Origin of the sequence: Nonomuraea sp. NPDC047897 (genome assembly GCF_043204415.1) — a bacterium.
GTDB lineage: Bacteria > Actinomycetota > Actinomycetes > Streptosporangiales > Streptosporangiaceae > Nonomuraea.
In genome coordinates this window covers 1-83,030 of record NZ_JBIDCC010000012.1, presented here as the reverse complement: position 1 = coordinate 83,030, position 83,030 = coordinate 1, and the positions used below count along the sequence as shown (strand labels likewise).

Genomic DNA, 83,030 nt, shown 5'->3' with positions numbered 1-83,030 from the left:
CAACTGATTATTACTTTCTTTGTCTTTGTCTGCATCCTGGTCTCTATTAGAATTGTTAGAGTGGTACTTCTTCCGGGGGGGGGGGGCGGCCCGCCCGGGGGGGGGGGGGGCCCCCCCCCCACGTCCGTCCTCAGCGGGCGGCCTGCGCCAGCAGGTCCACCGCCTTGCTCAGGTGACCGGCCGCCACCTCGTGGTCGGCGCGGGCCTGCAGGTCGGGGCGGTTCCCGGCGGCCTGCGCCACGTCCCTGGCGACCGACACGAGGACGTCGCCCTGGGCGAACGTGTCCGTCCGCGACCTGTCCAGCAGCGTCGCCGCGGCCGCCACCGCGCCGAGCACGGCCCGCGGCTCGCGCACCGCTCCGGCGGCGGTCCAGTGGCGCTCCGGCAGCGCGGCCGTCAGCGCCACCGCCGCCGCCTTCGACGCGGCGTCGCCGCGCGCCAACCGGTCCCTGAGCGCCTTGAGGCGGTCACGGCCCGGATCGGTCCGCAGCCCCCAGCCGTACGGGAACAGCGGATCGTACGCCGCGTCGCCCACGTTGATCGGCACCTGCGCGGGCGTGCGGAACCAGGTGAACGGCAACCGCCCCGTGTACGGCACGGCCCCGAACAGCGGGTCGGCCACGCCCGCGCCCTCGGTGCCCGGCAGCCACGACGCCACCACGGCCGGCACCCGCGACAGGTCGCCCAGATGCAGAGGCCGTCCCGACACCACGAGCACGACGCACTCCATCGCGCCGCACACGCGGTCGATCGCGGTCCGGTCGGCGGCCGTCAGGTCGAGGGTGCGCCCGGCCCGGCCCACGTCGCCGAAGCCCTCCGCGTACGGCGTCTCCCCGACGACCACCACGCCGACGTCGTGTCCGGGCAGCGGCGCGGAGGCGTCGCGCGAATGGGTGACGGCGGCGGCGCGCTCGCGGATCGCCGACAGGATCGTGGTGCCGGGCGTGATCGGCCCGGACGAGCCCTGCCAGGTGATCGTCCAGCCGCCCGACTGGTTGCCGATGTCGTCCGCGTTCGACCCGGCCACGTACACCTTCGCGTCGCGGCGCAGCGGCAGCAGGCCGCCCTCGTTCTTCAGCAGCACCTGCGACCTGGCCGCCGCCGTGCGGGCCACCTCGCGGTGGGCGGGCGAGCCGACGTCGGCGAGTCGCGACCGGTCGGCGTACGGCCGCTCGAACAGTCCCAGCCGGAACTTCTGCGTGAGGATGCGCGACACCGCGTCGTCCACCCGCGCCGTCGGCACCCGCCCGGCCTCCACCTCGGCCCTGAGCGTCCGGACGAACTCCGGGTAGGCGTACGGGACCATGATCATGTCGAGTCCGGCGTTGACCGAGGTGCGCACGTCGCTCGGGTAGTCGCCGGGGATCTGGTCGATGGCCTGCCAGTCGCTGATCACGAAGCCCTTGAAGTGGAGCCGGCCCTTGAGCACGTCGGTGATCAGCTCGCGGTGCGCGTGCATTTTGATCGGCCCCCGGCCGAAGTCGACGCTGGAGAACGACGGCATGACCGTGCCCACGTCGCGCCTGACCGCCTCGGCGAACGGCGCCAGGTGGATCGCCTCCAGCTCCTGCCGGCTGACCTCGGTGACGCCCTGGTCGATGGTGTAGTCGGCGGTCGTGGACGAGCCGTACGTCGTGCCGCCGTCGCCGACGTAGTGCTTGGCCGTGGCGAGCACCCCGTGCTTCTGCAGCCCGTCGACGATCGCGGCCATCCGGGTGACGAGCGCCGGATCCTCGCTGAACGACTCGTAGACGCGGCCCCAGCGGTCGTCGCGCGACACGCACAGACACGGCGAGAAGTTCCACGGGACGCCGGTGGCCTTGACCTCGCGGGCGGTCACCTCGCCGACCCGCTCCACCAGCCCTGGATCGCGGGTGGCGCCGAGACCGATGTTGTGCGGGAAGATCGTGGCGCCGACCACGTTGTTGTGGCCGTGCACCGCGTCCACGCCGTAGATGAGCGGGATCTGCAGCCGGGTCTGCCGGGCGCGCAACTGGTAGCCGTCCACCATGTCGGCCCAGGCGGCAGGAGTGTTCGGCGTCGGAGTGGAGCCGCCGCCCGACAGCAGCGAGCCGAGCAGGTGGGTGGCGATGTCGTTCGGCGCGGCGAGGGCCCCGCGCTCGGCCTGCGTCATCTGGCCGACCTTCTCGTCGAGGGTCATCCGGCCGAGCAGGTCAGCGACGCGCTGCCGGACCGGCTTGCGCGCGTCGAGGTACGGCAGGCCGTGCGCGTCGATCACGATGGCCGGGGGCTCCGCCGGCGGACGCGCGCCCGCTCCGGACAGCTCGATCGGGATCGTCTCGGCCGTCTCCGCCCGGCGGTCGCCCAGCGTCCTGACCGTGAACGCCCTCGCCGAGCCCGACGCGGTGCCCGCCGGGAACGTCAACGTGCCCTCGACCGGCGTGTAGTCCTCGCCGGGGGTGGCGGTGCCGGTGCCGGTCCGGTAGCCGACGGTGAGGGCGGCGGGCAGCGGGGCGCCGGTGGCCGTGGTGACCGACACGCTGACCCGGACCTCCGCCTTCTCACCGGCGGTGTAGACGGGGCGGTCCGTGGCCAGCCGTACGGGGCGTGGGGGAGCGGTGCCGTACACCTGCACCTCGTCCCAGACGAGCGTGCCGGAGGCGACCGGCAGCCTCATCGAGTAGCCCCACATCGCGGTCAGGTCCAGCTCGCCGTCCGCCGGGGCGCCGCCGGGCTGGTAGTCGGCGCGGCGTACGAGGTCGGCGAACGGCACCTTCACCTGCCGCCAGCCCGCGGTGTCGTCGGTGAACGACGACTCGAACAGCTCCGCGGCGCCCGGCCCGGTGCCACCGTCCTTCACCTCGAAGAAGATCTTCTGGCCCGAGCCGGTGCCCTTGACCCAGAACGCGAACCCCTCGTACGGGGACCAGTCCTGGGGCGTGGACAGGTCATGCGACCAGCCACCCCACTGGGCCACGGCGTAGACGGATCTGAGCACGCGGTTGCCGGTGGGGGCGCCGGGCCGGTCGGGGCCCGGTTCCAGCGTCAGCGTCGGGGTCGAGGGGGCGTCGTTGCCCCATGCCGTCACGCCGGGGGGCAGGGTGTCGGCCTCGAAGTCGGTGACGGTGAGGTCGGCCTGGAGCGTGGCGTGGACAGGGGGTGCGACGAGGAGCGAGGCCAGCAGGGCTGCGGCCGCGCCCAGGGATGCTGTTAATCGGAACACAGGACCTCCCGGGTCGGAGAGAGCGCTCTCCCCGGTGAGATCGGGAGTGGGGGCCATTTCATAACATCCCGCGCTACGTCAGGCGGTCATGACCCGGCCGGACGGCCACCTCGTCATGAAACTTTCAGCGACATGGCCGTCGACATGGCCCGACATGGCCCGACATGGCCATCGACATGGCGACGGCCATGTCGACGCCAACGGCGCCGGTGCCGGCTGTCGGGCCCGCAACCCGCACCGGGCCCGCAACCCGCACCGGGCCCGCGACCGGCACCGAGCCGGTGACCGGCACCGAGCCGGTGACCGACGCCGGGCCGGTGACCGACGCCGGGCCCGGTGACGGTCCGGGCTCGCTTGCGGTGGCGGGTCCGGTGCCGGCGGCGGTCAGAACAGCGGTGGTTCCTCCGCCGCAGCCGTGGTCGTGGCGCCGTCCTCCTCGCTCCCGTCGTTCTGGACGCCCGTGTCCGCCCCGCCGAGGTCCGGGCCGTCCTGGGCGGGGGCGGCGGCCAGGGAGCCGCCGACGGCGCCGATGGTGTGGGTGAGGCGGACTCCCGAGCCGTCACGGCGGCCGATCTCGTCGGGCAGTGGCACGGGCTTGCCCACCGTCGAGACCGCCTTGGCCGGGGCCGGGCCTGCCCACGCCAGCAGCAGCACGTCCTCGCCCTTGAGGAACCGCTGGGCGCGGACCCCGCCCGTGGCCCGCCCCTTGGCCGGGAACTCCGCGTAGTCGGACACCTTGCCCCCGCCCACCTGGGCGCCGGCCAGCGCCGTTGAGGACCCTGCGACCGTCACCACCTGGGCGGGCCGCGACGGGTCGACCACGCCGAACCAGATCACCCGTGCGGCGCCGTCGAGCCGGATGCCCGCCATGCCGCCCGCCGGCCGCCCCTGCGGGCGCACCAGCGCGGCCTGGTAACGCAGCAACTGCGCGTCTGAGGTGATGAACACGAGGTCGTGCGCCTCGGACTCCAGCTCCACCGCGCCCACCACCGTGTCGCCGTCCTTGAGGGTGATCACCTCGAAGTCGTCGCGGTTGGCCGGATAGTCGGGGACCACTCGTTTGATCACGCCCTGCGCGGTGCCGAGGGCGAGGCCGGGGCCGTCGGGGTCGAGACCGCCGAGCCCGACCACGGTCTCGTCGGGCCCGAGCGCGACGAACTCCGACACCGGGTGGCCTCCCGACAGCGACGGCGGGTTGGCCGACGGCGGCAGGATCGGCAGGTCGACCACCTGGACGCGGATCAGGCGGCCCAGCGACGTCACCACGCCGACCTCGCCCCGGGCGCTGGTGCGGACGGCGGCGACGAGCACGTCGTGGGCTGTGCGGTCGCCGTCACCCGCCAGCGGGGAGGCGTCCGTGGTGCGGGCCAGCAGGCCGGTGGACGACAGCAGGGCGAGGCACGGCTCGTCGGCGACCTGGAGCTCCACCGTGGCGGTGCGGGTGACGCCGGACGACTCCAGCAGCACCGTGCGGCGGGGCGTGCCGTACTTCTTGGCCACGTCGGCCAGCTCGCCCGAGACCACCTGGCGCAGCCGCGTCTCCGACGACAGGATGCCGGTCAGGTCGGCGATCTCGTCGGTGAGCTGCTGCTTCTCCCGGTCGAGCTCCAGCTTGTCGTAGCGGGTGAGCCGGCGCAGCGGCGTGTCGAGGATGTAGGCGGCCTGGATGTCGGTCAGGTCGAACACGTCCATGAGCCGGGTCCGCGCCTCGGCGGAGTCGTCGGAGGAACGGATGACCTGGATGACCTCGTCGATGTTGAGCAGCGCCACGATGAGGCCGTCGACGAGGTGCAGGCGCTCCTCCCGCTTGCGGCGGCGGAACTCCGACCGGCGGCGCACCACCTCGAGGCGGTGGTCGACGTAGACGCGCAGCAGCTCGCGCAGCCCGAGCGTGCGCGGCTCGCCGTCGACGAGCGCCACGTTGTTGATGCCGAACGTCTCCTCCATCGGCGTCAGCCGGTAGAGCTCCGCCAGCACCGCCTCGGGGATGAAGCCGTTCTTGATCTCGATGACCAGGCGCAGGCCCTTGTGCCGGTCGGTGAGGTCCTTGAGGTCGGCGATGCCCTGCAGCTTCTTGGAGTTGACCAGCTCCTTGATCTTGGCGACCACCCGCTCGGGGCCGACGTTGTAGGGCAGTTCGGTGACGACGATGCCCTTGCGGCGCGGCGTGATCTGCTCGACCACGCACTTGGCGCGCATCCGGAACGTGCCGCGCCCGGACTCGTAGGCGTCGCGGATGCCCTGCAGCCCGATGATCGTGCCGCCGGTCGGCAGGTCGGGGCCCGGCACGAACCGCATGAGCTCGTCGAGCGTGGCGTCGGGCTTCTTGATCAGGTGGCGGGCCGCGGCGACGACCTCGGTGAGGTTGTGCGGCGCCATATTGGTGGCCATGCCGACGGCGATGCCGGTGGTGCCGTTGACCAGGAGGTTGGGGAACGCCGACGGCATGACCGTGGGCTCGGTCTCCTGGCCGTCGTAGTTGGGCTTGAAGTCGACGGTGTCCTCGTCGAGCGACTCGACCATGAGCATCGCGGCAGGCGCCAGCCTGGCCTCGGTGTATCGCATGGCGGCCGGCAGGTCGTCGGGGGAGCCGAAGTTGCCGTGGCCGTCGACGAGGGGCAGCCGCATGGAGAACGGCTGCGCCAGCCGGACGAGGGCGTCGTAGATGGCGCTGTCACCGTGCGGGTGCAGCTTGCCCATGACGTCGCCGACGACGCGGGAGGACTTGACGTGACCCCGGTCGGGTCGCAGGCCCATCTCGCTCATCGAGTAGAGGATGCGCCGCTGCACGGGCTTGAGGCCGTCGCGCGCGTCGGGCAGGGCGCGCTGGTAGATCACCGAGTAGGCGTACTCGAGGAAGCTCGTGCGCATCTCGGAGGAGACGTCGATGTCGACGATCCGCTCCTCGAAGTCCTCGGGCGGGGGTGCAGTCGTGCGTCGGGCCATCTTGTGCTGCGCGGCTGCCTCGGCCGTCGGGTGGCGCCGAGGGGGAGCGCATCCTCCTTTGCTCTGTGCGGGTAACCGTAGCCGTCGGCTCGCTGGAGAAGCGTCAGATCGGCGTGTGCGAGGTCAACGTAACCTACCTGTGGCATGACCATGATGCCCCTCGGCCCTGGCGGAGGCCCCGGCGAGGAGCGCATGACGACGTCGCGCACGGCGCCGATGCCTCGCATGGTACTCGATGCCACCCCCTTATGGCACACGTGTTCGACTCTCGGCCAACTCTTGACCAAGCAATTGCTTGGGCGTTACGTTCCGGGGAAGAGAGGACTCCCGGCCCCGGAGGCATCATGATCGAGTTCCATCCTGTGACCAGGCACATCGGCGCCGAGGTGACCGGCGTCGACCTGCGCAAGCCGCTGTCCCAGGAAGAGGTCGCGACCCTGCGGGCCGGCTGGCTGGAACACCTGGTGCTGTTCTTCCGCGACCAGCCGATCGACGACGAGCAGCACCTGCAGTTCGCCCTGAACTTCGGCACGCTCAACCACCCGGCCTTCAAGAAGGACGCCACCAGCCCCGTCCACGTCCTCGACCAGACCGACCCCAAGGGCGAGGGCGGCGACGAGTGGCACAGCGACAACACCTTCGAGCCGGTGCCTCCCATGGGTTCGCTGCTGCGGTGCGTGCAACTGCCCAGCGTCGGCGGCGACACCCTGTGGGCCAACACCTACCTGGCGTACGAGACGCTCTCCCCGTCGCTCCAGCGGCTCTGCGACGAGCTGACCGCCGTGCACGACATCACGAACTCGATGAAGAAGGCCATCTCCAAGGGACACCCGTTCGACCTGGCGGAGATCCAGGCCAGGTGGCCGCCCATCGAACGGCCGGTCGTCCGGGTGCACCCCGAGACGGGACGCAAGGCGCTGTTCGTCAACCGCTCCTCGACCACGCGGCTCGTCGGGCTCACCGACCGCGAGAACGAGGCGCTGCTGCCGCTGCTGATCGACCACATCCGCTCGCCCGAGTACCAGGTGCGGCTGCGCTGGCGTCCCGGAACGCTCGCGTTCTGGGACAACCGGCCCACCCAGCACTACGCGGTCGCCGACTACACCGAACGGCGGCGGATGCACCGCGTCACGATCAACGCGTTCCCCGAGCACGCCGACCGGTAGCCCACGGACGGGGACCGGCCCGCGCCGGTGCCTTGCCGGTGCCGCGCCGGTGCCAAAGTGTCAGGGAAACCTGGTAACAAGGAGGGCATGACTGAAGCCCCCGACGTGGCGATGCTCCGCGAAGAGGCCGAGCAGCGGCTGCGGGCGCTCGCCGGCGACCACGCCAGGCTGCGCGACGACCAGTGGGCCGCCATCGAGGCGCTCGTGGTCGACCGCCGCCGGGTGCTCGTGGTGCAGCGCACCGGATGGGGCAAGTCAGCCGTCTACTTCGTGGCGACGGCGCTGCTGCGCGAGCTGGGCGAGGGCCCCACCGTCATCGTCTCGCCGCTGCTGGCGCTCATGCGCAACCAGATCTCGGCGGCCGAGCGGGCCGGCATCCGCGCCGTCACCATCAACTCCGCCAACCCCGAGGCGTGGGAGGAGATCTACGGCCAGGTCGCCGACGGCATGGTCGATGTGCTGCTGGTCAGCCCCGAGCGGCTCAACAACCCCGACTTCCGCGACAACGTACTGCCCGAGCTGGCCGAGAGCGCCGGCCTGGTCGTGGTCGACGAGGCCCACTGCATCTCCGACTGGGGCCACGACTTCCGCCCCGACTACCGCCGGCTGGCCACGCTGTTCGAGGAGCTGCCACCCGGCATCCCCGTCCTGGCCACCACCGCCACGGCCAACGCCCGCGTCACCCGCGACGTGGCCGAGCAGCTCCGCCCGCCCGCCGACCAGCGGCCCGACGCCGCCGACACGCTCGTGCTGCGCGGCCCGCTGGAGCGCGACAGCCTGCATCTGAGCGTCGTCCGCCTGCCGACGGCCGAGCAGCGGCTGGCCTGGCTGTCGCAGACGCTGCACGACCTGCCGGGCTCCGGCATCGTCTACACCCTCACCGTGGCGGCGGCTCACGAGATCGCCGCCCACCTGCGCGAGCAGGGCCACGAGGTGGCCGCCTACTCCGGGCAGAGCGACCCGGCCGAGCGCCTGGCGGCCGAGGAGGCGCTGCTCGGCAACAAGATCAAGGCGCTGGTGGCGACGAGCGCGCTCGGCATGGGGTTCGACAAGCCCGATCTCGGGTTCGTGGTGCACGTGGGCGCCCCGCAGTCGCCCGTCGCCTACTACCAGCAGGTGGGCCGGGCCGGGCGCGGGGTCGAGCGGGCGGAGGTCATCCTGCTGCCGGGCGCCGAGGACCGCGACATCTGGGCCTACTTCACCTCCCTGGCCTTCCCGCCGGAGCCGGTGGTCCGCGCCACGCTCCAGGCCCTGGAGGAGCACGGCACCCTGTCCACGCAGGCGCTGGAGACGCGGGTCGACCTGAGCCGCAGCCGGCTGGAGATGATGCTCAAGGTCCTCGACGTCGAGGGCGCGGTGCGTCGCGTCAAGGGCGGCTGGCAGGCCACCGGCGAGCCGTGGGCCTACGACTCCGAGCGCTACTCCCGCATCGCCGCCGAGCGGCGCGCCGAGCAGGAGGCCATGCTCGGCTACCTGACCACCACGGAGTGCCGGGAGCAGTATCTCCGCGCCCGCCTCGACGACGACACGGCCCGGCCGTGCGGCCGCTGCGACAACTGCACCGGCCGGCACCGCTCGCCCGACATCGCCGCACCCGCCGTCGAGAGCGCCCGCCGCAGCCTGACCAGGCCGGGCGTCACGGTAGAGGCGCGCCGCCAGTGGCCCACCGGGCTGACCGACCTGTCCGGCCGGATCAAGCCGGAGCTCGGCGCCGAGCCGGGCCGGGCGCTCGGCCGGCTGACCGACATCGGCTGGGGCAACCGGCTGCGCGAGCTGTTCGCCGCCCCTGACGGGCCGATCGCCGACGACATGTTCGCGGCGGTGATCCAGGTGCTGTCGGCGTGGGAGTGGGACGAGCGGCCCGTCGCCGTGGTCAACGTTCCGTCCGCGACCCGGCCGCTGCTGGTGCGCAGCTTCGCCGAACGGCTCGCCCAGGTGGGGCGGCTGACCCACCTCGGCGAGCTGGGTTACCGGGCCGGGCCGCCCGGGCAGCAGTTCAACAGCGCCAAGCGGGTGCAGGCGGTCCGTGCGACGCTGGCCATGCCCAAGGAGGTCGGCGCGGCCGTGGCACAGTGCGGCGGCCCGGTGCTGCTGGTGGACGACCGGATCGACACCGGCTGGACGATGACCCTCGGCGCGGCGCTGATCCGCCACGCGGGCGCCCCCGCCGTCCTGCCCCTGGCCCTGGCCACGGCCTCCTGACGTGTGGCACCGGCCACGGCCTCTGACGTCTGGCCCTGGCCACGGCCTCCTGACGTGTAGCGCCGACCACGACCTTCTGACGTCTGGCGCCGGCCACGACCTCTGACACGTCCAGGCCCCCGCGCACGCCGGAGCCTGCGGGCCTGTCAGGGCCGGCCTCGCACCGGAACGCGGGCGGAAGATTCGTGTCAGAGCCGCGGGCGGGCGCCCAGGTGCACGATCGCCTTGGCGGCCAGGTGGCAACCGGCGGTCAGCGACTCGGCCGGAGGCTTGCCCTCCAGCCACGGCGGGAGGAACCCGGCGCAGAACGCGTCACCCGCGCCCGTGCCGTCGACGATCCGATCGACCGGCTCGGCCGGCGCCCGCGTCGGCTCGCCGCGGCCGTTGCCGTACCACAGCGCGCCGTCGGCGTTCATCTTGATGACGACCTGCGGGAACCACGCGGTCAGCACCTTGGCCGCGGCCTCGGGGTCGTCACGGCCGGTCAGCACCTTGGCCTGGTCGGCGTTGGCGAACAGCAGCTTGGCGCCGCTCGTCCACTCCAGGAACGGCTCGGCCCCGGTGCGGTCGAGCGGGGCCGACGAGGCGCAGTCGACCGAGATCGACATGCCGGAGCGGTGGGCCATGTCGAGCGCGGCCAGCCCGGCGTCGCGCGAGCCCTCGTTGATCAGCGTGTAGCCCGACAGGTGCAGGTGGCCGCCGCCGTTGAACAGGTCGCGCGGCAGGTCCTCGGGGGACAGCGCGGCGTTGGCGCCCGGGTCGGACAGCATGGTGCGCTCGCCCTTGTGCGTGACGAGCACGACGCACGTGCCGGTGGGGCGCTCGGGGTCCATGACGAGCCGCGCGTCGACGCCGTAGCCCATCAGCTCCATGTCGCGGTTGCGCCCGGTGATGTCGGCGCCCCGGCGCCCGATGAAGGCCACCTCGGCCCCTTCGACGGCGAGCCAGGAGGCGATGTTGGCCCCCGAACCACCCCCGTGCATGGTCACGATCGCCGGGGTGTCGCTCGCCCTGGCGAGCGCATAACGGGCGCGCGCGACCGCGTCGGTCATGAGATCGCCCACCACGACGACCCGCGTCATGATGTCACCACCTTGCTGCCTCTTCAGAACGAGCCTGGCCACGGCTGAACGCCACCGCAAAACTAACAGCTTCCGGAGCGCTCGTGGGGCGGACCGCGGACACCGGTCGGCAGTCGATGCACAAGCGTTGCCCAACAGGCCCTGCGGTCCTGCGGAACGGGACGCGAGGCTACTCTCGGGTCTGTGGACGCCCAGTCTGTGGAGGACCGGAACGTGGATGCCCCGAAGACGGATGCCCCGAAGACGGATGCCCCGAAGACGGATGCCCCGAAGACGGATGCCCCGAAGACGGATGCGCCTGACACGGATACGCCTGACACGGATGCCCGGTATCCGGCCCATTGGGAAGCCGACGTCGTCCTGGCCGACGGCGGCACCGCGCACGTGCGGCCGATCAGGCCCGCCGACGCCGACCGGCTGCGCTCCTTCTACTCCCGCCTGTCCGCCGAGTCGATCTACTTCCGCTTCTTCGGGCCCCGGCCGCGGCTGTCGGACAAGGAGGTGGCCTGGTTCACCACCGTCGACTACGTCGACAGGGTGGCGTTGATCGCCACGATCGGCGCCGAGATGGTCGCCGTGATCCGCTACGACAAGGTGGAGCCGGGCGAGGCCGAGGTGGCGTTCCTGGTGGAGGACGCCCACCAGGGCAGGGGAGTGGCGTCCGTGCTGCTGGAGCACCTGGCCGCCACGGCCCGCGAGCGCGGCATCGAGAGGTTCGCCGCCGACGTGCTGCCGGCCAACATGAAGATGATGGGGGTGCTGCGCCAGGCGGGCTACACCGCGCAGAGCAGCTTCGCCGACGGTGTGGTCCGCATGACGCTGGACCTCACGCCGACCGAGACCTCCACCGAGGTCACCATCGCCCGCGAGCACCGCGCCGAGGCCAGGTCCATCGCCCGGCTGCTGACGCCGGGCTCGGTGGCTGTCATCGGCGCCTCGCGCGAGCCGGGCGGCGTCGGCCAGACCGTGCTGCGCAACCTGCTGGCCGCCGACTTCACCGGCCCCGTCTATCCGGTGCACCGCGAGGTGCGCGCCGTCGCCGGGGTGCGCGCCCATCCGAGCGTGTCGGCCATCGACGACGACGTGGACCTCGCCGTGGTGGCCGTGCCCGCCGAGGGTGTCGCCGACGTGGTCAAGGAGTGCGCCGAGAAGGGCGTGCACGGACTGGTCGTGGTGTCGTCCGGGTTCGGCGAGACGGGCGACGAGGGGCGGGAACGGCAGGACGAGCTGGCCCGCATCGCCCGCGCCTACGGGCTGCGCGTGGTGGGCCCCAACTGCCTGGGCATCGCCAACACCGATCCCGCCGTCCGGCTCAACGCCACCCTGGCCGCCACCGTGCCGCACCGGGGCCGGGTGGGCTTCTTCAGCCAGTCGGGCGCGCTCGGCACGGCGCTGCTGCAACGGGTGGCGCAGCGCGGCATGGGCATCTCGTCGTTCGTCTCCGCCGGCAACCGGGCCGACGTGTCGGGCAACGACCTGCTCCAGTACTGGGAGGAGGACGCCGCCACCGAGGTGATCCTGCTCTACCTGGAGTCCCTGGGCAACCCGCGCAAGTTCGCCCGCCTGGCCAGGCGGATCGCCCGGAGCAAGCCGATCGTGGTGGTCAAGAGCGGCGGCACCCCCACCGGCCACTCGGCGCGGGAGCTCGGTCTGCCCGACTCGGCGATCAGCTCCCTGTTCGCGCAGGCGGGCCTCATCCGGGTGGACGACCTCATCCAGCTCTTCGACGTGGGCCAGCTTCTGGCCTACCAGCCGCTGCCCGCCGGGCCCCGCGTCGGCCTGGTGACCAACTCCGACGCCCTCGGGCTGCTCGCCGCCGGGTTCTGCGTCTCGGCCGGCCTGTCGCCGCGCCCGCCCGCCAACCTCGGCGCCTCCGCCGGGGCCGCCGAGTTCGGCGCCGCGCTGGCCGGGCAGCTCGCCTCCGACGAGGTCGACTCCGTGGTCGTGATCTACATGCCGCCCATCCCGGGCGCCTCGGAGGAGGTGGCCGCCGAGCTGCTCCGGGTGTCGCAGGGCTCGGCCAAGCCCGTGCTGGCCACGTACGAGGGGCATCTCGGCATGCATCCGGCGCTGCGGACGGGCTCGACGCCCGAACGGGGCTCCATCCCGTCGTACGCCGCGCCGGAGGAAGCCGTCAGGGCGCTGGCGCACGTGGTGCGCTACGCCACCTGGCGGGCCCACCCCGCGCCGCCGCCGCCCGTGCTCGACGACATCGACACCGTCCGGGCCCGCGAACTGGTGGCGCTGGCGCTCCGCGACGCCGGGCCGGCCCCCGTGCCCGGTGCGTTCGCCGAGCCGGGCCCGCCGGTCGAGGTGGACGCCGCCGACCTGCTGTCCTGCTACGGGCTGAGCGTGTGGCCCGCCGAGGTGGTGCGTTCGCCGGAGGAGGCGGTCGACGCGGCCGAACGGCTGGGCTGGCCTGTGGTGCTGAAGGTGGCCGACCCCGAGGCATCCCGCCGCGCCGGCACCGTACGGCTGGGACTGGCCGGGCCCGACAGCGTCCGGCACGCCTACGCCGAGTTCGCGGCCCAGCTCGGCGCGGACACCGAGCTGGCCGTGCAGCGGATGGCGCCGCAGCCGGCCGTGCCGACCGTGGTGGGCGTGGCCGACGACCCCGGGTTCGGGCCCGTCGTGTCGTTCGGGCTGGGCGAGGTGACGGCGCGCCTGCTGCTGGACCAGGGCTACCGGCTGGCGCCGCTCACCCATGAGGACGCCGCCGAGCTGGTGCGCTCGGTGCGGGCGGCGCCGCTGCTGTTCGGCGAGTACGGCTACCCGCCCGTCGCCGTCGAGGCCCTGGAGGACCTCCTGGTCCGGGTGGGCCGCCTGGCAGGCGACCTGCCGGAGCTGGCGCGGCTCGACCTCGACCAGGTCCTGGTGGGGGAGTCCGGCGTCATCGTGCTCGGCGCCAGGGCGCGCCTGCGCACGCCCGCCGGGCCGCGCCTGGACGCGGGCCCGCGCCGGCTCGCGTGACCCCGTACGTACAGGATCAGACCGTTATAGAGCGTTATGTACAGCGGGTGAGGGCGCAGCGCGCTCCTGGCAGGATGGACCCATGAGGGAAACCCGAGTCTCAGCCGCGGGACTGCGCGAAGCGATCGAGCGCAGCGGCTACTACCCCGACCTCGTCACCGATGCGGTCGAATCCGCGCTGGGCAAGGAGGCCGTGGCCGCGTTCGTGGTGCACCACGAGGCCACCTTCGATCCCGCCATGGAGGTGCGCCGGCACGTCACCGTGCTGGTGCTGACGACGTCGAGGCTGCTGGTGTGCCACACCGACGAGCACCCGGCCGTCGAGGGCGTCTCCGCCTCCCACGCCTCGACCACCACCGAGGCGGTCCGCCTGAGCCGGGTCCAGTCGGTCGCCGTCACCCGCGTCGTCCCCGATCCCGCCTCCTACGCGCCCGGCTCGCCGCCCACCGAGGTCACGCTGACGATCGGCTGGGGCGCCATCTCCCACATCGACCTGGAGCCCGCCACCTGCGGCGACGACAACTGCGAGGCCGACCACGGCTACACCGGGGCGATCACGGCCGACGACCTGTCGCTGCGCGTCAGCGAGGCGGCCGACGGCCCCGAGGCGGTCGGCCACGTCCTCGCCTTCGCCAAGGCCCTGTCGGAGGCCACCGCCCACGTCACCGGTTAGCCAGGCCGGGCCCGTCACGGCCCTCGCCACCCCGTGGCGGCCACGCGGACACCCTCGCCGAGACCGACGCGTCCACACCCCGGCCGGAATGCTGGGGACGCCGCGTCCGCGCCGATAAGCTCGGGGAATGGTGGACATCGCGCCCCTGATCCCGGCCTACGGCACGACGTCGCTGGCCGACCTTCCCCGCTCGCTGCTGGCCGCCCTCGGCCTCGACGGGCCCGGCCCGCTCGGCGTGCGGCCCGCCGAGAGCGTCTGCGTGTTCCTGGTGGACGGGCTCGGCGCCGAGCTCCTCCGCGCCCACCCCGCCGCAGCCCCCTTCCTGACGGCCATGACCGGCCGGACCCTCACCGCGGGATTCCCCGCGACCACGGCCACCAGCCTGTGCTCGCTCGGCACGGGAGTCCCGCCGGGCGAGCACGGCATGCTCGGGATGATGCTGGCCGTCCCCGGCACCGGCCGGCTGCTCAACTGCCTCAGGTGGACGATGCCCGACGGGTTCGCCGTGACCCCCGAGGAGTGGCAGCCCGCCTCCACCGTCTTCCAGCGGGCCGGCCGGGCCGGCATCGCCGCCAGCTACGTCGGCCCCGCCGAGTTCAAGGGCACCGGGCTGACCGAGGCCGTCTACCGGGGCGTGCGCTACCTCGCCGCCGACACCGTCGACGAGCGCGTCGAGGCCGTACGCCGGGCGCTGCTGGAGCCTCCCGCGTACGTGACCGTCTACTACGGCGACCTCGACTCGGCCGGCCACAGGTTCGGGTGGGGCGGCGCGGAGTGGCTGCGGCAGCTCGCGATCGTCGACCGGATGGCCGAACGGCTGGCCGAGGCGCTGCCCGGCGGCAGCGCCCTCTACGTCACGGCCGACCACGGCATGGTCAACGTCACCCACAAGCTCGACGCCGAGAGCGACCCCGCCCTCGCCGCCGGTGTGGCCCTGCTGGGCGGCGAGGCGCGGGCCCGGCACGTCTACACCGAGGAGGGCGCCGCCGGCGACGTGCTCGCCGCCTGGCGCGAGACCCTCGCCGGCCGGGCCTGGGTGGTGTCCCGGCAGGAGGCCGTCGAGTCCGGCTGGTTCGGCCCCGGCGTCCGCGCCGGATGGTTGCCGCGCATCGGCGACGTGCTGGCCGTGCCGTACACCGACCTCGCCATCACCGCCCCCAGCACGCACCGCGTCGAAGCGGCGTTCGTCGGCTACCACGGCTCGATGACCGCGGCCGAGCAGCACGTGCCCCTGCTGGAGGCGAGCACCCGTTGACGTTCCGACTGGAGGAACCTGCCATGAGCCCGCTCATCACCCCCGCCGGCCTCGCCGCGCTCGACGGCGCGAGCGTCCTCGACGTCCGCTGGCGGCTCGGCGGACCGGCCGGCGCCGACCTCTACCGCGAGGGGCACCTGCCGGGCGCCGTCTTCTGCGACGTCGACGCCGACCTCGCCGCCACACCCGGCCGCGCCGGCCGGCACCCGCTGCCGTCCGCCGAGCACTTCCAGCGCGCCATGCGGCGGCTCGGCGTGCACGACGGCAGGCCCGTCGTGGTGTACGACGACGCCGGCTCCACCACCGCTGCCCGCGCCTGGTGGACGCTGCGCTACTTCGGCCACCCGGACGTACGGGTCCTCGACGGCGGGCTGCCCGCCTGGACCGAGGCGGGCCTGCCCACCGACAAGGAGCCGGTGGAGGTCGCTCCCGGCGACTTCACCGCCAGGCCGGGCGGGATGCCGATGCTCACCGCCGAGCAGGCGGCGGCGCTGGCCGGCGACGGGGTGCTGCTGGACGCCCGCGCCGCGGAGCGCTATCGGGGCGAGGTGGAGCCGGTCGACCCGGTGGCCGGGCACATCCCGGGCGCCGTCAGCGCGCCCACCACCGGCAACGTCGGGCCCGACGGCCGGTTCCTGCCGCCCGACGCGCTGCGGGCCCGCTTCGCGGAGCTCGGGGTGCGCGACGGCGTGGCGGCCGGGGCCTACTGCGGCTCCGGCGTGACCGCCGCCCACCAGGTGCTCGCCCTGGAGCTGGCCGGGCTGCCCGCCGCCCTCTACGTCGGGTCGTGGTCACACTGGGTGGCCGACCCGTCCAGGCCCGTCGCCACCGGCTGATCCCCGGCGCCGAAACACGCGAACCCCACCACCCCCGTCTCGGCGGCGGCCGCCGCCAGCGCCGAGGCGGGAGACCTGCCGGCGGCCAGCAGCCCGTGGAACGCCGTCATCACGGCGAGCGCGTCGGCGTCGCGCACCGGCACCAGCCCGGCGACCACGCACCTGGCGCCCCGGGACAGGAACGTGCCCGCCAGCCCGAGCGGCGCCCCCTCGGCCGGCGTGCGCGCCATGCCCGAGTCGCACGCCGACAGCACCACCAGCCGCGCCGCCGTATCCACCTCCAGCAGGTCGTACGCCATGAGCGGGCCGTCGTCCAGCGTGATGGCCGACAGCAGCGGGCTGCGCGCGTGGAACACCCCGTGCGCCGCCAGGTGCAGCACGTCGGCCCGGGCCAGCGCCGCCAGCACCGCGCCGGCCCGGGCCGGCACCTCGCGCCCGCCGGGGTGCAGGCGCAGCACCCGGCGGATCTCCTCCGTCGCGTGCGCCAGTCCCGGTCCGGCGGCGGCGGCCACCTCGACCCGCCCCGTCCTGACCGCGGGCGGGCCTGCGGACGGCTCTGAGGACGGCTCTGCGGACGGCTCTGATGGCGGGTCTGGGGGCGGGCCTGCCGGAGGGGCGGGCCGCGTGGGCGTTCGCCGGGTGGCCGCGAGCCAGGCCGCCGCGCTCGCGGCCACGCTCACCGGCCGCCCCGCGAGGCGGGGCAGCGCCGCCCAGGGCAGCGTGTACAGCGCCCCGGCGGGGACGACGACCACCGGCCGCCCGTCCAGGGCCCGCTCCAGCGGCCGCAGCAGCATGCGTTGCACCTCCTCGGCCGCGGCACGCACCAGCCCCGCACCCGAGCCTGCACCCGGCGCCGTACCCGAGCCTGCACCCGGCCCTGCACCCGGCCCTGCACCCGGCCCGGCACCCGGCCCGGCACCCGGGATGGGAGCCGTGCCGTCCGGGAGGGCGCCGCCGTGCAGGTTGTGCCTGCGCAGGGCGTGCCGCAGCCGGAGGACCGCCTCGGTGATCGCCTCGACCGGGCCCAGCGGCCGCAGCGTGACCCCGTCAGCGGTGACGACCAGAGCCAGCAGCGACGACTCCTGCGTCACGAACTCCACCAGCACCGAGTCGCCGAGCGCGCCCCGCACCTGACCGGCCTCGACCGGCCCGCGCCCGCCGACGGGACCCGCCAGCGCCCGCCAGCGTTCCGCCCACCCGAACACGTCCTCGGCGCCCCCCTCCCGCACCGCCAGCCGCAGCCCGAGCCCCGCCAGCCGCGCCCCGGCCCGCGCCGCGTGCGCCCGCAGGGCAGGGTCGTCGAACATCCCCACCGCGCCGCTCACCTCGGCGAGCCCGCGCCGCACCGCGCGCAGCGCCCCGTCGTGGTCGCCGCGCGACGCCGCCTCCAGCGCGAGCGCGTGCTGCCGTACCGGCTCCGGTGTCCGGGCTCGCCTCGCGCCCGCGGGCTGCCGGTCGCCGTCCGGCCGGGTGAGCCGCGCCAACTGGCCGGCCGCCGTCCCCTCGTCGCCGAGGGTCAGCGCCAGCTCGGCCGCCTCCAGGCGCAGCGCCGCGGCCGCGGGCCGGTGGACGGCGTGACCGTCCAGCTCATCGGCGCAGCACACGACCTCGGCCAGCAGCGGGAGGGTGGGGCCGTCGAGGACCAGGCGCGCCCGCAGCGCCACCTCGCGGGCCGGCGGCAGCCAGGATCTCCTGCCCTGGCGCGCCAGCTCCCGCTCCGCGCGTTCGGCCACGGCCAGCGCCCGGCGGGCGTCGCCGGTGAGCAGCTCCGCCTGGGCCAGCTTCAGCCGCGCGTCGGCCAGCGCCGCCTGGGCGCCGGACGCCTCCAGCTCGGGCACGGCGCGGCCGAGCAGTTCCCTGGCCTCGCCCGCCAGGTGGGCGGCCAGCAGGGCGGTGGCGAAGTCGGCCCGCATCGTGGCCAGCCGCTCGGGGTAGCCGAACAGCGTGTCCTCGGCCGCCCGGTAGTGCCCGAACGCGCCCGCGACGTCGCCCCGCCGTACGGCGAGGAACGGCAGGTTGGCGGCGGCCAGCCGGGACAGGTGGTCGAGCCGGGCGGCGCGGGCGATCCGCAGGCATGCGGCCACGTCACGGGTGGCGGCGTCCCACTCGCCCCGGTAGGCCTGCACCAGCCCCCGGTTGAGCAGCCCGCCGGCCAGGAACCTGCGGTCGTCGATCGTGCCGGGCGCGCCGGCCAGCGTGGCCACCGCCCGGTCGCAGGCGGCGACCGCCTCCACGTAGCGGCCCAGGTGAGCGAGCGCGACGGCCCGCTGGGTGTCGAGCTTGGCCCGGTCCAGCGGCGACAGGTGCGGCCGGGCCAGGGCGGCGATGCTGAGCGCCTGCATCGGGTGGCCGCGTTCGGTCCGTACGGTCACCAGGGAGAGCCGGGCCTGGGCGAGCCGGGCCCGCGGGGCGCCACGGGAGGCGATGGCGCGGCGCAGATGTTCCTCGGCCGCCTGCAGGTCGCCCAGTTCGCGGGCGGCCAGCGCCATCGCCCGCAGCGCCACGACGACGGCCTCGACGGCCCCGGCGGCCTCGGCCGCTGCGAGCACGCCCCGGCCCGCGTCGAGCGCTCGCCGGGGGTCCACGACGGCCTGCGACACCGCGGCCTCGGCCGCGGCCACCAGCGACTCCCTGGGCGGCGGCCCGCCTCCCCGCGGCTCGTTCGGCCGCGGGTCGTCTCGTCGCGAGCCCTCTCGTAGTGCGTCGTCGGCTCGTAGTCGCTCGGCTCGCTGTCGGTCGTCGCGCCGTGGGTCGTCCTGGTGGTTCGGCGGGTGACCGGCGGACGCGGGGGGTTCGTGGAGTGCGGTCAAGGGTGGGGGCGCGGACCTCTCGCACGGGCCGCCAGGCGCAGGACGGCGGGGATGACGGGGGACGGGCGGGGACGGGCGGGACCGGGAGCCGGTGCGGCGCCGCGCGCAGGCGGCACCGCACCGGCCTCACGTCCGGTCAGGGACGGATACGCACCCACCTGGTCTGGACGGGCGCGTGACCCGGCCGGTGGCAGACCACGCTGAGCCAGCCCGGAGGCAGGCCGGTGGCCGCGAACTGGCCGGTGGCGGGCAGACGCCTGGTGAGCGTCAGGTGGGGGGTCCGGACATCGACATGGCTGCCCTCACCCGGGGGCGGGATCACCTGCCCCGCGACGTCGATGAGCCCGTCGCCCACCGTCACCTCCAGGTCGAAGGTGAGGCCGGAGGCGACGAACCGGACCATGTGGCAGCCGTCCGAGCCCCGCACCTCAGCGGAGGCGGGAAGCTCGGCGGGCGCGGCGGTGACCGCTTGGGGGACCCTCAGCCCGTAGGCGTCGCGTGCGGCGGCGGACACGTGCCCGGGGATCGGGTCGTTCCCGGCGGCCAACCGAAGGGCCGCCAGGAAATAGTCTTCGTTGATCATTGCACCGTCTCCTGTAGTGAGATCAGGGTGCGCAGTTTTTCCAGGCACCGCGTCCGGGTGGGGCCCACGCTGCCAATGGGCACTCCCAGACGCAGTGCGACTTGCTGGTATCCAACATCTGCCGCGACCAGCTGGAGCAGTGTGCGACAAGGTTCTTCCAGGGAGGAGACCGTCTTCCAGAGCAGGCGGCTGCTGTCGGCCTCCAGGACGGCCGCCGCCGGGTCGGGCTCACGCACCGGGTCGAGGCGCGGGGCGAAGGTGAGGTCCTTTCTGGAGATGAGCATGGCTTCGCGGCGCGTGGTCGTGGCGAGCCACGCGCCTATCCCTGCCGGGTCCCGGATGGTGTGGAGATGCTCAAGCAGACGCAGCCACGCTCCTTGGACAGCGTCCGCGGCATCGGTCTCGGTCAGCCCGCAGGCCCGCGCGACGGCCCACATGCGGGGTCCGAAGCGGGACTCGAGCTCGTCCCAGGCCGTCTGGTCGTCGTCGGCCGCGGCTTCGAGCAACTCCTTGGGATCGCGTGGCTCCCGCATGCGGCCTCCTTCGCCCAGTGCCCCACGATGTTGTCTCACCGTGATGGACCGAGAACTGAGCGTAAACTCTACAGACTCGCCGGGACGAGAACTCCGAGATCGCGAATTTGCCGCGACTCCTCCGGGTCCAGCAGGCGCCGGGCCGCGTCCTGCGGCGGCCGGTCCCGGGCGGCGTCGGCGACGGCCCCGGCCACCAGCGCCGCCGCGAACGACGTGCCGCTCCACGCCGCGTAGCCGGCGAACTCCCCGCCCTCCAGATAGGTGCTGGTCAGCCACTCGCCACGGGCGCAGGCGTCGACCCAGGAACCGTAGGAGGAGAACGGCGCCCGGCGCTCCTGCGCGGCGTCGACCGCGCCCACGCCGACCACGCCCGGCAGCGCCGCCGGCCAGAACGGCCGGTCGCCGGCTGTGTTGCCCGCGCAGGCGACCGTCACCGTGTCGGGGAACGCGCTGAGCGCGTCGGCCAGCAGGGTCGGCGGCCGGTCGTCGAACGTGCGGCAGCCGAACGACAGGTTGAGCACGTGCGGCGGCCGTTCGCGCAGCCGGTTGAGCGCCCGGATCACGTGCGCCTCGTCGCCGACGCCGTCACCGTTCAGCACCCGGCACGACCTCAGGGTGACGCCGGGCGCCTGCCGCAGGATCAGCCCGGCGATGAACGTGCCGTGCCCCGCCTGGGTGCCCTCGGTGGAGTCGGCGTCGTCGCGGCCCAGCTCGCCGTACCACTCGCTGCCCGTCCACCAGGGGTGCTTGGCGACGCCGGTGTCGAGCAGGCCCACGACCACCGGCGACCGGGCCCGGCTCGGCCGGTAGGGCAGGGGGCGGACGGGGAACGGCCGGGACGCCGGCCCGCCGAAGAACAGCGGCTGCCCGACCACGACGTGGTTGGGCGAGGCCCGGAACCCGCGTTCGCGCAGCTCCCTCGTGATCTCGCACGGATCGGCGTCGGGGGCGAGATGGATCACACAGACGCCGTCGCTCTCGGACACCGCCCGGGTCCAGCGCGCCACGACCGGCAGCGCGCTCCGGTCGGCCAGCACCTGACCTGGCCGGATGAGCGACTCGCCGGCGGATTGGATGTCCATGCGCCGTTATCTATCCGCGCGGGGCCGCTGTCACCCGCCCACGCCGCAACAACTTGATATGGGCTCCCTCTGGTGCCGGATCGCGACCGACGGTAGTCTCTCCCTAGTCACTTGTGATCATCCCAGGACGAGGCCGTTGGGGAAGGCGCACCTCGTACCGAAACGGGAGGTCCGGTGTCTGCTCGTGGCGTGCTGTACGTCCACTCGGCTCAGCCCGCGCTGTGCCCTCATATCGAATGGGCGGTCGCGGGCGTCCTTGGCGTGCCCGTGGACCTGACGTGGACGCCGCAACCCGCCGCGCCCAACGTCGTACGGGCGCAGGCGGAGTGGGAAGGCCGCCCGGGCATCGCGGCGGCCATCGCGTCCTCCCTCATGGGCTGGCAGCGCATCAGGTTCGAGATCACCGAGGACGCCTCCCCGGGTGTCGACGGGTCCCGCCACGCCTACACACCGACACTCGGCGCGTTCAGCGCGGTCATCGGCGCCGCCGGCGACATCATGATCCCCGAGGATCGGCTCCGGTCCGCGATGCTGATGGCCGCCCAGGGCCGCTGCGCGCTGGAGGAGGAGCTCGACAAGATGCTGGGCAAGCCGTGGGACGAGGAACTGGAGCCGTTCCGCTACGCGGGAGACGGCGCCCCGGTCCGCTGGCTGCACGCCGCCGTGTGACCCGACCGCGCCTGCCGTCCGAGCCCCTGCGAGGCCCCTGCGAGCGGCCCGGACACGCGAGCGGCCCCGCACCGGTCATCGGTGCGGGGCCGCTCGCGTGTCAGCGGGTCCTACAGAGCGGGTCCTACAGGGGGATGTTGCCGTGCGCGCCCCTGGCCGGGGTCGCCTGGGCGAGCACCTTGGCGATCGCGCCGCGTGTCTCCTCGGGCTTGATGACCTCGTCGATCACGCCGATCTCCCGCGCCCGGGCCAGGCCGCCGGCGAGCTTCTCGTGCTCCCGCGCCAGACGCTGCTCCAGCTCGGCCCGCTCCTCCTCGGAGGCCGCAGCCAGTTCGCGCCGCTTGAGGATGCGTACCGCGGCCACCGAGCCCATGACCGCGACCTCCGTCGTCGGCCAGGCGAACACCTTGGTCGCGCCGAGCGCGCGGGAGTTCATCGCGACGTACGCCCCGCCGTACGCCTTGCGGGTGACCAGCGTGACTCGCGGGACCGACGCCTCGGCGAACGCGTGCAGCAGCTTGGCTCCGCGCCGGACCACGCCGTCGTGCTCCTGGCCGACGCCCGGCAGGTAGCCCGGCACGTCCACGAGGACCACCAGCGGCACTCCGAACGCGTCGCACATGCGCACGAACCGGGCGGCCTTCTCGGCGGACGTGGCGTCGAGGCAGCCGCCGAGCCGCAGCGGGTTGTTGGCGACCACGCCGACGGTCCGGCCGCCGAGACGGCCGAGGGTGGTGACGACGTTGCGCGCCCACTGGGGGTGCAGTTCGACGCCGGGCTCGTCGAGCAGGCCGTTGACCAGCGGCTTGACGTCGTAGGCGCGGCGTGCCGACTCGGGCAGCAGGCTGGAGAAGTCGACCTCCGCCACGTCGGAGACGCGCACCCGGCCCTGGTGGCCGAGGAGCACGGCGAGCTGCCGCGCCTTGACCAGCGCGTCGGCCTCGGTCGCGGTGACGACGTGCACGACGCCGCTGCGCTTGCTGTGCGGCTCGGGGCCGCCCAGGGCGGCGCTGTCGACGTCCTCGCCGGTGACGCTGCGCACCACGTCGGGCCCGGTGACGAAGATCCGGCCGGCGTCGGCCAGGATCACCAGGTCGGTGAGCGCCGGGCCGTAGGCGGCGCCGCCGGCGGCGGCGCCGACGACCACGGAGATCTGCGGGACGACGCCGGACGCCTTGGTCATGGCGGCGAAGACCCGGCCGACGGCGTGCAGCGACTCGACGCCTTCGGCGAGTCGCGCACCGCCGGAGTGCCAGATCCCGATGACCGGCACCCGTTCGCGGACGGCCACGTCGTAGGCGTGCACGATGTGCTCGCAGCCCTCGCTGCCCATCGCGCCGCCCTGGAAGCGGGCGTCACTGCAGAACGCGACGACAGGGACACCCTCGACGCGGCCCGTGGCGGCGAGCACGCCGCTCTTGTCCTGAGGAGTGATCAGCCGCAGCGAGCCCTCGTCGAGCAGCGCGGTCAGCCGGACGACCGGATCGCGGGGATCGGCGGGCTCCGCGACGGAGCCCCGCGTCACGCCCCTGTTGTCGAGCACGGTCATGAAGCTCCAGTGAAGACGACGGCCACGTTGTGCCCGCCGAATCCGAAGGAGTTGTTGACCGCGGCGATGTCGCCGGCGGGCAGCGGGCGGTTGGCGCCGTGGACCAGGTCCACCTCGATGCCGTCGTCGGGGCTGTCGAGGTTGATGGTGGCCGGCACGATCCGGTCGTGCAGCGCCTTGACCGTGAAGACGGACTCGATGCCGCCCGCGCCGCCCAGCAGGTGGCCGGTCATCGACTTGGTCGAGGTGACGAGCGGGTGGGTGCCGATGGCCTTGGCGACCGCCTGCGCCTCGATGACGTCGCCGGCGGGCGTCGAGGTGGCGTGCGCGTTGACGTGCTTGACGTCGAGGCCGGTGACGCCGGCGTCGGTGAGCGCCTGCGTCATCGCCATGATGACGCCGCGGCCCTCCGGCTCCGGCTGGGTGATGTGGTGGGAGTCGGCGGAGTAGCCGACCCCGGCTGCGTAGGCGTAGACGCGGGCGCCCCGCGCCCTGGCGTGCTCCTCGGACTCCAGCACGACGATGCCGGCGCCCTCGCCGAGCACGAACCCGTCGCGGTCGCGGTCCCACGGCCTCGACGCCCCGGCCGGGTCGTCGTTGCGGGTGGACATGGCGCGGGCGGCGGCGAAGGCCGCCACGTTGAGCCCGTGGATAGCGGCCTCGGTGCCGCCCGCCACGACCACGTCGGCGCGGCCCGCCCTGATCATGTCCATCGCGTAGCCGATGGCCTCCGCGCCGGAGGCGCAGGCGGACACCGTCGCGTGCACGCCGGCCTGGGCGCCGCGGTCGAGGCCGATCCAGGCCGCGGGGCCGTTGGGCATGAGCATCGGCACGGTGAACGGCGACAGGCGGTTCCAGCCGCGTTCCTTGTAGATGTCGTAGGCCGACAGCGTGGTGTTGATGCCGCCGATGCCGCTGGACACCACGACGCCGAGCCGTTCGGGCGCCACCTCGGGGGCGCCCGCGTCCTGCCAGGCCTCGCGGGCCGCGACCATCGCGAGCTGCTCACTGCGGTCGAGGCGGCGCGCCTCCGGCCGGGGGAGCACCTCGGCCGGGTCGACCGCGGCCGTCCCCGCGAACTTCACGGGGACGGTGTCGACCCAGTCCTCGGTGATCGTCTTGATGCCCGACTGACCGGCGAGGAGCGCCGACCAGGTCGAGGTGACGTCTCCACCGACGGGCGTCGTCGCGCCGAGCCCGGTGACGACGACACGTACCCGGTTCGCACTCACGTTTTCGCGCTCCTTGTCGATCTGAGGGTCGTTGGGCGGGCCGGCCCGTTGAGGGCCGGGCCGCTAGTTCTTGATGAAGTTGAGGACGTCCTGGACCGTCTTCAGGTTCTTCAGCTGGTCGTCGGGAATCTCGACGCCGAACTCGTCCTGGGCGGCCACGGCGATCTCGACCATGGACAGCGAGTCGATGTCGAGGTCGTCCACGAAGCTCTTGTCCGGGGTCACCTCGCCGGCCGGGATGCCGGTGATCTCGTTGATGATCTTGCCGAGGCCCGCGAGGATCTCCTGCTCGGTGGCAGCCATGTCGTTGGTTCTCCTTTGTTTTCCTGGTTCGGTACGGCTCACGCCGTACGAGCTGACGGGTGCGGCGTGAGCCGTACCGGATCCTACGGAATCTCGATCACTTGGCCCGCGTAGGTCAGGCCGGCGCCGAAGCCCAGGGCGAGCACGAGGTCGCCCGAGCGGACCTCGCCGCGCTCCAGCATGCGCGACAGCGCGAGCGGGATGGACGCGGCGGAGGTGTTGCCGGCGGTGACGATGTCACGCGCGATCACGGCGTTGTCGGCGCCGAGCTTGCGCGCGATGGCTTCGATGATGCGCAGGTTGGCCTGGTGGGGCACGAACGCGGCGAGCTGCGAGGGGTCTACCCCGGCACGCTCACAGGCCTCCCTGGCCACCGGGTGCAGCGCGGTGGTGGCCCAGCGGAAGACGGTCTGGCCCTCCTGGTGCAGGAAGCTGTCGCGGTCGTTGATGATGATCGCGTCGGACCTGTCGCCGGCGCTGCCCCATACGACCGGGCCGATCCCGGGCGTGTCGGACGCGGTGACCACGGCGGCGCCCGCGCCGTCGGCGAAGATCACGGCGGTCGCGCGGTCGGTCCAGTCGATCCACTGCGAGAGCTTCTCGGACCCGATGACGAGCACGTTGCGCGCGGCGCCGCCGCGGACGGCGGCGCTGGCGGTGGCGAGCGCGTAGCAGAACCCGGCGCAGGCGGCGTTCACGTCGAACGCGCCGGGGGACTGGATGCCGAGGCGGTGCGCGACGACGGCGGCGGCGTTGGGGATCTGGCTCTCCAGCGTGCAGGTGGCCACGATCACCAGGTCGATGTCGGCGGACGACAGCCCGCTCGCGGCCAGCGCCTTGCCGCCGGCCTGCACGGCCATGTCCTCGACCGACTCGCCCTCCGGGGCGATGCGGCGCTCCTTGATGCCGACCCGGGACTGGATCCACTCGTCGTTGGTGTCCATGGTCCGGGCCAGGTCGTCGTTGGTGACGATGGTGGCCGGCTGGTAGTGGCCGAAGGCCAGCACCTTCGCGCCGGAAGCGACGTCGGGAATCCTCACTTGGTCAGCTCCCTGGCAGCGTCGAGGTCGTCGGGGGTCTTCAGCGCGACGGTGGCCACGCCCCGCAGCCCGCGCTTGGCCAGGCCGGTGAGGGTGCCGCCGGGCAGCAGCTCGATGATCGCGGTCACGCCCAGCTCGGCCATGGCGGTCATGCACAGATCCCATCGGACGGGGCTGCTGACCTGCCCGACCAGCCGCTCGACGAGGTCGGCGCCGCCCGTCACGGCCCGGCCGTCGGCGTTGGACAGCAGCGTGACCGAGGGGTCGGCGGGTGCGACGGCGGCGGCCGCCTCGCGCAGGTGGGCGACGGCCGGCGCCATGTGGGCGGTGTGGAAGGCGCCGGCGACGGACAGCGGGATGAGCCGGGCGCGCGCCGGGGCGTCGTCCTTGAACGCGGCGAGCTGTTCGAGAGTGCCGCCGGCGACGATCTGGCCGGCGCCGTTGATGTTGGCGGGGGTCAGGCCGTGCCGCTCGACGGCGGCCAGCACGTCGGCCTCGACGCCGCCCAGCACCGCGGTCATGCCGGTCTCGGTGACGGCGGCGGCCTTGGCCATGGCCTGGGCGCGCTCGCGCACCAGGGCCAGCGCCTGCTCGGCGGTCAGCGCCCCGGACAGCGCGGCGGCGGCGAACTCGCCCACGCTGTGCCCGGCAAGCACGCCGGGCGTGACGCCGAGTGCCTCGGCCGAGGCGAGCGCGGCGGCCACCAGCAACGGCTGGGCCACGGCGGTGTCGCGGATCTCGTCGGCGCCCGCGGTGGTGCCGTAGGCGATCAGGTCGAGGCCGGTGACCTCGGACCAACCGGCGAGCCGGTCGGCGAAACCGGGCACCTCAAGCCAGGGCGTCAGGAAACCTGGGGTCTGAGCGCCTTGGCCCGGCGCGACGATTGCAAGCACGAAATCAACCCTGCCCTGTAGAACCCCGACACGCGGCTAAGGAAGCGTACGAACTTTGTCCAAGGTCTTTTGTAGGTTCTCCACAGTGAGCGTTTCGGGCGGATTACGTTAGGGCCCGCCACGTCGCCGCGGACTCGGCGAGCCGGCCCAGAATGAGCCCCACCTGCAGGGTGAACGCGGAGCGGCCCTCGGTCGGCTGGTAGCCGGTCAGCTCGGTGATCTTCTTCAGACGGTAGCGGACCGTGTTCGGATGGACGAACAGCAGCCGCGCCGTGGCCTCCAGCGAGGTGCCCTGCTCCAGGTAGGTCGCCAGCGTGTCGAGCAGCGGCGTGCCGGCCAGCGGCAGGTAGACGTTCTCGACGAGCTGCTCCCTGGCGTCCTCGTCGCCGTCCAGCGCCCGCTCGGCCAGCAGGTCGTCGGCGTGCACCGGGCGCGGCGCGTCCGGCCAGCCCGCCGACGCCTTCAGCCCGGCCAGGGCGGCCCTGGCGGAGCGGGCGGCGGCGTGCAGGTCGGGCACCTCGGGGCCGATGACGATCGGGCCGGCCCCGAAGCGGGCCACGACCTGCCTGGCGGCGTGCTGGACGCTGTCGGCGCCGCCCACGATCACGATGAGCCGGTCGGCCTGCACCCCGGCGAGCAGGTCCATGCCGATGCGGCGGCCCTTCTCGCGCAGCCCGTCGATCACCGCGCGCGGGTCGTCGTCGGGGGCGTGGCCGGCGATCACGACCACGGGGGCGGAGGTCCAGCCGAGCGCCGCGGCCCACGAGTGGAGGCCGTCGTCCACCTCGCCCCGCACCAGCGCGTCCACGATGAGGGCCTCCAGCCGGGAGTCCCAGGAACCGCGCGCCTCGGCCTCGCGCGCGTAGACCTGCGCGGCGGCGAAGGCCACGTCGCGGGTGTAGCGCAGCATGGCCTGCTGGAGCTGGTCCTCGCCGCCCGGCGCGGCCAGTTCGTCGGTCTGCGCCTCGACCACCTCGACCACGATCCGGACGATGTCCACGGTCTGCTGGAGCGAGATGGAACGCTTGAGCTCGCGCGGCGCCGTGCCGAAGAACTCGATGCTGGGCGTCGGCCGATCCTCGCCCGCGTGCTGGAACCACTCGACGAACGCCGCGATGCCCGCCTGGGCCACCAGGCCCACCCACGAGCGGTCCTCGGCGCTGAGCGCGCGGAACCACGGAAGCTGCTCGTCCATGCGGGCCATCGCCGCCGTGCCGAGCGAGCCCATGGCCCGCTCCAGCCTGCGTGTGGTGTCCTCCCGGGTCCGGTCTGTCACGCCTCTAGCCTGCCAGGTCCCGCCGGTGACTCGGCCCGCAGGGCGCGGTGAGGCCGCGCCGTGTCCCCGAGCCGTGTCCCCGAGCCGTGTCCCCGAGCCGTGTCCCCGAGCCGTGTCCCCGAGCCGTGTCCCCGAGCCGTGTCCCCGAGCCGTGTCCCCGTGTCCCGAGCCGCCGCGGAGACGGGAAGGGCACGGGGCGCGGGACACGGGGGCGTGGTCGGGCGGCGGTCGGACGAGGGCGGTCGGACGAGGGCGGCCGGATGAGGGCGGCCGGATGAGGGTCGACGGGGGTCAGATGACGGCGACGGCGGTGATCAGGCCGATCGCCAGGTGGGTGACGCCGAGCAGCCGCGCGCCCGGCTGCAGCTCCGGCTCCTTGACCAGCTCGCGCACCGAGATGCCGACCACCTTGTCGAAGGCGAGCATGGCCACCGTCTGCACGACGATGCCGACCAGGCCGAACACCGCGGTGCCCGCCAGGCCCTCGGCGAGCCGGCCGCCCGACGACCAGATGGACGCCGCCACGATGAGCCCCACGGCGGCCAGCGCCGAGGTGGCCAGCAGCGTCGCGTTGGGGTTGCGCTCGGTGCGGATGATCGCGCTGAGCTTGCCCGGCGTGGCCAGGTCGATCACGTAGAAGCCGACGATCATCAAGATCACGCCGACGGCGGCGTACGCGGCGATGGCACCCGAGCCGCGCAGAAGGGTTTCCAGCAGGGTCATGGTCGCTCGATTCGGTGAGGTACGAAGGAGGAGGTGTCGTCGGTGATGAGTCCGGAGGTCTCTCTGATGCCCAGCCCGGCCGGCTCGTCGGCGACCACCCAGGCGCCGAGCACGGGACGCTGGCCGTCGAAGTCGGGCAGCGCGTCGAAGGCCTGGTGGACGTACCCCTCCTCGCCGTAGCCGCCGGGCGTCTCCTGGCCGCCGTCCGGGGTGACGATCCGCATCGAGGCGCCCTCCCGGCCGAGCAGTGGCTTGGAGATGTACGAGGTCAGCTCGCGGGGCCCGTCGAGGTAGGCGGGCAGCAGGCTCGGATGCCCCGGATGCAGCTCCCACAGGACCGCCAGCAGCGCCTTGTTGGACAGCAGCGCCTTCCACAGCGGCTCGATCCAGGTCGCGTGCCGCACGGCGTGCCGCCCGAACTGGTCGGCCAGCATCCACTCCCACGGGTAGAGCTTGAACACCGAGCGGATCATCCGCTCCTCCACGTCGACGAAGCGACGGTTGAGCGAGTCCCAGCCGATGTCCTCCATGGCGAGGGCGACCGTGTGCAGGCCCGCCTGGTCGGCGGTCTCCTGCAGGTAGGCCAGGGTCATCGCCTCCTCGCCCGTCTCGTCCATGTTGGTCCAGGCGAAGTGGGTGGGGCCGGGCGGCAGCGTCATCGCCGACCAGCGGTCGATGAGCCGTTCGTGGACGGAGTTCCACTGGTCGTCGTCGGGGTGGGTGTCCTTCAGCCAGAACCACTGGATCACCGACGACTCCAGCAGCGAGGTCGGCGTGTCGGCGTTGTACTCCAGCAGCTTGGCCGGGCCCGTGCCGTCGTAGCGCAGGTCGAAGCGCCCGTACAGATGGGGGTCGCGGCGCTCCCACGACCGCGCGACGTCGTCGGCCGCCCACTCCGGGATGGCGAACTCGGCGAAGCGGCCGGTCTCGACGACGTGGTCGGCGGCGCGCAGGCACATCTCGTGCAGCTCCTCGACCTGCGCCTCCAGCGCCTCCACCTCGTCCATGGAGAACACGTAATGGACGGACTCGTCCCAGTAGGGGCGGCTCAGCCCCTCGGGGTGGGCGGCCCGATGGTAGGCCAGCCCCTGACTCTCGATGATCTTGTCCCAGCCGGGCCGGGGCGTCCCGCGCTCGCGTCGCACGCGTCAGCTCCCGCTGCTCGACTTGCTGCCGAAGCCGCCGCGCTGGATGGACTTGCCGCTGCGGGAGTTGATCTCCACGTCGGAGGGGCGGAGGGTGGTGCCCCTGCTCACCCGGTTGCCGACCCGGTTGCCGCCGTAGTACCAGCGGTAGGCGCCGTGCGAGCCGCGGTAGTAGGTGGCGTGGCCCCGGTCGTCGTCGCAGTAGTCGTCGTCCACGACCTCGTAGCTGCCGTCGGGCAGCCGCATCTCCATGTTGACGCAGTCGGCCTCGACCTCGTCATCCTGCACGGCCGAGCAGAACCCGACCACCATGAGGGACACCACGCCGATGACCGACAGCGTGATGACCTTGGACGACTTGCCCGGCGGCTTCTGCTGCCGGCCGGAGGGTTTGGGGTGCGCCATCAAGCTCCTGCTCTCATTGGCCGAACAGCATATCGGCGACGTTCGTGTCGCATCAATCTGCAAAAGGGACGAACGTCCAGGGGGTAGGAGTTCCCCATGACACCGGTCGAGGCGCTGCGTGAGATCGCCTTCCTGCTGGAGCGCGCGGGAGAGCCGACGTACCGGGTGCGCGCCTTCCGCCGCGCCTCCGCCGTGGCCGCCGGTCTGCCGCCCGGCGAGCTCGAACGGCTGGCCGGATCCGGCGCGCTGCCCGGGCTGCCGGGCATCGGCAAGGTCACCGCCCTGGTGATCACCGAGGCGCTCGCCGGGCAGGTGCCCACCTATCTGCGGCGGCTGCGCGACACCGCGGGCGCCGACCTGGACGAGGAGGCGGCCGCGCTGCGCACGGCGCTGCGCGGCGACCTGCACAGCCACTCCGACTGGTCCGACGGCGGCTCGCCGATCGACGAGATGGCCGAGACCGCGCGGGCGCTCGGCCACGAGTACTGGGCGCTGACCGACCACTCGCCGCGCCTGACCGTCGCCCGTGGACTTCCGCCCGACCGGCTGCGCCGCCAGCTCGACGAGGTGGCGCGGCTCAACGAGCGGTTCGCGCCGTTCCGGATCCTGACCGGCATCGAGGTCGACATCCACCCCGACGGCACGCTCGACCAGGAACCGGCGTTGCTGCGGCGGCTCGACGTCGTCGTGGCGAGCGTCCACTCCAAGCTGCGCATGGAGCGCGAGGAGATGACCCGCCGCATGGTGACGGCGGTCGCCGACCCCGCCGTGGACGTGCTCGGCCACTGCACCGGGCGCGTCGTACGCGGCGACGGCAGGCGGGGCGGGCGGCGGCCCGAGTCGGAGTTCGACGCCGAGCTGGTCTTCGAGGCGTGCCGCCGCTTCGGCGTGGCCGTCGAGGTCAACTCCCGGCCCGACCGGCTCGACCCGCCCAAGCGGCTGTTGCGGCTGGCGTACGAGATGGGGTGCCATGTCGCGATCGACTCCGACGCGCACGCGCCGGGGCAGCTCGACTGGCAGCGGTTCGGCTGCGAACGGGCGGCGCTGTGCGGGATCCCGGCCGATCGCGTCGTCAACACCTGGCCCCTCGCCGATGTCCTCGCCTGGACCGCGCGCCGTTGACGGCCAGGGGAGGCGGCCAGGGGAGGCGGCCCGGGGAGGCGGGCGGAGCGCGTGGGGCCGGCGCCCGGGAGTGAGAAGGGGGTGGCGTGGTGGTGACGGGCGGATGGCCAGGGCGGTGGCGGACACGCGATTGTCGGTGGCCGCGCGTAGCGTCCGGGTTGTGAATCGTACCGACCGGCTGTACGCGCTCGTCGAGGACCTGCGAGCGATCTCCCCACGCTGCCGTTCAGCACGCGAGCTCGCCGAGCGGTTCGAGGTGAGCGTCCGCACCATCGAGCGTGACATCGCCGCGCTGCAGGAGTCGGGGGTGCCGATCTACGCCGAGCCGGGGCGCAGGGGCGGCTACGCCCTCGACAAGAGGATGTCGCTCCCTCCGCTCAACTTCACGCCGGCCGAGGCCGTGGCGATCGCCGTGGCGCTCAGCCGGGCGGGTGACCAGCCGTTCGGCCGGCAGGCGCGCAGCGCGTTACGCAAGGTGGTGGCGGCGATGCCGGGCCGGGAGGGCGAGCTGGCCAGGGAGCTGGCACGCAGGGTCCAGATGATCGCCGAGCCGGGCGGCGCCGAGCGGCCGCTGGGCGCCGAGGGCGTCCAGCGCGCGATAGAGGAGGCGCTCCTGCGCCGCCGGGTGCTCAGGCTCGACTACGCCGACGCCAAGGGCGCTCTGACCTCGCGGGAGGTGGAGCCGGGGGTGTTCCTGGGCGGGCGGGGCGGCTTCTGGTATCTCGTGGCCTGGTGCCGGCTGCGCGGCGACGTGCGCGTCTTCCGGCTCGACCGCATCGCCGGCGCGGTGGTCACCGACGAGCGCTGCCCCGACCGGCCCGTGGAGCGGTTCGCCACGGACGCCCCCGAGCTGATCGTCCAGGGAGCCGTGCTCGACTGAGCACACATGTTCTACAAGTCAAGAGGAAACACCGACATAGGGTTGTCGCCTCGCCGTTGGATCGTTGTCCTGTTCGAGGAAATGAGGAAACGATGAACAACGCGGTGACCTGGTTCGAGGTGGCGACGGCCGACCCGGGGAGCGCCGAGCGCTTCTACGGCGGGCTGTTCGGCTGGACCTTCGCCCCCGAGGGGGGCCCGCTGGACTACCGGCTGATCGCTCACCCCGGTGGCGACGGTCCGGTGGGCGGCCTGTTCAACACCCGGGGCGAGTTCCCCGACCACGCGGTCTTCCACGTGCTCGTGGCCGACGTCGAGGAGACCTGCCGCCAGACGGAGGAGCTCGGCGGCAAGGTCGTCATGAAGGTGGTCGACGACGGTGCCGGCACCGACTTCGCCTATCTGCGCGACCCGTCGGGCAGCCTCTTCGGGGTCTTCCACCGGAGGTCCTGACCGGGGCGGGGTCCGTGCCGGCGCCTTCCCCGCCGGTCGGGTCCCGTTCACACGGGTTCAGCGTTGAGCCCGTGCACCGGGCCGCGTCACGGCGGCCCTCCTGGACTCGCCGCCGACCGCCGAGCGGCGGCGCGTCCAGGATCCGGTGCTGATGCCCCGGGCCCGGGGCCGGACATGGGCCGGCGCCGTCAGAGGGCGGCTCGTTCCAGCCAGCGGTCCAGGAAGGCGCGGTCGCCGTGGACGGTGAGGGTGTCGGCGAAGCGCCTGCCGTACACCATCAGCAGCAGGTCCCCGGCCGGGCCGCGGACCGCGACGTCGGCCTTGGCGTGCCCGCGGGCGCAGGTGAGGGCCCCGTCGGGGCCCTGGGTGAGCGTCCACTCGCCCGCGGCCGGTGGCTCGCCCTCGACGGGGGACGCGTGGAGGTGAAGGGTGGCGCCCACGGCGTCCAGTTCCGCCAGGCGCCGGGTGACCCACCGGGCGTGCGGCAGGTTGGTGAGCAGTTCGTCGGTCGCGTCGAGCGCCACGGCCACGGGGACGTCCGGCTCGACGCCGAGGGCGAGCTCGGCGTCGACGCGGTGGACCAGCAGCTCGCAGGCCATCCGCCGCGCCCACCACGCGGCCGAGCGGCCGGAGCCCCACGTCCACACCGGCAGGTCCGGGTCGGTCGAGGAGAGCGTGGCCAGCAGGCTGCCGGCGCCCTCCGCGAGCCAGGCCGCGTCGCCGCTCCGGCCGTCGGCGAGCCCGCTGGGCACCTCGCGCGACGAGATCCGTTCCTGGAGCCGGTGTTCGAGGATGTGGGTCACCCAGCGGTGCGTGGTGCCGACATGGGTGACCAGGTCGGCGAGGGTCCAGCCGGGGCACGTGGTCACCGGCGTGCCGGGGTCGGCACCGGTGACCAGCTCGACGAGGCGGTCGGTCTCGCTGCGGACGCGGGCCAGGTGAGTCCTCACGCGGCCCGCGCCGTCGGTGGGCGTGCTGTCGGCGGTCACATGATCGACACTAGGTCACGCCGCTTCTCACGTCACGCCCCCTCGCATGTCACGCCCCCTCGCATGTCACGCCCCCTCGCATGTCACGCCCCCTCGCATGTCACGCCCCCTCGCATGTCACGCCCCCTCGCATGTCACGCCCCCTCGCATGTCACGTCCCCTCGCATGTCACGCCGGGCTGTGCGTAACGCTGGGCCGTGCGTCAGGTCGGCTGTCGCGGCATCGTCGTCTCCACGCCCGCCAGGGGCGGGTCAGGCCGCCGGGCAGCTCACGTTGCGGCCGGGCACCTTCCCGTTGAGCAGGTAGCCGTCCACGGCCCGCCGGATGCAGGGGCTGCCCGTGCCGTAGGCGCCGTGCCCCTCGCCCTCGTAGGTGACCAGGGTGGCGGTCTTGAGCTGCCTGGTCAGCCTGGGCGCCCACTGGTACGGCGTGGCGGGGTCGCCCTTGCCGCCGACGACCACGATGGGCGCGGAGCCGCTGGCGTCCACCTCCTTGGCCTCGTTGCTGCCGCGGGCCGGCCAGATGCTGCACAGGCCGCCCGAGCCCTCACTGCCGAACAGCGGCGAGATCCGCAGCGCCGCCTGCCAGGTGCCCTCCAGGTGCGCCTCGTCGGGCCGCTCGGCGGTGTCGACGCAGGTGATCGCCGGGAAGCTGGACATCTGCGTGGTGTAGGTGCCGTCGGGGTTACGACCGGTGTAGGCGTCGGCCAGGTACATCAGCGTCTCGCCCCGGCCCTTGATCGCCTGGCTGAGCGCCTTCTCCAGGAACGGCCAGGACAGCTCCGAGTAGAGCGCGGCGGCGACGCCGGTGGAGGCCAGGCCCTGGGTGAGCTGGCGGCCAGTGACCGGCAGCGGCTTCTTGACCAGCCGGTTCATCAGGCGGTCGACGTTGGCGTTGGCGGCCTGCGCGGTCTTGCCGATCTCGCAGCCCTCCTTGACGCACCAGCGCAGGAAGGTGCGGTAGGCGTCCTGGAAGCCGCGCGTCTGGGCCAGGGTGCGCTCGCGGAAGGTGACCGTGGGGTCGAGCGGGGCGTCGAGCACCATGCGGCCCACGTTCTTGGGGAACATGGTGGCGTACACGGCCCCGAGGTGCGTGCCGTACGACATGCCCAGGTAGTTGAGCTTCGCGTCGCCGAGCGCGGTGCGCAGCAGGTCCATGTCGCGGGCGGCGTTGACGGTGCCGACGTACGGCAGGACCCGGCCGGAGTCGCGCTGGCAGAGCCGGGCGAACTCGCGGTTGGCCGCCGTGCCGGCCGCGCGCGTGCGCCGGTTGGCGGGCAGCGTGTTGAGCGCCAACCAGCGGTCCATGTCGGCGCCGGTGCCGCAGCGCACGCCGGCGCTGCGTTCCACCCCGCGCGGGTCGAAGCTGACCAGGTCGTAACGGGTGCGCAGGGTGGCGAACGACTTGGCGGCCTGGTCCAGGGTGTCGACGCCCGAGCCTCCGGGGCCGCCGAAGTTGAACACCAGTGAGCCCAGCCGCTGGGCCGGGTCCGTGGCCGCGACCTTGATCAACGCGAGCTGGATCGTGCCGACTTCGGGGTTGGCGTAGTCGAGCGGCACGGCCAGCTTCGCGCAGCGGACGTTCGGGTCTTGCTGGACGGGTGGCTGGCCGTCAGGCCGTCTGATGTCCGTGCACGGGCCCCAGGAGATGGGTGGGACGGTGCCCTTGGGATCGGTGTCGGGCTTCGCCGTGCCGGCGCAGGCCATGGCGGACACGCTCAGCGTGACAACGGCAAGGACATGACGCATGAAACTTCCCCCTAGACGTTTCCGGGGGAAGTAGTGCCCACAATACGTGAGACCGCGCCAAGAGGGGTGGGACGGCACGTACTGCGCCATGGTTCTTTACGCGGAAGGGGCGCCCTCCGCGAGCCTCGCGGAGGGCGCCCCTGGCGCGGGTGCGGTCAGACGCCCATCGACTGGGTGTCGTTGCTCTCGGCGCCACCGGCCTCGGTCACGCCGTTCTTGAGGTGGTAGCGGGCGATCGCCTCGCGCAGCACCTCGCCGTTGAGCTCGCCCCGCTTGACCAGGCTGGTCAGCACGGCCAGCGTGATCGACGCGGCGTCGACGTGGAAGTGGCGGCGCAGCGCCGATCGGGTGTCGGACAGGCCGAACCCGTCGGTGCCCAGCGACGACCAGTCACCCGGGACCCACTGGGCGATCTGGTCCTGGACGGCCTTCATGTAGTCGCTGACGCCCACGAACGGTCCCTGCGCCTGCGAGAGCGCCTGGGTGACGAACGGGACGCGCTTGTCGGCGTCGGGGTTGAGCAGATTGTGCTCCTCGCACGCCAGCGCGTCGCGCCGCAGCTCCGTCCAGGAGGTCGCCGACCACAGCGTGGCCGACACGCCCCAGTCCTCGGCCAGCATCCGCTGGGCCTCCACCGCCCACGGCCCGGCCACGCCGGAGGAGAGGATGTTGGCCTTCGGGCCCTGCGTCGCGGGGCCGTCGGCGAACTTGTACAGGCCCTTGAGCAGGCTCTGCACGTCGAGGTCGGCCGGCTGCGGCGGCTGCTGGTAGGGCTCGTTGTAGACGGTCAGGTAGTAGAAGACATCCTCGGGCTGGTCGCCGTACATCCGGCGCAGGCCGTCCCTGACGATGTGCGCGATCTCGAACGCCCACGACGGGTCGTAGGAGATGGCCGCCGGGTTGGTCGAGGCGATGAGCGGCGTGTGGCCGTCCTCGTGCTGCAGGCCCTCGCCGTTGAGCGTGGTGCGGCCGGCGGTGGCGCCCAGCAGGAAGCCGCGGCCCATCTGGTCGCCCATCTGCCACATCGAGTCGCCGGTGCGCTGCCAGCCGAACATCGAGTAGAAGATGTAGATCGGGATCATGTGCTCGCCGTGCGTGGCGTAGGCCGTGCCCGCCGCGATGGCCGAGGCCATCGAACCCGACTCGCTGATGCCCTCGTGCAGGATCTGACCTTCGGTCGACTCCTTGTACGACAGCAGCAGCTCCCTGTCGACGGCCTCGTACGTCTGGCCGTGCGGGGAGTAGATCTTGGCCGTGGGGAACATCGCGTCGAGGCCGAAGGTCCGCGCCTCGTCGGGGATGATCGGCACGAACCGGTGGCCGATCTCCTTGTCGCGCATGAGGTCCTTCAGCAGGCGTACGAACGCCATCGTGGTGGCGACCTGCTGCTTGCCCGAGCCCTTGCCGAACTGGTCGTAGACGGAGTCGGCGGGCAGCTTGACCGGCTTGGCGCGCACGACGCGTTTGGGGAGCACGCCGCCCAGCGCCGCGCGGCGCTCCTTCATGTACTCGATCTCGGGGTCGTTCTCGCCCGGGTGGTAGTAGGGGGGCAGGTCACCTTCGAGGGCGGAGTCGGGGATCGGCAGGTAGAGCCGGTCGCGGAACTCCTTCAGCTCGGCCTTGGTGAGCTTCTTCATCTGGTGCGTGGCGTTGCGCGCCTCGAAGTCCTTGCCGAGGGTCCAGCCCTTGATGGTCTGGGCGAGGATGACCGTCGGCTGGCCGACGTGCTCGCGGGCGGCCTTGAACGCCGCGTAGACCTTGTGGTAGTCGTGCCCGCCGCGCGACAGCTTGCGGATGTCGTCGTCGCTGAGGTGCTCGACCATCTTGCGCAGGCGCGGGTCGCCGCCGAAGAAGTTGTCGCGGATGTAGCCGCCCGACTCGACCGAGTAGGTCTGGAACTGGCCGTCGGGCGTGGTGTTCATCTGGTTGACCAGGACACCGTCGACGTCGGCCGCCAGCAGCGGGTCCCAGTCGCGGCCCCAGACGACCTTGATGACGTTCCAGCCGGCGCCCCGGAAGTAGGACTCCAGCTCCTGGATGATCTTGCCGTTGCCGCGGACCGGGCCGTCGAGCCGCTGCAGGTTGCAGTTGATGACGAACGTGAGATTGTCGAGCTCCTCGCGGGCGGCCAGGCCGATCGCGCCGAGGGACTCGGGCTCGTCCATCTCGCCGTCGCCGAGGAACGCCCAGACGTGGCTGCGGCTGGTGTCCTTGACCTGGCGGTTGAGCAGGTAGCGGTTGAACCGCGCCTGGTAGATCGCGCCGATCGGGCCGAGGCCCATGGAGACGGTCGGGAACTCCCAGAAGTCGGGCATCAGCCGCGGGTGCGGGTAGGAGGGCAGGCCGTGGAAGCCGTGCGACAGCTCCTGCCGGAACGCGTCGAGCTGCGCCTCGTTGAGGCGGCCCTCGAGGAAGGCGCGCGCGTAGATGCCGGGGGCGGCGTGGCCCTGGAAGAAGACCTGGTCACCTGACTCGCCGTGGTCCTTGCCGCGGAAGAAGTGGTTGAAGCCCACCTCGTAGAGCGACGCGGCGGAGGCGTAGGTGGCGATGTGGCCGCCGACGTTGGTCCGGGCGTTCGCCCGCGTCACCATGATCGCGGCGTTCCAGCGGATGTAGGCGCGGATGCGCCGCTCGACGTGCTCGTCGCCCGGGAACCACGGCTCCCGCTCCGGCGGGATCGTGTTGATGTAGTCGGTGCTGCGCAGGCCCGGCACGCCGACCTGGTGCTCGCGGGCCCGCTCCAGCATGCGCAGCATGAGGTAGCGGGCTCTGGTGCGGCCTTCGGTCTTGACGACGTTGTCGAGAGACTCGAGCCACTCGTTGGTCTCGCTGGGATCGACATCAGGCAGTTGGCTGGGTAGGCCGTCGCTGATGATCGAGAATCGCTGGCGTCCGGAAGCCACTGGGTCTCGCCTTCCGAGGATGACTGATGTCTGGTCTGGGTCGCCTTCCATCCTGGTCGCTTGCCGTAGAAAGTGCATCTCTACTGGCCGGTAACCAGGACGTCCCCGCTGGCAGGGCGGCTATCGGTGGCCTAGACCACCGGTGGTAGGACGAATCCGAGGCCAAGGTTACATTGGGCCGTCAATTTAACAAGTCCGGAAAACCTTGGAAATTTCGCCCTCATGTCTGGAGTATCCCCCGAAGGAGAAGGGGCGTCACCAGCGGGGGAGCGAGGGCGTCGCGCGAGTCTAGCCGCACGCCCCGCCGCGGCCTCCCGCCGGGGCGTCCTCCCGCAGGCCGAAGCCTCTTTCCCGGTCGGGTCCGCCACCGATCCCGTGCCGGGCGGGACATGCCGCAACCGGCGCCGCGGCACCCGTACGACACGGTCCGCGCGGCCGGGCCGGCGGGATCGGCGCCGCCCGGGCGTGTCGGCCCGAAGCGTAACGGTTGGGTCAGGATTCCCCCTCTCTCTGAGGAGGTGCCCGGGCGGCCTCTTCTCGCCCGGCCCGGCGCGTACGAATCTGGAGGTATGAATGCGACGGTAGGCGACCGGCTCCTCGTCCACGGCAACACCGTGGGCGAACGGGACCGGAGCGGGGTCATCCTCGAGGTGCAGGGCCCCAACGGCGGCCCGCCCTACATCGTGCGGTTCGACGACGGCCACACCGGGCTGGTCTTTCCCGGTCCGGACGCCGTCGTCGTGCCTCAGTAGAATTCTCGTGTGAGATCCCAGATCTTTTCCGTGGCCACGGGTTCACGCGAGACGGTGCACGACATCACCGCGGAGTGCGCCGCGTTCGCGCGTGAGCAGGGGCAGGACGGGCTGCTGCACGTCTTCGTCCCCCACGCGACCGCCGGTGTGGTCCTCATGGAGCTGGGATCGGGCAGCGACGACGACCTGCTCGCCGCGCTGCGCGACCTGCTGCCCGCCGACGACCGGTGGCGGCACGCCCACGGCTCCCGCGGCCACGGCCGCTCGCACGTCATGCCCGCGATGATCCCGCCCTACGCCACCGTCCCCGTGTTAGGCGGTCGGCTCGCGCTGGGCACCTGGCAGTCGATCGCGCTCGTCGACCTGAATGTCGACAACGCGCAACGCCAGGTTCGCCTGTCATTTCTGGCCGATTGACATCGACGGACCACGGCCGTACCCGTGGCGACCGTTGACGACCGAGGGTCACAGCGTGTGGACTGTCCCGAAGCGATAACCGCACAAGCGGGGCCACTCAAGCAGGAGGGATAAACGTGAGCGCGACCGCGGGTCAGGCGCAGGGCGAGCGCGGCCTGGCCGAACGACTCGGCCTCAAGCCGGGTCAGGTGGTGCAGGAGATCGGTTGGGACGAGGACGTCGACGACGAGCTTCGCGACTCCATCGAGGACCTGACCGGCAACGAGCTGTTGGACGAGGAGACCGACGACGTCGTCGACGTGGTGCTGCTCTGGTGGCGTGACGGCGACGGAGACCTCTTCGACGTCCTGAGCGACGCCATGCGTGCACTCGCCGACGGCGGCCAGATCTGGTTGCTCACTCCCAAGGCCGGACGCGAAGGCCATGTGGAGCCGAGCGACATCGGGGAGGATGCCACGACCGCGGGTCTCTCGCAGACCAGCAGCATCTCCGCGGCCCCTGACTGGTCGGGGACCAGGCTCGTGACGCCCAAGGGCCGGCGTTAGGGAGCCCGAGCGACGACCGTAGGGCAGGATGTACGTCCGTGATGACGCATCCGGTCGCGGTGGGCGCCCAGGCTCCGGACTTCGAGCTTCAGGACCAGCACGGCACTCCGATGAGGCTGTCAGGCCTTCGGGGCAGGAAGGTCGTGCTGGTCTTCTATCCGCTTGCCTTCAGCGGGGTGTGCCAGAGCGAGCTGGCGGCGCTGCGTTCCGCCGGCTTCACCTCCGACGTGCAGGTGCTGGCCGTGTCCGTCGACTCGGTGTTCGCCCAGCGGGCGTGGGCGGATCGCGAGGGCTACACGTTCCCGCTGCTCTCCGATTTCTGGCCACACGGACAGGTCGCGCGGGCGTACGGTGTCTTCGATGAGGCGAAGGGCCACGCTCGCCGGGGCACCTTCGTCATCGACGGCGAGGGTGTGGTCCGCTGGTCGGTGGTCAGTCCGATCGGGCAGGCGCGCGACGTCGCCGCCTACATCGAGGCACTCGCCGACATCGCCTAGACGGATCGCCTAGACGGAGGGACACCATGCCCTGCTACCGCTGCGGGGCCCGGCAGACGGACCCCGTCCGTGGCGCCAGCCCGTGGAAGCGAGGCGTGCGCCAGGAATCCCAGGTGCTCATCTGCCCGGACTGCCAGGGCGGGCACGACCTCGACCTCGACGCCTGCGGCACGTGCGGCTCCACGGCGCTGATCTGCCGGCTCGGCGAGGTCGAGTGCCGCTCCTGCGGCGCGGTGCGGGCGGCGCGGGCGCGCGAGTTCGCCTGCTCGGCGCCGCCGCCCGGGCTGTCGGCCGAGGTCGAGGCCGCGCTCGACCGGGTGCTCGGGCGCAGCTGACCCGGGCTTTCCGGACATGTACTGACCTGCGCTATCGTCTCGTACCGTGTCCGTACCTAGTTCGTTCGTCGTGGCGCTCGACGTCGGTGGCACGTCCATGAAGGGCGGCCTGGTCAGCGACGCCGGCGCGGTGCTGCTGAGCGAGCGACGGCCCACCCCGCGCGAGCAGGGCCCCGAAGCCGTCGTCACCGCCATCCGCGACTTCATCGGCCACCTGGCCGCCTCCGGCGACGGCCGCCCTGCCGGCGTCGGCCTGGCCGTTCCCGGCCTGGTGTCGGCGGACACCGCGCTCTACGCCGCCAACCTCGGCTGGACGAACGTCCCCGCGACCGACTTCACCCCGCTCGACGTCCCCGTCATGCTGGGCCACGACGTCCGCACCGGTGGCCTCGCCGAGAGCGTCCTCGGCGCCGGGCGAGGCGTGCCCGACTTCCTCTTCCTGCCCATCGGCACGGGCATCGCCGGCGCGATGATCGTCCGCGGCGAGCCGTACGGCGGCGCCTCCGGCTGGGGCGGCGAGATCGGCCACATCCCGGTCTTCCCCGACGGCGAGCAGTGCGCGTGCGGCCAGTTCGGCTGCCTGGAGACGTACGCCTCCGCCGCCTCCGTCGGCCGGCGCTACAGCCTCCGCTCCGGCCAGGAAGGCATACGGGCCGAGCAGGTGGTCGCCTCCGACGACCCGATGGCCATCGAGGTGTGGGACGAAGCGGTCGAGGCCCTGTCGCTGGCGCTGGCCACGTACACGCTGCTGCTCGACCCCTCCATGATCGTGCTGGGTGGCGGGCTGGCCGAGGCCGGCCCCGCCCTCCTCGACCCCGTCCGCACCCGCCTCGTCAAACGCCTCGCCTTCCGCGACGCCCCACCCCTGCACCCGTCCGCCCTCGGAGTCGACGCCGGCATGCTCGGCGCGGCCCTCCTCGGCTGGCGCGCCGCAGGCCGCCCGGACCTGGGCCCGGGGTGGACGGTGGATGTGCGGTCGGAGCCGTTGGTGTCGTAAGGTGTAGTGCCGATCAGGGGCGGTTAGCTCAGCGGTAGAGCACTCGCCTTACAAGCGAGGGGTCACTGGTTCGAACCCAGTACCGCCCACCTGCGAAAACATTGGATCTCTGATCTTGAAAACGGCGTCCGAGTGACTAAGTGAGTGACTAACTCCCGAAGATCTTGTCCATCGCCGCAGCTCCCTGCATGATCACGGGCCGGATCTGGTGCCGGTAGACCGTCTCCGTGACCACCGTGTTGGAGTGGCCCACCAGGCGCGAGATGTCCTCGATGGGGACGCCGGAGTCTGACAGTACGGACACGAAGCTGTGCCGTAGCTCACGAGGTGACCACTCCCGTCCGGTGAGCCCTGCCGCCTCGACGACCTTCCGGAAGTCGCGTCGTACGTTGTGGGCCGTGACCGGCGTTCCTGTCCGTGTGCAGAACACAAGGTCTGTGTCCTGCCATCGGTCTCCCGCTTTCTCCCGCGCGACGTCCTGGGCTTCCTTGAGGAGGCGCAACGCGTCCACGCAGCGCTGGGGCAGCTTGAGTGACCGGCGGGACTTCACGGTCTTGGTGTCGCCCTTCTGCCGGACGGACCGCCAGACGTAGACCGCGAAGTCACTGTGCTCCCAGCCCGCCTGAGCCACCGGCAGCCAGGCGGCACGACTCTCGTCGTACGCCACGACGTGCGACCAGAGCAGCGCCCGCAGCTCCTCCGTGCGAGCGCCGATCAGCAGGGACAAGACGATGTAGGCCCGCATGCGCTCGCCGCTCTTCTCCGCCTGCGTGAGGACGGCGAGAGCTTGGGCCAGCGTCAGAGCCTTGGACGGACGACCGGCGCGCCCCTCCGGGATGTCGCAGAGATCCACGACGTTCCTCTTCACCTTGTCACGGCGCATGGCGCTCTTGACCGACCGGTTGAGGATGCCGTGGATCAACTTCAGCGACCGGGTGCCCAACTCGCCGGTCTTGCCAGCGAGCCACTTGTCGACATCCTCCACTGAGAGATCGCGTAGCTTGCGAGCACCCAGGGCAGGGATGACATGTTTGTCGGCGTAGGTGTTGTACATCTTCACCGTGGCCCCCGACCTCGCGCCGAGGCCGTGTTCCAGCCAGTAGCGCACCGCGTCAGTCACGGTGTAGTTGGTCGGCGCGATGGCCAGACCGTCCTCGTAGTCGCGGATGATCTCTTTGAGCTTGGCCTTGGCTTCGGTCTTGGTCTTGCCGCTGGCCTTCTTGACGATGCGCTTGCCGGCCGGGGTGTAGCCGACCGTCACCGAGGCGATCCAGCGTTGCCGCTTCTCGTCCCAGTGCAGGCCACCGTCGCCCCGGCTGCGTCGTTCGGTCATGAAGCCTCCTGTTCGAGTAGAGCGATGTAGTCCTCAATGGCTGAGGCGGGGATGAGGCGCGTACGCCCCTGGGTGACGGAGCGGAGCCGTCCCGAGCGGATGAGTTCGTAGATCACGCTGCGGCTGAGGCTGAGCAGGTGCATGGCCTCGCAGACGCGGTAGAGCCGCCGATCATGGGCGGGTAGGGGTGGGGTCATCCATCCGCCTGCTCTGCCGCGATCTGGCGGGCGGTCTGGACACGCTGGCGGATGTGTTCGGCCATGATCGCTTCGCCTGGGGTGTAGCCGATTCCGGCGAAGCGCCAGTGGCCGAGGACGAGTGTGGTGGCGTCGTCGAGGGCTGGCAGGCCGTAGCGCTCGCGGGCCTCGGCGGCGCGGTGTGCTGCGCGGGCGTTGCGCAGGTCGGTGAGCTTGAGCGAGTAGGCGCGGCTCTTGCTGGAGAAGCGGCCGCGAAAGCCCAGCATGTGTGCCCAGGGGCGGAGCCGTAGTGCCCTGAACTCTGGGCGCGCGCCGAGGTCCCAGCAGGTACGGATCATGCGTCGTGCGTGGTCGGTGACAGGGAGAGCATCGAGGACCAAGCCGGGTTTGAGACCGCTGCCGTGGCACTGCCCGCAGGCGGTCATCAGGCTTAGCCGCCCGCGTCCGGCACAGGACCGGCAGGACAGGCGGTGGTCGATGGTGCCGGAGGCTTCAGCGCCCTTGGTGGCGTACTTGGCGATATAAGAGGCGACGGCTCGTTCGCTGAGCCCGTCGGCATCGGGATTGAGCAGGATGGGACGGATGTCGAGCTGGTCACCCCAGGTGAGGATCCACCTGCCGAGATCACTCGGCGGTGTGGTGATGCTGACCTGGCGGACGGCGGGCGGGATGGCCTGAGTGAGCAGGCGGTGGTCTGCCCAGTCGGGTGGCGGCTCGGTCGGCCCGGTGGGTCCGTCGAGGCGGATGACGGCGTGGTAGTGGATCAGGCCGCGCCGCTGGTACTCGGCGACCTTGGCGTGCTCGGCGAAGCCAACAGGGGCAGTGCGTCCCCGGCCCGCTGCCGCTACGCGGTGAGTCGACGGCGTACGAGGTGACTAGTCGCGGATACTGCGTTCTATGCGATAACTGGCATACTAGCGATCCATCGAGGAGGCATTTAGTGGCAGAAGTCTATTTCAAGGCCTACGAAACATATACTCGCATGAGAGTTGAGGCTAACAATGCCATCATGGCGCTCTTGGCGGGGTCTCGACTTGCAGCACACACACTTCAGCTGACGAATGGGTCCCATAAGCTTTTACCTGAGATTTTTCCTGCCGTGGACCATATAGCGAGATTCAGCTTGAAGAGCGAAACGGCAAGAGAGTTGCTTCTAAACGCGGACGCTCATCTTGGCGCCGTAACCGTTCCTTATGCGTTGGCTGTACACGAAAATTTCGTCTCTGTTGCGCTGGATCTGGTCAGGCGGGCAGGTGTTCCCTTACTGAGCCACGGTAGGCATATCAAGGCGTGGAACATGCATGAAACCCTATTTCGCTCGCTCGGCTCACCTCTACCGGTAACGCAACTTTCGCAATTCCATCTGCTCCGACACATGCGTAATGCCACGATCCACGAGGGCGGAGCGGTCTCGAGGCAATTAATCGATGCGGTTAACGGTATGCCGGGAGATGTGACGGTCGACTGGGAGCTTCTTGCTGGACGCCACCCACAGGATATCATATTGCCTAAAACCATCGCCTTCACTGCGAGCGATATATTTGCATCGTTCGCAATAACGAAAAGGTTGGGCCGAGAGATAAATTCTGCCCTGCAGATCGGCCTGCCCCCGAATGTATGGGCAGAGCTGGCTGTGGAGCATTTCTTAGAGGATCCTGCAAGTATCACCAGAACGCGTAACAGCGACCAATGGTTGAGGGCGCTTTGGGGCTACGCTCGTAAGGTGTATGGAGGGTTGAGCCTCAGTGAGAGCGAACTGGAACAGGCAGCTAGCGCAATGGGAGTATGGACGCGGCCAATGGGCTCAGTGCCATCCCGCAGAAGAGAAAGGTAAGGAAAAAAGGGGGCTCTTCCTATTGAGCTACATCCAGCAAATTGCTGGAGCCGGGACTCGAACCCGGGTCGCCACCTTTCTGTGAGAGACTCCGGCTGTGAACCGGTAGGGCTCTACCCATCTCTCTACCTGTTCAGGTTAGCAGACCCGTGTGGCTCTCACGCTGCGTGCGGGTGTCCGGGTCTGCGCTGCAGGAGCCGACCTGTTTCAGTACGAGCCGAGCGCAGTCGACACAAGTTCGCTTGGATGCGGGGGTAAAGGAGATGGACCAGCCGCAGATGGGCAGCGGGTATACCTCCCGCCCGCACAGACTGTGCTCGGTGCCCGCTGGAACCGCATGCTGTATCGCCTCACGGCCTGAGCCCGACAGGCCGAGGCGATAGTCGGCGTAGGTGGCGTTTGCGCTGGCTGTCGAGCAGATGAGCAAGTCGTCCCATTGGACCGGCCAGCGTCGCACCCCGCCCGGCAGATCGGCCCAGTCGGCTTCCAGTTCCACCAGCGCAAGCGTGCCACTGCGCAGAATCTCCTTCACGGTTCCGCGCTGCCCCAGCAGCAAGTCGCCTACGGCCCCAGTGCGAGCGGGACTGTGGAGCATGGCCACGATCTCGACTCGACATCCCAGCCTCTCGCGAGCTTCCTTCACTGAGGGCTCGCTTCCGTGGTCTCCGGGCGCAGATTGCGGATCGTCTCCGTGAGTGGGTGTCGTCGCTGAAGGTCCGCGTAGCGGAAGGCGACCCGGCGCGCGGCTCTCGACGGTTCGATGGCCGGATGGCGGGCGTACAGCACTCGTTTGCGGCGGTCGTCCCAGCCTGCCCGCCACCAGTACCAATCGCCGTCGCACCAGACGACGAGCCCGACCCACACGGACACCAGGCTCAGGCCATAGCCGTCATGGACGTCTGCGGATACGCCATGAGCGGCGAGGGCGTCGGCCAGGGCATCGGCGGCGTGCTTCTCTGGTGTGGGGTGTCGGTTCGGCGGTTGCATGAGTGACCTCCCATCACGTACGGCAGTGACGTAGCGTGACGGTATGTGTCGGCCGAGCTGTGAGGCCGGAAGGAAATTCAGGGGTCCGTCGTAGGCATCCGACGATGATGAGGTGCATGCGAGGAATGACCAGCAATCTGTCCATCGGCCAGCGCGTGGCCTGGTACCGGCGGCGGCGTGGGATGTCTCAGGACGTCTTGGCCGGGCTGGTGGGACGGACCACCGATTGGCTGAGCAAGGTGGAGAACGACCGCATCACCTTGGATCGTCTGTCCGTCATCAAGTCCCTGGCGAGCGTATTGGACGTGTCCCTCGGTGATCTACTGGCCGAGCCGCACCTGTTCGAGTGGACGGACGGAAGCGGCGATCAGACCATCCCAGCACTGCGCGCCGCGATCACGGACTATCGGCAGCTCTCGCCGATGGCGGGGCTCGTGGAGAACGCGGAACCCTCCGGGCAGGCCGACCTGCGACGTGCCCTTGCCGAGGTGTGGCGGGCGTACCAGGGAGCCCGGTACAGCTACGTGATCCGGACTCTGCCCGGACTTCTGGGAGAGGCGCATCATGCTGCGCGCGCAGCGAACGGTGACGCCCACATGGCCGCATTGGGAGTGCTCGGGCAGGTCTACCACGCCGCGGCCAGCATCCTGGCCAAGGTGGGTGAGGCTGATCTCGCATGGATTGCCGCTGAGCGGGGACTCTCCTTCGCACGGCAATCCGGTGATCAGCTTGTGACGGCCTCATTGCTTCGCTCCGTGACCCACGCCCTTCTGTCCAACGGCCGCTACGAGGCAGCCAAGCAGCTCACGATTGACGCCGCCGACCTGCTGTCTCCCGACCTTCCGCACGCCACGGCTGAGCTGCTTTCGGTGTACGGGACGCTGTACCTCGCCGGATCGATGGCGGCGGCGCGAGACGACGACCGCAGCACGACACGCGCGTTCCTTGCCGAGGCACAGGAAGCGGCGGTGCGGCTCGGGGGTGACGCCAACCATGTCTGGACCGCGTTCGGGCCGACGAACGTCCGTATCCATCAGGTGGCCACGGCAATCGAGCTGGGAGACATCCAGGTGGCTGTGGAACTCGGGCCGAAGCTGGATACCAGCGGGCTTCCGATCGAACGTCGCGCTCGTCATGGCCTGGCCGTGGCGCATGCCTTGAGCCTGTGGAACCGTACCGACGACGCGATGGCCGCGCTGTTGGAGGCCGAGACCATCGCTCCCGAGCAGGTGCGCCATCACTACCTCAGCCGCCAGCTCACGATGTCGTGGATCAGAAGGCAGAAGGGCAAACCCAGTTACCAACTCGCAGCTCTCGCCCGGCGACTGCACATCGTGTGAAGGCAGTCCCTGTGGCGTAAGGTCGGGGCTGTGAACGATCAGGAGGCTCCACCGTTCGCCCAGGCCCGTGCCGCTGCCGGTGCGCTGTTCTTCGATGACAGCGGTCGTGTGCTTCTCGTCCATCCTACGTACAAGCCCTCCATGGACATCCCGGGCGGGTACGTCGAGCCGGGAGAGACACCGTACGAGGCGTGCGTTCGAGAGGTGCAAGAGGAACTGGGTATTCGGCCGGCCATCGGTCGCCTCCTCGTGGTCGATTGGGCGCCTCTTCCTAAGGAGGGCGACAAGGTCCTGTTCGTGTTCGACGGCGGCACCTTGGACGGCGAGTTGCGCAAGCAGATCAGGTTCGTGGACAACGAGCTGAGCGGCTACGAGTTTCATCCCGTGGAGGAACTGGACGGGCTGTTGATCGAGCGGCTTGCCCGTCGTGTCAAGGCCGCCGCCGCTGCACGCGAGCTTGACAGGACCGTCTATCTGGAGCACGGCCAGGCCGCCCCCACTGAGTGACTATCTGAGTGACAACGGCCCAGGACGAGCGTGGACGGTCGAGGACCCGGGCGGAACGTTCGCCGAGGTGGGACCCCGAATCACCCGAGGTCCCACCCTCTCGCGGCGAGCCTTACAAGCGAGGGGTCACTGGTTCGAACCCAGTACCGCCCACCTGCGAAAAGAGCCCCGTTTCCGATCATGGAAACGGGGCTTCGTGCCATTGGCGTGCCATGAGCTCTGTTGGATTTTCGCGTTCATGGCGTCGCCTGTACGAACCGGCCGCCGGCGGAGGCGTCGAAGTCCTTGACGGGCTCGACCTCGCCGACGACGTAGCAGCCGTGCGGGAAGACCATGGCGAAGGTGACGGGGATGGGACCTTGCAGAGCCATGACGGCTCTCCCCTCCTGACTGTCAGGCACTTGATCTTTCAAGTGATGCTCGCCCGGCACGAGCAGCTGCGCCGTCGTGGTCAGAACAGGCAAATTACAGTCTGCGGACGTTCTCGGCTACGTAGTCAAAGCTGTCCTGCGACCGTTTGACGATGTCGAACTCGACCTCGTCGCCTGCCTCCAGACTCCAGTTTCCGCGCCCCACGACGTCACCGAATATCACGAACGCATCACGACCGGCCGGGAGCTCAGGGGAGGAGATCGCTCCCCACCCCTTCTCGGCCTTGAAGAACTTCACAGTGCCGCGTGTCATGATCCTATTATCGCTGTTCACCTAGAAATCACCCTCAGGAACCACGGGCGCAGAGGCAGGCATGGCGCCTTCCAGCCACCGCCCGGCCTGAATGGGCGCGGTTGGTCTGTTTCTGCGAGGGCGTTCATGGCGGCCCTTGGACGGGGTGACCATCGCGATCAAGGAGGAGTCGCCCGTTGTACACCAGGTTCCAAAGCCCCACGCCGAACGCACGAGGCGTCCATCCGGGAGTGTTCGGCCTCATCAACGGCCTCGCGAAGCATGGACGGCTCTCGCCGGAGGAGGAGCGGTTCAGGGTCGAGCGCCACGCCTGGTTCCATGCGAACCTGATCGATCCCACCGATGTGGACCCCCAGGTCTACGACCGTGCGCTGAACCTCGGGGCAACAGCGTGGTTCAAGCCATCAGCCGGCCATCTCGTCGAACGCCTGTCCGGCTACCTGGAAATCCTCGCCACCCATCGCGTGGAGTGCGTACGCGTCGAGATGGCCGACCCCGGCACAGTGATCTACGACGACCCCCATCAGATCGTCGTGGTGCCCTACGAAACCGGGTAGGCGTCTTCCAGTTCGTAACGATCCGCAGGCAGCAGCACCTCGACCACGACCAGAGGCGGCCCGAGGCGTCACGGACCGCTCCGAAGACGGCCAGGAGCGGCGTGCTCCTGGGCATGCCGAGCTGCTCGGCCTCCTGGATGGTGGGCATGCGTGCGGCGATCTGCTCCACGATGTGATCGAAGCGCACACCCTTACGTGAGCGCAGATGGTCGCGGATGCCCTGCGGCAGAGGCTCGCCGCTGGTCAGGTCGGTACCCTCCGACAGCTCCAAGGGCAGCCAGAGGGAGACGAGTTCGGTGGGCTCGCAGTCACGGACGACCAGGCGCCGGCGCAGGAACGCCTTGCTCTTGGGCCGCGCCTTCCACGTCGCTGACGGAGTGACGCTGCTCGGCGTTCTGCCAGGAGTAGTACGCCCCGCCGTAGCCGACGAACACCCATACCGGCATGCCGGGTTCGGGGCGGTGCACCATGAGGGCGCTGTTGTTGTCACGCAGCTCGGCCCACGTACAAGCCCGACATGGACATCCCGGGCAAGTGCGTCGAGCCGGGGGAGACGCCGTATGAGGCATGCGTCCGCGAAGTGTGCGAAGAGCTGGGCATCCAGCCGGCCATCGGTCGTCTCCTCGTGGTGGATTGGGCGCCTCGCCCGCAGGAGGGCGACAGAGTCCTGTTCGTCTTCGATGGCGGCACGCTCGACGGGGAGACGATGAGACAGATCACCTTCACCGACAACGAGCTGAGCGCGTACGAGTTCCGTGCCGTTGAAGAGCTTGACGAACTTCTGATCGAGCGTCTTGCCCGCCGTCTCAAGGCTGCCGTCACCGCCCATGAGCTGGGAGAGACGCTTTACCTTGAGCACGGCCGGGTCGTCCCCGCCGAGTGATGACGGGGTCCGGAACGGGTAGGCGGTCGAGGCGTCCTGGTCTCTCTCCCGGTGCTGGGCACGGGGCATACCGGCCGGTCCCCGCAGCGGATAGCTTCGCAGGATGGACGATGATCTTTCAGGCAGGCCGGTGACCGACGCCGAGATCGCTCTCGGGGTCGGTCTCCTGGTGGTGATCCTGCTCCTGCCCACCATCGTGTGGCTTGTCACGGTGTTGTTGCGGAGGGGTAGGCCTTGAAGTAGGTGCCGGGGGCGGGCCTGGTCATCTCCGGCTCCTCAGGCCGGCTGGTAGTGGAAGTTCAGGACGCCGGTCGTGAAAGTGGTCGACTCGACCAGCTTGAGCGGCAGGCGGCCGGTGCTCTCGTCGAACAGCCGGGTTCCGGTGCCGAGCACGATGGGGTGGACCATCAGGCGGAGCTCGTCGATGAGGCCCGCGCGGAGCAGCGTCCTGGTCAGCGTGATGCTGCCGGTGATGCTGATGTTCTTGCCCGGCTGCTCTTTCCTGCTCCTGAGCTCGTCGAGCACGTTTTCCTTGATCAGGGTGGAGTTGTTCCACTCCGCCGTCCGCAGGGTGGTGGAGGCCACCAGTTTGGGGACGGCGTTGAGCTGGTCGGCCATCTCGCCGGTCTGGTGGGGCCAGACGGCGGCGAAGGACTCGTAGGTGGCCCGGCCCAGCAGGAGCGTGTCCGCCTCGGCCTGGGTCGCCATGACCGCTGCGGCCATCTCCTCGTTCAGGTAGGGGAAGTGCCACGTCTCGGGCGACTCCACGACGCCGTCCAGCGACACGAACAGCCCAGCGACGATCTTCCTCATGGGTTTCTCCTCAGGATGACGGGGTGAGTGGTTTCAGGCGGACGTGCGGAAGCGGGCGGCGACGAGGGAGATCCAGCCCATGGCGATCATGACCCCCGTGGCGAGCGTCACCGAGGCGGCGTGCCCGCCGGTGACCGCCCAGCCGTCACCCAGGATCAGTGCCGCACCGGCCAGGCGGGAGGCGACGGCCATGCCGCGGGCGCCGGTGCGGGTGAAGTGCCGGCCGAGGACGAAGCAGGCCGCGGCGAGAGCGATGAACGTCACCGACCCGGTCACCATGTGCATGATGGCGTGCCAGCTCATCGCCGTAGGCGGTCCCGCGGGCGTGCCCACGGGGAAGCCGTCGGCGGGATCCATGACGAAGACGCCCGCGCCGATCATTCCGATGCCGGCGACCAGCGTGAGGCGCGGGACCCAGGTGCCGCCGGGCTTGCCGTACAGGACGTCGCGGAAGCCGAAGGAGCCGGCGATGAGCAACGAGCCGACGATCAGGAAGTTGGCGATCTGGATCCACCCGAGCGAGCCGGTGGCGAGCTGGCTGAGCGGGTGGCGGACCAGGTCGAAACCCTCGCGGGTGAACGCCTGCGCCAGGGCGACGACGGTCCAGACGGGCGTGGCGGCCGCCGCGGCGGTGAGCAGCGTGCGGGTGGGCGCGGAGCTGCGGGTGGGGGCGGAGCTGCGGGTGATGGTGGTCATGTTTGCGGTTCCCTTCGTGGTTCTGCCTATGCGTCGTTCACGCGATGTGACAGGGAACGCGGGACGCTAGAGTTGCCCGGAAAGGAGTACGGGATGCGATTTCTCTTGACGAGCGTGAGCGAGCGGAAGACGGACGAGACGCTCCAGATCGAGATGGGCAAGTTCATCGAGGAGCTGACCCGGACCGGGGTGCTGCTGGACACCGGCGGGATGGAGCTGGGGGGCAGCGTGCTGAAGTCCGTCGGCGGCGAGCTCACGGTGACCGACGGACCCTTCGCCGAGGCCAAGGAGATGGCGGGCGGGTTCGCGCTGGTCGAGGTGGGGTCCAAGGAGGAGGCGCTGGAGCTGTCCCGTCGGTTCTTCGAGATCATCGGCGATGGTGAGGGCCGGATCCAGCAGATCTACTGATGAGCGCCGCACCGGACGCCCACGGAGCGGTCGACGCGATCTGGAAGCTCGAGTCCGCGCGGATCATCGCGGGCCTGACCAGGATGGTCCGCGACGTCGGCCTGGCCGAGGAGCTCGCTCAGGACGCGCTGGTGGCCGCGCTGGAGCAGTGGCCCGCGCAGGGCGTCCCGGACAGTCCGGGCGCCTGGCTCATGACCGCGGCCAAGCGCCGCGCGATCGACCACATCCGGCGCGACGAGCGGATGGCGCGCAGACACGAGGAGATCGCCCGCACGCCGGAGGGGCAGGATCCCGAGCCCGACGACGACGTACTGCGCCTGATGTTCATCTCCTGCCATCCCGTGCTGCCCGCCGAGGAGCGGGTCGCGCTGACCCTCCGGCTGCTCGGCGGCCTGGGCGCCCAGGAGATCGCGCGGGCGTTCCTGGTGCCGGAGCAGACCGTCTCACAGCGCATCGCCAGGGCCAAGCGCACCCTCGCCGAGGAGCGGGTCCCGTTCGAACTGCCGCCGGGGCCGCAGCTCGCCGGCCGGCTGACGTCCGTACTCGACGTCATCTATCTGATCTTCAACGAGGGCTACTCGGCGACCTCCGGCGACGACCTGATGCGCCCGGCACTCGCCCTGGAGGCGCTGCGCCTGGGCAGGCTGCTGGCCGAGCTGGCACCCCGTGAGGCCGAGGTGCACGGACTGGTCGCCCTGATGGAGATCCAGGCGTCACGCGCCGCCGCGCGCACCGGGCCCTCCGGTGAGCCGATCCAACTGCACGAGCAGAACCGCGGGCTCTGGGACCGGCTCCTGATCACCCGCGGCTTCGCCGCGATGTTGCGGGCGAGGCAGGCGGGCGGTCCGCTCGGTCCCTACGTGCTGCAGGCCGCGATCGCCGTCTGCCACGCGCAGGCGACGACCGCGGAGGACACGAACTGGGCGCAGATCGCGACGCTCTACGAGAAGCTGGAACGGCTGACGCCGTCGCCGGTGGTCCGGCTCAACCGGGCCGTGGCCGTCGGCATGGCGCACGGGCCGCAGGCAGGGCTGGACCTCGTCGAGACCGTGGCCGCGGAGCGGGCGCTCAAGGACTACCACCTGCTGTCGGTGGTCCGCGGCGACCTGCTCACCAGGCTCGGTCGGCACGGTGAGGCCGCCAAGGACTTCGAACGCGCAGCCGCGCTCACCCGCAACGCCGCGGAACGCGCGTTCCTCCTCGGACGCGCCGCCGCGGGCGCGGCCCGGGCGCGTCCCGGGAGGGCCGGCATCACGTTGGGCGAGGCCGCGGAGGGCTTCCTGGCCCGCGAGGACCTGGAGGCCGAGACGGTCCGCTCCTACGGCCAGACCCTGCGCCGCCTGCGCCTGGACCTCGGCCCGGGCACCCCGCTCGCCGACGTGACCGTGGGGAAGGTGGCAGGGGTCTTCGCCGTCGCCTGGGGGACGGCGGCGCCCAGGACCTGGAACCGGCACCGCGCCGCCGTACGCTCGTTCTCGGCCTGGGCCGCCATCGAGGACCTGTCGGCCGGGCTGGACAGGAAGCCGGAGAACCGCGAACGCCGCCCCGCCGTCCACGGACCGGACCTGGAGGCCTTGTGGCGGCACCCGTCCCTGCGCGAGCGGACGCTCTGGCGGCTCCTGCACGAGTCGGGAGCGTCCGCGAGAGCGGCCCTGTCACTCGACGTCGAGGACCTCGACCTGACCGCGCGCCGCGGCCGGGTCACCACCAGGACCGGGCCGGTCTGGATCTCGTGGGGGTACGGCACGGCCGCCCTGCTGCCGGAGCTGCTGGCCGGCCGGACCCGGGGCCCTGTGTTCCTGGCCGACCGGAGACCCGCCCCGGCCCGGCTGCCCAAGCCCGCCGACCTGTGCCCGGACACGGGACGGGGCCGGCTCTCCTACGAACGCGCCGAGTATCTCTTCAAGAAGGCCGCGGGCCACACCCTCCACCAGCTGGCTTCCGGGGCGAAGCACACTCTCGTGAACGCGGCGGGCGAACAACGGGCCGAACAACGCGGCTGACCGGCAGGTCAGCGGGGCCGGGGGCCCCTCCTCTTCCGGGCGGTCGGGGCGGTCCGGCGGCCGGAGCCGCGCTGGGCGGGTTTCGGCGCCTGCCGCTGTGCCGGTTTCGGCGCGGGGGAGGCGGGGGCGCGGCCTCGCGAGCTGTTGGCCGTACGGCCGCGGACGACGCCGATGAAGTCCTCCACCAGGTCGGTGGTCGCGTCCGTGGGCCAGGCCAGCGCGACCTGGGACTGCGGCGCGTCCGGCACCGGCCGGTAGGTGAGATCCCTGCGGTGGTGGAGGCGCGCCAGCGACTGCGGAACCAGGAGCAGCCCGGTGCCGGCCGCCACCAGCTCGACCGCGTTCGCCGTCGTGGCCGGGCGGGTGAACGCGGGCAGCCCGGGCCGGTCCGCCCACTCGATGGTGTCGTCCAGGGGGTGGAGCACCTCGTCGTCGGCCAGGTCGGCGACGGTCACCTCGTCGACGGCGGCGACCGCGTGGTCCTTGGGCACCACGGCCACCGTGGTCTCGACGTAGAGCGGGATCACGCTGAGCCCGTCGCGGTCGACCGGCAGCCTGACGAACCCGGCGTCGGCGCCGCCGTCCCGCAGCAGCCCCACCACGTCGGCGGCGGGCACCGCGAGCAGGGCGAGCGGCACGTCGGGCATCCTCTCGGTCCAGACGTTGACCCATTTCGCGGGGGTCACCCCGGGCGCGTACGCCAGCCGGAACACCCTGCCGGTCTCCCCATCAGTCACCTCCTCAGCGTACCGATGTCGGCGGGACCCGTTCCGACTGACTACGCTCGACGCCATGACCTCGCCCAGAACGAAGAACATCCAGACGATGAAGCCCGAGACGGCGGCCAAGAAGCTGGGTGTCCTCCTCTCGGCCACTCCCGCCGAGTTCCAGGCGGGCGTCGTCTCCAGGGACGAGCTGAACGCGTTGCAGGCGACGCCGCCCGCCTGGCTCGCCGACCTCCGCCGCAACGGCCCGCATCCCAAGCAGGTCGTCGCCGCGAGGCTCGGTGTCTCCATCTCCGGTCTGGTCAGAGGCGGGATCACCGGGCCGCTCACCACCGCCGAGATCGAGGCGCTGAAGGCGGACAGTCCGGCGTGGCTGGAGCATGAGCGGTCCGTCCAGGCCGAGACGCGCAAGGAGGCGCTCCGCCTCAGGCAACGCTGAACCGCGGCGGCCGTACCGGAACGGCTGGTCAACTAGGGTGACCGGCCATGAGGACTCTCATCGTCGGTGGCACCGGCTTGCTCGGCAGCGAGCTCGTCCGGCAGTGTTCCCTGGCGGGGCACGAGATCGCCGCGACGTATCTGACCCGGCCTGGGCAGGCCGCCGGCGTCGAATGGCGGCCGCTCGACGTGCGCCGCCGGGAGGACGTCGAACGGCTGATCGGCGCATTCCAGCCAGAAGCGGTCATCAACGCTGCCTTCCGGCAGACGGACTGGACGACCACGGCGACGGGCGCGGCGAACGTGGCCCTCGCCGTCTCCGCGGCGGGTGGACGCCTGGTCCACGTGTCCAGCGACGCGGTCTTCTCCGGCGCCGCGATCCGTTATGACGAGACGTGCGTCCCTGACCCGATCAGCCCCTATGGCGCGGCCAAGGCCGCGGCCGAGACGGCGGTGAACGCGATCGCACCGGCCGCGGTGACGGCCCGGACGTCTCTGATCATCGGCGACGGTGGCTCCTCGCACGAGTCCCTGGTGCATGCGCTGGCCGCGGGCCGGGCGAGCGGGGTGCTGTTCACCGATGACGTGCGGTGCCCGGTGCAGGTGTCCGATCTCGCCGCGGCGCTGCTGGAGCTTGCCGCCTCGGAGTATCGCGGTGTCCACCACGTGGCCGGGGCCGATGCCGTGAGCCGATACGAGCTCGGGCGGCTCATCGCCCGCCGCGACGGTCTCGACGCGGACCGGCTGCCCTCAGGCCGGCGGGCGGACGCCGGGGTGCCCGGACCCGTGGACGTGCGCCTGGACTGCGCCACGACCCAGGGGCGGCTGCGGACCCGGTTGCGCGGCGCGCGGGAGTTCCTGGCGCCGACGGCTGGTGGGCGCTGAAGGCCGCGACGCGGTTGCCGCTGATCGGGGCCGTGGATGAGGGCTTGTCCGGGTATTTGGTTGTTTCGTGACTGGCCTCGGACCGGCGCGAGGTCCCTCCCGACGACACACTTGGATACTCTATGTGACTGATCGCTTGCATTAAGTCACAATGGGGGCTCTTGTGAAGGTCGCGTGTGTCGGCGGCGGACCCGCCAGCCTGTACTTCGCCATCCTGATGAAGCGGGTCGACCCGTCCCACGACATCACCGTCTACGAACGCAACCCGGCCGGGTCCACGTACGGCTGGGGTGTCACCTACTCGAACGAGCTGTTCGGCTATCTGTACGGTGCCGACTCCGAGTCCGCGCGCGCCATCCGCGAACACTCCGCCCGGTGGAACAGCTGGGTCGTGCACGTACGGGACCGGATGACGGCGACCGTGGAGAACGGGGACGACGGTTTCGGCATCGGCCGGCATCGGCTGCTCGACATCCTCACCGAGCGGGCCTGCTCGCTCGGCGTGCGCGTGGAGTTCGAGCGGGAGATCGCCGGAGCGGAGGAGGTGGCTGACGCCGACGTCGTCGTCGCCGGAGACGGGATCAACAGCGTGCTGCGCGAGCGGCACGCCGACCACTTCGGCGCCGAGATCGCGGTCGGGCGGAACGTCTACGTCTGGCTCGGCACCACCAAGGTCTTCGACTCGTTCACCTTCGCCTTCGCCGCGACCGAGCACGGCTGGATCTGGTGCTACGGCTACAAGTACAGCGGGGACCACAGCACCTGCGTCGTCGAATGCTCCCCGGAGACCTGGAAGGGGCTCGGGTTCGACAAGGCGAGCGAGGCCGACTGCCTGAACGTCCTGGAGAAGCTGTTCGCCGACATGCTGGACCGGCACCCGCTGATCGGCCGGGCGCAGCCCGACGGCACCGCGCACTGGCTGAACTTCCGCACCCTGACCAACCGGACGTGGCACCACGGCAACCTCGTCCTGTTGGGTGACGCCGCGCACACCACCCACTACTCCATCGGCGCGGGCACTGCCCTCGCCCTGGCGGACGCCGCCTTCCTGGTGAACGCGCTGCACCGGGGAAAGCGGCTGGAGACCGCCTTCGCCCGCTACGAGCGGGCCCGGATGCCGGTCATCCGGTCCGCCCAGCGCTCGGCCCGCCACAGCGCCCAGTGGTTCGAGAACCTCCCCCGCTACATCGACCGCCCGCCGGAGATGATGATGGCGCTGCTCGACCAGCGGCACTCCGCGCTGCTCCCGCGCATCCCGGCGCCGCTGTACTACCGGCTGGACCAGGTGTCCGAGGGGCTGGAGCCGCTCCGCAGGGTCACGCGGTGGCTGGGCTCGAAGGTCACCCGCAGGTCGCACGCGGGCGCCGCGTGCGACGATCACGCGGCGCCGCAGTCCCGGGCCGAAGGCGGCCCGGGGTCCCCGCCCCCGGCCTGAGGGGCCGCCCGCGTGCAAGCCGACGTCGGGCGTCCTCGGCAGCGGCAGCTCTGGCCGGTGCGGACGCCTGTTTATACAACAGCGTTTTGTGTAAACTCGGCTCATGAGGAACGTCGATGAAGCGGGCGGGGTGGCCGGGGCGGCGCCGCTGACCGGCCGGCGGCGGCTCGTCTGGACCGCGCTGCACGACGAGGACGGCGCGCCGCTCGGCGTGACCGAGCTCGCCGAGCGGCTCGCGATGCATCCCAATACGGTGCGTTTCCACCTTGACGCCCTGGTGGAGAGCGGCCGGGTGGAGCGGGTGCACGCCGCGCCCGCCGGTCCGGGGCGGCCGCCGCTGACGTTCCGGGCCCGGCCGGGCATGGACCCCGGTGGCCCGCGCAGCTACCGGCTGCTGGCCGAGATCCTGGCCGGGCACCTGGCCGCCGGGCCGGAGCCCGCCGCCAGGGCCACCGAGGCCGGGCGGGCCTGGGGCGGTTTCCTGGTCGAGCAGCCGGAGTCGCCCCGCGCGCACACCCGGGAGGAGGCCGTGGGCCGGCTGGTCCGCCTGCTCGGCGATCTCGGGTTCGCTCCCGAGGAACGGCCGGGAGGCGGCCAGGGGCGCATCGGCCTGCGGCACTGTCCGTTCCTCGAACTCGTCGGCACCCGGGCCGACGTGATCTGCCCCCTGCACCTCGGGCTCATGCAGGGCGCGATGACGGCGCTCGGCGCCCCGGTGACGGTGGACCGACTCGACCCCTTCGCCGAACCCGACCTGTGCCTGGCGCACCTCGCGACCTCGGCCGGGACCGGCCGCCCGGGCGAGCGGGCGCTCGCATGACCGCGGCTGCGGCCGTCGCCACGGGCGGCGGGAGTGGATCCTGCCGACGTGAACCCCGCCGCCGGACCCCTGGGCCGGCCGAGACCGAAAGGCGCCACCATGCACACCATCTCCCTGGACGACCTCGCCGGCGAACACCTGGCCGCCGCGCGGCAGGCCGCCAGCGGGCGCAGCGCCCGTACCGTCCACGGCGGGCACGAGCACTCCCTGCGCCAGACGCTGCTCGCGCTCGCGGCCGGGCGCGGCCTGGACGAGCACGAGAGCCCCGGTGAGGCGACCCTGCAGGTGCTGCGCGGCCGCGTGCGCCTCGCGACCCGCCAGGACGCCTGGGAGGGGGCGGCGGGCGACTACGTCGTGATCCCGTCCGAACGGCACAGCCTGACCGCGATCGACGACTCCGCCGTCCTGCTCACCGTGGCGGTCCGCCCCGCGGCGGCCGGCTGACCGACGAAGGTGTCCGCCTCCACGGCGGCCGGCTCACCGAGGAGGACGTCCGGGACGCGGGACGGGTCTCACGCTCGCCGCCGGGCCCGGTAGGCGCCGGCCTTGGCGCGGTTCTGGCAGGACAGGTCGCAGAAGCGGCGGGAGGCGTTGCGCGTGGTGTCGAAGAAGACCAGGTGACAGTTGCCGGCCTGGCAGGCGCCGAGCCGGGCCGCTTGGCCGACGCCGATGACCATGGCCAGGGCGGTGCCCATGTCCGCCGCCCACGCGTCGACGAGGCCGGCGTCGGGCCGGTGGAAGGCGAGGACGAGGGGCCGGTCAGGGGCGCCGTGCAGGTTGGGCACGGCGCCGTGCCGGACCAGCAGCCGGTTGAGCCGCTCGGCCGCCTCGACGACGCGCGGGCCGGCGCCGAACACGGGGCGCAGCTCCGCGGCGACCTCGGCCAGCCGGTCGGCGTCGGCGGCGGTGAACGTGCCGGCTGGCCGGCCGGCCTCGGCCAGCCGGGCGGAGATCGCGGCGCGCCGTTCCTCGCCACAGCGGGCCGGCGCGACGGGACGGCCGTGCGCCGACGTGACGGTGAGACAGTTCGCCAGCAGGGCCGCCAGCTCGACCCTGCTGCTGACATAACCGTCTATTTCGGATTGACCAGTGATGCGTGATTGACCCGTGATGCGCCCCGGCTCTATCGTCACCGCCATAGCCTATCTAGACAGTGATGAGGTGGCGATGTCCGGGCACGAGCCGCTCCGGCACCGGCAGGACGCGGGTGACCGCGTGCGGCTGGAACGACTCACCGGCGAGGAGACGCTCGCCCGCGTCGCCGAGCTGATCGACGTCTACCGCGTGTCGTTCGCCGGTCCGCCCTGGTACGAGGACGGATACGGCGTGGCCGACTTCGCCCGGCGCCTGGCCGCGGACGTGCGCCGGCCCGGCTTCGGGGCGGTGCTCGCCCGCCGGGACGGCGAACCGGCCGGCTTCGGCACGGCATGGCCGACGCGGCGCCCGTTCCCGGCCGGCCGGGCCTACGACCGGGTGCGCGTCCAGCTCGGTGACCAGGTGGAGACACGCCTGGTCGGCGCGCTGGAGGTGGACGAGCTCGCGGTCAGCCCGCATGCCCGAGGACAGGGTCTGGCCGCCCGCATCCTCGGCCTGCTCTGCGCGGAGGCGGCCGACTGCTGGCTGCTGACAGCGCCGAAGGCGTACGACGCGATCAGGCTTTACGAACGTCTCGGCTGGCGGCGGCTGACCGGACCCGACGCGGACGTCGTGGTGTTCGCCCGCTCCTCATGATCGCCGGGCCGTGACGTGGACCAGAGGAGACGCGGTCACGGTCTCGACGTGGAACCCCTCGGCCATGAGGTGCGGGGGGACCTTGGCGGCGATCTCGGCGGCCTTCGCCTCGCCGGGCGGCTGCCAGAACAGGTGGAGGCGGCCGCCCGGAGCGAGCCAGCGGCCGATGAGCCGCAGCTCGCGAGCCGGGGAGCGGACCCAGAAGAGGTTGACGTTGACGGCGAAGACCTGGTCGAAGGCGCCGTCCTCGAACGCGGCGTCCTCCAGGGCGGTGTTGTGCAGCACCGCGGTGCCCGCGGCCAGGGCCGCCGCGTTGCGCTCCCTGGCCGCGGCTGTCGCCGTCGCCGAGCGGTCGATGGCCGTGACCGTGCCACCCGCCAGGCGTTCGCAGACGAGGGCGACGGCGACGCCCCGGCCGCAGCCGATCTCCAGGACCCGGTCGGCGGGCCTGACGCCCATCATCTCCACCGCCCGCACCAGGCGGTCGGGCGTCGCTGCGGCGGTCATGATCCCAAGCTAGCAGCGGCCGAGCGAGTCGTTCGGGGCGCCTGGGGCCGGGGCCGGCCGCGGGGCCGTGAGGTGCGGCGTCCGGGGTGGCCGGGTTCGCCGGGAGAGCAGGCGGGACGCCGCGGGCTGGCCGAGCAGGATGCCGAGGACGACCAGGACGAGGCCGGCGAGCTGCCCCGGGGTGAGGGTCTCGCCGGCCAGCGCGGTGCCGAGCAGGACGCCGGTCAGCGGGTTGAGCAGTCCGATGAGTCCCACCGTCCCCGCGCTCAGGTGCCGCAGCCCCTGGAACCAGGCGGCGAAGGCGAGGGCCGTCGCGACGACCGTGACGTAGCCGAAACCGAGCAGCGCCGGCCCGTCCAGCGGCGGCGGCGGCCCTTCCACGGCGACGGCGACGGGGACGAGCACGACCCCTCCGGCGACGAGCTGCCATGAGGTCAGCGAGAACACGTCGATGTCCGCGCTCCACCGCTTGGCCAGCACGTAGCCGAAGGACGACATGACCATGGCGAGGACCGACGCCAGCACGCCGGAGGCGTCCACGGCGGCCGTGCCGTCGAGCAGCAGCAGGCAGACCCCGCCGATCCCGACGCCCGCGCCGGCCAGGTGCGCCACTCGCGGCCGTTCGGCCAGTGCCGCCCAGGCGAACAGCATCATCACGACCGGTGAGGTCGCCATGACCGTCGAGGCGACGCTGGTCGGAAGCGTCTGCGCCGCCAGGTAGACGAGGGCGAAGAACGCGCCCATGTTGAGTGTGCCGAGCACCAGCGAGCGCCACCACCACGCGCCGCGCGGCAGCCTCCTGGCCACGAGGAGCAGCAGCAGGCCGGCGGGCAGCGCCCGGATGGCGGCGCCGTACAGGGGGTGGTCGGGCGGGAGGAACCGGTGGGTGACGAGGTAGGTCGAGCCCCAGGCCACCGGCGCGAGCGCGGTCACGGCCGCCCACCGGAAAGTAGCTTCCATGGAAGCCAATATAGCTTCCTTGGAAGGTATATTGGCGGGGTGACCGAACGTCTCGACCACGTCGCCCGGATCCAGCACGAGTGGGCCCGTGAGCGGCCCGACGTGGACGTGAGCCCGCAGGGCGTGATCGGCCGCCTGCACCGGCTCGCCGATCACCTGACCGAACGGCTGTGCGTCGTCTACCGCCGGTACGGCCTGGGGGAGGGGGACTTCGACGTGCTCGCCACCCTGCGGCGCGCCGGCGAGCCGTACGAGCGCGCGCCCGGCGAGCTGGCCGCCCACACCATGGTCACGACGGGCGCCATGACCAAGCGGGTGGACCGGCTCGAACACGCCGGGCTCGTCACCCGCCGCCGCAGCGCGCGGGACGGCCGGGGCCGGGTCGTCGCCCTGACCACGGCCGGCAGGGAGCTGATCGACCAGGCGTTCACCGAGCACATGCGCAACGAGCGCCGGCTGCTCGACTGCCTGACCCCGCAGCAGGCCGAGCAGTTGGAGGCGCTGCTCGCCGGCTGGCTGGCCTGCTTCGAGGCGCCCCAGGAGCCGCTGCGGGGTTCCTCCCCCGGAAGGGAGCCGGGGTGATGCAGGCGTGACGGGGCCGGCCGCACCGGACCTCGACCGCGTCTCCACGGGGCCTGCACACCGGTGTGCTTCGCTGATCCCATGATCGATACCAGAGCTCCCGACCCCATCGGCTATCTGGACCAGGTCGCGGCCAGCGCCCCCGGGCAGGGGTGCAAGCGGCGGGTGCTCCGCCTGCTCGATCTGAGACCGGGGCACACCGTCGTGGACATCGGCTGCGGGCCGGGCACCGACCTGGGCGCGATGGCGGCCGCGGTCGCGCCGGGCGGCACGGTCGTCGGCGTCGACCGGGACCCCGTGATGGTCGAGACGGCCGGGGCCCGGCTGGCGGGGACACCGGGCGTGCGGGTGCGGCACGGTGACGCCCACGCGCTGCCGCTGGCCGACGGCATCGCCGACCGGGCCCGTACCGACCGGGTTCTGCAGCACGTGGACGACCCGGCGCGGGCGCTCGCCGAGGTGCGGCGGATGCTCCGGCCGGGAGGGCACGCCGTCCTGGCCGAACCCGACTGGGACGGCCTGCTGATCGACTCCGGCGAGCCGGAACTGAGCCGCCGGCTGGCGCGTTTCGTCGCCACGGAGATCGTCCGCAACGCGACCGTCGGCCGGAGCCTGGCCCGGCTGTGCGCCGGCGCCGGGCTCGCCGTGCGGTCCGTGGAGGTGTACACGCCGGTGTTCCGCGACTTCGGCACCGCCGACCGACTGCTGGGGCTGCGGCGCAGCGTGGGCAGGGCCATCCGGGCGGGCCACCTCGACGCCGGCGCCGAGGAGTGGATCGCGGAGGTGGCCGCGCGGCCGTTCCTGGCCACGTTCGTGATGTTCCTGGTCACGGCCGAGGTGGCGTGATCTGCAATGACCCTGTCATTGACGCCATGCCCGCGCCCTGACCAGCATGAAAGGTGTGACCAGGCGGATCGTGATCGTGGTTTTCGACGGGTTCCAGCTGTTCGACATGGCGGGACCCGCCGACGTGTTCGCGCTCGCCTCCCTGCTCGCGGGCGGCGACGCCTACCGGGTCGAGCTCGCCGCCGTCCACGCGGGTGAGGTGACCGCGCAGAACGGCGTCACGGTCGCCGTACGGACACCGCTCGGGCGGATCGGCGGCGACGTCGACACGCTGATGGTCGCGGGCGGCCTGTCCACCGGCGAGTGGATGCGCGACCGCAAGCTGGTCGAGGGCGTCCGCCGGCTGGCCGGCACGGCCCGCCGCGTCACCTCCGTCTGCAGCGGCGCGCTGATCCTGGCCGAGGCCGGGCTGCTCGACGGGCGGCGGGCCACCACCCACTGGCTGGCCTCCGACGTGCTCCGCGACCGCTACCCCGCCGTCGAGGTGGACGCCGACCCCATCTACATCCGGGACGGCGACACCTGGACCTCGGCCGGCGTCAGCGCGGGCGTGGATCTGGCGCTGGCCCTCGTGGCCGAGGACCACGGCCACGAACTGGCCAGGCAGGTCGCCTGCTGTCTCGTCGTGTACCTGCACCGGCCCGGCGGGCAGAGCCAGTTCAGCGCCCCGATGCGGGTGGCCGTGCCGCGCAGCGAGCCGCTGCGCGACCTGCAGGCGTACATCGACGCCCACCCGGCCGCCGACCTGCGCGTACCCGCCCTGGCCAGGCGGGCGGGGATGAGCGAGCGGCACTTCTCGCGCGTCTTCACCGACCAGACCGGCCTCTCGCCCGGCCGGTACGTCGAGCGGGCCCGCGCCGACACGGCCCGGCGCCTGCTGGAGACCACCGACCATCCGCTCGACCGGGTGGCCAGGGAGTCGGGGCTCGGCCGGCCGGAAACCCTCTACCGCGTCTTCCGCCGCACCTGGCGCGTCTCACCCGGCGACTACCGGCGCCGGTTCCGAACCAAGGAGAGCTGATCATGCACGTCGCGATTCCCCTCTACCCCGACTTCACCGCGCTCGACGCCGTCGGGCCGTACACGGTCCTCGCCTTCGCGCCCGGCGTCACCGTGACGTTCGTCGCCGGCGAGGCCGGACCGGTCACCGACGACCAGGGCACGCTCACCCTGACGGCCACCGCCCGCTACGGCGACGTGCCCCGGCCGGACGTGGTCGTGGTGCCGGGCGGGCCCGGCACGTTCGCCGCCCTCGAGGACGAGGCGCTGGTCGGCTGGATCAGGTCGGCCCACGAGCACGTCCGGTGGACCACCTCGGTGTGCAGCGGCTCGCTGCTGCTGGGAGCGGCCGGCCTGCTCGGCGGCCTGAAGGCCACGACCCACTGGGCGATCCTCGACCACCTGTCCCGCTACGGGGCCGAGCCGGTCACCGAGCGGGTGGTGACGCAGGGCCGGATCGTGACGGCCGCGGGCGTGTCGGCCGGCATCGACATGGCCCTCGCCCTGCTCGCCGCGGCGAGCGACGAGGAGACGGCGCGGGCCGTGCAGCTCGCCATCGAGTACGACCCGCGACCCCCCTTCCCCATGGACCGGTCGCTGGCCGAACGGGCCATCAGCCTCCTCGTCTGACGGCCCGCCACCGGACCGAGCTGGTCACGCCCGGCTGAGCCGACCCGGCGCGGTCCGGCCGTGGCCGAGCGCGCTCGGTACCGGGGAGGTGCCGGGCGGCTCACGGCGGGTAGGGGGAACCGAAAGCGAGGAGGTGGAGTCGTGAAGGACAAGCACTGGGACGTGCAGATCGACATCACCGAGGACGACGACGTCACCACGGCGCAGGCCGTCCTGACCATGCCGGAGCAGTCGCGGCTCACGGGGCACGGCGAGGCGCACCGCAACCCGGTCGACCCGCCGGCGGCGGCGATCGGCGACGAGCTGGCCGCCGCGCGGGCCCTGGAGGACCTGACCCAGCAGTTGCTCAGCGTGGCCGACCAGGACGTCGTGCGCAACGCCCGGTCCCGGATCCCGATGCCGCCGGGCTGAGGGGGGCGGACCCGCCGGTGCCCGTACGCTGGAAGGCGTGATCCGACCAGCTACTCCCGCCGACGTGCCCGCCATCCTGCAGCTCATCCGCGACCTGGCCACCTACGAGAAGGCCGCGCACGAGGTGCGCACCGACGAGGAGCAACTGCGTGCCGCGCTGTTCGGCCCCGATCCGGCCGTCTTCGCCCACGTCGCCGTGGACGGGGACGGGGACGGGGCCGAGGTGGTGGGCTTCGCGCTGTGGTTCCTCAACTTCTCCACCTGGCGCGGCACGCACGGCATCTACCTGGAGGACCTGTACGTCCGGCCGGACCGGCGCGGCGGCGGCCACGGGCGGGCGCTGCTCGCCGCGCTGGCCGGCATCTGCGTCGAGCGCGGCTATCAGCGGCTCGAATGGTCGGTGCTGGACTGGAACGAGCCCGCCATCGACTTCTACCGGGCGGCCGGGGCGGTGCCGATGGCGGAGTGGACGGTGTTCAGGCTGACCGACGGGGCGCTGCTGCGGATGGCGGAGCGCGCCGGCCGCTAGGGTCGCCCGCGGTTCGCCCGGACACAATTCGCCCGGACACGGTTCGCCGCGGACCGCCTCGGGCCCGCGGCGAACCGTGCACGTGCGCTACACGCCGGTGTGCGAGCGCTGCGTCATCCCGCTCGACGTGCGGTCGAACATCTCCGACTCCGTGCGCCCGGACTCCATCTCGCGCATCCCCTCGGGCTCCGCCTGCATCTCCTCCAGGCGCAGCGCGACACCCAGGGCGTAGAACGTGGGCGCCCACTCGCCGATGAAGATGCCCCAGCGGTCCGCCCGGTCCAGGCCGGAGCGCTCCGCGGTGTTCGACATGACCCACGAGGCGAAGGCCAGGCCGATCGAGGCTGTTCCGGCCATGTACGCGTGATGGGACCTGATGCCCATCTTGTGCAGCATTTTGATCATGATTCCCCCCTTGCTGGAGAGGGGCTACCCCCCGGGCGCTGAGCGATAACCCTAGGTTGTCCCGCTTTGCCCGGTCTTGGAGATCGCGCCGGACGGGACCGCGCACCGGGACGCCAGCACGGCCAGCACCTCCAGCAGCTCCGGCGGGCCGTCCACCGAGAAGTCGGCGTCGAGCATGAGGATGTGCAGCGCCAGCCGCAGCGGTGTGTCGCCGCCCGCGTGCACCACGCAGGTACGCTCGTCGACGCTCTCCACCAGCACCGAGTCGGGCACCATGGCCAGCACCGCCGACGCGGGCGCGGACACCGTCACCCTCGCCCGGTAGCGCGACAGCGCGGTGTCCACCCCGCGCGGCACCACCTCCGGCGGCGGCTCGGCCCGGGGGACGAACCGTGGCCCGTGCGGGGTCCGCGGCGTGAGCCGGTCCACCCGGAAGGTCCGCCAGTCCCGCCGCGCCACGTCCCAGGCGATCAGATACCACCGCCGCCCGGTGTGCACCAGCCGGTACGGCTCCACGTCGCGGACCTGCTCGGAGCCGTCGTGGGTGCGGTAGCCGAAACGCAACCGGTGCCGGTCGCGGCAGGCCGCCGCGACGGTCGCGAGAGTGTCCGCCGCCACCGTGGGGCCCTCGCGGGCCAGTGACACGGTGTGGTCGTGCACGGCGTTGACCCGGTGCCGCAACCGCGACGGCAGCACCTGCTCCAGCTTCGCCAGCGCGCGCAGCGCGCTCTCCCGGATGCCCTCGACGCCGCCCCCGCCGGCCGTGCGCAGGGCGACGGCCACCGACACGGCCTCCTCGTCGTCGAGCAGCAGCGGCGGCAGCTTGGCGCCCGCCCCCAGCCGGTAGCCGCCCGCCACTCCCGGCAGGGCGTGTACGGGATAGCCGAGGCCGCGCAACTTGTCGATGTCGTAGCGGATCGTGCGCGGGCTCACCTGGAGCCGGGCGGCCAACTCCGCGCCGGTCCAGGAGGGGCGGGTCTGGAGCAGGGACAGCAGCTTGAGCAGCCGGGCCGAGGTTTCCAGCATGCCCGCATTATCGCGGCAAGTCGTTTGCCACGTTGGGTGAGACGGTTTCCTCATGAGCGAAGAGATCCGCCCCTTCACCGTCGACATCCCCCAGGCCGACCTCGACGACCTGCGCGAGCGCCTGGCCCGTACCCGCGTGCCGCGCCAGCTTCCCGGCGCCGGCTGGGAGCGCGGCGTCCCGGCCGGGCACCTGGCCGAGCTGATCGAGTACTGGGCCACCGTGTACGACTGGAGAATCCACGAGGCCGAGTTGAACGCCCATCCGCAGTTCGTCACCACGATCGACGGTCAGGACATCCACTTCCTGCACGTCCGCTCGCCCGAGCCGGACGCCACCCCGCTGGTGCTCACCCACGGCTGGCCCGGCTCGGTGGTCGAGTTCCTCGACGTCATCGGCCCCTTGTCGGACCCGCGGGCGCACGGCGGCGACCCGGCCGACGCCTTCCACCTGGTCATCCCGTCGCTGCCCGGCTTCGGGTTCTCGGCGCCGCTCGCCGAGGGCGGCTGGACGCTCAAGCGGATCGCCCGCGCCTGGGCCGAGCTGATGGCACGCCTCGGGTACGAGCGCTACGGCGCCCAGGGCGGCGACTGGGGCTCCGGCGTCTCACGGGAGCTGGGCCTCATCGACGCCGCGCACGTGATCGGCGTGCACGTGAACTACCTGCTCACCTTCCCCTCCGGGCAGCCAGAGGAGCTGGACGGGCTCGGCGACGCCGACCTGAAACGGCTGGAGGCGCTGGAGAGGTTCCGGGGCGAGTTGGGCGGCTACCTGGCGATCCAGACCACCCGGCCGCAGACGCTCGCGTTCGGCCTGGCCGACTCACCCGCCGGACAGCTCGCGTGGATCGCGGAGAAGTTCCAGGAGTGGACCGAGGACGGCGTGGACCGCGACCGGATGCTGACCGACGTCTCGCTCTACTGGCTGACGAACACCGCCGACTCGGCGGCCCAGATCTACTGGGAGTTCGCTCGCGCCTGGAGCATGCCGGAGCGGTCGCCGACCCCTACGGGGGTGGCCGTCTTCCCGTACGACATCGCCCCGCCGGTGCGCGCGCTGGCCGAGCGGACGGACCGGATCACGCACTGGACGGAGTTCGGGCGCGGCGGCCACTTCGCGGCGATGGAGCAGCCGGAGGCGCTCGTCGGCGACGTTCGGACGTTCTTCCGCTCCCTGCGCTGACCCGGCCGCCTGGCAGAGAAACGCCAAGTCAGGGGGCGGGGTCGGGGGTGCTCGTGGCCCGGAAGCCGCCGGCCCGGTGCGAGCCGTCGCAGAACGGCTTGGCCGACGACAGGCCGCACCGGCACAGGGCGACCGGGGATCTGCCCGGGTCGATCGGCGTGCCGTCCTGGGCCACGAGCCGGAACGGCCCCCTCAGGAGCAGCGGCCCGTCCTCGCAGGGCGTCACCGTCACCGCGTCGTCGCCATCGGTGTGCACGGCTGCCTCCTGCCCGGGTCGCCGGACGGGAAACTCGCCGACCGTGGCCTTCACAGGTGTTGCGAGATCGTTCAGTGGTCTGATCGTGACCGGCGCGCGACCAACCTCCGGTGGTGCCGCCGTAACGTCCTCACGGTGCCCGATATGGACGCGAATGTGAGCATCGATTCCGCCGCCTTGCCGCAGCCCGAGCCGGCCCCGTTGCCACAGCGTGAGGAAGCCGAGCGTTGCGCCAGCGTCGAGTCCGGGCGACGCTGCGTCCTGCCGCCCGCCCACCCCGGCGCGCACGTCTACCCACCGGCCGGAACCGCGCTCTGACCGTCCGGGCGGGAACCTCCCCCCGCCGGCAGGTGTACCTCCACCGGAGGTGCGCATGAAGAGAATCACGATCGTTCTGCTGGCCCTGGCCCTGCACCTGGGGGTCGTCGGGCCTCTTCCGGCCGGCGCGGCCGGCAACTGGGCGGTGACCTATCTCGATCCGGCGCCGGAGCGGTTCGCGCCGGGCACGCCGTACACGGTGGGCTACTGGGTGCTCCAGCACGGCACCCATCCCTACGAGGGCGACGACCTCGGGCGGACCGGGCTGCGGCTCGTCGGGAGCGGCGGCCGGGTGCTGGAGTTCCACGGAACGGCGCTGCCCGAGGCCGGCCACTACGCCACCGCCGTGGCCGTGCCCGCGGGCGAGTGGCGGGTGCAGGGCGTGCAGGGGCGGTTCGAGCCGCACGAGGTGGGGACGCTGCGCGTGCCGGGCGGGCTGACCGTCCATCCGCTGGAGAAGGGGCTCGTCGAGGCGATCCGGTCCGGTGGGCACCGCTCCTGGGGGGTCGTCCGGCCACCGGGCTTCCCGGCCGGGGTGGCCGGTGCCGCCTCGCCGTCCGTCTCCGGCGCGGGCGTGGCCGACGCCGCCCCCGAACCGGTGGGGGAGCCGGTCACGACCTCGGCGGGCGCGCCGGTCACGGCCCCGGCGGGCGCGCCCGTCCGGCCTCGCGAGACCGGCTTCCCGGCTTACGGGCTGGTGCTCGCCGCGGCGGGCGGGGCGCTGCTCGCGCTGGCCGCCCTGCGGCTCACCGGCCGCCTGCCGGGCCGGCGGGCCGAGGAGGACCGGCCGGTGGACGGGAGGACGGAGACGCTGTCCTCGCACGGGTGAGCGCCGGGCCCGGGGAGGCTCCTCTCTCCGGGCGCCGGGCCGGACACGTCTCCGTACGCGGCCGGACAGGATCTTGTCAGGGCGGCGGGCGTCTGAGAGATTGCGCGGGGTACTCACGACCATTCGTCACGGAGGTCACGCGTGTCACAATTACGCCCCGCCCTCGTCGCCGTCGCCCTCACCCTGACGATCGCGACTCCGGCACAGGCGGCGACGGGTCCCGCCGTCACCGTCGAGAACGGCCGCACCCAGCCCGTCTTCTCCTACGCGGACGCCGTCCGCGAGCACGTGTATGTCGAGTCGAGCGTCGACAGCGACGCCGACGGCCGGTTGGACCGGGTGCGCGTCGACGTCATCAGGCCGAAGGAGTCCGGTCCCGGGCTCAAGGTCCCGGTCATCATCGACGAGAGCCCGTACTACGACAATTCCGGACGTGGTAACGAGGGCGAGCGGAAGGTGTACGACGCCGCCGGAAATGTCACGAGATTCCCCCTCTTCTATGACAACTACTTCGTGCCGCGCGGCTACGCCGTCCTCAACGTCGACATGCTCGGCACCACCAAGTCCGACGGCTGCCCCGACATCGGCGGCAAAGCCGACGTGCTCGGCGGCAAGGCCGTCATCGACTGGCTGAACGGCCGCGCCAGGGCCTTCCGCGCCGACGGCAGCCCGGCCGTCGCCGACTGGACCACCGGCAAGGCCGCGATGATCGGCAAGTCGTACGACGGCACCCTCGCCAACGCCGTGGCCGCCACCGGCGTCGAGGGCCTGGAGACGATCGTGCCCATCGCGGCGATCAGCTCCTGGTACAAGTACCAGCGCTCCAACGGCGTGATCTACAACTACGACTACGCCTCCTGGCTGGCGAACTACATCGACACCGATCCCGAGGCCAAGTGCCAGGCCGTCCGCGACAGGATGGACGCCGAGGACGGCGACGACACCGGCGACCACAACCCGTTCTGGGCCGAGCGCGACTACATCTCCGGCCTGCTCGGCGACGCCTCGAAGGTGCGGGCCAGCGTGTTCGTCGTGCACACCGGCAACGACCTGAACGTCAAGCCCGACAACTTCTCCACCTGGTGGCAGGCGCTGGCCAAGCGGAACGTCCCGCGCAAGATCTGGCTCGGCCAGTACCACCACGTGGACCCGTTCGACTTCGAGGGCCGCAGGGGCGTGTGGGTGGACACCCTGCACCGCTGGTTCGACCACTGGCTGCATGGCGTCCGCAACGGCATCATGACCGAACCCCGTGCCGACGTGCAGGTCGGGCCGACGCAGTGGATCCGGCAGCGAGACTGGCCGGCGCCGTTCGCGGCCAAGGTGGCGCTGCGCCCCGCCGCCGACGGCTCTCTCGGGCTCAAGCGGGCCGCCAAGGGCGCGACCGCGACGTTCGCGGACGTGCCCATGGAGGAAGAGGACATGATCGCCGACGTCGGCACGGCCAAACCGGGCCGCGTGGCGTTCACGACCGGCCCGCTGCCGCTCAGCCTGCGCCTGTCCGGCACGCCCACGGCCGACCTGCGGGTCAAGCTCGACAAGCCCACCGCCAACCTGACCGCCCTGCTCGTCGACTTCGGCACGGCCACCCGCCTCGACTGGCGGCGCGGCCAGGGCATCACCACGCTGGCCGAGGAGGACTGCCACGGCGAGAGCACCGCGGCCGACGACGCCTGCTACAAGAAGGTCGTCACCAACGTCGCCGAGCGTCCCGCCGAGATCGTCGCCCGCGGCTGGATCGACGTGCAGAACCGCTCCTCGCTGAGCCGGCCGTCGCCGCTGCCCGTCGGCACGTACGGCACCGTCCGGTGGCAGACGCTGCCGCACGACTACACCTTCGCCAAGGGGCACCGGCTGGCGCTCGTGATCGCGGGCACCGACGCCGACCACAGCTCCGAGCGGGGCACGGGCGCGAACGTGACCCTCGACCTGTCGGCCAGCGAGGTGTCCGTGCCGTTCGCGCTGGGCACCCCGCTCGCGGACGTGCCGAAGGACCGGACGACGTTCCGCGGGCCGGCGCGGTTCGAGCTGCCGGAGCCGGAACGGGAGTTCAGCTTCTTCTAGAGAACCGCCGGGATCCCGCCGGCCGGGCCGGCCGGCGGGATCCCGGGCCGGCGCGTCAGTACCGGCCGCAGTTCGTCCAGGTGCCGCCGCCCTCCTCGCTGAGCATGTACGTGCCCGGGTCCCGGGCGATCGTCCACGTCACCCGCAGCCTGAGCGTCCCGCCGCCGGTGGCGGTGCCCGCCGTGGTCCGGCCGTCACCCCGCGCCACGCCGGTCCAGCGGACCAGGATCGTGCCGGTACGCCTGACTGCGGGCCCGGCGCAGCCGGGCCGCGCGGCGGGCGCCTTCACCCGGAACACCCGGCCCGACACCACGATGCCGGACGAGCCGCGCACCGACGTGATCCGGCACGTCCCGCCCCTGCAGGCCAGCGCGAACGTGCCGGTACGGCGTGCGCCGAGCCGGATCGTGCCGGACGCTAGGGACGCCACCGGAGGCCGGGGGCGGGGCAGCGCCTGCCGAGTGGGCCGGGGCTTGCGGTCCTGCCCGGTCTCGTTCCTGGCCATGGCACCGGGCTCGGCGCCCTTCCGGGTGGCCGGGCTCATGGTCCCCGCCACCGCCGGGCGTTCGGTGGCCTTGCCGGTGGGCGTCGGGGAGGGAGCCGGGGTGTCCGTGGCGGAGGCCGTCTCGGCGGCCGTCTCGGAGGCCGTCTCGGCGGGCGGGGGCACCGCCACCGCGGGGCCGGGCGACGGGCGGTCCTGCGGGGCGGGGGTCGCCGCCGGACCCGGGGCCGAGACCTCGTTCACCACGGGCATGCGCTGTCGGGCGTTGAGCCCTGACCAGGCCAGGCCCGCCACCAGGATCCCGACCCCGACCAGCAGGCCGACCCGGGCCACGGTGCGGACCGTGATGGCGGTGTCGGGGTCCGTGTCGTCGGGGCGGTCGCGCCAGAACTCGTCGCCGCCGCTCGGGCCCACGATCTGGCCGAACTCGGCCCGTCGCGGGGCGGGGAACGGGACGCTCCCGGCCGCAGGGAGATCCGGCGGCGGCTCCGCCGTACGCGTCCCCAGCGCCCAGGCCGGGCGGTCGTCCGGCCGCGGCACGGCCCGCCCGGCCTGGGCGGGCGGGCCGGAGCCGTCCCGCTCGCGCGGAGCCGGCGACACGCCTCCGGGCCGGGGCCGGGGGACCAGCGCCGAGGGCGGCGTGACGGCCCGCTCAGGAGGGGCCGCCGGTTCGGAAAGGGCGGCCCGTTCGGGAGGAGGGGCGGCCCGCTCGGGAGGGGCCGCCGGTTCGGGACGGGCGGCCCGCTCGGGGGGAGGGGCGACGGCGAGTTCGTCACCCGGGATCGGGGCGCTGAGGATCAGGCGGCCCCGGCGCGGGATGCCGGCGACGTGGCGGTCCGTGGGAAGCATGGTGGGGAGCCGGCGGCCGGCCGGGGGCGGGGGCTCCGTCGTGCGGCGCTGAGCGGGAACGGCCAGGGGCGGAGAGTCCGCCGTGCGGCGCGGCGCGGGAACGGGCGCGCCGCCCGCCCCGCCGGTCCATGGTGGGCCATCGTCCGGGTGCTCCCAAGGCGGGCCACCTTCGGCCCGGCGTGAGGGGGGCCGCTCCTGACCGGCCGGGCCGCTCCTGCTCCGGTCACGGGCGGACGCCGCTGGAAGGTTCCGGTACGGCACGCCTCCGCGGTTGCGGCGGACGATGGCCCACTCTGGAGACCGGTCCGCGGACCGGTCGTCACCCGACACCGCGCCGGCGCCCTCGCCCGCGGCCGGACCCTGGTCGGGCGGGCCCGGCCGGGCGTGTCTGCTGGCCAGGCGGGGCGCGGCCGGTTCAGGTGTGTGCTCCGGGCCGGCGGCGGCCGCGCCCGCCGCCGGCCCGGAGCTTTCCCAGGTCCCCGTCGTGGGGCCGGGGACCGGAGAGATCGGCGGGGGAACGGGTTCCGCGAGCCCGTGGGCCTGCACGGGGAACCCGTCCGCCCGCCACAGCCCGTCGTCGCCCGGGAGAGGCAGCGCCCATGCGAGCTGCTCGTGCAGCGTGCCGGGCGCGGGCGAGATGGGCATCTGCCGCAGAAGCGTGTCCGCCACCATGGTGCGCGGTGCACGCCGGCAGGCGTCACAGTGGGCGATGTGGCGGCTGATCCGCGCGCGGGTCCGCCTGCCCGGGGTCGAGGTCCAGTCCGTCACGCGCGACTCCAGCGCCGGGCACCCGTGGCGGGTCCTGGCGGCGATGACGGCCGCGAACCACTCCTCCAGTCCGTCGGCCGCCTCCAGCACGACCAGCTCCACCTCGTCCGGCGACACGTCGAAGATCGCCGCGATCTCGCCGTGCGTCAGCCCGTGCCGCACCGACAGGTCGAGCAGCTCGCGGTGCGGCGCGTCCAGGGCGCGCAGCGCCTCGGGCAGCAGGTCCGACATCCGGCCGGGCCGCGACCAGGAGCCGACGCTGGTGGGGGCGGACAGGTAGCTGCGGTGCGCGCGGGCCAGCGCGTACAGCCAGGGCCGCAGCAGGGAGCGCTGGTCGACTCGGTCGGCTCGGGCGTGCGCCGACAGCAGGGCCCCCGCCACGGCCAGCTCGGCGTCGCTCGACGACAGCTCCGTCCGGCAGTAGTCGTAGAGATGGGGACCGTAGCCGTCGCACAGCTCGCGGATGGCCTCGCGAGCGTCCTCCGACAGCGTGCGCCACATCCGAGTCGCCTCTCCTCCCGTGGTTCCGGCGCGTCCTGGGGCGCGATGATCAGCGGAGCAGTTGCTCGGCGACCTCCGTCGCCCAGTACGTCACGACGCTCCCCGCCCCTGCCCGGCGGATCGCGGTGAGGCTCTCGACGATGGCGCGCTCGCGCGTCAGCCAGCCGTTCGCCGCCGCCGCCTCGATCGCCGCGTACTCGCCCGACACCTGGTACGCCGCCACCGGCACGTTGACGGCGTCGGCGACCCGGCGCACCACGTCCAGGTACAGGCCGGCCGGTTTGACCATCACCATGTCGGCCCCCTCCGCCACGTCGAGCAGCACCTCGCGCAGCGACTCGCGCAGGTTCGCGGGGTCCTGCTGGTGGGTGGAGCGGGTGCCGACCAGCCGTGACTCGACCGCGTCGCGGAACGGGCCGTAGAAGGCGGAGTCGTACTTGGCGGCGTAGGCGAGGATCGGCACCCGCTCGTGCCCGGCGGCGTCGAGGGCGCTGCGGATGGCGCCGACCTGGCCGTCCATCATCCCGCTCGGCGCGACCACGTGGGCGCCGGCGGCGGCCTGCGCCTCGGCGACCCTGGCGTAGGCGCGCAGGGTCGCGTCGTTGTCGACGTCGCCGTCCGGGCCGAGGATGCCGACGTGACCGTGCCGGGTGTACTCGTCGAGGTTGATGTCGCCGATCACCACGGTGGCGTCGCCCACCTCGGCGGCGACGTCGGCGATGGCGAGCTGGGTGATGCCGTCGGGGTCCCACGCGCCACGCCCGTCGGCGTCCTTGGCCTCCGGGATGCCGAAGAGCAGCAGCCCGCCGACGCCGGCCCGCACGGCCGCGGCGGCGGCCTTGCGCACGCTGTCGCGCGTGTGCTGGACCTGGCCGGGCATGCAGGCGATCGGGCGCGGCTCGTCGATGCCCTCGCGGACGAACAGCGGCTGGATCAGGTCGGCGGGGTGCAGGCGGGTCTCAGCGACCAGGCCGCGCAGGGCGGAGGTGCGCCGCAGGCGGCGGGGACGTTCTGCGGGATAACTCACGGCTAGCCTCCGATGACCTTGCCGAGCAGGACGCGCTCGGCGTGTTCGACGGCGGCGGCGGGGGGACGCCGCAGCCAGTAACCGGCCGTGCTGCGCGCCGTGATGCGCAGGGCGCGCAGCTCGCACAGGTGCTCGGCCGTCTTGATCGCCAGCCCGCCGGGGTCGATCACCGGCAGGCCGTGCAGATCGTGGACGCGCAGGTGGACGAGGATGACGTTCGGGATGCCCTCGGCGGGCACCAGCCACTGCGCCCCCGCCTCGGCGGCGCGCGACGCGGCCCGCGTGTAGGCGTCGAGGAACGGCTCGAAGTCGCCGTCCAGCGCCCGCTCGACGACTGCCCGGCCGTCCTCGACGACCTGGTAGGAGGCCAGGTCGGCACCGGCGGCGCGGATGTTGTCGGTGATCGGCTCCCTGAGGTGGCCGATGAAGCCGAGCACGCCCAGGCGGTGCCGCTCCATCCGGGCGGCCTGCCAGACGGCGTCGCCGTACCCGACGACGGGGATCGACACGCGGGCGCGGGCCGCCGCCAGGCCGGGGTCCTGGCCGGCGCCGCTGATCCAGGCGGCGCAGCCGTCTCGCTCGGCCTGTACGGCCGTCCGTGCGAAGTAGTGGCCGAACAGCAGCCCGATCTCGCCGTAGCCGACCAGGTGCTCGGGCAGGGCGGTGCCGTACGTCTCGGGCGGCAGGGTGTGGACCTCCACGGTCGTGCCGGGACCGGTGACCATGGCCAGGTGCTCGGCGTACATCTTGTCCAGAAGTGCCGAACGGCCCTCGACGGTGTGCTTCTGGAACCAGATCCGCATGTCAGCGATTCCTTACCGCTTGGGGGAGGGTGTCGAGCATGGACGCCTGCGCCAGGTAGACGCGGGTGGCACCGGGGTCGCCCGCGATGGCCCGCAGGCCCGCCATCGCCGCGGCCAGCCGGGAGGTGTCGCGGTCCTGCACGCCCGCCACGCGCGCCTCGCTGCGGGGGATGACCTGGTCGAGCAGGACGGCCCGCCGCCGCGCCGCCCAGGTGTCGAGCGCGCCCGGCCCGGCCTCGCCGGCCAGCACCCGGGCGAGGGCCCGGCCCAGCTCGACGGCGTCGTGGATGCCGGCGTTCATGTTCAGCCCGCCGGCGGTGGAGGTCAGGTGCGCGGCGTCGCCGGCGAACAGCACCCGGCCGCACCGGTAGGACGGCAGCACGCCGCGGGCCAGGCCGTACCGGTCGGCGCCGACCACGCGGACCGGGCGGCTGACACCGGGCAGCGCCCGCCGGACGAGGGCGGCGACGCTGGAGGTGGCCAGCGGGTTGCGGGCGTCGCAGGGGATGCGCACGATGATGCGCCAGTGGTCGGGCAGGGCGAGCAGGCTGCACGACTGGCCGACGTCGCGCACGTACGTGAGCGGCGCGAGCCGCGGCAGCAGCTCGTCCAGCGGTGAGTCGGTGAAGACCCGCAGCGCCTGCGTCGGGTAGGCGACGCGGTGGAACGGCAGGCCGAGCGAGCTGCGCACGGTGCTGTGCGCGCCGTCGGCGGCGACCACGTACCTGGCCCTGGCCCAGCTTCGGCCCATCCGGACGCGCACCCCGGTGCCGCCCTCGGCCAGGCCGTCCACCCGCGTGCCGAACCGCACGTCGGCCTCGGGGAAGGACTTCAGCGCCGCCAGCAGCAGCGGGGTGAGCGCCGACTGCTCGGCGTGCAGCCGGAACGGGTGCCGGGTCAGCCCGTCGAGACTGTCCATCCCCATCTCGGCCAGCACGAGCCCGGCCCGGTCCCGCCACTGGACGCGGTCCACCACCCGGCCGCGGGCGGTGAGCGGCCCGGCGACGCCCAGGTCGTCGAGCAGGTCGAGCGTGGCCGGGTGGAAGGTGGAGGCGCGCGACTGCGAGCCGAGCCCCTCCTCCCGCTCGAACACGGTGACCGGCACGCCGGCCCTGGCCAGCGTGAGCGCCGCCGTCAGCCCGACGGGCCCGGCGCCGACCACGATGACGCCCTTCATGTCCGCTGCCCCTGCGCCGCCGGCCGGTTCGGCACCCGGCCCAGCCCGATCGGCATGCCCGTCACCCGGGACAGCGCCCACCACGCGCTGCACAGGTTCGAGGTGAGCAGCACCCGGTCGTTGCCGGCGCCGATCGAGACGAGCGCGGGCAGCGTCAGCATGCCGGTGCCGCTGATCAGCACCACGGCGTCGTCCGGCAGGCCCGCCTGCTCGACCTGCTCGACCAGCTCGGCCTGGGTGACCTTGTAGGGGGCGAACCGGCCGCGGGCCCGCACCTCGACGACCCGCCCGACGTGCACGCCCGCCGCCTTCCAGAACCGCTCGGCCAGCTCCGTCAGCCACGGCTCGTACGGCGAGACGAGGACGATCTCCTCGGCTCCCAGGTGCTCGATGGCCTCCAGGGTGGCCAGCGTCGCCGTGGCGAACGGCACGCCGAACCGTCTGCTCAGCTCGTCGCAGGCGAGGCGGTCCTCGTCGGGGCCGAGCAGGTAGCGCGAGCCGCTGCATGCCGAGACGATCGCGTCCAGGCGCAGGCCGCCGAAGGAGCAGATCATCGCGGGCAGGGCCTCGTTGTAGGTCTCCAGCCGCTCGGCCAGCGTCAGGCCGGGCCGCACCGGGAAGCGGGTGACGTGCATGTCGGCGCGGGAGCCGAGCAGCCGGGCCAGCTCCGGCTCGGCGGCCGGGTTGGCCGGCGGCACGATCACGCCTGCCCTGCCGCGGCTCATGCGGTCCTCCCGTTCCGGTGCTGCGGCCGGGCGCGTCGTCCGCCGGACGGGGCGGCCTGCCCGTCGAGGGCGAACAGGGCGCGCACGGCGTCGGCGTAGCTCTCGCCGCGCGGGGAGCCGGCGTTGCTGGTGAGCCGCATGATGGGGGATGCCAGGAACTCGTCCACCACCCGCTGGACCGCCAGCCGCACCTCGTCGCGGGCCGCCTCGTCCAGGGCCGGCGCCCGGGAGGCGAGCCGGCCCAGCTCGGCGTCGGCGACGGCGTCCGCCCTGCGCCGCAGCGCGACCACGACCGTGCGCACCCCGGACGCCGCCGTCCGCAGCCGCGACGCCGCCCGCCAGGTCCCGGCGGGGACCGCCTGGACTCCCGGTCCGCCCTGCGGGCCCGGGGCCTGCCGGCGCGCCGTGAGGGTCGTCGTCGGGGTTCTCGGCGTCACCGTGCGGGGCGCGGGCCGGGAGACGCGGACCGTGACGATCCGCGGCGATCCGGTCACGCGGATCCGGGCCGGGGCGTCGTCGTCCAGGGCGCGGTCGTCCGGCAGGACCGGCGTGGGGGCGAGGGCGGCGGCCATCAGCAACCTGACCAAGCCGCTGCCCAGAAGGCCGCCTCCCGCCGGGCGCGGGCCTCGTCGTCTCCCGTGCCGGGGTGCCGGGCGCCGTCGTGCCCGACGCCGCCGTCACGGCTGCCGTCACGGCTGCCGTCACGGGTGCCGTCGCGTTCGGGGACGTCGAGCCGCACGCCGGCGCGTTCGGCGCCGAGCAGGTCCACCGCGGCCCCGATCACGGTGTCGGCGAACTCCCGCCGCTGCTCGGCGGCGACGTCGTCCGGGCAGTCGACCTTGATGGTGACCATGGTCTCCTCCTGCGGTGGGGGGTTGTCAGGACGCGTGCTCGAGCACCTGGTCGATCACGCTGATCGCCTGGTCGGACACCAGCCGGATGTGGTGCAGCCGGTGCACGGTCCGCTCGGGCGCCCGCTCCGCCGGGCGCTCGGCGGGCTGCGCCTCGGTGAGCTGGGGGGCGGCCGCGAGCCGGTCGCGGAGGGTGCCGGCCGGGGGAGCCGGCAGGGGCCGCTCGCCGCGCGAGGTGACCTGGTAGGGGTGCGGGTACGGCCTGCGGACATCGTCGGCGATCATGACAACTCCTAGTTCTTGACGGCCCTATGTGGGGCCAGGTCGCGCGTGCCGAAGCGGGCGAGCTCCTCTTCGGCCTCGTCGCGCACCTGGACGAAACTGGCGCGGAGCTCGGTGAGGAGCCGCCGCAGCATGATGTTCTCGGCCTCCACCTCGCGCCGGGACATGCGCGCGGCCCTGCGGCGCGGCCGCCCGGCGACCCGCATCAGCGCCACGGTGCCGAGCACCAGGGCGACGAGCAGACAGCCCACGAGCACCGAGGCGAACCCGGGCAGCGGCCCGTCGAGCACCGGCTGGTCGACCAGCGCCGAGGCCCCGGCCACGCCGAGCGCGCCGCCGAGCATGCGGGCGGTGTTGATCGCGCCGACGGCGGAGGCGTACTGGGTGGGGTGGGCGGCCATCGTGCCGACCGTGAAGGTGCCGGTGGACAGGGCGCCGAACCCGCCGCCGAGCAGCAGCGCGGCCAGCACGGTCCACCAGGTGGGGTAGGGGTGGGCGAGCATGAGGGCGCAGCCGCCGCCGAGCGCGAGCGCGCCGGCGTAGATGACGCCGTTGAGGCCGATGCGCCGCCCGGCGAGCATCGCCAGCGGGCTGGAGACGATCATCGCGATGGAGATCGGTGTCAGCCAGAGCCCGATGGTGACCGGGTCGAAGCCGGAGGTGCGCAGGTACAGCGGCCCCATGGTGAGCACGACGAACGACGCGGCGCCGTACAGCAGGGACGCGCCGCCCGCCCACAGGAAGCCGGGGCGCCGCCACAGCCGCATGTCGATCGCGCCGGCGGCGTGCCGCCACGACGTGGCGACGGCGCCCGCCAGCAGCAGTCCGGCGACGGCCGCGCAGGCCAGCGTCCGGCCGGAGGTCCAGCCCCAGGTGCCGCCGCGGGAGACCGCGAGCACGAGCGCCGTGATGGCGCCGATGAGCAGCACCGTGCCGAACACGTCGGGCACCCGCCGGGCGATGTCGCGGGAGCGGGGCAGCATCGGGGTGAGCATGAGCAGCGCGGCCGCCAGACCGGCGCTGGGCAGGAACAGCCCGCGCCAGCCGTACTCGGCCACCAGCAGGCCGCCGCCGGCCTGCAGGGTGAGCGCGCCGATCCCCGACGACGCGCTCCACAGCGCGACGGCCCCGGCCCGCTTGTTGGCGGGCAGCTCGCCCAGCAGCAGGCCGAGCGAGGCGGGGAACATCAGCGCCGCGCCGACGCCCTGCGCCAGCCGGCCGCCGAGCAGCAGCGGCCACGACGTGGTCGCGATGACGGCCGCGGCGCCGAGCCCGTACAGGGCGAGCCCGAAGGCGAGGACGGTGCGCCTGCCGAGCAGGTCGGCGAAGCGGCCGGCGGTGGCCAGCAGCGCGGCGACGGCGGCGAAGTTGACCGTGCTCACCCAGGTGACCTCGGTCATCGGCAGGGAGGCGGCGATGGGGTCGGCGCCGAGCACGGGGATGGCGAGCGTCGTCGCCGTGCTGTCCGCCATGATCGCTATGACGACGCCACAGGCGATCAGGCGGAGCACGGTGAAGCGTCCCCGGACCTGGGTCCGTGGCCGCGCCACGGGCCCCATGAACGGTCCGGCGACTCGCTCGCCGACGGGGGACAGCGTCATCGCGGCGTCTCCGCGAGGTCCCTGCGGGCGACGGTGACGGGGTCGGGGCGGGGGATCTCGGGGCGGTTGGGCACGCTGGCCGCGACCATGCGCTCGGTCAGGCCGGTGGAGCGGCCGGGGATTCGGGCGCAGGGCTGCGCCCGCCCGCCGAGCAGGGACATGACGACCTGCGCCGCCAGGGTCAGGTGTTCGGCGCAGCGGCGGCTGACCTTGGCCTCCAGCCCGGCGACCTGGGCCAGGCGCAGCCGCAGCGACTCCAGGGAGGCGGTGCGCTCCAGGCCGTCCAGTTCGGCGAGCCGGTCGGGCCAGCGCAGTTCGCGGCCCAGCCGGGCGCGGACCTCGGTGGCGATCTGGTCGTCGGGGCAGTTCTCCTGGCGCAGCCGCGTGCCGATGGCGAAGGCGGCGCGGGCGGTGCGCCCGTAGTCGGCGAGCCGGCCGGACAGCGCCGCGTCGAGCACGCGCACGCGGTGGACCAGCAGCTCGGCGCTCCAGCCGAGCACCATGAGGCGCTCGGGGCTGACCTCGGTGTGCCAGCCGGCCAGCCGCAGTTCGCGGGCCATCCGGTGGTAGTGCACCCAGCGGTCGCCGTTGCCGTCCACCCACACCTCCACGCCGCCGAGCGGCAGGTTGGCGACGTGGACGCGCTTGGTGTCGGGAACCACGCGGGCGCAGATGCGCTGGATCACCCGGTCCGGCGCCAGCACGGCCCTGGGCCGCCTGGCGAACCAGGAACCGTTCTGGGTTTCGACGGTCACCTCCGGCCACCTCCTCGCCGGCGACTCTCCAGAACCGTCCGGCTGTCAAGTCTCACTTTCCACGTGTCGCCCTGATAGTGACGTCGTGCCCGGAGGTGTGTCAACTGGTACTTTTCAAAGGGTATGGACAGCCGACGGGCGGACCGCCCGCCGGACCGGGCGCGACACACGCGCGCCCGGCCTCCCCTACGCTGGTGGCCCCGACGGGCGCGGCAGGAGGTGCGGGGTGGCGAACTTCGCCGAGCGACTGGACCTGGCGCTGCGGCGGCGCGGCTTCAGCGGCGCCCAGGTGGCCGCCGAGCTGACCGAGGCCGGCATCCCGATCACCCGGGCCTACGTCAGCCAGCTCCGCACCGGCAAGCAGACCAACCCGACGCTCCAGGTGCTGCGCGCCCTCGCCGCCTGCCTCCAGGTCAGCGTGGGCTGGCTGGTGGGGGAGGAGCGCCTGGAGTCGGGCGCCGCCGACGACCCGCCGCCGGGAGGTCTCGCCGGCCTGTCCGAGGGAGCGCGCGACGTGGTGCGCGGCGTGATCGAGCTGGCCCGCAGGGCCGAGGGCCTTGCCGAGCGGGCCACCCCCGAACCCGCCGGGGAGACCCTCGTGCCCGCCCCGGCCCTGGCCGCGCCCCAGCTCACCGCGCTCGGCGAGCGGCTGCGCGGCCTGCGGCTGGCCGCGGGGCTGTCGGCCGAACGGGCCGAGGCCGCCCTCGGGCGGGGCGCCGTCCGGATCGAGGCCGTCGAGGCGGGCCGCGCCGCCCCGCCGCCCGCCACCGTGGAGCGCCTGCTCGACCTGTACGGCGTGGCCGCGCTGCCGGTCCGCGAGCACGTGCTGTCGCTGGCCCGCGGCGAGCGGGAGCCCGCCTGGTGGGACGCCGGTTCGGTCCCCGTCTGGCTGGCCACCACCTACGCCCTGGAGCAGCGGGCCTCCGTCATCCGCACCTACCACCCGCAGGTGGTGCCGCCGCTGCTGCAGACGGAGGACTACGCGCGGGCCGCGATCACCGTGGCCGGCCTGGACACGCTCGGCCAGGACTCCCTCGACGCCGCCGTGGGGGGGGGGCGGGGGGGGCCCGGGGGGGGGGGGCCGGGCGCCCCCCCCCCCCCGGGCGCCGGGGGGGGGGGGGTAATCGGAGCTGGCGGGGTGGTTCTCGGGGAGGCCGCGCCCCGCGTGCACCGCCCC

Annotated in this window: 85 protein-coding genes, 1 tRNA gene and 2 pseudogenes; 42 read left to right on the top strand and 46 right to left on the bottom strand. The window is 72.6% G+C overall.

Annotation, left to right across the window (positions count from 1 at the left end; translation table 11 throughout):
• Window positions 1-130: 130 nt before the first annotated feature.
• Together ACGF0J_RS26155 and ACGF0J_RS26150 are read right to left on the bottom strand one after the other, a co-directional pair.
• Complete coding sequence (locus tag ACGF0J_RS26155; protein ID WP_393149626.1) at window positions 131-3,184, bottom strand: glycoside hydrolase family 3 N-terminal domain-containing protein; 3,054 nt, start codon at window positions 3,182-3,184, stop codon at window positions 131-133.
• A gap of 384 nt (window positions 3,185-3,568) precedes the next feature.
• Complete coding sequence (locus tag ACGF0J_RS26150; protein WP_393149625.1) at window positions 3,569-6,130, bottom strand: DNA topoisomerase (ATP-hydrolyzing) subunit A; 2,562 nt, start codon at window positions 6,128-6,130, stop codon at window positions 3,569-3,571.
• A gap of 344 nt (window positions 6,131-6,474) precedes the next feature.
• Between ACGF0J_RS26150 and ACGF0J_RS26145 the strand changes: the two genes are divergently transcribed.
• Entirely contained in the window at window positions 6,475-7,296 is an 822-nt protein-coding gene (locus ACGF0J_RS26145) for a TauD/TfdA dioxygenase family protein (RefSeq protein ID WP_393149624.1), read from the top strand.
• Between the two features lie 87 nt (window positions 7,297-7,383).
• Window positions 7,384-9,498, top strand: coding sequence for a RecQ family ATP-dependent DNA helicase (locus ACGF0J_RS26140; protein WP_393149623.1), 2,115 nt, complete (start codon window positions 7,384-7,386; stop codon window positions 9,496-9,498).
• A 188-nt stretch (window positions 9,499-9,686) separates the two neighbouring features.
• On the opposite strand, the gene ACGF0J_RS26135 is transcribed toward ACGF0J_RS26140, so the two are convergent.
• The gene (locus tag ACGF0J_RS26135) at window positions 9,687-10,580 is read right to left on the bottom strand and encodes a carbohydrate kinase family protein (RefSeq protein ID WP_393149622.1); all 894 of its coding nucleotides are present in this window, start codon (window positions 10,578-10,580) and stop codon (window positions 9,687-9,689) included.
• A 384-nt stretch (window positions 10,581-10,964) separates the two neighbouring features.
• Here ACGF0J_RS26135 and ACGF0J_RS26130 point away from each other — a divergent pair, with 384 nt between their 5' ends.
• The 4 genes from ACGF0J_RS26130 (at window position 10,965) to ACGF0J_RS26115 (ending at window position 16,314) form a co-directional block, all read left to right on the top strand.
• Window positions 10,965-13,550 carry a GNAT family N-acetyltransferase gene (locus ACGF0J_RS26130; protein ID WP_393149621.1) on the top strand — a complete coding sequence of 862 codons (2,586 nt, stop codon included), beginning with the start codon at window positions 10,965-10,967 and terminating at the stop codon, window positions 13,548-13,550.
• Window positions 13,551-13,632: 82 nt separating this feature from the next.
• Entirely contained in the window at window positions 13,633-14,223 is a 591-nt protein-coding gene (locus ACGF0J_RS26125) for a DUF5998 family protein (RefSeq protein ID WP_393149620.1), read from the top strand.
• 127 nt (window positions 14,224-14,350) lie between these two features.
• Window positions 14,351-15,478 carry an alkaline phosphatase family protein gene (locus ACGF0J_RS26120; protein WP_393149619.1) on the top strand — a complete coding sequence of 376 codons (1,128 nt, stop codon included), beginning with the start codon at window positions 14,351-14,353 and terminating at the stop codon, window positions 15,476-15,478.
• Between the two features lie 23 nt (window positions 15,479-15,501).
• Complete coding sequence (locus ACGF0J_RS26115; RefSeq protein ID WP_393149618.1) at window positions 15,502-16,314, top strand: sulfurtransferase; 813 nt, start codon at window positions 15,502-15,504, stop codon at window positions 16,312-16,314.
• Here the strand turns inward: ACGF0J_RS26115 and ACGF0J_RS26110 are convergent.
• The 4 genes from ACGF0J_RS26110 to ACGF0J_RS26095 all read right to left on the bottom strand — a co-directional run bounded on the left by ACGF0J_RS26110 (window position 16,254) and on the right by ACGF0J_RS26095 (window position 21,322).
• Window positions 16,254-18,935: a CHAT domain-containing protein gene (locus ACGF0J_RS26110; protein ID WP_393149617.1), complete on the bottom strand. Its 2,682-nt coding sequence runs from the start codon at window positions 18,933-18,935 to the stop codon at window positions 16,254-16,256. The genes ACGF0J_RS26115 and ACGF0J_RS26110 overlap by 61 nt on opposite strands.
• Before the next feature lie 325 nt (window positions 18,936-19,260).
• Window positions 19,261-19,707 (bottom strand): hypothetical protein, encoded by a 447-nt coding sequence (locus ACGF0J_RS26105; RefSeq protein ID WP_393149616.1) that lies wholly within the window; start codon window positions 19,705-19,707, stop codon window positions 19,261-19,263.
• Entirely contained in the window at window positions 19,704-20,240 is a 537-nt protein-coding gene (locus ACGF0J_RS26100; protein ID WP_393149615.1) for an RNA polymerase sigma factor, read from the bottom strand. The genes ACGF0J_RS26105 and ACGF0J_RS26100 overlap by 4 nt, the downstream gene beginning before the upstream one ends.
• Window positions 20,241-20,308: 68 nt before the next feature.
• The gene (locus ACGF0J_RS26095; protein WP_393149614.1) at window positions 20,309-21,322 is read right to left on the bottom strand and encodes a S8 family serine peptidase; all 1,014 of its coding nucleotides are present in this window, start codon (window positions 21,320-21,322) and stop codon (window positions 20,309-20,311) included.
• Between the two features lie 174 nt (window positions 21,323-21,496).
• Between ACGF0J_RS26095 and ACGF0J_RS26090 the strand changes: the two genes are divergently transcribed.
• Entirely contained in the window at window positions 21,497-21,991 is a 495-nt protein-coding gene (locus ACGF0J_RS26090) for a DUF3145 domain-containing protein (protein ID WP_393149613.1), read from the top strand.
• A 124-nt stretch (window positions 21,992-22,115) separates the two neighbouring features.
• Here the strand turns inward: ACGF0J_RS26090 and ACGF0J_RS26085 are convergent, their stop codons facing one another.
• The 9 genes from ACGF0J_RS26085 to ACGF0J_RS26045 all read right to left on the bottom strand — a co-directional run bounded on the left by ACGF0J_RS26085 (window position 22,116) and on the right by ACGF0J_RS26045 (window position 30,557).
• Window positions 22,116-23,540, bottom strand: a complete 1,425-nt coding sequence (locus ACGF0J_RS26085; protein WP_393149612.1) for an acyl-CoA carboxylase subunit beta — start codon at window positions 23,538-23,540, stop codon at window positions 22,116-22,118.
• Window positions 23,537-24,772, bottom strand: coding sequence for a beta-ketoacyl-ACP synthase II (gene fabF, locus ACGF0J_RS26080; protein ID WP_393149611.1), 1,236 nt, complete (start codon window positions 24,770-24,772; stop codon window positions 23,537-23,539). The genes ACGF0J_RS26085 and fabF overlap by 4 nt, the downstream gene beginning before the upstream one ends.
• Window positions 24,773-24,835: 63 nt before the next feature.
• The gene (locus tag ACGF0J_RS26075; protein ID WP_101788494.1) at window positions 24,836-25,075 is read right to left on the bottom strand and encodes an acyl carrier protein; all 240 of its coding nucleotides are present in this window, start codon (window positions 25,073-25,075) and stop codon (window positions 24,836-24,838) included.
• Between the two features lie 83 nt (window positions 25,076-25,158).
• Window positions 25,159-26,115: a beta-ketoacyl-ACP synthase III gene (locus ACGF0J_RS26070; RefSeq protein WP_393149610.1), complete on the bottom strand. Its 957-nt coding sequence runs from the start codon at window positions 26,113-26,115 to the stop codon at window positions 25,159-25,161.
• Complete coding sequence (locus ACGF0J_RS26065) at window positions 26,112-27,008, bottom strand: ACP S-malonyltransferase (RefSeq protein ID WP_393149609.1); 897 nt, start codon at window positions 27,006-27,008, stop codon at window positions 26,112-26,114. The genes ACGF0J_RS26070 and ACGF0J_RS26065 overlap by 4 nt, the downstream gene beginning before the upstream one ends.
• Window positions 27,009-27,111: 103 nt before the next feature.
• On the bottom strand, window positions 27,112-28,236 hold the full coding sequence (locus ACGF0J_RS26060; RefSeq protein WP_393149960.1) for a PucR family transcriptional regulator: 1,125 nt from the start codon (window positions 28,234-28,236) through the stop codon (window positions 27,112-27,114).
• Window positions 28,237-28,575: 339 nt separating this feature from the next.
• Complete coding sequence (locus ACGF0J_RS26055) at window positions 28,576-29,007, bottom strand: DUF350 domain-containing protein (RefSeq protein ID WP_393149608.1); 432 nt, start codon at window positions 29,005-29,007, stop codon at window positions 28,576-28,578.
• The gene (locus ACGF0J_RS26050; protein ID WP_393149607.1) at window positions 29,004-30,152 is read right to left on the bottom strand and encodes a glutathionylspermidine synthase family protein; all 1,149 of its coding nucleotides are present in this window, start codon (window positions 30,150-30,152) and stop codon (window positions 29,004-29,006) included. Before ACGF0J_RS26050 ends, ACGF0J_RS26055 begins: the two co-directional genes overlap by 4 nt.
• A 3-nt stretch (window positions 30,153-30,155) precedes the next feature.
• On the bottom strand, window positions 30,156-30,557 hold the full coding sequence (locus tag ACGF0J_RS26045) for a hypothetical protein (RefSeq protein WP_393149606.1): 402 nt from the start codon (window positions 30,555-30,557) through the stop codon (window positions 30,156-30,158).
• Window positions 30,558-30,653: 96 nt separating this feature from the next.
• On the opposite strand from ACGF0J_RS26045, the gene ACGF0J_RS26040 reads away from it, so the two are divergent.
• The 3 genes from ACGF0J_RS26040 (at window position 30,654) to ACGF0J_RS26030 (ending at window position 33,011) form a co-directional block, all read left to right on the top strand.
• The gene (locus ACGF0J_RS26040; protein ID WP_393149605.1) at window positions 30,654-31,679 is read left to right on the top strand and encodes a PHP domain-containing protein; all 1,026 of its coding nucleotides are present in this window, start codon (window positions 30,654-30,656) and stop codon (window positions 31,677-31,679) included.
• A 160-nt stretch (window positions 31,680-31,839) separates the two neighbouring features.
• Entirely contained in the window at window positions 31,840-32,559 is a 720-nt protein-coding gene (locus tag ACGF0J_RS26035; protein ID WP_393149604.1) for a helix-turn-helix transcriptional regulator, read from the top strand.
• Between the two features lie 92 nt (window positions 32,560-32,651).
• The gene (locus ACGF0J_RS26030; RefSeq protein ID WP_393149603.1) at window positions 32,652-33,011 is read left to right on the top strand and encodes a VOC family protein; all 360 of its coding nucleotides are present in this window, start codon (window positions 32,652-32,654) and stop codon (window positions 33,009-33,011) included.
• Window positions 33,012-33,199: 188 nt separating this feature from the next.
• Here ACGF0J_RS26030 and ACGF0J_RS26025 read toward each other — a convergent pair whose 3' ends face one another.
• The 3 genes from ACGF0J_RS26025 to aceE all read right to left on the bottom strand — a co-directional run bounded on the left by ACGF0J_RS26025 (window position 33,200) and on the right by aceE (window position 38,651).
• Complete coding sequence (locus ACGF0J_RS26025) at window positions 33,200-34,000, bottom strand: maleylpyruvate isomerase family mycothiol-dependent enzyme (protein WP_393149602.1); 801 nt, start codon at window positions 33,998-34,000, stop codon at window positions 33,200-33,202.
• A 251-nt stretch (window positions 34,001-34,251) separates the two neighbouring features.
• Complete coding sequence (locus ACGF0J_RS26020) at window positions 34,252-35,748, bottom strand: alpha/beta hydrolase (RefSeq protein ID WP_393149601.1); 1,497 nt, start codon at window positions 35,746-35,748, stop codon at window positions 34,252-34,254.
• A gap of 155 nt (window positions 35,749-35,903) precedes the next feature.
• Window positions 35,904-38,651 (bottom strand): pyruvate dehydrogenase (acetyl-transferring), homodimeric type, encoded by a 2,748-nt coding sequence (gene aceE / locus ACGF0J_RS26015; RefSeq protein WP_393149600.1) that lies wholly within the window; start codon window positions 38,649-38,651, stop codon window positions 35,904-35,906.
• Window positions 38,652-39,220: 569 nt separating this feature from the next.
• Here aceE and ACGF0J_RS26010 point away from each other — a divergent pair.
• From ACGF0J_RS26010 to ACGF0J_RS25980, 7 genes are all read left to right on the top strand, one after another.
• Window positions 39,221-39,403 (top strand): DUF1918 domain-containing protein, encoded by a 183-nt coding sequence (locus tag ACGF0J_RS26010; protein ID WP_101788506.1) that lies wholly within the window; start codon window positions 39,221-39,223, stop codon window positions 39,401-39,403.
• A 9-nt stretch (window positions 39,404-39,412) separates the two neighbouring features.
• Window positions 39,413-39,820, top strand: a complete 408-nt coding sequence (locus tag ACGF0J_RS26005) for a secondary thiamine-phosphate synthase enzyme YjbQ (RefSeq protein WP_393149599.1) — start codon at window positions 39,413-39,415, stop codon at window positions 39,818-39,820.
• Between the two features lie 116 nt (window positions 39,821-39,936).
• Window positions 39,937-40,365, top strand: coding sequence for a DUF3052 domain-containing protein (locus tag ACGF0J_RS26000; protein WP_185087024.1), 429 nt, complete (start codon window positions 39,937-39,939; stop codon window positions 40,363-40,365).
• A 41-nt stretch (window positions 40,366-40,406) separates the two neighbouring features.
• Window positions 40,407-40,862: a peroxiredoxin gene (locus tag ACGF0J_RS25995; protein ID WP_393149598.1), complete on the top strand. Its 456-nt coding sequence runs from the start codon at window positions 40,407-40,409 to the stop codon at window positions 40,860-40,862.
• A 95-nt stretch (window positions 40,863-40,957) separates the two neighbouring features.
• Window positions 40,958-41,197 (top strand): hypothetical protein, encoded by a 240-nt coding sequence (locus ACGF0J_RS25990; RefSeq protein ID WP_393149597.1) that lies wholly within the window; start codon window positions 40,958-40,960, stop codon window positions 41,195-41,197.
• 46 nt (window positions 41,198-41,243) lie between these two features.
• Window positions 41,244-42,194 (top strand): ROK family protein, encoded by a 951-nt coding sequence (locus tag ACGF0J_RS25985; RefSeq protein WP_393149596.1) that lies wholly within the window; start codon window positions 41,244-41,246, stop codon window positions 42,192-42,194.
• 17 nt (window positions 42,195-42,211) lie between these two features.
• Window positions 42,212-42,283: transfer RNA gene (locus tag ACGF0J_RS25980), tRNA-Val, on the top strand.
• 59 nt (window positions 42,284-42,342) lie between these two features.
• On the opposite strand, the gene xerC is transcribed toward ACGF0J_RS25980, so the two are convergent.
• The 3 genes and pseudogenes from xerC to ACGF0J_RS25965 form a co-directional block, all read right to left on the bottom strand.
• On the bottom strand, window positions 42,343-43,527 hold the full coding sequence (gene xerC, locus ACGF0J_RS25975; RefSeq protein WP_393149595.1) for a tyrosine recombinase XerC: 1,185 nt from the start codon (window positions 43,525-43,527) through the stop codon (window positions 42,343-42,345).
• Window positions 43,524-43,724: a helix-turn-helix domain-containing protein gene (locus ACGF0J_RS25970; protein ID WP_345387630.1), complete on the bottom strand. Its 201-nt coding sequence runs from the start codon at window positions 43,722-43,724 to the stop codon at window positions 43,524-43,526. The genes xerC and ACGF0J_RS25970 overlap by 4 nt, the downstream gene beginning before the upstream one ends.
• Window positions 43,721-44,515: pseudogene (locus ACGF0J_RS25965) on the bottom strand (replication initiator); the annotation flags it as partial. The gene ACGF0J_RS25970 and the pseudogene ACGF0J_RS25965, both read right to left, overlap by 4 nt.
• Window positions 44,516-44,664: 149 nt before the next feature.
• On the opposite strand from ACGF0J_RS25965, the gene ACGF0J_RS25960 reads away from it, so the two are divergent.
• Window positions 44,665-45,558 carry a hypothetical protein gene (locus ACGF0J_RS25960; RefSeq protein WP_393149594.1) on the top strand — a complete coding sequence of 298 codons (894 nt, stop codon included), beginning with the start codon at window positions 44,665-44,667 and terminating at the stop codon, window positions 45,556-45,558.
• Window positions 45,559-45,691: 133 nt separating this feature from the next.
• On the opposite strand, the gene ACGF0J_RS25955 is transcribed toward ACGF0J_RS25960, so the two are convergent.
• Both ACGF0J_RS25955 and ACGF0J_RS25950 read right to left on the bottom strand, forming a co-directional pair.
• Entirely contained in the window at window positions 45,692-46,090 is a 399-nt protein-coding gene (locus tag ACGF0J_RS25955) for a hypothetical protein (protein WP_393149593.1), read from the bottom strand.
• A 107-nt stretch (window positions 46,091-46,197) separates the two neighbouring features.
• Complete coding sequence (locus ACGF0J_RS25950; RefSeq protein WP_393149592.1) at window positions 46,198-46,545, bottom strand: hypothetical protein; 348 nt, start codon at window positions 46,543-46,545, stop codon at window positions 46,198-46,200.
• Window positions 46,546-46,670: 125 nt separating this feature from the next.
• On the opposite strand from ACGF0J_RS25950, the gene ACGF0J_RS25945 reads away from it, so the two are divergent.
• The gene (locus ACGF0J_RS25945) at window positions 46,671-47,885 is read left to right on the top strand and encodes a helix-turn-helix transcriptional regulator (protein WP_347779712.1); all 1,215 of its coding nucleotides are present in this window, start codon (window positions 46,671-46,673) and stop codon (window positions 47,883-47,885) included.
• A 30-nt stretch (window positions 47,886-47,915) separates the two neighbouring features.
• Window positions 47,916-48,392 carry an NUDIX domain-containing protein gene (locus tag ACGF0J_RS25940; protein ID WP_393149591.1) on the top strand — a complete coding sequence of 159 codons (477 nt, stop codon included), beginning with the start codon at window positions 47,916-47,918 and terminating at the stop codon, window positions 48,390-48,392.
• A 236-nt stretch (window positions 48,393-48,628) separates the two neighbouring features.
• On the opposite strand, the gene ACGF0J_RS25935 is transcribed toward ACGF0J_RS25940, so the two are convergent.
• Together ACGF0J_RS25935 and ACGF0J_RS25930 are read right to left on the bottom strand one after the other, a co-directional pair.
• The gene (locus ACGF0J_RS25935) at window positions 48,629-48,763 is read right to left on the bottom strand and encodes a hypothetical protein (RefSeq protein ID WP_393149590.1); all 135 of its coding nucleotides are present in this window, start codon (window positions 48,761-48,763) and stop codon (window positions 48,629-48,631) included.
• 94 nt (window positions 48,764-48,857) lie between these two features.
• On the bottom strand, window positions 48,858-49,076 hold the full coding sequence (locus tag ACGF0J_RS25930; RefSeq protein WP_393149589.1) for a cold-shock protein: 219 nt from the start codon (window positions 49,074-49,076) through the stop codon (window positions 48,858-48,860).
• Between the two features lie 176 nt (window positions 49,077-49,252).
• Between ACGF0J_RS25930 and ACGF0J_RS25925 the strand changes: the two genes are divergently transcribed.
• On the top strand, window positions 49,253-49,633 hold the full coding sequence (locus tag ACGF0J_RS25925) for a hypothetical protein (RefSeq protein WP_393149588.1): 381 nt from the start codon (window positions 49,253-49,255) through the stop codon (window positions 49,631-49,633).
• Between the two features lie 40 nt (window positions 49,634-49,673).
• Here ACGF0J_RS25925 and ACGF0J_RS25920 read toward each other — a convergent pair.
• Window positions 49,674-50,123: pseudogene (locus tag ACGF0J_RS25920) on the bottom strand (UTRA domain-containing protein); the annotation flags it as partial.
• Window positions 50,124-50,150: 27 nt separating this feature from the next.
• Between ACGF0J_RS25920 and ACGF0J_RS25915 the strand changes: the two are divergent.
• Window positions 50,151-50,516, top strand: coding sequence for an NUDIX domain-containing protein (locus ACGF0J_RS25915; protein ID WP_393149587.1), 366 nt, complete (start codon window positions 50,151-50,153; stop codon window positions 50,514-50,516).
• A gap of 103 nt (window positions 50,517-50,619) precedes the next feature.
• Window positions 50,620-50,754 carry a hypothetical protein gene (locus tag ACGF0J_RS25910; protein WP_393149586.1) on the top strand — a complete coding sequence of 45 codons (135 nt, stop codon included), beginning with the start codon at window positions 50,620-50,622 and terminating at the stop codon, window positions 50,752-50,754.
• A 38-nt stretch (window positions 50,755-50,792) separates the two neighbouring features.
• Here ACGF0J_RS25910 and ACGF0J_RS25905 read toward each other — a convergent pair whose 3' ends face one another.
• Together ACGF0J_RS25905 and ACGF0J_RS25900 are read right to left on the bottom strand one after the other, a co-directional pair.
• Entirely contained in the window at window positions 50,793-51,329 is a 537-nt protein-coding gene (locus tag ACGF0J_RS25905; RefSeq protein WP_393149585.1) for a dihydrofolate reductase family protein, read from the bottom strand.
• A 33-nt stretch (window positions 51,330-51,362) separates the two neighbouring features.
• On the bottom strand, window positions 51,363-52,025 hold the full coding sequence (locus tag ACGF0J_RS25900; RefSeq protein WP_393149584.1) for a DUF998 domain-containing protein: 663 nt from the start codon (window positions 52,023-52,025) through the stop codon (window positions 51,363-51,365).
• Window positions 52,026-52,118: 93 nt separating this feature from the next.
• Here ACGF0J_RS25900 and ACGF0J_RS25895 point away from each other — a divergent pair, with 93 nt between their 5' ends.
• Window positions 52,119-52,433 carry a YciI family protein gene (locus tag ACGF0J_RS25895; RefSeq protein WP_393149583.1) on the top strand — a complete coding sequence of 105 codons (315 nt, stop codon included), beginning with the start codon at window positions 52,119-52,121 and terminating at the stop codon, window positions 52,431-52,433.
• Entirely contained in the window at window positions 52,433-54,436 is a 2,004-nt protein-coding gene (locus ACGF0J_RS25890; protein WP_393149582.1) for a sigma-70 family RNA polymerase sigma factor, read from the top strand. The genes ACGF0J_RS25895 and ACGF0J_RS25890 overlap by 1 nt, the downstream gene beginning before the upstream one ends.
• Before the next feature lie 8 nt (window positions 54,437-54,444).
• Here the strand turns inward: ACGF0J_RS25890 and ACGF0J_RS25885 are convergent, their stop codons facing one another.
• Window positions 54,445-55,173: a LysR family substrate-binding domain-containing protein gene (locus ACGF0J_RS25885; RefSeq protein ID WP_393149581.1), complete on the bottom strand. Its 729-nt coding sequence runs from the start codon at window positions 55,171-55,173 to the stop codon at window positions 54,445-54,447.
• Between the two features lie 55 nt (window positions 55,174-55,228).
• Between ACGF0J_RS25885 and ACGF0J_RS25880 the strand changes: the two genes are divergently transcribed.
• The 5 genes from ACGF0J_RS25880 (at window position 55,229) to ACGF0J_RS25860 (ending at window position 59,183) form a co-directional block, all read left to right on the top strand.
• Window positions 55,229-55,600 (top strand): DUF5997 family protein, encoded by a 372-nt coding sequence (locus ACGF0J_RS25880; RefSeq protein ID WP_393149580.1) that lies wholly within the window; start codon window positions 55,229-55,231, stop codon window positions 55,598-55,600.
• A 47-nt stretch (window positions 55,601-55,647) separates the two neighbouring features.
• Window positions 55,648-56,484 (top strand): SDR family oxidoreductase, encoded by an 837-nt coding sequence (locus tag ACGF0J_RS25875; protein ID WP_393149579.1) that lies wholly within the window; start codon window positions 55,648-55,650, stop codon window positions 56,482-56,484.
• Window positions 56,485-56,647: 163 nt separating this feature from the next.
• Window positions 56,648-57,919, top strand: coding sequence for an FAD-dependent monooxygenase (locus ACGF0J_RS25870; RefSeq protein WP_393149578.1), 1,272 nt, complete (start codon window positions 56,648-56,650; stop codon window positions 57,917-57,919).
• Window positions 57,920-58,022: 103 nt separating this feature from the next.
• Window positions 58,023-58,739: a helix-turn-helix transcriptional regulator gene (locus ACGF0J_RS25865; RefSeq protein ID WP_393149577.1), complete on the top strand. Its 717-nt coding sequence runs from the start codon at window positions 58,023-58,025 to the stop codon at window positions 58,737-58,739.
• A 99-nt stretch (window positions 58,740-58,838) separates the two neighbouring features.
• Window positions 58,839-59,183 (top strand): cupin domain-containing protein, encoded by a 345-nt coding sequence (locus tag ACGF0J_RS25860; protein ID WP_393149576.1) that lies wholly within the window; start codon window positions 58,839-58,841, stop codon window positions 59,181-59,183.
• A gap of 68 nt (window positions 59,184-59,251) precedes the next feature.
• Here the strand turns inward: ACGF0J_RS25860 and ACGF0J_RS25855 are convergent, their stop codons facing one another.
• Window positions 59,252-59,872, bottom strand: a complete 621-nt coding sequence (locus tag ACGF0J_RS25855; protein ID WP_393149575.1) for a CGNR zinc finger domain-containing protein — start codon at window positions 59,870-59,872, stop codon at window positions 59,252-59,254.
• 34 nt (window positions 59,873-59,906) lie between these two features.
• Here ACGF0J_RS25855 and ACGF0J_RS25850 point away from each other — a divergent pair, with 34 nt between their 5' ends.
• Window positions 59,907-60,470, top strand: coding sequence for a GNAT family N-acetyltransferase (locus tag ACGF0J_RS25850; protein ID WP_393149574.1), 564 nt, complete (start codon window positions 59,907-59,909; stop codon window positions 60,468-60,470).
• Here ACGF0J_RS25850 and ACGF0J_RS25845 read toward each other — a convergent pair.
• On the bottom strand, window positions 60,465-60,977 hold the full coding sequence (locus ACGF0J_RS25845) for a class I SAM-dependent methyltransferase (protein WP_393149573.1): 513 nt from the start codon (window positions 60,975-60,977) through the stop codon (window positions 60,465-60,467). The genes ACGF0J_RS25850 and ACGF0J_RS25845 overlap by 6 nt on opposite strands.
• 9 nt (window positions 60,978-60,986) lie before the next feature.
• Entirely contained in the window at window positions 60,987-61,937 is a 951-nt protein-coding gene (locus ACGF0J_RS25840) for a DMT family transporter (protein ID WP_393149572.1), read from the bottom strand.
• Window positions 61,938-61,976: 39 nt separating this feature from the next.
• On the opposite strand from ACGF0J_RS25840, the gene ACGF0J_RS25835 reads away from it, so the two are divergent.
• From ACGF0J_RS25835 to ACGF0J_RS25810, 6 genes are all read left to right on the top strand, one after another.
• Window positions 61,977-62,519, top strand: coding sequence for a MarR family winged helix-turn-helix transcriptional regulator (locus ACGF0J_RS25835; RefSeq protein WP_393149571.1), 543 nt, complete (start codon window positions 61,977-61,979; stop codon window positions 62,517-62,519).
• Window positions 62,520-62,600: 81 nt separating this feature from the next.
• Window positions 62,601-63,365 carry a methyltransferase domain-containing protein gene (locus ACGF0J_RS25830; RefSeq protein ID WP_393149570.1) on the top strand — a complete coding sequence of 255 codons (765 nt, stop codon included), beginning with the start codon at window positions 62,601-62,603 and terminating at the stop codon, window positions 63,363-63,365.
• Between the two features lie 46 nt (window positions 63,366-63,411).
• On the top strand, window positions 63,412-64,386 hold the full coding sequence (locus tag ACGF0J_RS25825; RefSeq protein WP_393149569.1) for a GlxA family transcriptional regulator: 975 nt from the start codon (window positions 63,412-63,414) through the stop codon (window positions 64,384-64,386).
• A gap of 2 nt (window positions 64,387-64,388) precedes the next feature.
• Window positions 64,389-64,994: a DJ-1/PfpI family protein gene (locus ACGF0J_RS25820; RefSeq protein ID WP_393149568.1), complete on the top strand. Its 606-nt coding sequence runs from the start codon at window positions 64,389-64,391 to the stop codon at window positions 64,992-64,994.
• Between the two features lie 141 nt (window positions 64,995-65,135).
• On the top strand, window positions 65,136-65,405 hold the full coding sequence (locus ACGF0J_RS25815; protein WP_393149567.1) for a DUF1876 domain-containing protein: 270 nt from the start codon (window positions 65,136-65,138) through the stop codon (window positions 65,403-65,405).
• A 37-nt stretch (window positions 65,406-65,442) separates the two neighbouring features.
• Window positions 65,443-65,934 (top strand): GNAT family N-acetyltransferase, encoded by a 492-nt coding sequence (locus ACGF0J_RS25810; RefSeq protein WP_393149566.1) that lies wholly within the window; start codon window positions 65,443-65,445, stop codon window positions 65,932-65,934.
• Window positions 65,935-66,021: 87 nt separating this feature from the next.
• Here the strand turns inward: ACGF0J_RS25810 and ACGF0J_RS25805 are convergent, their stop codons facing one another.
• Together ACGF0J_RS25805 and ACGF0J_RS25800 are read right to left on the bottom strand one after the other, a co-directional pair.
• A complete protein-coding gene (locus tag ACGF0J_RS25805; RefSeq protein ID WP_393149565.1) occupies window positions 66,022-66,339 on the bottom strand; it encodes a hypothetical protein in 318 nt (105 codons plus the stop codon).
• A gap of 51 nt (window positions 66,340-66,390) precedes the next feature.
• Window positions 66,391-67,365 (bottom strand): helix-turn-helix transcriptional regulator, encoded by a 975-nt coding sequence (locus ACGF0J_RS25800; protein ID WP_393149564.1) that lies wholly within the window; start codon window positions 67,363-67,365, stop codon window positions 66,391-66,393.
• A 52-nt stretch (window positions 67,366-67,417) separates the two neighbouring features.
• Here ACGF0J_RS25800 and ACGF0J_RS25795 point away from each other — a divergent pair, with 52 nt between their 5' ends.
• Complete coding sequence (locus ACGF0J_RS25795; protein ID WP_393149563.1) at window positions 67,418-68,545, top strand: epoxide hydrolase family protein; 1,128 nt, start codon at window positions 67,418-67,420, stop codon at window positions 68,543-68,545.
• A 28-nt stretch (window positions 68,546-68,573) separates the two neighbouring features.
• On the opposite strand, the gene ACGF0J_RS25790 is transcribed toward ACGF0J_RS25795, so the two are convergent.
• Entirely contained in the window at window positions 68,574-68,801 is a 228-nt protein-coding gene (locus tag ACGF0J_RS25790) for a CDGSH iron-sulfur domain-containing protein (protein ID WP_393149562.1), read from the bottom strand.
• Between the two features lie 156 nt (window positions 68,802-68,957).
• Here ACGF0J_RS25790 and ACGF0J_RS25785 point away from each other — a divergent pair, with 156 nt between their 5' ends.
• The 3 genes from ACGF0J_RS25785 (at window position 68,958) to ACGF0J_RS25775 (ending at window position 72,012) form a co-directional block, all read left to right on the top strand.
• Window positions 68,958-69,119: a hypothetical protein gene (locus ACGF0J_RS25785; RefSeq protein WP_393149561.1), complete on the top strand. Its 162-nt coding sequence runs from the start codon at window positions 68,958-68,960 to the stop codon at window positions 69,117-69,119.
• A gap of 55 nt (window positions 69,120-69,174) precedes the next feature.
• On the top strand, window positions 69,175-69,948 hold the full coding sequence (locus ACGF0J_RS25780) for a hypothetical protein (protein ID WP_393149560.1): 774 nt from the start codon (window positions 69,175-69,177) through the stop codon (window positions 69,946-69,948).
• Between the two features lie 141 nt (window positions 69,949-70,089).
• On the top strand, window positions 70,090-72,012 hold the full coding sequence (locus ACGF0J_RS25775) for a Xaa-Pro dipeptidyl-peptidase (RefSeq protein WP_393149559.1): 1,923 nt from the start codon (window positions 70,090-70,092) through the stop codon (window positions 72,010-72,012).
• Between the two features lie 55 nt (window positions 72,013-72,067).
• On the opposite strand, the gene ACGF0J_RS25770 is transcribed toward ACGF0J_RS25775, so the two are convergent.
• From ACGF0J_RS25770 to ACGF0J_RS25725, 10 genes are read right to left on the bottom strand one after another with little or no spacing between them, the layout of a single operon-like run.
• Window positions 72,068-74,632: a hypothetical protein gene (locus ACGF0J_RS25770; RefSeq protein WP_393149558.1), complete on the bottom strand. Its 2,565-nt coding sequence runs from the start codon at window positions 74,630-74,632 to the stop codon at window positions 72,068-72,070.
• 49 nt (window positions 74,633-74,681) lie between these two features.
• Complete coding sequence (gene hemB / locus ACGF0J_RS25765) at window positions 74,682-75,659, bottom strand: porphobilinogen synthase (protein ID WP_393149557.1); 978 nt, start codon at window positions 75,657-75,659, stop codon at window positions 74,682-74,684.
• Window positions 75,660-75,661: 2 nt separating this feature from the next.
• Window positions 75,662-76,462, bottom strand: coding sequence for an aspartate/glutamate racemase family protein (locus ACGF0J_RS25760; protein WP_393149556.1), 801 nt, complete (start codon window positions 76,460-76,462; stop codon window positions 75,662-75,664).
• Window position 76,463: 1 nt separating this feature from the next.
• Window positions 76,464-77,639: an FAD-dependent oxidoreductase gene (locus ACGF0J_RS25755; RefSeq protein WP_393149555.1), complete on the bottom strand. Its 1,176-nt coding sequence runs from the start codon at window positions 77,637-77,639 to the stop codon at window positions 76,464-76,466.
• Entirely contained in the window at window positions 77,636-78,364 is a 729-nt protein-coding gene (locus ACGF0J_RS25750) for a hypothetical protein (protein WP_393149554.1), read from the bottom strand. The genes ACGF0J_RS25755 and ACGF0J_RS25750 overlap by 4 nt, the downstream gene beginning before the upstream one ends.
• A complete protein-coding gene (locus tag ACGF0J_RS25745) occupies window positions 78,361-78,951 on the bottom strand; it encodes a hypothetical protein (RefSeq protein ID WP_393149553.1) in 591 nt (196 codons plus the stop codon). Before ACGF0J_RS25745 ends, ACGF0J_RS25750 begins: the two co-directional genes overlap by 4 nt.
• Window positions 78,936-79,217, bottom strand: a complete 282-nt coding sequence (locus ACGF0J_RS25740; RefSeq protein WP_393149552.1) for a hypothetical protein — start codon at window positions 79,215-79,217, stop codon at window positions 78,936-78,938. The genes ACGF0J_RS25745 and ACGF0J_RS25740 overlap by 16 nt, the downstream gene beginning before the upstream one ends.
• A gap of 25 nt (window positions 79,218-79,242) precedes the next feature.
• Window positions 79,243-79,500 carry a hypothetical protein gene (locus ACGF0J_RS25735; RefSeq protein ID WP_393149551.1) on the bottom strand — a complete coding sequence of 86 codons (258 nt, stop codon included), beginning with the start codon at window positions 79,498-79,500 and terminating at the stop codon, window positions 79,243-79,245.
• Window positions 79,501-79,508: 8 nt separating this feature from the next.
• Window positions 79,509-81,098: an MFS transporter gene (locus ACGF0J_RS25730; RefSeq protein ID WP_393149550.1), complete on the bottom strand. Its 1,590-nt coding sequence runs from the start codon at window positions 81,096-81,098 to the stop codon at window positions 79,509-79,511.
• Window positions 81,095-81,853 (bottom strand): hypothetical protein, encoded by a 759-nt coding sequence (locus ACGF0J_RS25725; RefSeq protein ID WP_393149549.1) that lies wholly within the window; start codon window positions 81,851-81,853, stop codon window positions 81,095-81,097. The genes ACGF0J_RS25730 and ACGF0J_RS25725 overlap by 4 nt, the downstream gene beginning before the upstream one ends.
• A gap of 226 nt (window positions 81,854-82,079) precedes the next feature.
• On the opposite strand from ACGF0J_RS25725, the gene ACGF0J_RS25720 reads away from it, so the two are divergent.
• On the top strand, window positions 82,080-83,030 hold a 951-nt coding region (locus tag ACGF0J_RS25720; RefSeq protein WP_393149548.1), incomplete at its 3' end, for a Scr1 family TA system antitoxin-like transcriptional regulator.

Coding starts and splice junctions, on each gene's coding strand:
- ACGF0J_RS26150 (WP_393149625.1), bottom strand. CDS start 6,130: ATGGCCCGACGCACGACTGCACCCCCGCCCGAGGACTTCGAGGAGCGG.
- ACGF0J_RS26145 (WP_393149624.1), top strand. CDS start 6,475: ATGATCGAGTTCCATCCTGTGACCAGGCACATCGGCGCCGAGGTGACC.
- ACGF0J_RS26140 (WP_393149623.1), top strand. CDS start 7,384: ATGACTGAAGCCCCCGACGTGGCGATGCTCCGCGAAGAGGCCGAGCAG.
- ACGF0J_RS26135 (WP_393149622.1), bottom strand. CDS start 10,580: ATGACGCGGGTCGTCGTGGTGGGCGATCTCATGACCGACGCGGTCGCG.
- ACGF0J_RS26125 (WP_393149620.1), top strand. CDS start 13,633: ATGAGGGAAACCCGAGTCTCAGCCGCGGGACTGCGCGAAGCGATCGAG.
- ACGF0J_RS26120 (WP_393149619.1), top strand. CDS start 14,351: ATGGTGGACATCGCGCCCCTGATCCCGGCCTACGGCACGACGTCGCTG.
- ACGF0J_RS26115 (WP_393149618.1), top strand. CDS start 15,502: ATGAGCCCGCTCATCACCCCCGCCGGCCTCGCCGCGCTCGACGGCGCG.
- ACGF0J_RS26105 (WP_393149616.1), bottom strand. CDS start 19,707: ATGATCAACGAAGACTATTTCCTGGCGGCCCTTCGGTTGGCCGCCGGG.
- ACGF0J_RS26100 (WP_393149615.1), bottom strand. CDS start 20,240: ATGCGGGAGCCACGCGATCCCAAGGAGTTGCTCGAAGCCGCGGCCGAC.
- ACGF0J_RS26095 (WP_393149614.1), bottom strand. CDS start 21,322: ATGGACATCCAATCCGCCGGCGAGTCGCTCATCCGGCCAGGTCAGGTG.
- ACGF0J_RS26085 (WP_393149612.1), bottom strand. CDS start 23,540: ATGACCGTGCTCGACAACAGGGGCGTGACGCGGGGCTCCGTCGCGGAG.
- ACGF0J_RS26075 (WP_101788494.1), bottom strand. CDS start 25,075: ATGGCTGCCACCGAGCAGGAGATCCTCGCGGGCCTCGGCAAGATCATC.
- ACGF0J_RS26060 (WP_393149960.1), bottom strand. CDS start 28,236: ATGGGCTCGCTCGGCACGGCGGCGATGGCCCGCATGGACGAGCAGCTT.
- ACGF0J_RS26055 (WP_393149608.1), bottom strand. CDS start 29,007: ATGACCCTGCTGGAAACCCTTCTGCGCGGCTCGGGTGCCATCGCCGCG.
- ACGF0J_RS26045 (WP_393149606.1), bottom strand. CDS start 30,557: ATGGCGCACCCCAAACCCTCCGGCCGGCAGCAGAAGCCGCCGGGCAAG.
- ACGF0J_RS26040 (WP_393149605.1), top strand. CDS start 30,654: ATGACACCGGTCGAGGCGCTGCGTGAGATCGCCTTCCTGCTGGAGCGC.
- ACGF0J_RS26030 (WP_393149603.1), top strand. CDS start 32,652: ATGAACAACGCGGTGACCTGGTTCGAGGTGGCGACGGCCGACCCGGGG.
- ACGF0J_RS26020 (WP_393149601.1), bottom strand. CDS start 35,748: ATGCGTCATGTCCTTGCCGTTGTCACGCTGAGCGTGTCCGCCATGGCC.
- ACGF0J_RS26010 (WP_101788506.1), top strand. CDS start 39,221: ATGAATGCGACGGTAGGCGACCGGCTCCTCGTCCACGGCAACACCGTG.
- ACGF0J_RS25995 (WP_393149598.1), top strand. CDS start 40,407: ATGACGCATCCGGTCGCGGTGGGCGCCCAGGCTCCGGACTTCGAGCTT.
- xerC (WP_393149595.1), bottom strand. CDS start 43,527: ATGACCGAACGACGCAGCCGGGGCGACGGTGGCCTGCACTGGGACGAG.
- ACGF0J_RS25970 (WP_345387630.1), bottom strand. CDS start 43,724: ATGACCCCACCCCTACCCGCCCATGATCGGCGGCTCTACCGCGTCTGC.
- ACGF0J_RS25950 (WP_393149592.1), bottom strand. CDS start 46,545: ATGCAACCGCCGAACCGACACCCCACACCAGAGAAGCACGCCGCCGAT.
- ACGF0J_RS25945 (WP_347779712.1), top strand. CDS start 46,671: ATGACCAGCAATCTGTCCATCGGCCAGCGCGTGGCCTGGTACCGGCGG.
- ACGF0J_RS25935 (WP_393149590.1), bottom strand. CDS start 48,763: ATGGCTCTGCAAGGTCCCATCCCCGTCACCTTCGCCATGGTCTTCCCG.
- ACGF0J_RS25930 (WP_393149589.1), bottom strand. CDS start 49,076: ATGACACGCGGCACTGTGAAGTTCTTCAAGGCCGAGAAGGGGTGGGGA.
- ACGF0J_RS25915 (WP_393149587.1), top strand. CDS start 50,151: ATGGACATCCCGGGCAAGTGCGTCGAGCCGGGGGAGACGCCGTATGAG.
- ACGF0J_RS25910 (WP_393149586.1), top strand. CDS start 50,620: ATGGACGATGATCTTTCAGGCAGGCCGGTGACCGACGCCGAGATCGCT.
- ACGF0J_RS25905 (WP_393149585.1), bottom strand. CDS start 51,329: ATGAGGAAGATCGTCGCTGGGCTGTTCGTGTCGCTGGACGGCGTCGTG.
- ACGF0J_RS25900 (WP_393149584.1), bottom strand. CDS start 52,025: ATGACCACCATCACCCGCAGCTCCGCCCCCACCCGCAGCTCCGCGCCC.
- ACGF0J_RS25895 (WP_393149583.1), top strand. CDS start 52,119: ATGCGATTTCTCTTGACGAGCGTGAGCGAGCGGAAGACGGACGAGACG.
- ACGF0J_RS25890 (WP_393149582.1), top strand. CDS start 52,433: ATGAGCGCCGCACCGGACGCCCACGGAGCGGTCGACGCGATCTGGAAG.
- ACGF0J_RS25880 (WP_393149580.1), top strand. CDS start 55,229: ATGACCTCGCCCAGAACGAAGAACATCCAGACGATGAAGCCCGAGACG.
- ACGF0J_RS25875 (WP_393149579.1), top strand. CDS start 55,648: ATGAGGACTCTCATCGTCGGTGGCACCGGCTTGCTCGGCAGCGAGCTC.
- ACGF0J_RS25865 (WP_393149577.1), top strand. CDS start 58,023: ATGAGGAACGTCGATGAAGCGGGCGGGGTGGCCGGGGCGGCGCCGCTG.
- ACGF0J_RS25860 (WP_393149576.1), top strand. CDS start 58,839: ATGCACACCATCTCCCTGGACGACCTCGCCGGCGAACACCTGGCCGCC.
- ACGF0J_RS25850 (WP_393149574.1), top strand. CDS start 59,907: ATGTCCGGGCACGAGCCGCTCCGGCACCGGCAGGACGCGGGTGACCGC.
- ACGF0J_RS25845 (WP_393149573.1), bottom strand. CDS start 60,977: ATGACCGCCGCAGCGACGCCCGACCGCCTGGTGCGGGCGGTGGAGATG.
- ACGF0J_RS25840 (WP_393149572.1), bottom strand. CDS start 61,937: ATGGAAGCTACTTTCCGGTGGGCGGCCGTGACCGCGCTCGCGCCGGTG.
- ACGF0J_RS25830 (WP_393149570.1), top strand. CDS start 62,601: ATGATCGATACCAGAGCTCCCGACCCCATCGGCTATCTGGACCAGGTC.
- ACGF0J_RS25825 (WP_393149569.1), top strand. CDS start 63,412: ATGAAAGGTGTGACCAGGCGGATCGTGATCGTGGTTTTCGACGGGTTC.
- ACGF0J_RS25820 (WP_393149568.1), top strand. CDS start 64,389: ATGCACGTCGCGATTCCCCTCTACCCCGACTTCACCGCGCTCGACGCC.
- ACGF0J_RS25805 (WP_393149565.1), bottom strand. CDS start 66,339: ATGATCAAAATGCTGCACAAGATGGGCATCAGGTCCCATCACGCGTAC.
- ACGF0J_RS25800 (WP_393149564.1), bottom strand. CDS start 67,365: ATGCTGGAAACCTCGGCCCGGCTGCTCAAGCTGCTGTCCCTGCTCCAG.
- ACGF0J_RS25795 (WP_393149563.1), top strand. CDS start 67,418: ATGAGCGAAGAGATCCGCCCCTTCACCGTCGACATCCCCCAGGCCGAC.
- ACGF0J_RS25780 (WP_393149560.1), top strand. CDS start 69,175: ATGAAGAGAATCACGATCGTTCTGCTGGCCCTGGCCCTGCACCTGGGG.
- ACGF0J_RS25770 (WP_393149558.1), bottom strand. CDS start 74,632: ATGTGGCGCACGCTGTCGGAGGACGCTCGCGAGGCCATCCGCGAGCTG.
- ACGF0J_RS25760 (WP_393149556.1), bottom strand. CDS start 76,462: ATGCGGATCTGGTTCCAGAAGCACACCGTCGAGGGCCGTTCGGCACTT.
- ACGF0J_RS25755 (WP_393149555.1), bottom strand. CDS start 77,639: ATGAAGGGCGTCATCGTGGTCGGCGCCGGGCCCGTCGGGCTGACGGCG.
- ACGF0J_RS25750 (WP_393149554.1), bottom strand. CDS start 78,364: ATGAGCCGCGGCAGGGCAGGCGTGATCGTGCCGCCGGCCAACCCGGCC.
- ACGF0J_RS25740 (WP_393149552.1), bottom strand. CDS start 79,217: ATGGTCACCATCAAGGTCGACTGCCCGGACGACGTCGCCGCCGAGCAG.
- ACGF0J_RS25735 (WP_393149551.1), bottom strand. CDS start 79,500: ATGATCGCCGACGATGTCCGCAGGCCGTACCCGCACCCCTACCAGGTC.
- ACGF0J_RS25730 (WP_393149550.1), bottom strand. CDS start 81,098: ATGACGCTGTCCCCCGTCGGCGAGCGAGTCGCCGGACCGTTCATGGGG.